Origin of the sequence: Burkholderia sp. Bp8991, from assembly GCF_003853795.1 — a bacterium.
In the GTDB taxonomy this organism is placed as follows: Bacteria; Pseudomonadota; Gammaproteobacteria; order Burkholderiales; family Burkholderiaceae; genus Burkholderia.
The window spans coordinates 57390-170120 of record NZ_QTQJ01000001.1 but is presented as its reverse complement, the minus strand read 5'-3'; the positions used below and the strand labels follow the sequence as shown (position 1 = coordinate 170120).

At 67.4% G+C, this 112731-nt stretch carries 104 protein-coding genes, 3 tRNA genes and 1 pseudogene (2 of these 108 running past the window's edge); 63 read left to right on the top strand and 45 right to left on the bottom strand.

Annotation, left to right across the window (positions count from 1 at the left end; translation table 11 throughout):
• A protein-coding gene (ispD, locus tag DIE02_RS00810; protein WP_124486221.1) for a 2-C-methyl-D-erythritol 4-phosphate cytidylyltransferase crosses the window boundary here: on the top strand, positions 1 to 66 show its 3' portion. Its footprint begins 645 nt before the window's first position; 66 of the gene's 711 nt are visible here — the last part of the coding sequence; its start codon lies off the left edge, out of view; the stop codon is at positions 64 to 66.
• Positions 67 to 95: 29 nt separating this feature from the next.
• Entirely contained in the window at positions 96 to 581 is a 486-nt protein-coding gene (gene ispF, locus DIE02_RS00805; RefSeq protein WP_044843723.1) for a 2-C-methyl-D-erythritol 2,4-cyclodiphosphate synthase, read from the top strand.
• 138 nt (positions 582 to 719) lie between these two features.
• Here the strand turns inward: ispF and DIE02_RS00800 are convergent, their stop codons facing one another.
• The 4 genes from DIE02_RS00800 to ompR all read right to left on the bottom strand — a co-directional run bounded on the left by DIE02_RS00800 (position 720) and on the right by ompR (position 4198).
• Positions 720 to 1247, bottom strand: coding sequence for a carboxymuconolactone decarboxylase family protein (locus tag DIE02_RS00800; protein WP_044843722.1), 528 nt, complete (start codon positions 1245 to 1247; stop codon positions 720 to 722).
• A gap of 76 nt (positions 1248 to 1323) precedes the next feature.
• On the bottom strand, positions 1324 to 1872 hold the full coding sequence (locus DIE02_RS00795) for a peroxiredoxin (RefSeq protein WP_006478563.1): 549 nt from the start codon (positions 1870 to 1872) through the stop codon (positions 1324 to 1326).
• 189 nt (positions 1873 to 2061) lie between these two features.
• Entirely contained in the window at positions 2062 to 3423 is a 1362-nt protein-coding gene (locus DIE02_RS00790) for an ATP-binding protein (protein WP_044843721.1), read from the bottom strand.
• Positions 3424 to 3463: 40 nt separating this feature from the next.
• The gene (ompR, locus tag DIE02_RS00785; protein WP_004192636.1) at positions 3464 to 4198 is read right to left on the bottom strand and encodes a two-component system response regulator OmpR; all 735 of its coding nucleotides are present in this window, start codon (positions 4196 to 4198) and stop codon (positions 3464 to 3466) included.
• A gap of 258 nt (positions 4199 to 4456) precedes the next feature.
• On the opposite strand from ompR, the gene DIE02_RS00780 reads away from it, so the two are divergent.
• The 3 genes from DIE02_RS00780 (at position 4457) to DIE02_RS00770 (ending at position 7655) form a co-directional block, all read left to right on the top strand.
• On the top strand, positions 4457 to 4735 hold the full coding sequence (locus tag DIE02_RS00780; protein WP_124486222.1) for a hypothetical protein: 279 nt from the start codon (positions 4457 to 4459) through the stop codon (positions 4733 to 4735).
• A 120-nt stretch (positions 4736 to 4855) separates the two neighbouring features.
• Positions 4856 to 6358, top strand: a complete 1503-nt coding sequence (locus DIE02_RS00775) for a DUF1800 family protein (RefSeq protein ID WP_124486223.1) — start codon at positions 4856 to 4858, stop codon at positions 6356 to 6358.
• Between the two features lie 76 nt (positions 6359 to 6434).
• Entirely contained in the window at positions 6435 to 7655 is a 1221-nt protein-coding gene (locus DIE02_RS00770) for a DUF1501 domain-containing protein (protein WP_124486224.1), read from the top strand.
• A 24-nt stretch (positions 7656 to 7679) separates the two neighbouring features.
• On the opposite strand, the gene hpnD is transcribed toward DIE02_RS00770, so the two are convergent.
• Positions 7680 to 8513, bottom strand: a complete 834-nt coding sequence (gene hpnD, locus DIE02_RS00765; protein ID WP_124486225.1) for a presqualene diphosphate synthase HpnD — start codon at positions 8511 to 8513, stop codon at positions 7680 to 7682.
• A gap of 244 nt (positions 8514 to 8757) precedes the next feature.
• Here hpnD and DIE02_RS00760 point away from each other — a divergent pair.
• Positions 8758 to 8844, top strand: a tRNA-Leu gene (locus tag DIE02_RS00760).
• A gap of 193 nt (positions 8845 to 9037) precedes the next feature.
• A complete protein-coding gene (locus DIE02_RS00755) occupies positions 9038 to 9331 on the top strand; it encodes a hypothetical protein (RefSeq protein ID WP_124486226.1) in 294 nt (97 codons plus the stop codon).
• 92 nt (positions 9332 to 9423) lie between these two features.
• On the opposite strand, the gene DIE02_RS00750 is transcribed toward DIE02_RS00755, so the two are convergent.
• The 4 genes from DIE02_RS00750 to DIE02_RS00735 all read right to left on the bottom strand — a co-directional run bounded on the left by DIE02_RS00750 (position 9424) and on the right by DIE02_RS00735 (position 13167).
• Entirely contained in the window at positions 9424 to 9654 is a 231-nt protein-coding gene (locus DIE02_RS00750; protein WP_044843684.1) for a hypothetical protein, read from the bottom strand.
• A 97-nt stretch (positions 9655 to 9751) separates the two neighbouring features.
• Positions 9752 to 10861, bottom strand: coding sequence for a class II histone deacetylase (locus tag DIE02_RS00745; RefSeq protein ID WP_124486227.1), 1110 nt, complete (start codon positions 10859 to 10861; stop codon positions 9752 to 9754).
• A 16-nt stretch (positions 10862 to 10877) separates the two neighbouring features.
• Positions 10878 to 12098: an MFS transporter gene (locus DIE02_RS00740; protein WP_124486228.1), complete on the bottom strand. Its 1221-nt coding sequence runs from the start codon at positions 12096 to 12098 to the stop codon at positions 10878 to 10880.
• Positions 12099 to 12120: 22 nt separating this feature from the next.
• Positions 12121 to 13167 carry a porin gene (locus tag DIE02_RS00735; RefSeq protein WP_124486229.1) on the bottom strand — a complete coding sequence of 349 codons (1047 nt, stop codon included), beginning with the start codon at positions 13165 to 13167 and terminating at the stop codon, positions 12121 to 12123.
• Positions 13168 to 13469: 302 nt separating this feature from the next.
• On the opposite strand from DIE02_RS00735, the gene DIE02_RS00730 reads away from it, so the two are divergent.
• Positions 13470 to 14615, top strand: coding sequence for a helix-turn-helix transcriptional regulator (locus tag DIE02_RS00730; protein WP_124486230.1), 1146 nt, complete (start codon positions 13470 to 13472; stop codon positions 14613 to 14615).
• Between the two features lie 101 nt (positions 14616 to 14716).
• The gene (locus DIE02_RS00725; protein WP_124486231.1) at positions 14717 to 15715 is read left to right on the top strand and encodes a 2-dehydropantoate 2-reductase; all 999 of its coding nucleotides are present in this window, start codon (positions 14717 to 14719) and stop codon (positions 15713 to 15715) included.
• Between the two features lie 229 nt (positions 15716 to 15944).
• Here DIE02_RS00725 and DIE02_RS00720 read toward each other — a convergent pair whose 3' ends face one another.
• On the bottom strand, positions 15945 to 16394 hold the full coding sequence (locus DIE02_RS00720) for a MarR family winged helix-turn-helix transcriptional regulator (protein WP_124486232.1): 450 nt from the start codon (positions 16392 to 16394) through the stop codon (positions 15945 to 15947).
• 62 nt (positions 16395 to 16456) lie between these two features.
• Positions 16457 to 17602 (bottom strand): glycerate kinase, encoded by a 1146-nt coding sequence (locus DIE02_RS00715; protein ID WP_124486233.1) that lies wholly within the window; start codon positions 17600 to 17602, stop codon positions 16457 to 16459.
• Positions 17603 to 17989: 387 nt separating this feature from the next.
• Between DIE02_RS00715 and tig the strand changes: the two genes are divergently transcribed.
• The 7 genes from tig (at position 17990) to DIE02_RS00675 (ending at position 26823) form a co-directional block, all read left to right on the top strand.
• On the top strand, positions 17990 to 19336 hold the full coding sequence (tig, locus tag DIE02_RS00710) for a trigger factor (protein WP_044843676.1): 1347 nt from the start codon (positions 17990 to 17992) through the stop codon (positions 19334 to 19336).
• 140 nt (positions 19337 to 19476) lie between these two features.
• Positions 19477 to 20130 carry an ATP-dependent Clp endopeptidase proteolytic subunit ClpP gene (gene clpP, locus DIE02_RS00705; RefSeq protein WP_006496351.1) on the top strand — a complete coding sequence of 218 codons (654 nt, stop codon included), beginning with the start codon at positions 19477 to 19479 and terminating at the stop codon, positions 20128 to 20130.
• Between the two features lie 164 nt (positions 20131 to 20294).
• A complete protein-coding gene (gene clpX / locus DIE02_RS00700; RefSeq protein WP_006754177.1) occupies positions 20295 to 21566 on the top strand; it encodes an ATP-dependent Clp protease ATP-binding subunit ClpX in 1272 nt (423 codons plus the stop codon).
• A gap of 197 nt (positions 21567 to 21763) precedes the next feature.
• Positions 21764 to 24187: an endopeptidase La gene (gene lon / locus DIE02_RS00695; RefSeq protein WP_044843675.1), complete on the top strand. Its 2424-nt coding sequence runs from the start codon at positions 21764 to 21766 to the stop codon at positions 24185 to 24187.
• Positions 24188 to 24392: 205 nt separating this feature from the next.
• Positions 24393 to 24468 (top strand) — tRNA-Val (locus DIE02_RS00690).
• A gap of 23 nt (positions 24469 to 24491) precedes the next feature.
• A tRNA-Asp gene (locus tag DIE02_RS00685) sits at positions 24492 to 24568 on the top strand.
• A gap of 320 nt (positions 24569 to 24888) precedes the next feature.
• On the top strand, positions 24889 to 26823 hold the full coding sequence (locus DIE02_RS00675) for a SurA N-terminal domain-containing protein (protein WP_124486234.1): 1935 nt from the start codon (positions 24889 to 24891) through the stop codon (positions 26821 to 26823).
• 112 nt (positions 26824 to 26935) lie between these two features.
• On the opposite strand, the gene DIE02_RS00670 is transcribed toward DIE02_RS00675, so the two are convergent.
• The gene (locus DIE02_RS00670) at positions 26936 to 27610 is read right to left on the bottom strand and encodes an arylesterase (RefSeq protein WP_124486235.1); all 675 of its coding nucleotides are present in this window, start codon (positions 27608 to 27610) and stop codon (positions 26936 to 26938) included.
• Between DIE02_RS00670 and DIE02_RS00665 the strand changes: the two genes are divergently transcribed.
• Positions 27609 to 28310, top strand: a complete 702-nt coding sequence (locus tag DIE02_RS00665; RefSeq protein WP_044843672.1) for an ABC transporter ATP-binding protein — start codon at positions 27609 to 27611, stop codon at positions 28308 to 28310. The two genes, DIE02_RS00670 and DIE02_RS00665, sit on opposite strands and share 2 nt — an antisense overlap.
• 81 nt (positions 28311 to 28391) lie before the next feature.
• Here the strand turns inward: DIE02_RS00665 and pgi are convergent, their stop codons facing one another.
• The 3 genes from pgi to DIE02_RS00650 all read right to left on the bottom strand — a co-directional run bounded on the left by pgi (position 28392) and on the right by DIE02_RS00650 (position 33023).
• The gene (pgi, locus tag DIE02_RS00660; RefSeq protein WP_124486236.1) at positions 28392 to 30014 is read right to left on the bottom strand and encodes a glucose-6-phosphate isomerase; all 1623 of its coding nucleotides are present in this window, start codon (positions 30012 to 30014) and stop codon (positions 28392 to 28394) included.
• Between the two features lie 112 nt (positions 30015 to 30126).
• Positions 30127 to 31671: an NAD(P)H-hydrate dehydratase gene (locus tag DIE02_RS00655; RefSeq protein WP_124486237.1), complete on the bottom strand. Its 1545-nt coding sequence runs from the start codon at positions 31669 to 31671 to the stop codon at positions 30127 to 30129.
• Between the two features lie 50 nt (positions 31672 to 31721).
• On the bottom strand, positions 31722 to 33023 hold the full coding sequence (locus DIE02_RS00650) for an FAD-dependent oxidoreductase (protein ID WP_124486238.1): 1302 nt from the start codon (positions 33021 to 33023) through the stop codon (positions 31722 to 31724).
• Positions 33024 to 33365: 342 nt separating this feature from the next.
• Between DIE02_RS00650 and purL the strand changes: the two genes are divergently transcribed.
• From purL to DIE02_RS00635, 3 genes are all read left to right on the top strand, one after another.
• The gene (gene purL, locus DIE02_RS00645) at positions 33366 to 37430 is read left to right on the top strand and encodes a phosphoribosylformylglycinamidine synthase (RefSeq protein WP_124486239.1); all 4065 of its coding nucleotides are present in this window, start codon (positions 33366 to 33368) and stop codon (positions 37428 to 37430) included.
• Positions 37430 to 37972, top strand: a complete 543-nt coding sequence (locus DIE02_RS00640) for a GNAT family N-acetyltransferase (RefSeq protein ID WP_124486240.1) — start codon at positions 37430 to 37432, stop codon at positions 37970 to 37972. The genes purL and DIE02_RS00640 overlap by 1 nt, the downstream gene beginning before the upstream one ends.
• Positions 37973 to 38199: 227 nt before the next feature.
• On the top strand, positions 38200 to 39369 hold the full coding sequence (locus DIE02_RS00635) for an acyltransferase (protein WP_124486241.1): 1170 nt from the start codon (positions 38200 to 38202) through the stop codon (positions 39367 to 39369).
• Between the two features lie 206 nt (positions 39370 to 39575).
• Here DIE02_RS00635 and DIE02_RS00630 read toward each other — a convergent pair whose 3' ends face one another.
• From DIE02_RS00630 to DIE02_RS00610, 5 genes are all read right to left on the bottom strand, one after another.
• Entirely contained in the window at positions 39576 to 40358 is a 783-nt protein-coding gene (locus DIE02_RS00630) for a peptidylprolyl isomerase (protein ID WP_044843666.1), read from the bottom strand.
• An 18-nt stretch (positions 40359 to 40376) separates the two neighbouring features.
• Positions 40377 to 40685 (bottom strand): BolA family transcriptional regulator, encoded by a 309-nt coding sequence (locus tag DIE02_RS00625; RefSeq protein ID WP_124486242.1) that lies wholly within the window; start codon positions 40683 to 40685, stop codon positions 40377 to 40379.
• A 1-nt stretch (position 40686) separates the two neighbouring features.
• Positions 40687 to 41217 carry a septation protein A gene (locus DIE02_RS00620; RefSeq protein WP_006753406.1) on the bottom strand — a complete coding sequence of 177 codons (531 nt, stop codon included), beginning with the start codon at positions 41215 to 41217 and terminating at the stop codon, positions 40687 to 40689.
• Positions 41218 to 41341: 124 nt separating this feature from the next.
• Positions 41342 to 41773 carry a peptide-methionine (R)-S-oxide reductase MsrB gene (msrB, locus tag DIE02_RS00615; protein WP_059529717.1) on the bottom strand — a complete coding sequence of 144 codons (432 nt, stop codon included), beginning with the start codon at positions 41771 to 41773 and terminating at the stop codon, positions 41342 to 41344.
• A 38-nt stretch (positions 41774 to 41811) separates the two neighbouring features.
• A complete protein-coding gene (locus DIE02_RS00610) occupies positions 41812 to 43380 on the bottom strand; it encodes a YdiU family protein (protein WP_124486243.1) in 1569 nt (522 codons plus the stop codon).
• A 164-nt stretch (positions 43381 to 43544) separates the two neighbouring features.
• Between DIE02_RS00610 and DIE02_RS00605 the strand changes: the two genes are divergently transcribed.
• The 5 genes from DIE02_RS00605 (at position 43545) to DIE02_RS00585 (ending at position 51079) form a co-directional block, all read left to right on the top strand.
• Positions 43545 to 45188, top strand: a complete 1644-nt coding sequence (locus DIE02_RS00605; RefSeq protein WP_124486244.1) for a 3-(methylthio)propionyl-CoA ligase — start codon at positions 43545 to 43547, stop codon at positions 45186 to 45188.
• A gap of 183 nt (positions 45189 to 45371) precedes the next feature.
• The gene (locus DIE02_RS00600; protein WP_124486245.1) at positions 45372 to 47456 is read left to right on the top strand and encodes a 3-hydroxyacyl-CoA dehydrogenase NAD-binding domain-containing protein; all 2085 of its coding nucleotides are present in this window, start codon (positions 45372 to 45374) and stop codon (positions 47454 to 47456) included.
• A 43-nt stretch (positions 47457 to 47499) separates the two neighbouring features.
• Entirely contained in the window at positions 47500 to 48132 is a 633-nt protein-coding gene (gene pncA / locus DIE02_RS00595) for a bifunctional nicotinamidase/pyrazinamidase (protein WP_044843660.1), read from the top strand.
• Positions 48133 to 48181: 49 nt separating this feature from the next.
• Positions 48182 to 49360, top strand: a complete 1179-nt coding sequence (locus tag DIE02_RS00590) for an acetyl-CoA C-acyltransferase (RefSeq protein WP_124486246.1) — start codon at positions 48182 to 48184, stop codon at positions 49358 to 49360.
• Between the two features lie 318 nt (positions 49361 to 49678).
• Complete coding sequence (locus tag DIE02_RS00585; protein ID WP_124486247.1) at positions 49679 to 51079, top strand: sensor domain-containing diguanylate cyclase; 1401 nt, start codon at positions 49679 to 49681, stop codon at positions 51077 to 51079.
• A gap of 133 nt (positions 51080 to 51212) precedes the next feature.
• Here the strand turns inward: DIE02_RS00585 and DIE02_RS00580 are convergent, their stop codons facing one another.
• Positions 51213 to 53372 carry a hypothetical protein gene (locus DIE02_RS00580; RefSeq protein WP_124486315.1) on the bottom strand — a complete coding sequence of 720 codons (2160 nt, stop codon included), beginning with the start codon at positions 53370 to 53372 and terminating at the stop codon, positions 51213 to 51215.
• Between the two features lie 859 nt (positions 53373 to 54231).
• On the opposite strand from DIE02_RS00580, the gene DIE02_RS00575 reads away from it, so the two are divergent.
• The 5 genes from DIE02_RS00575 (at position 54232) to DIE02_RS00555 (ending at position 58105) form a co-directional block, all read left to right on the top strand.
• On the top strand, positions 54232 to 55353 hold the full coding sequence (locus DIE02_RS00575) for a sensor histidine kinase (protein WP_124486248.1): 1122 nt from the start codon (positions 54232 to 54234) through the stop codon (positions 55351 to 55353).
• Between the two features lie 401 nt (positions 55354 to 55754).
• Positions 55755 to 56069: a Dabb family protein gene (locus DIE02_RS00570; protein ID WP_121858954.1), complete on the top strand. Its 315-nt coding sequence runs from the start codon at positions 55755 to 55757 to the stop codon at positions 56067 to 56069.
• Positions 56066 to 56545 (top strand): PaaI family thioesterase, encoded by a 480-nt coding sequence (locus DIE02_RS00565; RefSeq protein ID WP_124486258.1) that lies wholly within the window; start codon positions 56066 to 56068, stop codon positions 56543 to 56545. The genes DIE02_RS00570 and DIE02_RS00565 overlap by 4 nt, the downstream gene beginning before the upstream one ends.
• A 125-nt stretch (positions 56546 to 56670) precedes the next feature.
• A complete protein-coding gene (locus DIE02_RS00560) occupies positions 56671 to 57630 on the top strand; it encodes an alpha/beta hydrolase (protein ID WP_044843656.1) in 960 nt (319 codons plus the stop codon).
• Positions 57631 to 57664: 34 nt separating this feature from the next.
• Positions 57665 to 58105 carry a GNAT family N-acetyltransferase gene (locus tag DIE02_RS00555; RefSeq protein ID WP_044843655.1) on the top strand — a complete coding sequence of 147 codons (441 nt, stop codon included), beginning with the start codon at positions 57665 to 57667 and terminating at the stop codon, positions 58103 to 58105.
• A 28-nt stretch (positions 58106 to 58133) separates the two neighbouring features.
• Here the strand turns inward: DIE02_RS00555 and DIE02_RS00550 are convergent, their stop codons facing one another.
• A complete protein-coding gene (locus DIE02_RS00550; protein WP_124486259.1) occupies positions 58134 to 58979 on the bottom strand; it encodes an NRDE family protein in 846 nt (281 codons plus the stop codon).
• Positions 58980 to 59055: 76 nt separating this feature from the next.
• Positions 59056 to 60090: a folate-binding protein YgfZ gene (locus tag DIE02_RS00545; RefSeq protein WP_124486260.1), complete on the bottom strand. Its 1035-nt coding sequence runs from the start codon at positions 60088 to 60090 to the stop codon at positions 59056 to 59058.
• 77 nt (positions 60091 to 60167) lie between these two features.
• Between DIE02_RS00545 and mltG the strand changes: the two genes are divergently transcribed.
• The 9 genes from mltG (at position 60168) to DIE02_RS00500 (ending at position 68771) form a co-directional block, all read left to right on the top strand.
• Positions 60168 to 61187 carry an endolytic transglycosylase MltG gene (mltG, locus tag DIE02_RS00540; protein WP_124486261.1) on the top strand — a complete coding sequence of 340 codons (1020 nt, stop codon included), beginning with the start codon at positions 60168 to 60170 and terminating at the stop codon, positions 61185 to 61187.
• Complete coding sequence (gene tmk, locus DIE02_RS00535) at positions 61187 to 61807, top strand: dTMP kinase (RefSeq protein WP_044843651.1); 621 nt, start codon at positions 61187 to 61189, stop codon at positions 61805 to 61807. The genes mltG and tmk overlap by 1 nt, the downstream gene beginning before the upstream one ends.
• Positions 61808 to 61825: 18 nt before the next feature.
• Positions 61826 to 62854, top strand: a complete 1029-nt coding sequence (locus tag DIE02_RS00530) for a DNA polymerase III subunit delta' (protein WP_044843650.1) — start codon at positions 61826 to 61828, stop codon at positions 62852 to 62854.
• A gap of 79 nt (positions 62855 to 62933) precedes the next feature.
• Positions 62934 to 63713, top strand: coding sequence for a TatD family hydrolase (locus DIE02_RS00525; protein WP_124486262.1), 780 nt, complete (start codon positions 62934 to 62936; stop codon positions 63711 to 63713).
• A gap of 43 nt (positions 63714 to 63756) precedes the next feature.
• A complete protein-coding gene (locus DIE02_RS00520; protein WP_124486263.1) occupies positions 63757 to 64467 on the top strand; it encodes an ankyrin repeat domain-containing protein in 711 nt (236 codons plus the stop codon).
• A gap of 119 nt (positions 64468 to 64586) precedes the next feature.
• The gene (locus tag DIE02_RS00515; RefSeq protein ID WP_044843647.1) at positions 64587 to 64943 is read left to right on the top strand and encodes a Rap1a/Tai family immunity protein; all 357 of its coding nucleotides are present in this window, start codon (positions 64587 to 64589) and stop codon (positions 64941 to 64943) included.
• Positions 64944 to 65037: 94 nt separating this feature from the next.
• A complete protein-coding gene (locus tag DIE02_RS00510; RefSeq protein ID WP_124486264.1) occupies positions 65038 to 66210 on the top strand; it encodes a mechanosensitive ion channel family protein in 1173 nt (390 codons plus the stop codon).
• Positions 66211 to 66241: 31 nt separating this feature from the next.
• Positions 66242 to 67420, top strand: a complete 1179-nt coding sequence (locus DIE02_RS00505; protein WP_124486265.1) for an AAA family ATPase — start codon at positions 66242 to 66244, stop codon at positions 67418 to 67420.
• 286 nt (positions 67421 to 67706) lie between these two features.
• Positions 67707 to 68771 (top strand): glycosyltransferase family 4 protein, encoded by a 1065-nt coding sequence (locus DIE02_RS00500; RefSeq protein ID WP_044843644.1) that lies wholly within the window; start codon positions 67707 to 67709, stop codon positions 68769 to 68771.
• Between the two features lie 99 nt (positions 68772 to 68870).
• Here the strand turns inward: DIE02_RS00500 and DIE02_RS00495 are convergent, their stop codons facing one another.
• The 3 genes from DIE02_RS00495 to DIE02_RS00485 all read right to left on the bottom strand — a co-directional run bounded on the left by DIE02_RS00495 (position 68871) and on the right by DIE02_RS00485 (position 70759).
• Positions 68871 to 69458 (bottom strand): YSC84-related protein, encoded by a 588-nt coding sequence (locus tag DIE02_RS00495; protein ID WP_044843643.1) that lies wholly within the window; start codon positions 69456 to 69458, stop codon positions 68871 to 68873.
• A 231-nt stretch (positions 69459 to 69689) separates the two neighbouring features.
• Entirely contained in the window at positions 69690 to 70148 is a 459-nt protein-coding gene (locus tag DIE02_RS00490; RefSeq protein ID WP_044843642.1) for a membrane protein, read from the bottom strand.
• Between the two features lie 320 nt (positions 70149 to 70468).
• Positions 70469 to 70759: a PsiF family protein gene (locus DIE02_RS00485; protein WP_044843641.1), complete on the bottom strand. Its 291-nt coding sequence runs from the start codon at positions 70757 to 70759 to the stop codon at positions 70469 to 70471.
• Positions 70760 to 71022: 263 nt separating this feature from the next.
• On the opposite strand from DIE02_RS00485, the gene DIE02_RS00480 reads away from it, so the two are divergent.
• Positions 71023 to 72045 (top strand): asparaginase, encoded by a 1023-nt coding sequence (locus DIE02_RS00480; RefSeq protein ID WP_124486266.1) that lies wholly within the window; start codon positions 71023 to 71025, stop codon positions 72043 to 72045.
• 210 nt (positions 72046 to 72255) lie between these two features.
• Here DIE02_RS00480 and lysM read toward each other — a convergent pair whose 3' ends face one another.
• From lysM to gcl, 4 genes are all read right to left on the bottom strand, one after another.
• On the bottom strand, positions 72256 to 72726 hold the full coding sequence (lysM, locus tag DIE02_RS00475) for a peptidoglycan-binding protein LysM (RefSeq protein ID WP_044843639.1): 471 nt from the start codon (positions 72724 to 72726) through the stop codon (positions 72256 to 72258).
• A 460-nt stretch (positions 72727 to 73186) separates the two neighbouring features.
• Entirely contained in the window at positions 73187 to 74080 is an 894-nt protein-coding gene (locus DIE02_RS00470; protein ID WP_124486267.1) for a 2-hydroxy-3-oxopropionate reductase, read from the bottom strand.
• A gap of 39 nt (positions 74081 to 74119) precedes the next feature.
• Positions 74120 to 74929, bottom strand: a complete 810-nt coding sequence (gene hyi, locus DIE02_RS00465) for a hydroxypyruvate isomerase (protein WP_124486268.1) — start codon at positions 74927 to 74929, stop codon at positions 74120 to 74122.
• Between the two features lie 44 nt (positions 74930 to 74973).
• Positions 74974 to 76749, bottom strand: coding sequence for a glyoxylate carboligase (gcl, locus tag DIE02_RS00460; RefSeq protein ID WP_124486269.1), 1776 nt, complete (start codon positions 76747 to 76749; stop codon positions 74974 to 74976).
• A 171-nt stretch (positions 76750 to 76920) separates the two neighbouring features.
• Here gcl and DIE02_RS00455 point away from each other — a divergent pair, with 171 nt between their 5' ends.
• From DIE02_RS00455 to DIE02_RS00410, 10 genes are all read left to right on the top strand, one after another.
• Complete coding sequence (locus tag DIE02_RS00455) at positions 76921 to 77832, top strand: LysR family transcriptional regulator (RefSeq protein ID WP_044843635.1); 912 nt, start codon at positions 76921 to 76923, stop codon at positions 77830 to 77832.
• Between the two features lie 162 nt (positions 77833 to 77994).
• Positions 77995 to 78636, top strand: coding sequence for an RNA polymerase sigma factor (locus DIE02_RS00450; RefSeq protein WP_044843634.1), 642 nt, complete (start codon positions 77995 to 77997; stop codon positions 78634 to 78636).
• Positions 78626 to 79534: a zf-HC2 domain-containing protein gene (locus DIE02_RS00445; protein WP_124486270.1), complete on the top strand. Its 909-nt coding sequence runs from the start codon at positions 78626 to 78628 to the stop codon at positions 79532 to 79534. The genes DIE02_RS00450 and DIE02_RS00445 overlap by 11 nt, the downstream gene beginning before the upstream one ends.
• Before the next feature lie 241 nt (positions 79535 to 79775).
• Positions 79776 to 80150 (top strand): 30S ribosomal protein S6, encoded by a 375-nt coding sequence (gene rpsF / locus DIE02_RS00440; protein WP_006755436.1) that lies wholly within the window; start codon positions 79776 to 79778, stop codon positions 80148 to 80150.
• 40 nt (positions 80151 to 80190) lie between these two features.
• Positions 80191 to 80490, top strand: a complete 300-nt coding sequence (gene priB / locus DIE02_RS00435) for a primosomal replication protein N (RefSeq protein ID WP_031399239.1) — start codon at positions 80191 to 80193, stop codon at positions 80488 to 80490.
• Positions 80491 to 80494: 4 nt separating this feature from the next.
• Positions 80495 to 80770, top strand: coding sequence for a 30S ribosomal protein S18 (rpsR, locus tag DIE02_RS00430; RefSeq protein ID WP_004193360.1), 276 nt, complete (start codon positions 80495 to 80497; stop codon positions 80768 to 80770).
• A gap of 27 nt (positions 80771 to 80797) precedes the next feature.
• Positions 80798 to 81250 carry a 50S ribosomal protein L9 gene (gene rplI, locus DIE02_RS00425; RefSeq protein WP_059449913.1) on the top strand — a complete coding sequence of 151 codons (453 nt, stop codon included), beginning with the start codon at positions 80798 to 80800 and terminating at the stop codon, positions 81248 to 81250.
• 135 nt (positions 81251 to 81385) lie between these two features.
• Complete coding sequence (locus DIE02_RS00420; protein ID WP_044847233.1) at positions 81386 to 82768, top strand: replicative DNA helicase; 1383 nt, start codon at positions 81386 to 81388, stop codon at positions 82766 to 82768.
• A 146-nt stretch (positions 82769 to 82914) separates the two neighbouring features.
• On the top strand, positions 82915 to 83541 hold the full coding sequence (locus DIE02_RS00415) for a DUF47 domain-containing protein (protein ID WP_044847234.1): 627 nt from the start codon (positions 82915 to 82917) through the stop codon (positions 83539 to 83541).
• A 10-nt stretch (positions 83542 to 83551) separates the two neighbouring features.
• Positions 83552 to 84562 (top strand): inorganic phosphate transporter, encoded by a 1011-nt coding sequence (locus DIE02_RS00410; RefSeq protein ID WP_044847235.1) that lies wholly within the window; start codon positions 83552 to 83554, stop codon positions 84560 to 84562.
• A gap of 120 nt (positions 84563 to 84682) precedes the next feature.
• Here the strand turns inward: DIE02_RS00410 and DIE02_RS00405 are convergent, their stop codons facing one another.
• Positions 84683 to 85756, bottom strand: a complete 1074-nt coding sequence (locus DIE02_RS00405; protein WP_124486271.1) for a C40 family peptidase — start codon at positions 85754 to 85756, stop codon at positions 84683 to 84685.
• Between the two features lie 239 nt (positions 85757 to 85995).
• Positions 85996 to 87816, bottom strand: coding sequence for a PhoH family protein (locus DIE02_RS00400; RefSeq protein WP_124486272.1), 1821 nt, complete (start codon positions 87814 to 87816; stop codon positions 85996 to 85998).
• Between DIE02_RS00400 and DIE02_RS36300 the strand changes: the two are divergent.
• Positions 87766 to 87959 (top strand): annotated as a pseudogene (locus DIE02_RS36300) (hypothetical protein). The gene DIE02_RS00400 and the pseudogene DIE02_RS36300 sit on opposite strands and share 51 nt — an antisense overlap.
• A 193-nt stretch (positions 87960 to 88152) precedes the next feature.
• On the opposite strand, the gene DIE02_RS00390 reads toward DIE02_RS36300, so the two are convergent.
• The 8 genes from DIE02_RS00390 to DIE02_RS00355 all read right to left on the bottom strand — a co-directional run bounded on the left by DIE02_RS00390 (position 88153) and on the right by DIE02_RS00355 (position 96009).
• Positions 88153 to 88614 (bottom strand): peroxiredoxin, encoded by a 462-nt coding sequence (locus DIE02_RS00390; RefSeq protein WP_006756046.1) that lies wholly within the window; start codon positions 88612 to 88614, stop codon positions 88153 to 88155.
• A 108-nt stretch (positions 88615 to 88722) separates the two neighbouring features.
• A complete protein-coding gene (locus DIE02_RS00385; protein ID WP_124486273.1) occupies positions 88723 to 89619 on the bottom strand; it encodes a polysaccharide deacetylase family protein in 897 nt (298 codons plus the stop codon).
• Positions 89620 to 89631: 12 nt separating this feature from the next.
• Complete coding sequence (locus DIE02_RS00380; RefSeq protein WP_124486274.1) at positions 89632 to 90687, bottom strand: bifunctional UDP-4-keto-pentose/UDP-xylose synthase; 1056 nt, start codon at positions 90685 to 90687, stop codon at positions 89632 to 89634.
• Positions 90684 to 91631: a formyltransferase gene (locus DIE02_RS00375; RefSeq protein WP_124486275.1), complete on the bottom strand. Its 948-nt coding sequence runs from the start codon at positions 91629 to 91631 to the stop codon at positions 90684 to 90686. Before DIE02_RS00375 ends, DIE02_RS00380 begins: the two co-directional genes overlap by 4 nt.
• Positions 91628 to 92650, bottom strand: coding sequence for a glycosyltransferase (locus DIE02_RS00370; protein ID WP_044847240.1), 1023 nt, complete (start codon positions 92648 to 92650; stop codon positions 91628 to 91630). Before DIE02_RS00370 ends, DIE02_RS00375 begins: the two co-directional genes overlap by 4 nt.
• Before the next feature lie 6 nt (positions 92651 to 92656).
• Complete coding sequence (locus DIE02_RS00365) at positions 92657 to 93808, bottom strand: DegT/DnrJ/EryC1/StrS aminotransferase family protein (protein ID WP_044847241.1); 1152 nt, start codon at positions 93806 to 93808, stop codon at positions 92657 to 92659.
• 139 nt (positions 93809 to 93947) lie between these two features.
• On the bottom strand, positions 93948 to 94319 hold the full coding sequence (locus tag DIE02_RS00360) for an EamA family transporter (protein WP_044847242.1): 372 nt from the start codon (positions 94317 to 94319) through the stop codon (positions 93948 to 93950).
• A 13-nt stretch (positions 94320 to 94332) separates the two neighbouring features.
• The gene (locus DIE02_RS00355; RefSeq protein WP_124486276.1) at positions 94333 to 96009 is read right to left on the bottom strand and encodes a glycosyltransferase family 39 protein; all 1677 of its coding nucleotides are present in this window, start codon (positions 96007 to 96009) and stop codon (positions 94333 to 94335) included.
• Here DIE02_RS00355 and DIE02_RS35775 point away from each other — a divergent pair.
• Positions 96008 to 96151 carry a hypothetical protein gene (locus tag DIE02_RS35775; RefSeq protein WP_185641306.1) on the top strand — a complete coding sequence of 48 codons (144 nt, stop codon included), beginning with the start codon at positions 96008 to 96010 and terminating at the stop codon, positions 96149 to 96151. The two genes, DIE02_RS00355 and DIE02_RS35775, sit on opposite strands and share 2 nt — an antisense overlap.
• On the opposite strand, the gene DIE02_RS00350 is transcribed toward DIE02_RS35775, so the two are convergent.
• Entirely contained in the window at positions 96148 to 96522 is a 375-nt protein-coding gene (locus DIE02_RS00350) for an Mth938-like domain-containing protein (protein WP_006754746.1), read from the bottom strand. The two genes, DIE02_RS35775 and DIE02_RS00350, sit on opposite strands and share 4 nt — an antisense overlap.
• Before the next feature lie 315 nt (positions 96523 to 96837).
• Here DIE02_RS00350 and DIE02_RS00345 point away from each other — a divergent pair, with 315 nt between their 5' ends.
• The 6 genes from DIE02_RS00345 to DIE02_RS00315 all read left to right on the top strand — a co-directional run bounded on the left by DIE02_RS00345 (position 96838) and on the right by DIE02_RS00315 (position 103378).
• Positions 96838 to 98076, top strand: coding sequence for a pyridoxal phosphate-dependent aminotransferase (locus DIE02_RS00345; protein WP_124486277.1), 1239 nt, complete (start codon positions 96838 to 96840; stop codon positions 98074 to 98076).
• Positions 98077 to 98130: 54 nt separating this feature from the next.
• Entirely contained in the window at positions 98131 to 99459 is a 1329-nt protein-coding gene (locus DIE02_RS00340; protein WP_124486278.1) for a homoserine dehydrogenase, read from the top strand.
• A gap of 14 nt (positions 99460 to 99473) precedes the next feature.
• On the top strand, positions 99474 to 100925 hold the full coding sequence (gene thrC, locus DIE02_RS00335; protein ID WP_044847246.1) for a threonine synthase: 1452 nt from the start codon (positions 99474 to 99476) through the stop codon (positions 100923 to 100925).
• A gap of 294 nt (positions 100926 to 101219) precedes the next feature.
• Positions 101220 to 102467 carry a gephyrin-like molybdotransferase Glp gene (gene glp / locus DIE02_RS00330; protein WP_124486279.1) on the top strand — a complete coding sequence of 416 codons (1248 nt, stop codon included), beginning with the start codon at positions 101220 to 101222 and terminating at the stop codon, positions 102465 to 102467.
• Between the two features lie 19 nt (positions 102468 to 102486).
• Positions 102487 to 102744: a molybdopterin converting factor subunit 1 gene (moaD, locus tag DIE02_RS00325; RefSeq protein WP_006758354.1), complete on the top strand. Its 258-nt coding sequence runs from the start codon at positions 102487 to 102489 to the stop codon at positions 102742 to 102744.
• A 157-nt stretch (positions 102745 to 102901) separates the two neighbouring features.
• Positions 102902 to 103378, top strand: a complete 477-nt coding sequence (locus tag DIE02_RS00315; protein ID WP_124486280.1) for a molybdenum cofactor biosynthesis protein MoaE — start codon at positions 102902 to 102904, stop codon at positions 103376 to 103378.
• 69 nt (positions 103379 to 103447) lie between these two features.
• On the opposite strand, the gene DIE02_RS00310 is transcribed toward DIE02_RS00315, so the two are convergent.
• Positions 103448 to 104008, bottom strand: coding sequence for a group III truncated hemoglobin (locus DIE02_RS00310; RefSeq protein WP_044847249.1), 561 nt, complete (start codon positions 104006 to 104008; stop codon positions 103448 to 103450).
• Between the two features lie 265 nt (positions 104009 to 104273).
• Here DIE02_RS00310 and DIE02_RS00305 point away from each other — a divergent pair, with 265 nt between their 5' ends.
• Together DIE02_RS00305 and clpB are read left to right on the top strand one after the other, a co-directional pair.
• Positions 104274 to 104792 carry an Rrf2 family transcriptional regulator gene (locus DIE02_RS00305; RefSeq protein ID WP_124486281.1) on the top strand — a complete coding sequence of 173 codons (519 nt, stop codon included), beginning with the start codon at positions 104274 to 104276 and terminating at the stop codon, positions 104790 to 104792.
• A gap of 156 nt (positions 104793 to 104948) precedes the next feature.
• On the top strand, positions 104949 to 107546 hold the full coding sequence (gene clpB / locus DIE02_RS00300) for an ATP-dependent chaperone ClpB (protein WP_044847251.1): 2598 nt from the start codon (positions 104949 to 104951) through the stop codon (positions 107544 to 107546).
• Between the two features lie 122 nt (positions 107547 to 107668).
• Here clpB and DIE02_RS00295 read toward each other — a convergent pair whose 3' ends face one another.
• Together DIE02_RS00295 and DIE02_RS00290 are read right to left on the bottom strand one after the other, a co-directional pair.
• The gene (locus tag DIE02_RS00295) at positions 107669 to 108100 is read right to left on the bottom strand and encodes a YidB family protein (RefSeq protein ID WP_124486282.1); all 432 of its coding nucleotides are present in this window, start codon (positions 108098 to 108100) and stop codon (positions 107669 to 107671) included.
• Positions 108101 to 108188: 88 nt separating this feature from the next.
• Positions 108189 to 108800 carry a helix-hairpin-helix domain-containing protein gene (locus DIE02_RS00290; protein ID WP_124486283.1) on the bottom strand — a complete coding sequence of 204 codons (612 nt, stop codon included), beginning with the start codon at positions 108798 to 108800 and terminating at the stop codon, positions 108189 to 108191.
• Between the two features lie 286 nt (positions 108801 to 109086).
• Here DIE02_RS00290 and DIE02_RS00285 point away from each other — a divergent pair, with 286 nt between their 5' ends.
• The gene (locus DIE02_RS00285; protein ID WP_124486284.1) at positions 109087 to 109548 is read left to right on the top strand and encodes a MerR family transcriptional regulator; all 462 of its coding nucleotides are present in this window, start codon (positions 109087 to 109089) and stop codon (positions 109546 to 109548) included.
• On the top strand, positions 109532 to 109966 hold the full coding sequence (locus tag DIE02_RS00280) for a carboxymuconolactone decarboxylase family protein (protein ID WP_124486285.1): 435 nt from the start codon (positions 109532 to 109534) through the stop codon (positions 109964 to 109966). The genes DIE02_RS00285 and DIE02_RS00280 overlap by 17 nt, the downstream gene beginning before the upstream one ends.
• 37 nt (positions 109967 to 110003) lie before the next feature.
• Here the strand turns inward: DIE02_RS00280 and DIE02_RS00275 are convergent, their stop codons facing one another.
• Positions 110004 to 111935: a sigma-54-dependent Fis family transcriptional regulator gene (locus tag DIE02_RS00275; protein WP_124486286.1), complete on the bottom strand. Its 1932-nt coding sequence runs from the start codon at positions 111933 to 111935 to the stop codon at positions 110004 to 110006.
• A gap of 523 nt (positions 111936 to 112458) precedes the next feature.
• Here DIE02_RS00275 and DIE02_RS00270 point away from each other — a divergent pair.
• On the top strand, positions 112459 to 112731 hold the start of the coding sequence (locus DIE02_RS00270; protein ID WP_124486287.1) for an ATP-NAD kinase family protein. The gene runs 786 nt beyond the window's last position; the window shows 273 of its 1059 coding nt (coding positions 1-273); its start codon is at positions 112459 to 112461; its stop codon lies off the right edge, out of view.

Sequence of the window (112731 nt, the reverse complement as noted above, 5' to 3'; positions counted from 1 at the left end):
GTCACGTACCCGGAAGATTTCGCGCTCGCGGAAGCGATCCTCGCGCGCCCCGCGAACGCTTCCTGACTTTCACTTCATCTCAAACCGGATTACGCATGGACTTCAGAATCGGACAAGGCTACGACGTGCACCAGCTCGTCCCGGGGCGCCCCCTCATCATCGGCGGCGTGACGATTCCGTACGAGCGCGGCCTGCTCGGCCATTCGGATGCGGACGTGCTGCTGCACGCGATCACCGACGCGCTGTTCGGCGCGGCGGCGCTCGGCGACATCGGCCGCCATTTCTCCGACACCGACGCGGCGTTCAAGGGCGCGGACAGCCGCGTGCTGCTGCGCGAATGCGTCGCCCGCGTGAAGGCGGCCGGCTTCACGATCCAGAACGTCGACAGCACGGTGATCGCGCAGGCGCCGAAGCTCGCGCCGCACATCGACGGGATGCGCGCGAACCTCGCGGCCGATCTCGGCCTGCCGCTCGAGCGCGTGAACGTGAAGGCGAAGACCAACGAGAAGCTCGGCTACCTCGGCCGCGGCGAGGGCATCGAGGCGCAGGCCGCCGCGTTGCTGGTGAAGCAGGGCGCGTGAGCGCCCGACGCCGGTCCGAAGCGGCGCGCAGGTTGCGCCGCCGGAATGAAAAATGCCACGCGCTTGCGTGGCATTTTCGTTTTGCGGCGCGATCCGGCGCGCTTGACCGCCGTATCGCGCTGCCGTTCGCGTGGCTGCTTATTCGCCTTCGGCGGCGATCACCTGCGCGGCGGCGTTGATCACCGACGCGATGCGGCCGACGTCGCGCAGCTGCGTCGTCGTCATCCCTTGCTCGTTCTTCAGCAGCGCGTAGTGCGACTTCACGCAGAAGTGGCACTTGCCGACGATCGACGCGGCGAGCGCGTACATCTCGAAGCGGCGCTTGTCGACGCCGCCGTGCGACGCATACGCGCCCATCCGCAGCTCGGCGCGCTGCGTCTTCAGGTCGGCATCGTCGGCCATCTCGACATACGGATACCAGGTGTTGTTCATCCCCATCAGCGCGGCCGCCGTCAGCACGGCGTTCGTCTCTTCGGGCGACAGCACGCCGGCTTCGCGGATCGTCTTCACGAGCACGGTGCTCTTCGCCGCGACCGCCGCCGCCAGCGCGACGCCGACTGCATCGGTGCCTTCGAGCGACGAGCGCGAGATCGTGCCGTCGAGGTTCAGGCGAATGTCCTTCGCGTAGTCGGGGATACGTGCCTTAATCGAATCGATGAATTCCATTGATATCTCCTATGGGTTGGCCGTTAAAAAAGCCCGCAGGCAGGACGTGCGCCGCGGGCTTCGTGCATCGATGCGCTTACAGCGTTGCGCCGCCGACTGCACGGTTGCACGGGCACAGTTCGTCCGTTTGCAGGCCGTCCAGAATGCGCAGGACTTCTTCCGGGCTACGGCCGACGTTCAGGTTGTTCACCGAAACGTGCTGGATCGTGTTGTCCGGATCGACGATGAACGTTGCACGCAGGGCCACGCCGGCTTCCTTGTCGCGCACGCCGAGCTGGTCGATCAGCTCGCCCTTGACGTCGCCGAACGAGTAGTGGTTCAGCTTGTCGAGGTCCTTGTGCTCACGGCGCCATGCGAGCTTCACGAATTCGTTGTCCGAGCTGCCGCCGAGCAGGACGGCGTCGCGCTCTTCGAACTGCTTCGTCAGCTTCGCGAACTCGACGATTTCCGTCGGGCACACGAACGTGAAATCCTTCGGATAGAAGTAGATGATCTTCCACTTGCCCGGGAACGACGCTTCGGTGACGGTCTCGAACGCCGACTGGCCGTTTTCCTCGTGATTGTTGAAGCCCGGCTTCGCGGCTACGACGGTGAATGCTTCGAGTTTATCGCCCACGGTTTTCATGCGGATACTCCTGTGTGAGTTGGGAAGAAGACTGAGTCAAGCTACCTCGGTGCTGCAACGTTGATGTGACAGCATGGGCACGACTATAACACTATTAATAAGTCGCTTCAATAGTTTTTGACTAACGATTCCCATAGTTTTTTTCAACCGCGCCGATAGTGTGACGCGCAAGAAGCGTGCGCGAACGCGTCACGCCGTCGCACGCGCCTTGCCGGCGCCGGGGAATTCGAGCGTGACTTCGAGGCCCGCTTCGGGGCTGCGGTTGCGCAGGCGCAGCGCGCCGCGATAGCGGCCGACGAGGCGCAGCACGATCGCCATGCCGAGCCCCGTGCCGTCCGCCTTGGTGCGCGCCGTGTCGACGCGGTAGAACGGCCGCATCACGAGCGGCAGCTGGTCCTCGGGGATGCCCGGGCCCTCGTCGCTCACCGACAGCTCGACGCGCGCGTGCGTCACGCGCGTCTCGAGCGTGATGCGCGACACGCCGTCGTCGCGGCTCTGGCCGTATTTGCGCGCGTTCTCGACGAGGTTGCCGATCACGCGGCGCATGTCGGTCTCGTCGGCTTCGATCACGGCGGTCGGCGCGAGCCGCGTGCGGATCTCGACGCCGTCCTCGCCCGACACGCGCGCGGCGACTTCGTGCGCGATCGACGACAGGTCGACCGGCTCCGGCTTGCGCTGGGTCGGACGCGCGTAGTCGATGAAGGCCGCGATGATGCGGTCCATCTGCTCGATGTCGTCGACCATCGCGTCCTTGGTTGCCTGGTCGGACGGGCTCATCTCGGTCTCGAGCCGCAGCCGCGCGAGCGGCGTGCGCAGGTCGTGCGAGATGCCCGCGAGCATCAGCGCGCGGTCGGCCTCGAGCTGTTCAAGGTCGCGCACCATCTGGTTGAAGCTGCGGTTGGTGTCGGCCGCGACGCCCATCCCGCGCTCGGGCAGCAGCTCGGGCGTCTGGCCCGAGCCGATCTGCCGCGCGGCGAGCGCGAGCCGCGAGAACGGCCGGTTCACGAGGCTCGTGATGAACGCCGAGCCGAACAGCGACAGCGCGAGCGCGAACAGGCCCCAGCCGGCCCACTGCAGGCCCGTGACGCTGTCGAGCTGGTCGCGGTCGAGCGCGACCCAGTAATCGTCGTCGTCGATCTTGAAGCTGATCCACACGCCCGGGATGTCGTTGACCGACTGCGCGATCACGGTATCGTCGCCGAGCCGGCTGCGGATGTCGTGTTCGATCAGGCGGTTCAGCGATTCGTCGGGCTGCAGCTTGAACTTGTCGGTCTTTTCGCGCGGGTACACGCGCACGCCCTCGTTGCTCTCGAGATCCTGCAGCAGCGCGCGCCGCAGATCGGGATCGGAATAGAGCAGGGCGGTGCGCGTGAGCTTCACGATCGCGACGAGCTGGAGCGCGACGCGCTGCGCGCGCGGCTCGCGCTCGATCACGCGAAAGCTCTGGAACCACGCGGCGAGACTGACCGAGATCAGCAGCGCGATCAGCAGGAAGGTGCGCCAGAACAGCCCGCCGAATGCGAGCTGCAGGAGGCGCCGGTCGATACGCATGGGACGGGCCGTGGACGGGCGAAACCGGAAAGAGAAAAGATCAGGCGGCGCCGTCCGGAATGAACACGTAGCCGAGGCCCCAGACGGTCTGGATGAAACGCGGGCTGCCCGGATCCGGTTCGATCAGCTTGCGCAGGCGCGAGATCTGCACGTCGAGGCTGCGGTCGAACACTTCGTATTCACGGCCGCGCGCGAGCTCCATCAGCTTTTCGCGCGACAGCGGCTGGCGCGGATGGCGCGCGAACACCTTCAGCACCGAGAATTCGCCGGTCGTCAGCGGAATTTCCTGGCCCGACTTCGTCAGCGTGCGCGTCGCGAGGTTCAGCGAGAACTCGCCGAACTCGAACACCTCGGTGGTTTCCGACGGTGCGCCAGGCAGTTCGGCCGGCGCCTGGCGGCGCAGCACCGCGTGAATGCGCGCGACGAGTTCGCGCGGGTTGAACGGTTTCGGCAGGTAGTCGTCGGCGCCCATCTCGAGGCCGACGATGCGGTCGACGTCCTCGCCCTTCGCGGTGAGCATGATGATCGGCGTGCGGTCGTTGCTGCCGCGCAGGCGGCGGCAGATCGACAGGCCGTCTTCACCCGGCAGCATCAGGTCGAGCACCAGCAGGTCGAAGCGCTCGCGCACCCAGAGCTTGTTCATCGCGGTCGCGTTCTCCGCGACGTACACGTTGAAACCCTGCTCGCCGAGATAGCGGCGCAGCAGATCGCGCAGGCGCGGGTCGTCGTCGACGACGAGAATCTTGGAGGGGTTTTTCGTTTCCATGAGCGGCATCTTATCGCGAATGGGAAATCACGCACGGTCGCGTATTTTCGCGCGTTACAGTCCGTTACAAAATTTACCCGTAGTGTCGCGCGGAGTAAAGGCAGGCTATAGAGATTCCTTTACTCGAAGCTGAAATTCGGTAGATACTCCCCTGCACTCCATCTTTCATCTTTGTACACCCGAATTCCGCAGGGTTTTTCAAGTACCAGAGGTAACCGGTTGCCGCGTGACGAAGGGAACAAATCGACCAAAGAAGCGAGGACGGTCATGCGATCTGCCCGGATTGCACTGATGCTGACGATCGCACTTGCCGGTCCATATGCGTCGAACTTCGCGTATGCGCAGCGCCCCGAGCAGGGCGCCTCGTCGCGCAAGCTGCCGCGCGGCAAAGCGCCGCAGCCCGACCGCGCCGCCGACACGGCGGTCCGTTCCGCCGTGCCTCCCGATCTCGATCAGCACCGTCGCGACGGGCACATGACGCCCGAGGAGCGCCACCTGCTGCGCCAGCACATCGAGGACGCCGTTCGCGAGCTGTACAAGCGCTGACACGCACGCGCGTTCGCACGGCGCGGAAAGATTCCGTAGCAATTTTTCGGTCAACTTTCGGATGCGTGCCGCCGTTGAACCGGCATCCGCACCGCCGGTGCGCTCCGGGAGTCCACGACGATGAAAGCGAACGCTGCCGCCCCGGCCTCGCCCGCGATGCAGGCGCCTCTCGACGCCGACGATGCGCTGTTCTTCCTGAGCCGTACCGGCTTTTCTCCCGCACCGGCCGAGGTTGCCCGCATCGTCGGGATGACGCGCGCGCAAGTGGTGGCCGATACGCTCGGCAACGTGCGCCGCGAGCCCGTGACGGCCTCGCCCGACTGGATCGCCGAGCTGCCGCCGACGCGCGCGCAGCGTCAGGCGCTGACGCCCGACATGCGCCGCGACGAGCAGCGCGAGCGCAATGTCCGCTACGATGCGCTGCGCGCCGCCTGGGTCAACGAGATGATCGTCACGCCGTCGCCGCTCACCGAGCGCATGACGCTGTTCTGGCACGGGCACTTCACGTCCGGGCAGGACAAGGTCCCGTATCCGCAGACGATGGCCGCGCAGAATGCATTGTTTCGGCGCGAGGCGCTCGGCAACTTCGGCACGCTGCTGCATGCGGTCGCGAAGGATCCGGCGATGCTCCAGTATCTCGACGGCGCGAGCAACCGCAAGGGCCGCCCGAACGAGAATTTCGCGCGCGAGGTGATGGAGCTGTTCACGCTCGGCGAAGGGCATTACTCGCAGCGGGACGTGACCGAAGCCGCGCGCGCGATGACCGGCTGGAGCGTCGATCCCGATACGCTGCGCTTCGAGGTGCGGCCCGACTGGCACGACGCGGGCGACAAGACGATCCTCGGCGAGACCGGCGCGTTCGACGGCGACGGGTTTCTCGACATCCTGTTGAAGCGGCCCGAGACGGCAAGCTTCATCGCCGGCAAGCTGTGGCACGAATTCGTGTCCGATACGCCCGACGCCGGCGCGCTCGATGCCGTGGCCGAGCGGTTTCGCGCCAGCGGCTACGACATACGCGCGGCGCTCGCCGCGCTCTGGTCGACCGACGCGTTCTGGGATCCGCGCAATCGCGGCGTGCTCGTGAAGTCGCCGGCCGAGTTCGTCGTCGGGTCGGTGCGGCTGTTCGACGTCGCGTACGGCGATCCGCAGACGCTCGCGAACACCGTGCGCACGCTCGGGCAGAACCTGTTCTATCCGCCGAACGTGAAGGGCTGGCCGGGCGGCGCGATGTGGATCAACAGCACCACGCTGCTGGCGCGCAAGCAGTTCGTCGAGCAGTTGTTCCGCGCGACCGAGACGGCCGGCATGCGCTCGCCCGCGCATGCGATGGCGCCGCCGTCGCCGAATGCGCGGGCGCAGGCGATACCGGTTGCGGACGCCGCGTCGGTTGCCGGCATGCGCGGCGCGCCGGTCAAACTCGCGCGCGGCGGCCTGCGATTCGACCTCGAACGCTGGCTCGCGCAGTATCGTGCGCGGCCGCAGGCGATTGCGGGATTGTCGACCGAGCTCCAGCTGCAGCATGCGGTGTTGCCGGTGTCGCCGGTCGCGGCGATCGATACGGACTCGACCGGCAGCGCGTATCTCGAGGCGCTGCTGATGGATCCGGCCTATCAACTGAAATGACTGAAACGACCGAAACGACGACGAACAGGCACGCTGCCGCGGTGGCCATGCCGCACGGCGAGCCGAAGGATGCACGATGAACCGACGTGATTTTCTGACGCTGACGGGCGCCGCGGCCGCGGCGGGCGTGTCGTTGTGGCAGCCGCCCGCGCAGGCGGCATCGATGGTCGCGGTCAGGCGCCAGCCGGCGACCGGTTATGCGAACGTGCTGATCCTCGTCGAACTGAAGGGCGGCAACGACGGCCTCAACACGGTGGTGCCCTATGCGGATCCGCTCTACTACCAGTTCCGCCGCAGCATCGGCATCAAGCGCGACCAGGTGCTGCAGCTCGACGCGCAGACGGGGCTGCACCCGTCGCTCGCGCCGTTGATGCCGCTGTGGCGCGACGGACAGGTCGCGATCGTGCAGGGCGTCGGTTATCCGCAGCCGAACCTGTCGCATTTCCGCTCGATCGAGATCTGGGACACCGCGTCGCGCTCGGACCAGTACCTGCACGAAGGCTGGCTCACGCGCACGTTCGCGCAGGCGCCGGTGCCGCCCGGCTTCGCGGCGGACGGCGTCGTGCTCGGCAGTGCGGAGATGGGACCGCTCGCGAACGGCGCGCGCGCGATCGCGCTCGTCAATCCCGCGCAGTTCATCCGCGCGGCGCGGTTGGCCGAACCGTCGTCGCTGCGCGAACGGAACCCGGCGCTCGCGCACATCATCGAGGTCGAGAACGACATCGTGAAGGCGGCCGACCGGCTGCGCCCGCGCGGCGGGATGCGCGAGTTCAGGACGGCCTTTCCGGCCGGTACGTTCGGGACCTCGGTGAAGACCGCGATGCAGGTGCTCGCGGCATGCGAGGCGTCCGGGCCCGGCGCGCAGGACGGCGTCGCGGTGCTGCGGCTCACGCTCAACGGTTTCGATACGCACCAGAACCAGCCGGGGCAGCAGGCGGCGCTGCTCAGGCAGTTCGCGGAAGGGATGAGTGCGATGCGCGGCGCGCTGGTCGAGCTCGGGCGCTGGAACCAGACGCTCGTGATGACGTATGCGGAATTCGGGCGGCGCGTGCGCGAGAACCAGAGCAACGGCACCGATCACGGTACCGCCGCGCCGCATTTCGTGATGGGCGGCCGCGTGGCCGGCGGGCTGTACGGCGCGACGCCGGCACTCGGGCATCTCGACGGCAACGGCAACCTGCCGGTCGCCGTCGATTTCCGCCAGCTCTATGCGACCGTGCTCGGGCCGTGGTGGGGGCTCGATGCGACGCACGTGCTGCAGCAGCGCTTCGAGACGCTGCCGCTGCTGAAGGTGTGAGGCGGTCGTGCGTGACGGGGCGGATCAGCGGCCGCGTGCGGCGCGCCACGCGATCCACAGCTTGCGGATCGGCGTCAGCGCGATACGCTGGTGCAGCACCTGGTAGCCGTCGCGCTCGATTTCGTCGAGCAGCGCGCCGGCCAGTGCGATCTGCGCACGCAGCGTGCGTTGCGCGCGGCGTTCGGACGCGGGGATCGCCGCGTCGGCGGCGGCGAGCGCTTCGCGCGCGCGGGCCGTCTGAAACTGCAGCAGCTCGCTGAAGGCCGGGCTGTAGCGGCGATTCAGCAGGTCGGCGGCGGTCACGTTGTAGCGTTGCAGTTCGTCGATCGGCAGATAGATGCGGCCGTGGCGCGCATCGTTGCCGAGTTCCTGCACGAATTGCGCGAGCATCAGCGCGTGGCCGGCCTGCGCGGCCCACGGTTGCGGTTCGGCCGGATTCGCGGCGCTTGCGCGCGCGACCAGCGACGCGAAGGTGCCGCCGACCTGCGCGATGTAGCGCTGCAGGTTCGCGAAATCCAGGTAACGCGCCTGTTCCAGATCCATCCCGTAACCGTTGACGAGCGTGCGCAGCGCGTCGGTTTCTGCGCCGATCGCCGGGTGGTGCTGCGCGAGCGCCTTCGTGACCGGGTGCGACGGTTCGCCGGCGGCGAGCGCCGCGAGTTCCTTGTGCCACCACGCGAGTTTCGTGTGTCCGACGGTCGGATCGCTGGTTTCCTTGACGGTTTCCTCGAGTTCGCGGCGCAGCGCGAACAGGGCCGTCAGGCGCGGTGCGGCGACGAGCGGCGCCTGGCGCAGCGCGTAATAGACGCTGGAGCCCGCGGGGGCGGCCTTTTGCTGACAGTAGTCGTCGAAGTTCACGGGTGGGGTCGTGGCGGAGGCGGATTCGGGGGGCGCGTGCCGGCGGGTGGCCGGCACGTCGAGCGCGGCATTCTAGCACCGCTGTCCGACGGGCGCCGGCGGGGCGAGACAATGCTGCGCGGATCGGGTAGAATCTCGCGCTCGCCTGATCGGGCGTGCCGGTTTTCGGGTTTTCGGGCCGGCATGACGCCCGGGCGCGTGGAGCACGCTTCTTGCGTGCCGCGCGGTCAGGCGACAGGAATGCGCGTGAGTGGCGAAATTGGTAGACGCACCAGGTTTAGGTCCTGACGCCCGCAAGGGTGTGCCGGTTCGAGTCCGGCCTCACGCACCACGAAGTCGAACGGGCTCCGCCCAGGACCGTTCAAAAAAGCGCTGCCGGTCGGCTGACCGGCAGCGCTTTTTTGTTGATGACGATTTTCGCCGATACACGGCTCCTGTCCAGCGCACGGAAATTCGGGTCGCGTAGCGCGTATCATCTCTTCATTACAGTTCCTGTACGCAGCGCTCCCTGCCAAGGACCGTCCATGAAGAAGAACATCGCACACACATCGATTGCCGTACTCACGCTCGCGCTGGCCGTACCGGCATCTGCCACGACGGCCGCCGACAACGTCGCGTGGAGCGCCAGGTCCGTGCAGACCGGCGCAGCCTCCCCGGAGTGTTCGGCCTATTCGGGCCGGCTGATTTCGAGCGGGGTGTCGCTGTCGGGCGAAACCGTCCTGAAATCGGTCGGCACGGCGCTGCTCGGTTCCGCACTGGGTTTCGCCAGCGGGTATCAGGGCGCGGTTCCCAACCCGTGTCGGCACGCGGGCTTGTGAGCGGCCGGGAGCGGACCGCCAATATTGCTACCGCATTTGATGAAAGGCGCCGCGCGTCGACCGACCGCGGCGCTTTGTCGTTCGGCGCGCGCCTAGTCCCAGAAACTCCGCACCGCGACCGCCACGATCACCGGCACCGAAAACACCAGCGGAATCGCGAAATACTGCGCTTCGCGATCGACGATCCAGCTATAGATCAACCACGCGACGCCGATCGCGAACGTGACGAGGCCGACCAGCACCGCGGCGATATTCAGGGCGAGCTTCGAAGGCTGGCGGCGCGCTTTGTCGTTGGTGTCGGGTTCGCGCGGAGACGATTTCATCTGAAGAGGGGCCCGGGCCTGGCAGGTATAAAAGCACAGGAAACCCCATCCGCACCGATCGCGCAAGGGCCGGCCCCATCTCGTTGGTGAGCGCGCGTTACAACCCGAACGACGCGGCCAGTTCGTCGAGCAGCTCGCGCTGGAACGTGACGAACCGCTCGCCCGGCTGCTGCGCGATCGCGAGGTCGAGCATCGGATCGGCGACCTCGGTGCGGATGCCGGCCAGTTCCTCGACGATCGCGAGTCCGCAGAACGGCACGTAAGCCTCCGAATAGCCGCCTTCGTGCACGATCACGAGCCGTCCGCCGCAGTGGCGCCGTGCCGCCTCCTTCACCGCCCGCGTCATGTACCGGTAACTGTCGGTATGCAACTGCATGCGCGCGAGCGGGTCGACCGCGCTGGCATCGAGACCGCTCGCGACGACGATCAGCTCCGGCCGGAACCGTTCCAGCGCCGGCAGCACGATCCGCTCGAACGCATGGCGATACGCGTCGTCGCCGCTGCCCGCGAGCAGCGGCACGTTCAGGTTCGCGCCGACGCCCGCGCCTTCGCCGCGCTCGTCGCCGCCGCTGTAGCCGGGCGGAAAGCAGCGGTCCTGGTGCAGCGAGATCGTCAGCGTGTCCGGATCGTCGTAGTAGATCGACTGCGTGCCGTTGCCGTGATGCACGTCCCAGTCGATCACCGCGACGCGCTCGATCGCATGCTTCGCGCGCGCGGCCTCGATCGCGATCGGGATGTTCGCGAGCAGGCAGAAGCCCATCGGGCGATCGCGCAGGCAGTGATGGCCGGGCGGGCGCGACAGCGAGAACGCGTTGGCCGCATGCCCGCCGACGACCGTGTCGACTGCCGCGATCGCGAGGCCGGCGGACAGCGCGGCGATCTCGTAGCTCCCTTTGCCGAACGGCGCGAGATCGCCGAGGTCGCCGCCGTTCGCATCGCTGAGCGCGCGGAACGCGTCGAGATAGCTCGCCGGATGAATCCGCAGCAGATCGCCGGTGGTGGCCGGCGCGGCACCGCGCAGGTCGAGGTGAGCGGCAAGGCCCGACGCCTGCACGAGCGACAGGAAGCGCCGCTTCGAATCGGGCGATTCCGCGTAGCCGGCGCTCGATGGCGGCTGGACCCAGCCGCCGACCGGGAAGAACAGCGCGTGCGTGCCGCCGGTGTGCCAGAACGTGCGTTCGTCGGTGAAGAAGGCAGTGCGATTCATGGATGTGCTTGACCCGTCACGGTTGGGAGGAAATGGCAGCCGCGGCAATCCGCGCGCGGCGATCGATATGGCGCAGCGCGGCGAACGACGCGATCGCGACGGCAGTGGCGGCCGCGAACAGCGCGTGCATCGTGCCGCCGGCATCGAGCAACAGCCCGGCGAGCAGCGGGCCGGCCGCGAGGCCCGCACCGATCACGAAATTGAGCGTCGCGACGAGGCGCCCGGACGTATCGATCTGTGCGACGGTCGCGAGAATGAACGGCAGTACGAACGTCCACGCGAACTTGAACGCGAAGATCGCGGCGCTGTAGCCGCGCGCATGCGGCAGCGCGGCGAGTGCGACGAGCGACGCCGCGAGCAGCGCGTAGCCGGCGGCCAGCATCGTGCGCCGCGCAAGCCGGCCGCCCGCGCAGGATGCGAGCGCCGCGCCGGCAATTCCCATCACGCTCGCGATCGCGAGCACGTTGCCGGTCGCTTGCGGATCGAGTCCGGCTTCCGCCGCCGCGCGGCTCGCGAAGGTCCACACGCTGCCGATCGCGAGATAGAACGTCAGCACCGCACCGATCGCGAGCGCGACGAAGCGCTGCGGCGTATTCGTCGCAGCGCCGCGCGCGGCCCGCGCCGACGCGCTCCGCGCACCGAGCGTGGCCGGAAAGCCGCGCGACAGCGGCGCGGCAAGCAGCGCGAGCACGGCCAGCGCGACGTACAGCGCGCGCAGCCCGAACCCGGCGAACACGTATGGCAGCACGAACAAGCCGATCGCGCCGGCGATCAACTGGCCGACGACCCAGAGGCCGTACACGCGATCGCTGTTCTCGCTCGTGGCCGCACTGGTCATGCAGAGCACCATCAGCGAGCCGCCGCCGAGCGCGGTGACGGCTCGCAACGCGAGCAGCGTGACGAAGCCGGGCATCCAAAGCGCGGTCAGGAGATTGCCCGCGCCGAACAGCGCGATCGCGCAGGCGGCAACGCGGCGCGCATCGACACGGCCGAGCCACAGGTACGACGGCACGGTCGCGAGGCTGAACGCACCGAGTTCGACGAAGAAGTAGGTGCCGATCTGCGACGCGGACAGCCCGAGCTGTGTCGCCAACTGACCGGCGACGGCCGGCGCGACGAGCAGCAGCAGCGGCGTGATGGCCGCGAACACGACGAGGGCGACGAGCGTCGAGCGCGCGAACCGCGACGCGCGGCCGTCGGACGGCAGTGCTGCATCGGTGGAGCAAAGGGTTTTCATGGCGGAATCTCGCTGGACGGAATCAGAACAGGTGGTACATGCCGACCATCGCGCCGAACTGCGATGCGCCGGCGAGCGGTGTCGGGTCGTATTCGTAGACGGTCTGCGAACTCTGGCCGCTGTTGCGCGCATAACCGAGGTTCAGGTAGGCGACGGTGCGTTTCGACAGCGCGTAGGTGGTGCTCGCGATGAACAGCGTCGGGCGGCCGATCGTCGGCGTGTGCGAATCGGTGTGGTAGACGCCCGCGTTCAGCCCGATTCCGCCCGACGTCAGGTAGCGCGCGCCGCCCCAGACGATCGTGCGCGCCGCATCGAGGTCGCCGGTCAGGCGTTCGACGCCCGCGTAGACGGTGAGCGGCAGCGTCGCGAACGCATAACGCGCGGCGAGCGTGCCGAGCTCGCGGCGGCGCGCGGACGCGTCGCCCGCCGCCGACGCGTCGCCGTGCGCCTGATGCAGCACCGCGCTGACCGACAGCCCGTTGCTCGTGTACTGGCCGCCGAGTTCGAGCACGCGCCCCGCGCGCGTATTGCCCGCGACGCCGGCCGTCGCGGCGAGGGCCTCGACATCGAAGCCGGCGAACGCCGGCGACTGGTACTTGATCGAGTGGTCGATGAAGTTCGCGTTCATCGGCACGACCACACCCTGGCCGCTGTACGACGCGTACCACAGCGGGTCGTAGAACAGCGTCTTGTCGAACAGCACGCTGAACTGCCGGCCGAGCGTGACGGTGCCGACGGGCCCCGCGATGCCGACGTACGCGCCGCGGAAGAACGCGTAGCCGGGGACGGTCGCGGTGCCGTCGTTGATGTTGAGACCCTGTTCGAGCTTGAACAGCGCGCGCCAGCCGCCGCCGAGATCCTCGGTGCCCTTGAGCCCGACCTGCGACGGCAGGATGCCGTAGTTCTGCAACTGCACGGCCGCGTGCCGTCCGTCGGCATGCGTCAGGTACTGCACGCCGGCGTCGAGCGCGCCGTACAGCGTGAGGGTCGATTGCGCGTGTGCGGCGAAGCTGCACGCAGCGAGCGCAGCGGCGGCCGTCGCCGTGCGGATGAAGCGGGGTGTCATCACGTGGGGTTCTCCATACCGTCCTGCATCGTTTGTCGTTGGTGTTGTCGCGACGCAGTGTCCGCAGCGGGAAAACCGGCGAACAGTCGTGCAGATGAACGGTATGGAAAACCCGCGGTGCACGGCATGGACGCGCCGCGACGCCGCGGCGCGGCGTGCTGCGCGGCAGCAACGGGCGGCGTCCCGTTCAAATGGATGGGGCTGTCGTGTACTCCGGCGGCGGCGCCCGCCAAAAATGCCGGTCGCTATAATCGGCCGGTCTGCGTTGCGCGCATCAGCGGCCCGATCGGGCAGGGGAGCGGAAGGTGAGGATCACGACGGATATCGGGCAGGATCTCGACGCGTTGCGCGACGTGCCGGCCGCGATCGTGCTCGAGGAATCCGCCTGGCCGCCGCTGCCGCCGCGCCGCGCCGATTTCGACGGCGTGACCCGCGGCGACGCGGCGCGGCGCGAACTCGGCCTGATGCTGCTCGATCTGTACGCGCTCGCCGCGCAGTCGGGCATCGGCGAATTCGAGTGCCGCTTCTTTTCGCTGCTGCAGGGGCTCATCCCGTTCGACGCCGCGTGGACCGGCGTCGCGACGCACGTGCCGACCGGCCCCGTGATGCACAACAGTTTCCTCTACCGTCTGCCGCATGCGTTCTTCAGCGACTGGAAACGCGTGCGCGACTGCGATCCGCTCGCGCAGCGCACGCTGCTCGGCGCGCACGGTCGCGCGGTGCGATTGTCGGTCGTCGAGCCCGGGTTCGACGCGCGGTTTCGCGACTGGTGCGTGAAGTACGGGCTGGCGCAACTGATGTGCGTGTGTACGCTCGACCGCCGCTTCGGGCTGACGACGTTCATGTCGATCTACCGCCAGGGCCTGAACCGTCCGTTCAGCGACGACGACGCGAGCCGCTTCGAGGAAGTGATCCCGCATCTGGCGGCCGCGCTGACGATCAATCGCGCGGCGCAGCTCACGCGCGAGCGCGGCGACGCGGTGGCGCCGGCGGCGCGCGCGCTGTGCGACAACTTCGGCGTGCTGCATCACGCCGATCACGGCTTCGACGACGTGCTGCGCACCGAATGGCCGGCGTGGACGGGCCCGCGCGTACCGGAGCCGCTGGTCGCGCACGTGCGGCGCCAGTCGGGCCAGCCGTTCATCGGCGATGCGTTGCGCATCCAGTGCGTGCCCGTCGCGGGACTGTTCCAGATCGAGGCGCGGCCGCGCTCGCTGCTCGACCGGCTGAGTCCGCGCGAGCTGGCGGCGATCCGCTATTACGGTGCCGGCCGTTCGCACAAGGAGGTCGCGCAGCAGATGGCGATTTCGCCGACGACCGTGCGTCACTACCTGCGCTGCGCGTACCGCAAGCTCGGCATGCACGACAAGAGCCAGATCGCCGGCGTGCTCGGCGCGACGGGCGGCCCGACCGACGACGAGCCGGTGGAGGCGGGTGGCGCGGCGCGCTGAATCGCTCGTGCCGGCATCGGCATGCGGGTGCTGGCACGAATGGTTGTATCCGCAACCATTGAGCGTTATGCTCGTCAGCTCCCGGTAGACGGATTTCCATCATGAACGACACGAATTCAGGGTCGGTGCGCGCGGCGGTGGTCGGTGTCGGCGCGATCGGCGGGTTGCTCGCGGCCGCGCTGTCGCGGGCCGGCATGACGGTGAGCGCATTCGCGCGCGGTGCGACGCTCGATGCACTGGACACGCACGGCGTGCGCGTGATCGACGAGGCGGGCGTCATGTCGTCGGTCCCGGTGCGCGCGAGCGACGACGCGGTTGCGCTCGGCGTGCAGGACTACGTGGTGATCGCGCTGAAGGCGCAGGCGCTGCCGGCGCTGGCCGCGCGCATCGCGCCGCTGGTCGGGCCCGGCACGGTGATCGTCGCCGCGATGAACGGGCTGCCGTGGTGGATCACGCACGGGCTCGCGGGCCCGCTCGACGGCGTGCCGCTCGACGCGGTCGACCCGGCGGGTGCAGTCTCGGCGGCGTTGCCGCCCGCACAGGCGATCGGCTGCGTCGTGCACCTGTCGTCGAGCACCGATGCGCCGGGTGTCGTGCGCCGCGGCCGCGGCAACCGCCTGATCGTCGGCTCGCCCGACCATCGGCTCGCCGCGCCGACCGCGCGGTTCGCGGCGGCGCTTGCCGCGGGCGGCTTCGACGTCGAGTCGACGCCGGCGATCCGCACCGAGATCTGGGCGAAGCTGTGGGGCAACATGAACATGAATCCGTTGAGCGCGCTGACGGGGTCGACCGCCGAGCAGCTGCTCGACGATCCGTTCACGCGGGATCTCGCGTTGCGGATGATGGAGGAGGCGGCCGCGATCGGCGCGAAGCTCGGCCTCGATGCGGGGATGAGCGGGCCGGAGCGGATTGCCGTGACGCGCAAGCTCGGCGCGTTCAAGACATCGATGCTGCAGGATTTCGAGGCCGGGCGGCCGCTGGAAATCGGGCCGATCCTCGGCGTGTTTCCTGAACTGGGGCGCAAGCTCGGCGTGCCGACGCCGTATTGCGACGCGGTGCTGGGGTTGCTGCGTCAGCGTGCGGCGAACAGCGGGCTGTAGCGGAGGGAGAGCGCGGCGGCGATGGCCGGCATGCAGGGAAGAATGACGAAACGGCGAGCGGTCGCCCGGGCCGCCGCCCACGCTTGCGCGACTCGGGCGGCCCGCGGGATTCATCCGAATAAATCCGGGTAAAGCGGCAGGCGCCTGAAACATGTGCGCGGCCGCAGCGATTGCAGCCCATGCCGCACCTTCGCGATAGGGGCGGCGCCGACTACGCCCGCCAAGCGGTTCAGTCGTCGCGTTCGATCGCGCTCGCGACCACCTTGTCGAGCAGCCGCTCGAACGTCTGGCGCTCGCTGTCGGACAGGCACGCGAGCAAGCCTTCATTCCACTTGCGCACGATCGGCATGATCTTGCGATGCAGCGCGCGGCCGTCGGTGGTCAGCGCGATCAGCACGATCCGGCCATCCTCCTCGCTCGCGCTTCGCTCGAGCAGCCCCTGGCGCAGCAGCGCTTCCGCCGCGCGGCTCGCCTGGCTCTTGTCGAGATTGGTGTGGCGCGCGAGATCCATGATCGAAAACGGACCGAAGGCGCCGACGGCGGCGATCACGCGCGCCTCGGGCAGCGAGATGTCCAGCTTGTGCCGGTACACGTCGGCGATCCCGCGGTCGGATCGCTTCGCGAGCGCATGGAGGCGATAGGTCAGAAACTGGTCGAGCCCGGCTTGTCGGCCTTTCATGTCGAATCCTGAAGAAAAAGGGCGGGCCCGATTGTTCCTGTATCGCGCGCTCGGGTCAACGGTCAGTGTGCGCCGTACTTCAGCCGTGTCAACTGTTCCGCTTCGTTCGCGAGCAGGTTCGCCGCGTCGCGGATCGCGACGTCGAGCGTGATCGGGCCGGGCGCCGGCGAGAAGCAGCCGGAAAAGTGTTCGGACAGGCGCGGCAGCGCGGCCGGGTCGACCGCGCCCGACAGCAGCGACGCGGGCACGCCCGCGACCCGCGCGTGGCGGCACGCGATGAACGGCGCCTTGCCGTGCAGCGTCTGCACGTCGGAGCGGCCTTCGCCGGTGATCAGCCAGTCGGCGCCGGCCAGTGCCGCATCGAGCCCGACCTGCCGCGCGACGACTTCCGCGCCGGCTTCGAACTGCGCGCCGAGCATGTGCAGCGCGAAGCCGAGGCCGCCCGCGGCGCCGGCACCGGCCAGGTCGCGGCAGCGCCGGTCGAGCGCGGTCTCGAGCAGGTCGGCGAAATGGCCGAGCGCGGCGTCGAGGATTGCGACCTGCCCGGGCGTGACGCCCTTTTGCGGACCGAACACCGCGGTTGCGCCATGCGCGCCCGTCAGCGGGTTGTCGACGTCGGACATGCCGATGAATTCCGCGTCCTGCAGGCGCGGATCGAGCCCCGCCGCGTCGATCCGCGCGATGTCGGCGAGTCGTGCCGGCACGGGTTCGACCGGCTGGCCGGCCGCGTCGAAGCATTGCAGGCCGAGGCCCGCGAGCAACCCTGCGCCCGCGTCGTTGGTGCTGCTGCCGCCGAGCGCGACGAAGAAGCGGCGCACGCCCTCGTCGAGCAGCGTGCGGATCGCTTCGCCCATGCCGCGCGTGCTGCGCGCGTCGACCGGCACGCTCATGCCGACCGCATCGGTAATGCCGACGATCTCGGCAGTCTCGACGATCGCGGTGCGCGCGTCGATCACGCCGACTGCCGCATCGCGTGCGGCGAGCGACGCGCCGGCCACCTGCAGCGTGCGCCGCGTGCCGCCGCCCGCCAGCATCGCGTCGAGCGTGCCTTCGCCGCCGTCGGCCATCGGGCAGCGGCGCACGACCGCATCGGGCCGGGCGCGGCGGATGCCGGTGGCGATCGCGTCCGCGACCTGCTCGGCGGAAAGCGAGCCTTTGAACGAATCGGGCGCGATGACGACGACAGGCGCGGACGGGTGTTGCGGCATGGTGTCTCCGGAAGGCGTGATTGGTGTGAAGAATGGCGGCCGCGGCCGCGGCGCACCTTCAATCGGAGCTTACAGGATGGCGGGCCCGCGGTGGATACGGCGTTCGGCATAGCGGCGATCCGCGCGCATTGCCGCGCGCGGGAGCGGGCGGCACCGCGGGTGCGCACGGTTGTCGTGCCGATCTGGCGGTATGAGGAAGATTGTTTGCTAGAATAGTCGATTCTTCCGGCCAAAGCCGTGCTCCGAGCCGCTTGCGCTAGCCATCCGGCGCGTGCAGGGATGGCGTGGCGCTCCGGCGCGGCGTGTGCGTGAGACGCATCTCACGCCGCAGGCAGGCACGGCAAGGAAAACCCGATTCGCTCGAATAATTTTAGGACGATTGAAGCCATGGCTAACGTTGTTGAGAACCTCGGCAAGCTTGAACGCCGCGTGACGATTTCCCTGCCGAAGGACACCGTGCAGAAGGAAATCGACGCCCGTATCCAGAAACTCGCGAAGAACGTTCGCATGCCGGGTTTCCGCCCGGGCAAGGTGCCGCTGAAGATGGTCGCCCAGCAATACTCGGGTCAGGTCGAGGCGGAAGTGCTGAGCGACAAGATCGGCCAGGAATTCTTCACGATCAGCCGCGCGGAAAACCTGCGCGTCGCCGGCCAGCCGAGCTTCGAGCCGAAGCAGGAACAGGCTGAAGATGCGTACGCGTTCGACGCGACGTTCGAGGTCTACCCGGAAGTGAAGATCGGCGATCTGGCGACGGCTGAAGTCGAGCGCTCGACGACGTCGATCGGCGACGCCGAAATCGACCGCACGCTGGACATCCTGCGCAAGCAGCGCGTGCACTACCACGCTCGTGGCGAAGCCGGCGAGCACGGCGACGGCGGTGAGGACACCGCAGCGAAGAACGGCGACCGCGTGACGGTCGACTTCGTCGGCAAGATCGACGACGTCGCGTTCCAGGGCGGCACGGCCGAAGACTTCCCGTTCGTGCTCGGCGAAGGCCGCATGCTGCCGGAATTCGAAACGGCGGCGCTCGGCCTGAAGGCCGGCGAACAGCGCACGTTCGAGCTGAAGTTCCCGGACGACTACCACGGCAAGGACGTGGCGGGCAAGACGGCGCAATTCACGGTCACGATGAAGAAGATCGAATGGCCGCACCTGCCGGAAATCGACGCCGAATTCGCGAAGTCGCTCGGCATCGAAGACGGCGACCTGACGAAGATGCGCGCCGAAATCAAGGAAAACCTCGAGCGCGAAGCGAAGCGTCGCACGCAAGCCATCGTCAAGAACCAGGTGATGGACGCGCTGCTGAAGATTTCCGAACTCGACGTGCCGAAGGCCCTGATCGAACAAGACCAGCAACGTCTCGTCGAAATGGCTCGCCAGGATCTGGCGCAGCGCGGCGTGCCGAACGCGAAGGACGCACCGATCCCGGCCGAGATGTTCGCCGAGCAGGCGGAGCGTCGCGTGAAGCTGGGCCTCGTGCTGGCCGAGCTCGTGAAGTCGAACGGCCTCGAAGCGAAGCCGGAACAGATCCGCGCGGAAGTCGACGAGTTCGCGAAGAGCTACGAAGACCCGAAGGAAGTGGTCCGCTGGTATTATTCGAACCAGCAGCGCCTCGCCGAGATGGAAGCGTTCGTCGTTGAAAGCAACGTCGTCGACTTCGTGCTGGGCAAGGCAAAGGTGACGGACAAGGAAGTGAGCTTCGAGGCACTCGCGAGCGCATCGGCGCAAGCGTAAGTGTTGCTCTAGCGGCGTGCCGGCTGTCGGAGCGACGGCCCGCACGCCGTTTTTACGTCAAGCGCACGGTTGCCATTAATATGGCGATTGAGCGGGCGGCTTCCCTCCGTTCAATTTTCCATTCGAACAAGGTTCATTGAATGATCACTCGCGCTGAATTGCTGGACATGCTTGCTTCGAACGCGCCGCAGGGTTTCGAGGCGCAAGCGCTGGGGCTGGTGCCGATCGTCGTCGAAACGAGCGGCCGCGGCGAGCGTTCGTACGATATCTATTCGCGTCTCCTGAAGGAGCGCCTGGTGTTCATGGTCGGCGAAGTGAACGACCAGACCGCCAACCTCGTGGTCGCGCAATTGCTGTTCCTCGAGAGCGAGAATCCCGACAAGGACATCAGCCTCTACATCAACAGCCCGGGCGGCTCGGTGTCGGCCGGCATGGCGATCTACGACACGATGCAGTTCATCAAGCCGGACGTGTCGACGCTGTGCATGGGTCTCGCGGCCAGCATGGGCGCATTCCTGCTCGCGTCGGGCGCGAAGGGCAAGCGCTTCGCGCTGCCGAACTCGCGCGTGATGATTCACCAGCCGCTCGGCGGCGCACGCGGCCAGGCGTCCGACATCGAGATCCAGGCACGCGAGATCCTCTACCTGAAGGAACGGCTGAACAACCTGCTCGCGCAGCATACGGGCCAGGACGTGGAGCGCATCGCGCGCGACACCGACCGTGATAACTTCATGTCGAGCGAGGACGCGAAGGCTTACGGGCTGATCGATCAGGTGCTGCTGAAGCGCCCGTGAGCTTAAGTGGGGTGCCGCCCCGATTTGCGCGGCGCCCCTGCAACGTCCCGAGTGCCCTGAGCATCTGCGGCAAGCGCATCCAGCCGACTCCGGTCGCGCCCTAGGCGCGGCGTTCGGAGCATTCGGCGTATCATGTCATCTACCTGTCCGGAGGCTCTACATTCATGGCGGACAAAAAAGGTTCGAACAGCGAGAAGCTGTTGTATTGCTCGTTTTGCGGGAAGAGCCAGCATGAGGTGAAGAAACTCATCGCGGGCCCGTCGGTATTCATCTGCGATGAGTGCATCGACCTCTGCAACGAGATCATTCGCGACGAGGCGGCTGCCGCCGGCGTCGAGGCCAGCCTGTCCCGGTCGGATCTGCCGAGCCCGCAGGAAATTCGCGACATCCTCGATCAGTACGTGATCGGCCAGGAGCGTGCGAAGAAGATCCTCGCGGTGGCCGTGTACAACCACTACAAGCGCCTGAAGCATCTCGACAAGAAGGACGACGTCGAGCTGTCGAAGAGCAACATCCTGCTGATCGGCCCGACGGGCTCCGGCAAGACGCTGCTCGCGCAGACGCTCGCGCGGTTGCTGAACGTGCCGTTCGTGATCGCCGATGCGACGACGCTGACCGAAGCCGGCTACGTCGGCGAGGACGTCGAGAACATCATCCAGAAGCTGTTGCAGAACTGCAACTACGAGGTCGACAAGGCCCAGCGCGGGATCGTCTACATCGACGAAATCGACAAGATCAGCCGCAAGTCGGACAACCCGTCGATCACGCGCGACGTGTCGGGCGAGGGCGTCCAGCAGGCGCTGCTGAAGCTCGTCGAGGGCACGATGGCGTCGGTGCCGCCGCAGGGTGGCCGCAAGCATCCGAACCAGGATTTCATCCAGGTCGACACGACCAACATCCTGTTCATCTGCGGCGGCGCGTTCGACGGCCTCGAGAAGGTGATCACCGATCGCACCGAAAAGACGGGCATCGGCTTCGGCGCGACGGTCAAGAGCAAGCAGGAACGCGACGCGGGCGAAGTGCTGCGCGAAACGGAACCGGAAGACCTGATCAAATTCGGTCTGATCCCCGAATTGATCGGCCGTCTGCCGGTGGTCGCGACGCTCGGCAAGCTCGATGAAGCCGCGCTGATGAAGATCCTGGTCGAGCCGAAGAACGCGCTCGTCAAGCAGTATCACAAGCTGTTCGCGATGGAGCGCGTCGAGCTGGAAATCCGGCCGGGCGCGTTGCAGGCAGTCGCCCGCAAGGCGATCCGCCGCAAGACCGGCGCGCGCGGCTTGCGTTCGATCATCGAACAGGCGCTGCTCGACGTGATGTACGAGCTGCCGGCGATGAAAGGGGTCAGCAAGGTCATCATCGACGAGAACGTGATCGATGGCGACGGCAAACCCCTGCTGATCTATGAGGACACGCCGAAGGTGGCGGGTTCGAACTGACCGGCTTGCCGACGATGTTCTGCGAAAAAGGCCGTTCATGAGATCGTGGGCGGCTTTTTTTCGTTTATCTTGTGGGTAACTCTGACTCGACACGCGGTGGTTACTTTCTTACCGAATATTTCCCGCACTTGAAGGCTTGCAATTCGTTGTGGCGGCCTCAATTACCGAACAATTGATTCCACTCATGGGGAAATGAAATGTCAGGCACCCAACTTCTCCCGCCGGAACGCATCACGCTCCCGCTGCTGCCGCTGCGGGACGTCGTCGTTTTCCCGCACATGGTCATTCCGCTCTTCGTGGGCCGGCCGAAATCGATCAAGGCCCTCGAAGCAGCGATGGAAGGCGGCAAGCACATCATGCTCGTCGCCCAGAAAACCGCGGCCAAGGACGAACCGACCGAAAAGGACATGTACGAGGTCGGCTGTATCGCCAACATCCTGCAGATGCTGAAGCTGCCGGACGGCACCGTGAAGGTGCTCGTCGAGGGCCTGCAGCGCGCGAAGGCGTTGTCGATCGAAGAACAGGAGACGCAGTTCTCCTGCGAAGTGATGCCGCTCGAGCCCGATCACGCCGACAGCGCTGAAACGGAAGCGCTGCGCCGCGCGATCGTGTCGCAGTTCGACCAGTACGTGAAGCTGAACAAGAAGATCCCGCCGGAGATTCTCACGTCGCTGTCCGGCATCGACGAAGCCGGCCGTCTCGCGGACATGATCGCCGAGCGTCTGCCGCTGAAGCTCGACCAGAAGCAGCACATCCTCGAGATGTTCCCGGTCATCGAGCGCCTCGAGCACCTGCTCGCGCAGCTCGAAGCCGAGATCGACATCCTGCAGGTCGAGAAGCGCATCCGCGGGCGCGTGAAGCGCCAGATGGAAAAGAGCCAGCGCGAGTACTACCTGAACGAACAGGTCAAGGCGATCCAGAAGGAACTGGGCGAAGGCGAAGAGGGCGCGGATCTCGAGGAACTCGAGAAGCGCATCAACGCCGCGCGCATGCCGAAGGAAGCGAAGAAGAAGGCCGACGCCGAGCTCAAGAAGCTGAAGCTGATGTCGCCGATGTCGGCGGAAGCGACCGTCGTGCGCAACTACATCGACACGCTGATCGGCCTGCCGTGGCGCAAGAAGAGCAAGGTCAACAACGATCTGTCGAACGCCGAGCAGGTGCTCGACGAGGATCACTTCGGCCTCGAGAAGGTGAAGGAACGCATTCTCGAGTACCTCGCGGTGCAACAGCGCGTGGACAAGGTCAAGGCGCCGATCCTGTGCCTCGTCGGGCCTCCGGGCGTCGGCAAGACCTCGCTCGGCCAGTCGATCGCTCGCGCGACGAACCGCAAGTTCGTCCGGATGGCGCTCGGCGGCGTGCGTGACGAAGCCGAGATCCGCGGTCACCGCCGCACGTACATCGGCTCGATGCCGGGCAAGATCCTGCAGAGCCTCGCGAAGGTCGGCGTGCGCAATCCGCTCTTCCTGCTCGACGAAGTCGACAAGATGGGCATGGATTTCCGCGGCGATCCGTCGTCGGCGCTGCTCGAAGTGCTCGATCCGGAACAGAACCACACGTTCGCCGACCACTACATCGAGGTCGACTTCGACCTGTCGGACGTGATGTTCGTCGCGACGTCGAACTCGCTGAACATCCCGCCGCCGCTGCTCGACCGGATGGAAGTGATTCGTCTGTCGGGCTACACGGAAGACGAGAAGGTCAGCATCGCGCAGCGTTACCTGCTGCCGAAGCAGAAGAAGAACAACGGTCTGAAGGACGGCGAGATCGAGGTCACCGAGCAGGCGATCCGCGACATCATCCGCTACTACACGCGCGAAGCCGGTGTGCGTTCGCTCGAGCGGGAAGTGTCGAAGATCTGCCGCAAGGTCGTGAAGATGCTGCTGCTGAAGAAGGCATCGGGCGCGATCAAGGTCGACGGCGAGAACCTCGATACGTTCCTCGGCGTGCGCAAGTACGACTTCGGCCTCGCGGCGAAGGAAAACCAGGTCGGTCAGGTGACGGGCCTCGCGTGGACGGAAGTCGGCGGCGACCTGCTGACGATCGAAGCCGCGGTGATGCCGGGCAAGGGCAACGTGATTCGCACGGGTTCGCTCGGCGACGTGATGAAGGAGTCGGTCGAGGCCGCACGTTCGGTCGTGCGCTCGCGTTCGCGGCGTCTTGGCATCAAGGACGAAGCGTTCGAGAAGCAGGACATCCACATCCACGTGCCGGAAGGCGCGACGCCGAAGGACGGTCCGTCCGCCGGCGGTGCGATGACGACCGCGCTGGTGTCGGTGCTGACGGGCATTCCCGTGCGTGCCGATGTCGCGATGACGGGCGAGATCACGCTGCGCGGCGAAGTGCTGCCGATCGGCGGGCTGAAGGAAAAGCTGCTGGCTGCGCATCGCGGCGGCATCAAGCTCGTGCTGATCCCGGAAGAGAACGTGAAGGATCTCGCGGACATTCCGGACAACGTGAAGAACGCGATCGAGATCGTGCCGGTCCGCTGGATCGACAAGGTGCTCGAGCTCGCGCTCGAACGTACGCCGACCCCGCTGCCGCCGGAAGAAGAGGCGAAGGCTGCGGCACCGGTCGGCGAGGCGGCCAAGGATGCCGGTTCGACGGAAGTCGTGAAGCACTGAGAACCTGAACGCCGTCGCTGACGGTGGTTCGCGAAACCCGCGGCGAGTCCGCGGGTTTTTTTATGCGCGTCGGGATCGTGTGTAGCGCCGCGCGTTAAAATTTTTTGCGCATGGGCTTGGCAAAATGATCGGGGATGAATTAAACTTGCGGGCTCGCTGGTTGTTGATGCCGAAACGCAGATCGCAGCCAGAACGAATCGGAAACGGGTGCTTAGCTCAGCTGGTAGAGCGGCGCCCTTACAAGGCGTAGGTCGGGGGTTCGAACCCCTCAGCACCCACCAGTTTCACGATTCAGCCAGACCAAGGAGCGGTAGTTCAGTCGGTTAGAATACCGGCCTGTCACGCCGGGGGTCGCGGGTTCGAGTCCCGTCCGCTCCGCCAGAAAATGAAAAAGCCCGCCTCGTGCGGGCTTTTTCATTTGCGTCGTCGATCGCGCCCGCTTGCGGGCGCGTGACTGCGGAGCGGAGGAAGCCGCCTGCGCGGCTTCCGGCGGGACGCGAAGGGCTGCGCGTGCACGCGCAGCCGCGGCCTGCAGGATGTAGGCGAGTCCCGTCCGCTCCGCCAGAAAATGAAGAAGCCCGCCTCGTGCGGGCTTTTTCATTTGCATCGTCGCTCACGCCCGCGCGTTGCGCACCTGCTTTTCTCCCGTGCCACCCCGTATGTTGTAATATCGGACGTTTTGTCCAATTTTCCCGTCACGCATGCTCGATTTCTTCCGTAATCACCAGCGCCTGATGATGGCGCTCCTGCTCCTGATCGTGTTGCCGGGGCTGGGTTTCGTCGGGATCCAAGGTTTCCGCGGCTTCTTCGACGACAGCGCGAACGTCGCGGCGATCAACGGGCACAAGATCACGCGGGTCGAATTCGACGGCGCGTTCCGTCAGCAGGTCGACCAGGCGCGCCAGGCGCTCGGCGGGCAGTTCGACATCAAGGCGTTCGACACGCCCGAACATCGCAAGCAAGTACTCGACGGCCTGATCCAGCAACGCGTGCTGGCCGACGAGACGCAACGCCTGCACCTGACCGCATCCGACAACGCCGTGCGCGATGCGCTGATGAGCGACCCGATGATCGCGTCGCTGAAGAAGCCCGACGGTTCGATCGACGTCGAACGCTACGCGCAGCTGCTGTCGTTCCAGGGGATGACGCCCGAGCAGTATCAGGAGCGCGTGCGCTACAGCCTCGCGCTGCAGCAGATTCCGGCGAGCATCATCGCGAGCGCGTTCACGCCGAAGGGCCCGGCGCAACGCCTGTCGGAGCTGGCCGCGCAGCAGCGCGAAGTGCAGGCGCTGGTGCTGAAGACGAGCGACTACGCGGCGAAGGTACAGCCGACGGACGCACAGCTCGCCGCGTACTACGACGCGCACAAGCAAAGCTTCGCGACGCCGGAAACCGCGACGATCCAGTATCTCGTCTATTCGCCGGCCGCCGCTGCCGCGAGCGCGCAGCCGACCGAGGCGGACATCAAGAAGTTCTATGACGACAACCCGACGCACTTCCGCTCGGAAGCGCAGGTGCGCGTGAGCCACATCTTCATCGCAGCGGCGAGCAGCGCGAGCGCGGCCGACAAGGCAGCCGCGAAGGCGAAGGCCGAGCAATTGCTGGCCGACGTGAAGGCGCATCCGGACCAGTTCGCGCAGATCGCGCAGAAGAGCTCGCAGGATGCACCGTCGGCAGCGAAGGGCGGCGATCTCGGCTTCATCACGCGCGGCTCGACGGCGGGCGGCAAGGCATTCGACGATGCGGCGTTCGCGCTGAAGCAGGGCGACGTGAGCGGTGTCGTGCAATCGGATCTCGGCTTCCACATCCTGAAGGCGACGGAAGTGAAGCCGTCGGTGGTCAAGCCGTTCGCGGACGTGAAGGACCAGATCGCAGTCGATCTGAAGCAGCAGTACGCAGCGAAGGCGTTCTCGGACAACGCGGAAGGCTTCACGTCGACCGTGTATGAAAAGGCGAAGACGCTGCAGCCGGCCGCCGACAAGTACAAGCTGACGATCCAGACGGCCACCGTCACGCCGACGCCGAATCCGCAATTGCCGCCGACGAGCCCGCTGAACAATCCGAAGTTCCTCGCTGCCGTGTTCGCGAACGATTCGGTGAAGAGCCAGAACAACACGCAGGCGATCGACGTGGGCAACAACACGCTGATCTCGGCGCGCGTGACCGACTACAAGCCGGCTGCCGTGCCCGCGCTCGACGCGATCAAGGACGTCGTGCGTCAGAAGGTGGTCGCCGAGCAGGCTGCGGAACTCGCGAAGAAGGACGGTGCGGCGAAGCTGGCCGAGCTGCAGAAGTCGAAGTCGGCCGATGGCTTCGCGGCCGCGCAGAAGGTGTCGCGCACGCAGTCGCAGGGCCTGACGCCGGCCGCGCTGAGCGCCGTCTACAAGGTCGATGCGAAGACGCTGCCGGCGTATGTCGGTGTCGACCTTGGTGCGGACGGCTATGCGATCTATCGCGTGAACACGGTGATCGCGGGTACGGCCGTCGATCCGCAGCAGCTCGCGGCCGCGCAGCAGCAGATGGCGCAGGTCGAAGCGCAAAGCGAAGGCGAAGCATATCTCGCCGCGCTGCGCGACCGCTCGAAGGTGAAGGTGTACGGCACCACGCAGAGCCAGTCGCAGGACGGCGGCAACTGAGCGACTGCCAGGCGACAACCACGCGAAGTACCGTTCACGGTTTCGCACGCAGCAACAGAAAGCCCCGCTTCGAGCGGGGCTTTTTGCTTTCCGGCGGTAGCGAGTGGGGAGGTCAGCCGCGCGGCTTGCCGAGCAGCGGTTTCAACGCCGGCCAGACGTTGTCGAGCAGGATGCCCTGCGCCTGCTGCGCGGGATGCATCTGGTCCGGCTGGAACATCTCGGGCTTGTTCTCGATGCCGGCCAGCAGGAACGGCACGAGCGGTACGCCGAGTTCCTTCGACAGGCGCGTGTAGACCGCATGGAACTTCTGCGTGTAGTCGGGGCCGTAGTTGGGCGGCACGTACATGCCGACCAGCACGACCTTCGCGCGCGCCTGCCGCGCATCGGCGATGATGTCGCGCAGGTTCTGCTCGGTCGTCGCGAGCGGCACGCCGCGCAGCGCATCGTTCGAGCCGAGCTCGACGACCACGATCGACGGCTTGAGCCGTTGCAGCACCGCGGGCAGTCGTGCGCGGCCGCCGCTCGTGGTGTCGCCGCTGACGCTTGCATTCGCGACGCTATAATCGATTCGCTCGGTCGCGAGCCGTTGCCGCAGCAGCGCAACCCAGCCGGTGTCGCGCGGCAGCCCGTATTCGGCCGACAGGCTGTCGCCGAGCACGACGAGCGCGGGCTGGCCCGAGGTCGGGGCCGCCGCCGTCGCGGCGCGTGCGGGCATGGTTGTTGCGGCCAGGGTCCCCAGCAGTGCGGCGAGTACCGCGCGCCTTTTCCAGCGGAATGTCGTGTCCATGTTCAAGATTACCGATCCGATCATCGAAGTCCATGACGTGTGCAAGCGGGTTGCCGATGCAACGGGCGAGCTGACGATTCTCGACGGCATCACGCTCGCCGTGCGGCCCGGCAGCAGCCTCGCGATCGTCGGCGCATCGGGGTCGGGCAAATCGACGCTGCTCGGCCTGCTTGCCGGGTTGGACAGCGCGACGAGCGGCACGGTTCGCCTGCTCGGCCGCGCGCTCGACCAGCTCGACGAAGACGAGCGTGCCGCGCTGCGCAACGGCGCGGTCGGGTTCGTGTTCCAGTCGTTCCAGTTGATGCCGCACCTGACGGCGCTCGAGAACGTGATGCTGCCGCTCGAACTGCAGGGCGGCATCAGTGCGCGCGACGCGGCCGATCGTGCCCGCGCGCTGCTCGTGCAGGTCGGTCTCGGCGAGCGTACCGCGCATTATCCGAAACTGCTGTCGGGCGGCGAGCAGCAGCGCGTCGCGCTCGCGCGCGCATTCGTCACGCATCCGGCGATCCTGTTCGCCGACGAGCCGACCGGCAGCCTCGATGCGGCCACGGGCCACGCGGTCATCGACCTGATGTTCGAGCTGAATCGCACGCACGGTGCGACGCTCGTGCTCGTCACGCACGATCCCGAGCTCGCGCGGCGCTGCGCGACGATGGTCACCATCGACGCCGGACGCATCGTCGCACCGCACGCGGCATAGCGCGGGACTGAATTTTTGCCGGCCGCGCCGGGTACCAGGTGGATCGCCCGGTGCGGCCGGCATGCGTTCGACGTCGTCGCGTCAGCGCTTGAGCGCTGCCCGCGCGCGCGCGATCAGCGCGGTCGTCGACGAATCGTGCTTCGCGGGATCGACCGACTCGGCCGACAGGTCGGCTTCGACGACCTTGCCGAGAATCTTGCCGAGCTCGACCCCCCACTGGTCGAACGGATTGATGTCCCACACCGTCGCCTGCACCAGTACCTTGTGCTCGTAGAGCGCGATCAGCGCGCCGAGCGTGCGTGGCGTCAGCGCGTCCACCAGCAGCGTCGTCGTCGGGCGGTTGCCGGGGAACGTCAGGTGCGGCGCGAGCGCTTCCTTGCCGGGGCCGGCGACCTTGCGCGCTTCGTCGAGTGTGCGGCCGAGCATCAGTGCTTCACTTTGCGCGAAGCAGTTCGCGAGCAGCTTCGGATGATGGCTCGCGAGCGGATGCTCGGGCGTCAGCACCGCGATGAAGTCGATCGGCACGATCGTCGGGCCCTGGTGCAGCATCTGGAAAAACGCGTGCTGGCCGTTGGTGCCAGGCTCTCCCCACGTGACGGCCGACGTCGGGTAATCGACGAATGTGCCGTCGAGGCGCGCGGACTTGCCGTTGCTTTCCATCTCGAGCTGCTGGAGATACGACGGCAGGTAGTGCAGCGCTTCCGAATACGGCGCGACGAGGTAGCTCTGCGAGCCGAAGAAGTTGCGATACCAGATGCCGATCAGGCCGAGCAGCACCGGCAGGTTGCGCTCGAGCGGCGCTTCACGGAAATGGCGATCCATGTCGTTCGCGCCGGCGAGCAGTTCGTCGAACTGCTCGGGCCCGACCGCGATCATGATCGACAGGCCGACCGCCGACCACAGCGAATAGCGGCCACCGACCCAGTCCCACATTTCGAACACGTTGTCCGCGGCGATGCCGAACTTCACGACTTCGGCCGGGTTCGCCGACACGCCGACGAAGTGCTTCGCGAGCGCGTCCTCGGGGCAGCCGCGCGCGACGAACCAGTCGCGCAGCGAGCGTGCGTTCGTCATCGTCTCGAGCGTCGTGAAGGTCTTCGACACGATGATCGCGAGCGTTTCCTCCGGGTCGACCTGTTCGAGCACGCGCGCGAGATCGGCGCCGTCGACGTTCGACACGAAGTGCGTCGAGATGTCGGGCGTCGCGACATGGTGCAGCGCGTGCACGACCATCTTCGGCCCGAGATCCGAGCCGCCGATGCCGATGTTGATCACGTGGCGGATGCGCTTGCCGGTGTAGCCGGTCCACGCGCCGCTGCGCACGGCGCGCGCGAAGGTCGCCATCTTCGCGCGCTCGGCGCTGACCTGCGCATGGAACGGCGCGTGCGGGTCCGTCGCGCGCAGTGCGGTGTGCAATGCGGCGCGGCCTTCGGTCGGGTTGACGATCTCGCCGGCGAACATCGCGTCGCGGCGCGCTTCGACGCCCGCTTCGCGGGCCAGCTGCACGAGCAGGCGCAGCGTGTCGTCGTTGATGCGGTTCTTCGAGAAGTCGGCCGCAAGGCCGCCGCCCGGGACCGTGAAGCGTTCGGCGCGGGTCGGCGCGCGGTCGTTTTCCGGCGCGAACCAGTCGCGCAGCCGCGCATGGCGAATCTGTTCGAAGTGGGATTGAAGGGCAGTCCAGGCGGGGAGCGAATTCAGCGTCATGGCGGTTCGAGTGAAGCGTGAATCGGGAGGAATGCCGCGCCGGCGCCTCGGGATCGGAAGGCCGGCGGACGAGCGGGCCCGCCGTGCGGCGGGGGCACTCAGTATAGCGGCGTTACATGTCGGCGCGTGGCGACGGGTAAAAAAGGCGATTGATCAGCGTGCGCACCATCGGCGCGAGTTCGCCCGCGGTGAGGCCGGCCGGCCCGGTGCCGTGCGCGGTCAGCGTATCGGCCGCGAGGCCGTGCAGGTAGACGCCCGCGAGTGCGGCTTCGTACGGCGCGACGCGTTGCGCGAGCAACGCGCCGATCAGGCCGCCGAGCACGTCGCCGGTGCCGCCGGTGGCGAGCGCCGCATTGCCGGTCGGGTTGATCGTCAGGCGGCCGTCGGGCGCGGCGATCACCGTGCCCGAACCCTTCAGTACGGCGACGCTCGCGTAACGCGTGGCGAGCGCCTGGGCCGCGGCCAGTCGGTCGTGCTGCACCGACGCCGTGTCGCTGCCGAGCAGCCGCGCTGCCTCGAGCGGATGCGGCGTCAGCACGCACGCGTTGCCGCGTGTGCCGCGGGCGGCCACGGCGGCCGCGAGGTCGGCGTGCGTCGCGACGAGGTTCAGCGCGTCGGCGTCGAGCAGCGTCACGGCATCGTGCGCGAGCACGTCGCGCACGAGGGTGGCTGCGGCCTCGCGCGTGCCGAGGCCGCAGCCTGCTGCGATCGCGGACATCGCGTCGAGGTCCAGGCCATCCGCGGGATGCAGCATCAGTTCGGGAAACGGCGGGTCGTACGGCGGTGCGCCGGCGCCGAGAAAACCGACATGCACCTTGCCGGCGCCCGCGAACAGCGCGGCGCGCGCGGCGAGGATCGGCGCGCCGCACATGCCCGTGTCGCCGCCGAGCACCGCGAGGCTGCCGAACGTGCCCTTGTGCGACGCGAACGCGCGGGCGGGCAATGCGGCGGCGAATCGTGCCGGCGCATTCAGCACGATGGCCGGCGCGGCGGGTGGGGCGACGTCGAGCGACGCGATGTCGATCTGGCCGGCGAGGTCGCGGCCGTCGCCGGTGTAAAGGCCCGGCTTCGCGCCGATGAAGGTGAGCGTGTGGGTCGCGGCGACGGCGACGCCCGCGCCGACGATCCGGCCCGTGTCGCTGTCCAGTCCGCTCGGCACGTCGAGCGCGAGCACGCGGCCGCCGCGTCGGGCATGTGCGGCGATGCGCGCGGCCTGGGTGGCGAACGGGCCGTCGAGCGCGCGACCGAGGCCGATGCCGAACAGTCCGTCGACGACCCATGCGTAATCGTCGAGCGAGGCGGGCGGTTCGGTCGACAACTGCACGCCGGCCGCGCGCGCGAGGCCGAGCGCCCATTGCGCATCGTCCGGCTTGACCGGCACGGGCATCCAGGCCTGCGTCGCGACGCCGAGCTGCTGCAGCTGCGCGGCGGCCACCAGTGCGTCGCCGCCGTTGTTGCCGGGGCCGACCGCGAACCAGACCGGGCGATCGTCGCCGGCGACCCGTTCGGACAGCCAGCGCGCGGCGGCGGCGCCCGCGCGGCCCATCAGCGTGTGCGGCGGCAGTTCGGCGGTCGCGGCGGCCTCGGCCGCGCGCAGGTCGGCGACGCGCAGCAGCGCGAGCGGGACGGAATCGGGAAGCGGGCGGGTATTCGTCATCGCGGGGTCATGGCGGCGGGAGGAAGCGCCCCGGGACGGGCCCGCGGCGGTCAGGTCGTGAAGCGCGCGGCGCTGAGCGCGGCGAGCGTGTCGGCGGGCCACTGCTGCGTGTCGCCGGCCAGACAGTCTGTCACCACTTTAGCAGACCCGCACGCGAGGCCCCAACCGGCCGGGCCGTGACCGAAATTGACGAACACGCGCGGATGCGGGGTCGGACCGACGACCGGCAGGCCGTCCGGCGACAGCAGTTGCGTGCCTTGCCACGACAGCGCGGCGGAAATCTTCGCGGCGCCCGGCACCCAGTCGTGGACGGCCTGGCCGAGCAGCGCGAGGGCGGCTTCGGACAGCGGCTCGGGGAGCGGCTTCGCGGTGTCGGCGAGGCTTTGCAGCACGGCGCCGCCGCCGATGCGCAGCCGCTGGTGGGTGCGCGTGATCGAGATCCGCTTGATCGAATCGACGACGCTCAGGTGCGGCGCATGTTCTTCGTACGCGACCGGCGCGGTCAGCGTATGCGCGCGGACCGGGTGCAGCGGCAGCCGCCAGCCGAGCCGCTCCAGCAGCGGCAGGCTGCCGGCGCCGGCAGCGACCACGATCGCGTCGGCCGCCATCACGTCGACCTCGTGCGCCTTCTTCGCGTGCCGGCCGCCGGCCGGTGCGAGCTCGATCGCGGCGCGGCCGGTGTCGACGCGGATCGCCGCGACGTCCGCGCCGAAGCGGAACTGCACGCCGTGCTCGTCGAGCGTCTGCTTGACCAGTTTCGCGAACAGCGGGCAGTTTCCGGTGCGCTCGCTCTCGAGCAGCACGCCGCCGGCGAAGCCGGGCTCGGCCGGCACCGACGGCTCGAGCGCCGCGCATTCGTCGGCGGTGAGCACGCGGTACGGCTGGTCGAGCGCGCGCAGCAATTCGAGCGCCGGCTGCAGCGCTTCCCAGTCGCGCGGGTCGCGCACGACGTGCAGGATCCCGGCTTTCTGCTCGAATTCGAGCTGGAAGCGCGCCTCGATGTCGGCGAGCGACTCGCGCGATGCGTCGATCAGCGGGCGCAGCCGTGCATACTGCGCGGTGAATGCATCGGGTTCGCGCAGCGCGGCGAGCTGCTTGACGAAGCGGCGCACGCCGCCGTTGAAGCCCGGCTTGTAGACGATGCCGGTGTCGCGCGGCTGGCGCTGGCGCATGAAGGTCGGGCCGAACCAGACGTCGAGCGGGCTCGGCAGCAGCGTGCCGCCGTCGCCGTAGGTCGCGCCTTGCGCGACGGTCGCGTGGCGTTCGACCACGCACACGCGATGGCCGGCCGCGCGCAGCTGGTAGGCGGTGGCGACGCCGCTGATTCCGCCGCCGATGACGATGACATCCATGGATTGCTTCGATGACGGGCGGCGCGCACGCCGCCCGGTGAGAATTCGCTGACGGGCCCCCGGCCCGGTGAACCGGGAATGATAGCGCCAAAATCGCGCGAACCGGTGCCACGCAACCCCATCCGATTCCGCCGTCTTGCGGTCACAGGCCACCGCGGCCGCGCACGCCGGCCCGGCGGCCGGCCGGGCGCCGTGGATGCCGGTGCACCGTCGCGGTGCGTGACGGGTGCCGATCAGGGTGCCGATCAGCCGGTCTGGGATGACCGACTTCCGGGTATAATTACGGCCTTCCTTTCGCCCCACGTCGCCACCTCGCGCGACTCATCGACGTCAGTCCAGCCCATGGCTCACTTCTCGTGTTTTCCCGGCGCTTCGGCCCTCTCCGATTTCCGTCAAACCCGTCTGCTCGACACGCTCAGGCAAATCGACGCCAACATCGTCGCGGTACGCGGCCAGTTCCTGCACTTCGTCAATGCGGCCGAGCCGCTGTCGGCCGACGACAGCGCCCGCATCGACGCGCTGATGCACTACGGCGCGCCGTTCGAGCCGGCGGCCGAGAAGGGCACGACCGAGACCTTCGTCGTGCTGCCGCGCTTCGGCACCGTTTCGCCGTGGGCGAGCAAGGCGACCGACATCGCGCAGCACTGCGGCCTCACGCAGGTGCGCCGCATCGAGCGCGGCGTCGAATTCACGGTCACGCTGAAGTCGGGCCTGCTCGGCGGCAAGAAGGCGCTGTCCGACGACGCGCGCGCCGCGGTTGCAGCCGCGCTGCATGACCGGATGACCGAAAGCGTGGTTGCCGCGCGCGACGACGCGAAGCATCTGTTCGACGAGCTGCCGGCCAAGCCGCTCGCGACCGTCGACGTGCTGGGCGTTGGCCGCGCCGCGCTCGAGCGCGCGAACGTCGAGCTGGGCCTCGCGCTCGCCGACGACGAGATCGACTACCTGGTCGACGCGTTCCGCAAGCTCGAACGCAACCCGACCGACGTCGAGCTGATGATGTTCGCGCAGGCGAACAGCGAGCACTGCCGCCACAAGATCTTCAACGCGAACTGGACGATCGACGGCGAAGCGCAGGACATGTCGCTGTTCGCGATGATCCGCAACACCGAGAAGCTGAGCCCGCAAGGCACGATCGTCGCGTATTCGGACAACTCGTCGATCATGGTCGGCGCCGAAGCCGAGCGCTGGTTCCCGCGCAACGCAGGCGCGGCCGGCGAGCCGGGCGAGCGCTACGGGCGCCACACCGAGCTCACGCACACGCTGATGAAGGTCGAGACGCACAACCACCCGACGGCGATCTCGCCGTTCCCGGGCGCGGCGACCGGCGCGGGCGGCGAGATCCGCGACGAAGGCGCGACGGGCCGCGGTGCGCGTCCCAAGGCCGGCCTCACGGGCTTCACGGTGTCGAACCTCGACCTGCCGGACGCACGCCAGTCGTGGGAGAACGCACGCGACGCGGCGCAGCCGGTCGCCGAGCGCAACCCGAACGAGCAGCACGGCCCGTATGGCCGTCCGGACCGCATCGCGTCGCCGCTGCAGATCATGATCGACGGCCCGCTCGGCGGCGCCGCGTTCAACAACGAATTCGGCCGCCCGAACCTCGGCGGCTATTTCCGCGTGTACGAGCAGAACGTCGGCGGGAAGGTGCACGGCTATCACAAGCCGATCATGATCGCGGGCGGCCTCGGCAACATCGCGGATCAGCACACGCACAAGCACGACGTGCCGGCCGGCTCGCTGCTGATCCAGATCGGCGGCCCCGGCATGCGGATCGGCATGGGCGGCGGCGCGGCGAGCTCGATGGCGACCGGCGCGAACACGGCCGAACTCGACTTCGACTCGGTGCAGCGCGGCAACCCGGAAATCGAGCGGCGCGCGCAGGAAGTGATCAACGGCTGCTGGCAGCTCGGCGCGGAAAACCCGATCCTGAGCATCCACGACGTCGGCGCGGGCGGCCTGTCGAACGCGTTCCCCGAGATCGTCGACGGCGCGGGCAAGGGCGCGCGTTTCGAACTGCGCAAGGTCGCGCTCGAGGAATCGGGCCTGTCGCCGCGCGAAATCTGGTCGAACGAGGCGCAGGAGCGCTACGTGCTGGCGATCGCGCCGGCTGACCTGCCGCGCTTCGAGGCGATCTGCGCACGCGAGCGCTGCCCGTTCGCGGTGGTCGGTATCGCGACCGACGAACGCCAGCTGAAGCTCGTCGACGACGAAGCGACGGGCGTCGAGGAATACCCGGTCGACATGCCGATGGAAGTGCTGCTCGGCAAGCCGCCGCGCATGCACCGCGACGTCACGCGTGTCGCGACCGAGCGCGCGCCGGTCGACGTGACGGGCGTCGCCCTGTCGGAAATCGCGGTCGACGTGCTGAAGCACCCGACGGTCGGCAGCAAGTCGTTCCTGATCACGATCGGCGACCGTTCGGTCGGCGGCACGTCGGTGCGCGACCAGATGGTCGGCCCGTGGCAGGTGCCGGTGGCCGACTGCGCGGTGACCGCGCTCGACTACGCGGGCTTCAAGGGCGAGGCGATGACGATGGCCGAGCGCACGCCGCTCGCGGTGATCGACGCGCCGGCCTCGGGCCGCATGGCGGTCGGCGAGGCGATCACGAACATCGCGAGCGCGCCGATCGCGTCGCTCGACAAGCTGAAGCTGTCGGCGAACTGGATGGCCGCGTGCGGCACGGCCGGCGAGGACGCCGCGCTGTTCGACACGGTCAAGGCGATCGGCATGGAGCTGTGCCCGGCGCTCGGGATCGGCATCCCGGTCGGCAAGGACTCGTTGTCGATGAAGACCAAGTGGGACGAGCAGGGCGTCGCGAAGGAAGTCGTGTCGCCGGTGTCGCTGATCATCTCCGCGTTCGCGCCGGTCGAAGACGTGCGCCGTCACCTGACGCCGCAACTGCGCCGCATCGTCGACGCAGGCGACAGCGTGCTGATCGCGATCGATCTCGGCCGCGGCAAGAACCGCATGGGCGGCAGCATCTTCGCGCAGGTCACGCAGCAGGTCGGTGACACGACGCCGGACGTCGACGATCCGGAAGACCTGAAGCGCTTCTTCAACGCGATCCAGTCGCTCAACGCGCAAGGCAAGCTGCTCGCGTACCACGACCGCTCGGACGGGGGCCTGTGGGCGACGGTGTGCGAAATGGCGTTCGCGGGTCACGCGGGCGTGTCGCTGAACGTCGACATGCTGACGCTCGACCCGAATCATGAATCCGACTACGGCGACGCGAAGGACTGGGCGAAGCAGACGAGCGGCCGTCGCGAGGATCGCACGCTGCGCGCGCTGTTCTCGGAAGAACTCGGTGCCGTCGTGCAGGTGCGCGCGGCCGATCGCGACGCGGTGCTCGGCGCGCTGCGCGAGTTCGGCCTGTCGGCGTGCTCGCACGTGATCGGCACGGTCAACGATCGCGACGTGATCGAGGTGTACCGCGACGCGAAGAAGGTGTTCGACGCGCCGCGCGCGGAACTCCATCGCGCATGGGGCGAAGTGAGCTGGCGCATCGCGCGCCTGCGCGACAACCCCGCCTGCGCGGACGCCGAATACGACGCGCTGCTCGATGCGGCCGACCCGGGCATCTCGCCGGTGCTCACGTTCGATCCGGCCGACGACATCGCAGCACCCTTCATCGCGACGGGCGCGCGCCCGCGCGTCGCGATCCTGCGCGAGCAGGGCGTGAACTCGCACCTCGAAACGGCATACGCATTCGACCGTGCGGGCTTCGACGCGCACGACGTGCACATGAGCGACCTGCTGGCCGGCCGCGCGACGCTCGCCGATTTCGCGGGCGCGGTGGCATGCGGCGGCTTCTCGTACGGCGACGTGCTGGGCGCGGGCGAAGGCTGGGCGAAGACGATCCGCTTCAACGCGAATCTCGCCGACATGTTCTCGGCCTTCTTCGCGCGCCCCGACACGTTCGCGCTCGGCATCTGCAACGGCTGCCAGATGCTGTCGAGCCTCGCATCGATGATCCCGGGCGCCGAAGCGTGGCCGAAGTTCACGCGCAACAAGTCCGAGCAGTTCGAGGCGCGCTTCTCGTTCGTCGAAGTGGAGAAGTCGCCGTCGATCTTCTTCGCGGGGATGGAAGGCTCGCGGATTCCGGTGGCGGTCGCGCATGGCGAAGGCTATGCGGACTTCTCGCAGCAAGGCGACATCGATCGCGTCGCGGTCGCGATGCGCTACGTCGACCACCGCGGCGAAGCGACCGAGCGTTATCCGTTCAACCCGAACGGGTCGCCGGCCGGCATCACGTCGGTCACGACGGCCGACGGCCGCTTCTCGGTGCTGATGCCGCACATGGAGCGCGTGCACCGCACGGTCACGATGAGCTGGCATCCGGAAGGCTGGGGCGAGGCGAGCCCGTGGATGCGCGTGTTCCGCAACGCACGCCGCTGGATCGGCTGATGTTCGATCCGCACGCGCCGGTCGAGATCGTCACGCTGCGCGATGAGCGCGCGAGCGACGTCGAGGCGATCGGTCGCGTGATCGTGGCCGCGTTCGCGGACGCGCCGCAGCACGGCGCGTTCGAGCGGCGGATCGTCGACGCGTTGCGCGCGGATGGCGCGCTCGGCGTGTCGCTCGTCGCGGAGAGCGACGAGCGCGTGATCGGCCATATCGCGTTCTCGCCGGTCTCGATCGGCGGCGAGCCGGCAGGCAGCCAGCAGTGGTACGGGCTCGCGCCGCTCGCGGTACTGCCCGAATGCCGGCGCCAGAGCATCGGCGCGGGGCTCGTGCGTGCGGGGCTCGACGCGTTGCGCCGGCTCGGCGCGCGCGGCTGCGTCGTGCTCGGTGATCCCGGGTACTACGCGCGTTTCGGTTTCGTGCCGTCCGGCGATTTCGTGTTCGCGGATGCGCCGCCCGAGCATTTCCTCGCCTTGGCATTCGACGACACCGCGCCACGGCCATCGGGCGACGTCCGCTATCACGACGTGTTCCATCCGGTGTAACGGTTCGGTGCGCCGGCCGTGTGCGATCTCGCCGGACTCGACCGAATGAACTGAAAAGCCGCTTCGACGCGGCTTTTTCTTTGCGTAGCGCCGTTTTCGTCATCCATTCCTCCTGTCCCGCCCGCCGACCGGCGCAATCGCGCCGGCCAATCGCGTTTCAGTGATCCGGCACACGCAGCGGATCGTCCGCTCTTGCTACGGTGTCCGCGTCAACGGGAGTCATCGAAATGAATTCGGACAGCAACAGCGGCCGCGCAGGCGAGGCGCGCGCGCAACTGCACTCGATCCAGATCCTGCGGGCCGTTGCGGCGCTGCTGGTGGCGTTCTGGCATTTCGCCGCCGCGATGCCGCTCTATCACCATGCGCCCGCATGGATCAACACGCGCAATTTCGCGGCGATCGGCAATGCGGGCGTCGACCTGTTCTTCGTGATCAGCGGCTTCATCATCTTGCATACGCATCGCCGCGATGCGGCCGGATGGGCCGCGGCCGGCCGGTTCCTGAAGCGGCGGGTGCTGCGGATCTATCCGCTGTACTGGATGTGGACCACCGTGCTCGTGGCGATGTGGAGCGCGCATCTCGTGCTGAAGAGTCATCACGCGACGCTCCAGTACCTGATCTGCTCGTACCTGTTGTGGCCGGCGGTGAATCCGGACGGCATCTGGCGGCCGTTTCTGGAGCAGGGCTGGACGCTCGGCTACGAGATCTACTTCTATTTCGCATTCGCCGTTGCGATCGCGCTCGGCTTGCGCCGCCTGCTGCTGCCGTTTCTCGCGGCCACCTTCCTGACGGTCGGCGTGGCCTGCCACCTGCTCGGTGCGCCGACGTCGGTCACGATGCTGACCGGCGCGCAACTGATCGGCGAATTCCTGCTCGGCATCGTCGCGGCGATGACGTATGCGGTCGTGCGCGATCGCTGGACGCCCGCCGCGATGCTGGCCGTCGGCCGGATGCTGGTCGTCGCGGGTGTGCTCGGGCTGCTCGGCGCGGCGCTGGCCGGCGCGGACGGTGTGGGCAATCCGCCGATGGAGCTGTTCGTGGGTCATGCGCCGCGTGCGCTCGTCTACGGCGGTCCGGCGTTCCTGCTGGTGCTTGGCGCGGTGCTGATCGACCACGTGCGACCGGTCGCGGACAGCGCGCTGGTGTTGCTGGGCAACGCGTCGTATTCGATCTACCTGACGCACAACTTCGTCGTGGCGGCCGTTGCGACGGCGCTCAAGCACGGCGTGGGGCAGCAGGTCGGTGCGGACTGGATCGTGGCGGGCGGCCTCGCGCTCGTCGTCGTGGTTGGGGCAGGTGCGTATCGGCTGATCGAGCAGCCGGTACTCGGCGTGCTCGCGAGGACGTTCGCAACCGACCGGGCGCGTGCGCAATCGGCGGCGCCGGCGAAGGCGTAGCGCGATGTGCATGTGCTGGCGCTGACGTCGGGATCGGCGCGAGTGCGAGTGCAAGTGCCGGCACAGGCCGGCGATCGCGACATCAGTGACGATCGCGATACGAGTGACGATGGCGACGCGTTGGTTGCGCTTCGGCGCGCACTGCAAGCGCGCATGAAAAAGGCCGCTCCAGGGAGCGGCCTTCGCGTGGGCGATCGTCGCCGACGTTACTGGATTTTCGCCTGCTGGCGCAGGCCTTCCTCGAACGCCTGCAGCTTCTGCTGTACGAGCTGCTGCGCGATCTGCGCCTTCACCTGGTCGAACGGCGGCGGGGCGATGTCGCGGACGTCGTCGACACGGATGATGTGCCAGCCGAACTGCGTCTTCACCGGCGCGTCGGTCATCTGGCCTTTCTGCAGCTTCTGCGCCGCGGCCGCGAACTCCGGCACGTACGCCTTCGGGTCGGACCAGTCGAGGTCGCCGCCGTTCTTGCCCGAGCCCGGATCCTTCGAGTATTGCTTCGCCAGGTCCTCGAACTTTGCGCCGCCCTTGATCTTCGCGATCAGGTCCTTCGCCTGCTGCTCGCTGTCGACGAGGATGTGGTGCAGGTGATACTCGCGGTTGCCGCCGGCACCCTTCACGAGGTCGTCATAACGCGCCTTCACTTCCGCGTCGGTCGGCTGGTTCTTCTTCAGGAAGCTCTCGATCATCGAGCGCAGCACGACCGTCTGCTGCGCGACGGCGACCTGCGCCTTCACGTCCGGGCGGTTCGGGATGCCTTCGCGGATCGCTTCCTGCATCAGGATTTCGCGGTTCACGAGTTCCTGACGCACGGCCTGCTGCAGTTGCGGGCTGTCGGTCTGGCCTTGCTGGACGAGTTGCGCGACCATCGCATCGGCGCGCGACTTCGGAATCGGCGTGCCGTTGACGACGGCGATGTTCTGGGCGAATGCCGGTGCCGCTGCAAAAGCAGCCGCCGCGACCCACAGGCGGGGGGATTTCAGGATCATCGGGAATTCCTGTTGAGACTAGATTGAAGATTCGTTGAATTCTTCGGGCGTGTAAGCCACGATCGCGAGCGCGTGAATGCCGCGCTGCATCGCATCAGCGAGCGCATCATACACCAGCCGGTGCCGCGCGACGCGCGGCTTGCCCGCGAACGCGGCCGACACGATCGTGACCGTGAAGTGGCCGCCGGCAGCGGCGCCGGCGTGACCCGCGTGCTGCGCGCTGTCGTCGCGCACCGCGAGCGACAGCGGCGCGAGCGCGGCGGTCAGGCGCGCTTCGATCAGCGCGATGCGTTCGTCGGGCGAGGCGTCGAGGAAAGCGTCGGTCATGTCATTCGTCCTTCAGGTACTTCGTGAGCCACAGGCTCTGCAGGATGATGAACACGACCATCGCGCCCGTCGTGCCGAACAGCTTGAAGTTCACCCACTGCGATTCGGTGTAGTTGTGCACCACGTACAGGTTCGCGACGCCGAGCACCGCGAAGAACAGCGCCCACGCGACGTTCAGCTTGTCCCACACGGGGTGCGGCAGCGTGAGCTGCTTGCCCATCATCTTCTCGATCAGGTTGTTGCCGAACGCATAGCGCGCGGCGAGCAGCCCGATCGCAAACAGCCAGTACAGCACAGTCGGTTTCCATTGAATGAATTTCTCGTCATGCAGGACGAGGGTAGCGCCGCCGAACACGACGATCACGCCGAGACTGACCCACAGCATCGTGTCGACCTTCCGGTGCCGGAAGGCGACCCACGCGACCTGGGCCAGCGTCGCGACGATCGCGACGGCGGTGGCGGTGAAGATGCCCCAGACCTTGAAGGCGGCGAAAAACAGGATGATCGGAAACAGATCGAACAGGAATTTCATGGCGCTCGCAGCTGCGTGAAAGGCCGCATCGCGCGGCCTTTCACCGTTGTGGGGACCCGCCGGGCGCCACCGTCCGGGATCGGGGCAGCCGGGCAGGCTGTCCGACCGATCCGTCCGGTGCCGCTCATTCGTTTTCGGGTCGGGACTCGAAGTTTAACGCAGCCGAATTGATGCAGTAGCGCAAACCGGTCTTGTCGCGCGGGCCGTCCTCGAACACGTGGCCGAGATGCGCGCCGCAATGGTTGCAGCGGACCTCGACGCGCACCATTCCGTGCGAGCGGTCGATCTTCTCGTCGATCACCTCGCCGTTGAGCGGCTTGAAGTAGCTGGGCCAGCCGCAGCCCGAATGGAACTTGGCGCCGGATTCGAACAGCGGCGTGCTGCAGACGACGCACTTGTAGATGCCGGCGTCCTCGGTGTCGGTGTATTCGCCGGTGAAGGCGCGCTCGGTCGCCGCATGCTGCGTGACCTCGTACTGCATCGGCGTGAGCCGGCGGCGCAGTTCGGCGTCGTCCTTCTGGTACGGGAAGGTCTTGTCGTCGGAATCGTGTGACATGTGGGAGTTCTCCTGATCGGTCGGTCGGGTCGGTCGGGTCACGACGAGCAGCTCACTTCGAGCGACCCGGCCCAGTCGGGCGGCAATGCCGCATAAGCTTCATGTTCCGGTTGTTCGTCGAACGGGCGGCGCAGCACCTGCGCGAGTCGTTCGACTTCGGAAAAATCCTTTTCCTTCGCGCGCCGGATCGCGACTTCGGCCAGATGGTTGCGCAGCACGTATTTCGGGTTCACGCGATTCATCGCGGCCGCGCGGGCCGCGTCGTCGCGCGTTTCCTCGGACAGCCGCGCGCGGTAGAGGTTCGCCCATGCGTCGAACGCGTCGCGATCGATGAACAGGTCGCGCACCGGCGCGTCGCGGCTCGCGTCGTGCTTCGAGATCTGCGCGAGCCGGCGGAACGTCAGCGTGAAGTCAGCATGGCTCGCGTGCATCGTTTCGAGCAGCTTGTTCGCGAGCTCGGCGTCGTTCTCGCGTTCGAGCTCGAGGCCGAGCTTCGCGCGCATCGCGCGCTCGAGCGCCGGGCCGAAGCGTTCCGGAAACTTCGCGAGCACGGCCTGCGCGTCGTCGACCGCGCGCTCGGCGCGCGCATCGTCGTCGGCGATGCCGTGCTGCAGCCCGATCAGCGGCAGCAGCGCCTGCGCGAGGCAGTAGCAGTTCCAGTGCGCGATGCGCGGCTGCATCCGGTACGCGTAGCGGCCGCTCGTGTCGGAGTGGTTGCAGATGTGGTTCGCGTCGAACGCGTCGACGAAGCCGAACGGGCCGTAGTCGATCGTCACGCCGAGGATCGACATGTTGTCGGTGTTCATCACGCCGTGGCAGAAGCCGACGGCCTGCCACTGCGCGACGAGGTCGGCCGTGCGCAGCGTCGCGGCTTCGAGGAGCGCGAGGTACGGATCGTCGGCGTCGCGGCATGCGGGATAGAAGCGCTCGATCACGTGATCGGCGAGCTGGCGCAGCAGGTCCGGGCGATCGTTCGAGAAGAAGTGCTCGAAGTGGCCGAAGCGCACGAAGCTCTCCGACACGCGCGTGACGACGGCCGACGTCTCGATCTCCTCGCGCACCACCGGCTGGTCGGAGCCGATCACCGTGAGCGCGCGGGTGGTCGGAATGCCGAGGTGATGCATCGCTTCCGAACACAGGAATTCGCGGATCGACGAACGCAGCACCGCGCGGCCGTCACCCATCCGCGAATACGGCGTGCGGCCGCCGCCCTTGATCTGCAGTTCGTAGCGCTGGCCGTTGCTGCCGGCGAGTTCGCCGATCGTCAGCGCGCGGCCGTCGCCGAGCTGGCCGGCCCACACGCCGAACTGGTGGCCGGAATACACCGACGCGTACGGCATCGCGCTCGCGGGCCAGTCGCGCGTCGGGTTGCCGGCGAACAGCTCGGCGAATCCGGGTTGGGCGGCGAGCGACGCCGGCAAGCCGAGCAGGCGCGCGACTTCGTCGGAAAAGCCGACGACGTACGGCGCGGGCAGGGGTGCTGCCGGCAGCCGCGTATGAAACGCGTCGCCGAGTGCGACGAACGCGCCGACGGCCGGCGCGCCGAGCGTGGCGGCGAGGTCGGGGAGAGTGTCAGCCGTAGCGGCTGCGCTTCGGGAAAACGACATGTTGAGCGCCTCTGGGTAAGCCGATATTGTAAGGCGGCGCCGCGCCGCCCGCATGGCGGCCCGCGCGCCTTGCGCCAGGCCGGTCCGGGCCGTGGACGGGTTGCAGGCTGGCGCATCGCTTCGAGGCTGGTCACCGATTCGCGTCCTTCCGGGAGAACAAGACGATGGGTAAGCCGTTGCTGGGCCAGATGATGGACATGCCGTTGCTGGTGTCGTCGCTGATCGCGCATGCCGCGCGTTATGCGGGCGACACGGAGATCGTGTCGCGGCGCGTGGAAGGCGACCTGCATCGCTACACGTACCGCGACTGCGAGCAGCGCGCGAAGCGCCTCGCGCAGGCGCTCGCACGGCTCGGCGTCGAAGCGGGCGAGCGTGTCGGCACGCTGGCCTGGAACGGCTACCGGCATCTGGAGGCGTACTACGGAATCGGCGGGATGGGCGCCGTGTGCCACACGATCAACCCGCGGCTCTTTCCCGAGCAGATCGCCTACATCGTCAATCACGCGGAAGACCGCTACGTCTTCTTCGACATCAATTTCGCGCCGCTCGTCGACGCGATCGCGCCGCAGTGCCCGCCCGTGAAGGGCTGGATCGCGATGACGGATGCCGCGCACCTGCCGTCCGGCGCGACGCCGTACCTGTGCTACGAAACGCTCGTCGACGCCGAGGACGGCCGCTACGACTGGCCGCGCCTCGACGAACTGCAGGCGTCCGGCCTGTGCTACACGTCGGGCACGACCGGCAATCCGAAGGGCGTGCTGTATTCACATCGCTCGACGGTGCTGCATGCCTACGGCGCCGCGCTGCCCGACGCGATGAACCTGTCGGCGCTGGACGCTGTGCTGCCCGTCGTGCCGATGTTCCATGTGAACGCGTGGGGGCTGCCGTACGCGGTGCCGCTCACCGGCGGCAAGCTGGTGCTGCCCGGCAAGGACCTCGACGGCAAGTCGCTGTACGAACTGATGGAGGCCGAACGCGTGACGTTCTCGGCGGGCGTGCCGACCGTGTGGCTCGGGCTGCTGAACTACATGCGCGAGGCCGGCGTGCGCTTCTCGACGCTGAACCGCACGGTGATCGGCGGTTCGGCGTGCCCGCCCGCGATGCTGCGCACGTTCGAGGACGAATACGGCGTGCGCGTGATCCACGCGTGGGGAATGACCGAGCTGTCGCCGCTCGGCACGCTCGCGAAGCTCAACTGGGCGCAGTCGCAGCGGCCGCTCGACGTGCAGCGCCGGTTGCTGGAGAAGCAGGGGCGCGTGATCTGCGGTGTCGACATGCGGATCGTCGGCGACGACGGCCGCGAACTGCCGTGGGACGGCGTCGCGTTCGGCGAGTTGCAGGTGCGCGGGCCCTGGGTGATCGATCACTACTTCAAGGGCGATACGTCGCCGCTGTCGGACGGCTGGTTCCCGACCGGCGACGTCGCGACGATCGACCCAGACGGCTTCCTGCAGATCACCGACCGCAGCAAGGACGTGATCAAGTCCGGCGGCGAGTGGATCAGCTCGATCGACATCGAGAACGTCGCGATCGCGCACCCGGGCGTCGCCGAAGCCGCGTGCATCGCGTGCGCGCACCCGAAATGGACCGAGCGTCCGCTGCTCGTCGTGGTGCCGCGGGAGGGGGCGAACCTGACCCGCGACGCGCTGCTCGCGTTCTACGAAGGCAAGGTCGCGAAGTGGTGGGTGCCCGACGACGTCGTGTTCGTCGAATCGCTGCCGCACACCGCGACCGGCAAGCTGCAGAAGCTGAAGCTGCGCGAGACGTTCCGCGACTACGTGCTGCCGACGGCGCGCTGCGCACCGTAAGCCGCGGCCGCCGACGGCCCGCCGCGCGGTCGCCCGATCCGGCCCCCGGATCGGGAACGAAATCAAATTGAACGACCGTGCTTTTTCGTTGTATGCTGCCTCCGTTCGATCCGGACATGCGGCCGTTCGACCGCGCACAATGAAGCGCAGCCACCCCGGCGCGCGATGCATGGAGGCAGGCAGATGGCAGTGGATTACTCGACTCGCGACGGCGTGGCCGTCATCACGCTCAACAATCCGCCGGTCAACGGGCTCGGCCTGTCGACGCGCCAGGGCGTCATGGACGCGCTCGATCGTGCCGCGCAGGATCCGTCGGTCACGGCGATCGTACTGACCGGCGCGGGCCGCGCGTTCTCGGGCGGCGCCGACATCACCGAATTCAATACCCCGAAGGCCTTGCAGGAGCCGACGCTGCACACCGTGATCCGCGCGGTGGAGGCGAGCGCGAAGCCGGTCGTCGCGGCGCTGCACAGCGTCGTGATGGGCGGCGGCCTGGAGCTCGCGCTCGGCGCGCACTATCGCGTCGCGGCGCCCGGTGCGCAGGTCGCGCTGCCCGAAGTGAAGCTCGGCCTGTTGCCGGGCGCGGGCGGCACACAGCGCCTGCCGCGTGCGGTGGGCCTCGAAACCGCGCTGAACATGATCGTGTCGGGCGCGCCGGTGCCGTCGGAGCAGCTCGCGAACAGCGGGCTGTTCGACGCGATGGCCGACGGCGACCTGCTCGACGCGGCCGTCGCGTTCGCGCGCAAGGTCGGCGCGCAGCAGGGGCCGCATCCGCGCGTGCGCGATCGCAAGATCGTCCACGAGAATGCCGCGGGCTTCATCCAGTTCGCGCGCAATTCCGCGCGGGCCGCCGCGCCGAATTTCCCCGCGCCGCACAAGTGCATCGACGCGATCGAGGCCGGCGTGCTGAACGGCTTCGACAAGGGCAGCGTCGCCGAACGCGACGGTTTCGTCGCGCTGATGATGACGCCGGAAAGCCGTGCGCTGCGGCACGCGTTCTTCGGCGAGCGCGCGGCGAGCAAGATTCCCGACGTGCCGGCCGATACGCCGGTGCGCGAGATCCGCCGCGTCGGCGTGATCGGCGCGGGCACGATGGGCGGCGGGATCGCGATGAACTTCGTCAACGCGGGCCTGCCCGTCACGCTGCTCGAGACGAAGCAGGACGCGCTCGACCGCGGCCTCGCCACGATCCGCAAGAACTACGACGCGCAGGTGAAGAAGGGCAAGCTCACGCAGCAGAAGCTCGACGCGCGCATGGCGCTGATCACGCCGACGCTGTCCTACGACGACCTGAAGGACGCGGACCTGATCGTCGAGGCCGTGTTCGAGGAACTCGGCGTGAAGGAGCAGGTGTTCGGCCGGCTCGACGCGGTGGCGAAGCCCGGTGCGATCCTCGCGTCGAACACGTCGACGCTCGATGTCGACAAGATCGCCGCGTTCACGAAGCGTCCGCAGGACGTGGTCGGCATGCACTTCTTCAGCCCGGCGAACGTGATGAAGCTGCTCGAGGTCGTGCGCGGCGCGCAGACCGCGAAGGACGTGCTCGCGACCGTGATGGCGGTCGCCAAGAAGATCCGCAAGACGGCGGTGGTGTCGGGCGTGTGCGACGGCTTCATCGGCAACCGGATGATCGAGCAGTACATCCGCCAGGCGCTCTTCATGCTCGAGGAAGGCGCGCTGCCCGCGCAGGTCGATCGCGCGATCGAGAAGTTCGGTTTCGCGATGGGCCCGTTCCGGATGAGCGACCTCGCCGGCAACGACATCGGCTGGGCGATCCGCAAGCGCCGCTACGTCGAGAAACCCGATCTGCACTACTCGAAGATCGCCGACCGCCTGTGCGAGCAGGGCCGTTTCGGCCAGAAGACGGGCGGCGGCTGGTACGACTACGTGCCGGGCGAGCGCAAGGCGAAGCCGTCGGCGCTCGTCGACGAGATGGTCGTCGCGTATTCGAAGGAGCGCGGCGTCGAGCGGCGCAAGATCGGCGACGACGAGATCGTCGAGCGGCTCGTGTTCGCGCTCGTCAACGAAGGCGCGAAGATCCTCGAGGAGAAGATCGCGTCGAAGGCATCCGACATCGACATGGTCTACCTGACCGGTTACGGGTTCCCGCTGTGGCGGGGCGGCCCGATGCTGTATGCGGACATGGTCGGCCTCTACAACGTCGAGCGCGCGATCCGCCGCTATGCGGCCGCACCGAACGGCGACGCGTGGCAGCTCGCGCCGTCGATCGTCGAGCTCGCCAGGGCCGGGCGCGGGTTCAACGGCTGACGGCCCGCGTGACCGCGCGGCCAGGCTTGCAAGGAGAAATGCAATGAAACGCACTGACGACGTGTTGCTCGTGATCGACGTGCAGTACGACTTCATGCCGGGCGGCGCACTCGCGGTGCCGGACGGCGACGCGGTCGTGCCGGTGATCAACGCGCTCGCGCAACGCTTCGACCAGGTCGTGCTGACGCAGGACTGGCACCCGCGCGAACACGTGTCGTTCGCGGCGAACCATCCCGGCCGCGAGCCGTTTTCCACGCTCGCGCTGCCGTACGGCGAGCAGGTGCTGTGGCCCGTGCACTGCGTGCAGGACACCGAGGGCGCGGCGCTGCATCGCGACCTCGACATTCCGCACGCGCGGCTCGTGATCCGCAAGGGCGGCGACGCCCAGGTCGACAGCTATTCCGCGTTCGTCGAAGCCGATCGCACGACGCGCACGGGGCTCGCCGGCTATCTGCGCGAGCTCGGCGCGAAGCGCGTGTGGTGCTGCGGGCTCGCGACCGACTATTGCGTCGCGTGGTCCGCGCTCGATGCGCGCGCGGCCGGCTTCGAGGCGGCCGTGATCAACGACGCATGCCGTGCGATCGACCTGAACGGGTCGCTCGCGCACGCATGGCAACAGATGCAGGCGGCGGGCGTCGCACATGTGACGTCCGCGGGCGCGCGCCCGACGGCGTAGCGCATTCCTATCCGACGCAGAACATCAAGCAGGACCGAAGGAGACTCGCATGACCGAAGCCGTAATCGTATCGACCGCACGCACGCCGCTCGCGAAATCGTGGCGCGGAGCATTCAACATGACGCACGGCGCGACGCTCGGCGGCCACGTGGTCGCGGCCGCGCTCGAACGCGCGAAGCTGGACCCCGCGCGCATCGAGGACGTGATCATGGGCTGCGCGAACCCCGAAGGCGCGACCGGCGCGAACATCGCGCGGCAGATCGCGCTGCGCGCCGGGCTGCCGGTGAGCGTGCCGGGGATGACGGTGAACCGTTTCTGCTCGTCCGGGCTGCAGACCATCGCGCTCGCCGCACAGCGGATCATCGCGGGCGAGGGCGACGTGTATGTCGCGGGCGGCGTCGAATCGATCTCGTGCGTGCAGAACGAGATGAACCGGCACATGATCCAGGAGGGCTGGCTCGTCGAGCACAAGCCGGAGATCTACTGGAACATGCTCCAGACGGCCGAGAACGTCGCAAAGCGCTACGGGATCGCGAAGGAGCGGCAGGACGAGTACGGCGTGCGCTCGCAACTGCGCGCCGCGGCCGCGCAGGAAGCCGGGCGCTTCAACGACGAGATCGTGCCGATCACCGTGCGGGCAGGCATCGCCGACAAGGCGACGGGCCGGCTGTTCACGCAGGACGTGACGGTGTCGGCCGACGAGGGCATCCGGCCGGACACGACGCTCGAGGGCGTCGCGAAGATCCGTTCGGCCGTGCCGGGCGGCGTGATCACCGCGGGCAACGCGAGCCAGTTCTCGGACGGCGCGTCGGCGTGCGTGGTGATGAACGCGGATGTCGCACAGCGCGAAGGGCTGCAGCCGCTCGGCGTGTTCCGCGGTTTCGCGGTCGCCGGTTGCGAGCCGGACGAGATGGGCATCGGCCCGGTGTTCGCGGTGCCGAAGCTGCTGAAGCAGGCGGGGCTGAAGGTCGACGACATCGGCCTGTGGGAGCTGAACGAAGCGTTCGCGGTGCAGGTGCTGTACTGCCGCGACACGCTCGGGATTCCTGACGACCGCCTGAACGTGAGCGGCGGCGCGATCGCGGTCGGCCATCCGTACGGCGTGTCGGGTGCGCGCCTGACCGGCCATGCGCTGATCGAAGGCAAGCGGCGCGGCGTGAAATACGTGGTCGTCACGATGTGCATCGGCGGCGGGCAGGGGGCTGCCGGCCTGTTCGAAATCGTCTGATATTTGTGCGCAGGAGGGGCGGCCGCGGCTTTCGGGGGACCGAAACCGCGGCCGCGATGCGAATCGGCGAAATCCGTGGGCGATTCGTAAGAAACAGGAAGCAAACGCCATGCATTCGATGCTGCCGTTTCCCCTTACTTGTCAAACGATTTGCCGCACCTATACTTGCTCTGACATTTGCCTTTCGGCGGGATGGGCCAACGCGTGCGTCGTACCGGCGCACGTGACGCGTTTCCGGTAGCCGGCGAAGACGATGCATCGCGCGTTTCCGGCACCGTGGGCGTTCGAACCACGCAGCAGACCGAAACGGGGACCAAATTGAGCACGACCTATGCAGCCGGGGAACCGCCGCGCGTCGTCAGCGCGGCCGCGAGGCTCTACGCGAAATGCCTGCTGGTCGGTTTTGCATTGCTGCCGGCCTATCTGATTGCCTATCTGTGGTTCTTCAGCGACCCGCACGTCGTGTTCGAGAACCACGCATTCCATGAAATCGCGATCGCGGCCGCGACCCTCGAAGGCGCGTTCGTCACCTACGTGACGTGGGTGTGCTACCGATCGTCCGGCGAGCCGCTGCTGCGCTGGCTGACGCTCGGCTTTCTCGGCTTCGCGATGATCTACGCGCTGCACGGTCTGTTCACCGGGATGGCGCACCACAACATCTGGCTGTTCCTGCTGTACGGGCCCGCCTCGCGGCTCGTGATGTCGATCCTGCTGCTCACGGGCCTGCTGTCGTATTCGCAGCCGCCCGATCGGGTGGAGAAGCGTACGCGCGCGCGCACGTGGCTGCCGTGGGTCGGGTTGTTCGTGACCATCAACGTGGCGGTTGCGTACATCGCCTATTCGCCGGTCGCCGGCGCGCCGGGTACGCGGCTGTCGATGGAAGGCGGCGCGCTGGTGTTTTCGCTGCTGAACGTCGGCGTGCTGCTCGCGCGGCGCATCCGCTCGCCGCTGATGGTGATCTACGGTGTGTCGATCATGGCGTTCGCGCTGTCGTCGCTCGCGTTCATCCTCGGCAAGCCGTGGAATCACATGTGGTGGCTCGCGCATGCGATCTTCGCGGGCGGGTTCTTCCTGCTCAGCTACGGCGTCGTGCAGGCGCTGCAGACGACGCGCTCGTTCTCGGCGATCTACAGCCAGGAAGACCTGATGAGCCGGCTGTCGGAATCGATGGCGCGCACCGAGAGTGCGTTGCAGGAACTGCGCCGCACGAACCAGAAGCTCGAATACATGGCCGCGACCGATCCGATGACGGGCGCGTCCAACCGCCGCCAGTTCATCGCGCAGGTCGAGCGCGAGATCGTGCGCGCGGAACGCGACGGCACGCCGTTTTGCCTGCTCGCGCTCGATCTCGACAACTTCAAGAACATCAACGATGCATACGGGCACCAGATCGGCGACGAGGTGCTGCGCGGCGTCGTGCGCCAGTGTCTCGAGGCGATACGTCCGGCCGGTGCGCTCGCGCGAGTCGGCGGCGAGGAGTTCATGGCGCTGTTGCCCGAGATGCCGCTCGAGGGCGCGCGCATGACGGCCGAGCGCGTGCGTTCGTCGATCGCGAGTTCGCCGTTCGGGCTGGATTTCAAGCGCGTGCAGGTGACGGTCAGCGTCGGCGTCGCGCAGTATGGGGTCGACGGCGGGACGGTCGATGCGTTGTTGCGCGCGGTCGATGAACGCTTGTATCAGGCGAAGCGGGACGGGCGCAATCGCGTGGTCGCGCACTGACGGACGAGCGCCGCGCATCCGGCGGCGTGGTGTGCGCGGATGCAGCGCAATGGCGGCGCGATGCGACGTCCGCGCGGTTTGCGTCCGGCCTGAATGAAGCCCCGTACGCGAATATGCGTGCGGGGCATTCGTTTCATTGGTGCATCGTCTGGCGAGCCGCGATGGCCGCCGTCTGCTGTGGCTGCACATCCTTCATCCGCTCCATCGCCTGCCACCAGTACTTGCCGGTCCGCAGTTGCGGATCACGAATCGCGAGATACGTCGTACTCCACAGCTGCGCCGCATTGGCCTCGGTCGCGTCCGCGCTGCGCGTGCCGAACGCGTCGGTCTGATACCGGCCGTTCACGTACGACCACGTCCACATCTCCGACGTGCGCATGTCGCGCCCGTTCGAGATCACTTGCCAGATCGTCTGCCGTGCCTGCGTCAGCAGCGCGCGCGTCGTGTCCGACAGATCCTGGCGCGCGAGTTGCCGATCGAGCCCGGCGACCCACATCGCCTGCTGCCACGACCAGATCACGGTGCCGTGATACGCGGAACTCGTGAACTTCGGCCACAGTTCCTGGCTCGCATACGCGGGATTCGCGATCACCATCCCGACATCGGTGACGAGCCCGGTCGGGAAGGGCCGCGTGACGTCGGCGACGATGCGCTGGAGTTCGTCGTCCGGCGGCGTGCCGAACAGCAGCGCGAAGCCGCCGTCGGAATTCATCACCGGAACCGGCGTGCCCTGCTGGTCGAGCGACAACGCGTAGAACGTGAGCGGCGCGCCCGGCGCGGTGCCGGCCGGTACGCCGGCCGACGGCGCATACGCCGACACGTCGGTCGTCGCCTGTGCGGCCGGCACGCTCACCTGGAACAGCGGTGGCGCTTGCTGTTCCCACGTGGCCGCTTCTGCCGCCGTGTTCGCGAGTGCCGCGCGTTGCCCGGCGTCCAGGTACGGATCGAGCAGGCCGCGCGTGAGGAACGCGTTCGCCGCGCGCAGCGCGGCCGGCACGAGCACCGCGTTCACGTCGTACGGATAGACGCCGCCGCCGAGCCCGTCGGTGCTGTCGCGCCAGTTGCCGACGATCTCGCCGGGCCGCAGGTGGATCAGGTTCGCAACTGACGGCTGCTGCGCGAACGGCTGCGCGGTCGCCGCGACGTGCAGCAGGTTGACGACGAGCCGGCTGCCATTGGTCTGACCGTCGCCGCCGCGTTGCGCGAGATAGGCGGCCGCGCGCGCCTGGCCGCGCGTGTCGTCGATCAGCCACGCCGCCGCGATCGGCGCGAGCAGGTAGTCGCTGTCGATCATCTTGTAGTCGTAGGTCGGCGTCGCATCGTTCGGCCGGCCGTGCTTCGCGTTGTCGACCAGTGCGAATTCGCCGATGCCTTCCTCGTGCGCGACCTTGCCGTCGTTCGACAGGCGGTTCAGTACCGACGTCAGGCCGGCCTCGATCGCCGCCGGTTCGAGCACCGGCATCAGCATGCGCACCGAAATCAGCGTGTCGCGGCCGAAATAGGTATCGTACTGCCACGAGCCGGCCAGCAGCTTGTCGTGGAAGCTCAGGAATTCGAGCACGTTCTGGCTGACCGGGTCCGGATTCGCGGACGGGGCGAGCAGGTCGGCGCGCGTGATCGGCGACATCGGCGTCTCACCCGACAGCGCGTCGACATGCAGCTTCAGCGTGCGCGTACCGGCCGCCGCGCGCAGCACCAGCTTGCCGTCCGCGGCCGTCGCGATGCTGCCGCCGTCACGCAGCGTGATGCGCAGTGCGTAGCCGGGGGCGCCGTCGAGCCGGTCGCGCTGCCATTGCGCGGCGCTGCCCTGGATCGTCGGGGCGGTGACGATCTCCGGCGGGATCGTTGCGCTGCCGTTGAAGTCGCGCAGGAAGCGCACGTTGCTGAGCACGCCCTGGCGGATCGTCAGCGTGTCGGTGTCGACCGACACGTCGGCGCCGATGCCGTACAGCGGGCGGCCGTGCGGGTCGGGTGCCGACAGTGCGGACGGTGGCGTGTCGAGGCTCCAGTTCACCGGCTGCGCAGTGTCGTCGAACCACAGCCCGGTGCCGCTGTTGCCGGCCGGAAACACGACAAGCAGGCGCGGCTTCGTCGACGAGCGCACCAGCAGATGGGCGGCGACCTTGTCCTGTCGGTAGAAAGCGTTGATCTGCCCGCCGGCGTCCATGCGGAACGACAGTGCAGCGCTGGAAGAGGGCGGCGTGTCGTTCGAATGGACGTCGTCGTCGTTGCAGGCGGCCAGCAGGCCGGCGCAGACGAATCCCAGACACAGCGATTTCGTGAAGCGATGCACGTTCATGACGACCCTCCTGACGACTGCGATTTTTTTATCGAAATGCCCGGATGAGCGGACGGCTCGATCCGCTTCGTTCTGCGTCGCAGGCATTCTGAAAATGCCCGGATTAATCGTGATGTGATGCTTGCGGGGCGAATTGAACCGTTTTTTAATCGGGGGGCGATAAAGGCTGAATATGGAAAACGATAGCCCACACCACCCGTTACGAAACGGGTGAAGTCGATGGAGAGCGCTTTCGGCAGGCGAAGGATGAGGCTCTGCCGGTGCTGGAAAAATCAGATGAAAGATGTTGTAGGGGATTCTAGATTTTCATGAAAGCCAAAGTCAATCAGATTCGATCAATTTCGATGTGTTTTATTTGATTTTCGTAATTATTACCCGGTGAGCCGGTAAAAGATGCAATTCCGTCGAAATGAATAATGAATCTGGATAACGACCGGTCGATTGATCCGAAATGGCGCTTCAAATCGAAGATTAATCGGCAATGCTGGAACGCATGGCGACTGCAGTGTCGTCCGTCATGACCGTTGTGCGAAGGGATCGGTGGCGGGCGCGGCAATGGCCGATTCGAAGAATCGCGAAGCACAGGTCGTGAAAGTTGCTTTGATGGCCAGGCGTAGCCGCGCCTTTGACGGGTAACCACGAAGTTCGCGTTACCACGAGTTGTTGCACATTAGCGGTTGCGGCTTCGCGCGCTGGCCCGTCTTGGGGCCGGGCAAATCACCATACGATAGAGGGCACCTGACGACGGCTTTGCGCGCGGCTTGCCATGTAAGCGTCTTCGATCGTTGGTATTCGCGTGATCTCGTGCGGTATCACAAGAGCATCCACCGTTCATTTCGTTATGTGGGGCGACATGCGACTAGCTGATTTCATCGTGCGGAACATGGAGTCGATCCTGGTGCAGTGGGAAGCGTTTGCCGCCACGCTGTTACCAGCCGCAAGGGGCATGGACTCGTTCGCGCTACGCGACCATTCACGGCAGATCCTCGAGGCCGTGGCCAAGGACATCGCCACCCCGCAAACGCGGGACGAGCAACACGAAAAATCGCTCGGGCGCGCGCCCGAGCCGATGAACGCCACGGAAACCGCCGCGCAGACGCATGCCGTGCTGCGCGCCCGAAGAGGTTTCGACATCAATCAGTTGGCGGCCGAGTATCGGGCGCTGCGTGCCAGTGTGCTGCGCCTGTGGATCGACGAGTGCCAGCCCGGGCTGCCTCACATGGACGACATGATTCGTTTCAATGAGGCGATCGATCAGGCGCTCGCGGAATCAGTCGCTTTCTTTACCGAGCAGGTCGAGCAGGCTCGCAACTTGTTGTTGGGCATGCTGGGTCACGACATGCGCACGCCGCTGCAGACCATTCAGATCACGGCGACTTATCTGGCGGCGCTCAATGCGGGAGAGGAAGTATCGGAGGCCGCGGCCCGGCTGATCAGAAGCGGGGGGCGCATGCAAGGCCTCCTTGACGATCTCTGCGATTTCAATCGAACCCAGCTCGGGCTGGGCATCAACGTTGTTCCGCGCAATGTCGATCTCGCACGTGTGCTCGCCAATGTGGTCGACGAACTGCGGGCGGCTCATCCGGATCGGGAAATCGAGGTCGACGTAAGCGGCGACCTCCGGGGGGACTGGGACGATCAGCGCATGCAGCAATTGCTGAGTAATTTGGTGAGCAACGCGATCAAGTATGGCGCGTCCAAAACGCCGGTACGGGTGACGGCGGTATCGGCTGACAAGGAAGTGCTCATCGAGGTTGGGAATAGAGGGCCGGCGATGGACCGACTCACGCTTGAGCGCATTTTCGACCCCCTTCAGCGCGGAGCCGACCAATCGGCAAGTGCGAGTGACGATGTCGGGTTGGGGCTCGGCTTGTACATCGCCAGCGAAATCGCCAAGGCACATCACGGCCGTATTGACGCGCGGTCCGATCCGACGGAAACAGTATTCGAGGTGCGCCTGCCAAGAGGCGCGTGAACCGTGGTTCGCGATGGCGGCCAGCCATGCGGGGCTTACAACCGGAATGCGGAGGGCGATTCGCCGATCGCGAGTACGATCCCCTTTCCGGCAATCCCGTATCGATACCGCCAGCGCTTCTAGCCAGATGGGTGCATCTCAAGATGCCGTCCATTCGCGCCGGTGAGTTTGGTACGCTTGTTGCCTGCTTTCGCTAGCGGATCGTGACATCCGCAAGTGGCACGGTGAAAAAGCGGGTATCGTGGTTGGCGTCTTGAACTCGTCCCGGCTTGGATACCCGCTTTTTTCCCGGCCGGGCGCGATTTCGACGAACGCGAGCGAACGATGAACGGGCTGTGTAACGCCCGGCTCACAAGGGTTCTGGGCGAACCGCCGAACCAACACGAACAGGAGCAACGGAAGTGATCAGACATATCGTCATGTGGAAGCTGAAGGAATCGGCCGAAGGCGGCACGCGCGCGCAGAACGCGCTGAAGCTGAAGGAAAAGCTCGAAGGCTGCCGCGACCTCGTGCCGGGCATCCTGCAACTCGACGTCGGCATCGCGACGCCGGGCCTCGAAGCGACGTCCGACGTCGTGCTCGTGTCCGATTTCACTGACCAGGCCGCGCTCGATGCGTATCAGGTGCACCCGGTTCACCAGGAAGTGAAGAAGTTCATCGTGGCGGTGGCCGAATCGCGCCAGTGCGTCGACTACCTGTCCGACAGCGCACGATGAGCGACGCGACATCCCCGACGGACGGCCCGTCGATCGAAAGCCCGTTCGTCGACCTGCTCGGCGTGCGGCTCGTGTCCGCGAAGGATGGTGCGAGCGAGATCGTGCTGCCGCTCGACGAGCGGCACATGAACACGTGGAGCATCGCGCACGGCGGCGTGACGATGACGCTGTCGGACATCGCGCTCGCGATGGCCGCGCGCAGCCTGACCGACGACGGCGTCGGCGTCGTCACGGTCGAGATGAAGGTGAACTTCATGCAGCCCGGGCGCGGCGAGTTGCGCGCATACGGACGCGTGATGCATCGTTCGACGACGATGGCGTATTGCGAAGGCGAAGTGCGCGACAGCGACGGCAACTTCGTCGCGAAGGCGCTCGGCACGTTCAAGTACATGCGGCGGCTCGCGGTGGGCCGCGACATCAAGCGGCAACGCACCCGCACCGCGCCGGATGCGCAGCCCGGCCCGAGCGACGCGTAAGCGCCCTCGACGAACGGCCCTGCCTTTTCACCGGCAGGGCCGTTTTGCGTGGCGGCCCGCAACCGCGCGGCGTGGCATCATGTGACGCTTGTCCGCTCACGGCGCCGCCCGCGCCGTCCTCACCGATGCCGCTGAATCCGAAGATTGCCCAGGTGCTCGACATGGTCGAGCGCGCGAAACGTCCGTCCTATCACCACCAGACGGCGCAGCAGGCGCGCGCCGCGTACGAGAAGAGCGCGCCGATCCTCGACGTCGCGCCGGCGCCGATGCATTCGGTCGAGGCCTGCGTCGTGCCGACGCGCGACGGCCGCTCGATCGGCGCGCGGCTGTACCTTCCGGTCGAGCCGAGCCTCGCCGAACCGCTGCCGGCGCTCGTCTATTACCACGGCGGCGGCTTCACGGTCGGCAGCGTCGATACGCACGACGCGCTGTGCCGGATGTTCGCGCGCGACGCGCAATGCGCGGTGCTGTCGGTCGACTACCGGCTTGCGCCCGAACACCGGTTCCCGACCGCGGTGAACGACGCCGACGACGCATTGCGCTGGCTGCATCGCGAGGCCGCCGCATTCGGCATCGATGCGACGCGGCTCGCGGTCGGCGGCGACAGCGCGGGCGGCACGCTCGCGACGGTCTGCGCGGTGCTCGCGCGCGACGCGGGTATCGGGCTTGCGCTGCAACTGCTGATCTATCCGGGCGTGACGGGTCACCAGGACACCGAATCCCACGGACGGCTCGCGAACGGCTACCTGCTGACGCAGGACACGATCCAGTGGTTCTTCACGCAATACTTGCGCGATCGGTCCGACCGCGACGACTGGCGCTTCGCGCCGCTCGACGGCACGCGCGACGCGCCGTCGTTCGCCGGTGTCGCGCCGGCCTGGATCGCGACGGCCGAATACGATCCGCTGAGCGACGAGGGCGCCGCGTACGCGGACAAGCTGCGCGCGGCCGGCAATACGGTTACGCTGGTCTGCTATCCGGGGATGATCCACGAGTTCTTCAAGATGGGCGGCTACGTGCCGGAGGTGCGGGCCGCGCATGCCGACGCGGTGGCGGCGCTCAGGGCCGCATTCGACGACGTTTGACGGCGGCGGCGCCCGGCGCCGCGCGGAGGAAGCGATGACCGACGGCTGGGTGGAAACGGGCGACTGGGCCGTGCTGGGTGGCGATGCCGCACGGATTCGCGATGCGGTGTTCGTGCGCGAGCAGCGGATTCCGCCGGAATGGGAACTGGACGACGAGGATCCGCTGTCGTTGCACGCGGTTGCCTACCGGGTCGATGCGGCGACCGGCGCACGCCGCGCGGTCGCGACGGGACGGTTGCTGCGCACCGGCACGATCGGCCGCGTCGCGGTGCTGGCCGACGCGCGCGGGCAGGGCGCCGGATCGGCCGTGCTGCATGCGTTGCTGGACGCGGCGCGGCATCGCGGCGAGCCGGTCGTGCGGCTTTACGCGCAGGATGCCGCGGTGTCGTTCTACGTGCGGCACGGCTTCGCGGCGATCGGCGAGCCGTTCGTCGAAATCGGCGTGCCGCACGTCGAGATGGCGCGCGCGCCGTAGCGCCGCCCGCGCCGCCCCCGCCGCTGGCTCAGCGCGGCGGCGTCGCGTCGATGTCGAACGTGAACGCGCGCTCGAAACTGCCCGGGCGAACGGTGCGGTGCGAGCCGTCGTCGTCGCAGCGTTCCTTGATGTCGACCGTCAAGCGCACGCCTTCCTTCATCGTCACGCGCAGCGCGGTCGTGCCGCGCGTGCCGTATTCGGGTGTCTCGATGAACGCGGCCGACAGCGCACGCTCGCGCTCGATCGGAATGCCGGTGTGCGGCAGCGCGTCGTCGTCCGCGACATGCGGATCGCGCATCAGCTCGATCAGCTCGTCGAGCGACGGGGCCGGGTTGTCGGTCAGCAGCGTGCCGAGTTCCGCGCGCTTGCGCACGACTTTGGGCCAGGGCGTATCGAGCCGGGCATTCGACAGCGCATGAACGCCGGCGCCGATCGCGACCGGCGCGGCGACGCGGGTTTCGCCTTCGGCCGCGCGGTTGCAGAACCACGCGAGCTCGCGCCGCTTCCAGTCGCCCACCAGCAGGTTGAAGCCGTTGTACACGGCCGCGTGCTCGGCCAGCTCGCCGAGATAGTCGAGCGGCGCGACGGACGGGCCGCGGAGGAAATCGGACACGAGCTTGCCGCGGGTCGGCGCGCCCGCGCGAATGTCGAACGGCGCGCGGTAATTGGTCAGCGCGGCGAAGCGGCCGTCGCGCGATACGCCGAGCCACGTGCCGCCCGCTTCGAGATCGCGGCCGGCCAGCACGCCCGGCACATCCTCCCACCACGAAAGCGGCGCACTCGTACGGCGAAAGAATTCATCGCGGTTGGCGGTCAGGGTAAAGACGGGACCGGCGGCGGCATCGGGCTGCCAGTCGAAGGCAATCAGACACATCGGGGGAATCTCTCGCAGGAAACATCGGGCGCCGGCTGCATCGTGCGAGCCGGCGTGCGACCGGGTTGTCAGTGCGTCACGCTTCCGTCGGCCACGCGTACGGCAGCGCGTCGAACGCGAGTGCCGGACCGTCGGCCGAACCGAGGTGCACGGTGCCGCTGTCGAGCGCGGCCAGCTTGATCTCGACCAGCGCGTCGACGCCGCCCGCGGGCGCGGCCGCCGCGTTGACGATCATCCCGCACGGCTGGCCCGGGTCGTCGCTGTGGAACAGCTCGACGCCGGCATGCACGGTGTCGGTCTCGCCGGCGACGTGCGCGAGCGCGGTACGGCGCTTGATCGTGCCGCGGTACTGGCTGCGCGCGACGATTTCCTGGCCCGGGTAGCACCCCTTCCTGAAGTTAACGGCGCCGATCACGTCGAAGTTGACCATTTGCGGCACGAACTGTTCGACGGCCGGCTGCGTGATGCGCGGCTCGCCCGCGCGCACGTCGAGCCAGTCCCATACGGCCGGCGACACGACCGGCAGCCTGCCGGCGAGCGCGGCGAGACGCGCGTCGACTTCCGCGCGCGGCCCGATCCACAGGTAGCGCTTGCGGCCGGCCGCGTCCGGGACGCGGATCAGCGCCCCGGCCGGGCCGTCGACCTTCACGTGCACGCCGTCCGGCAGCGCGTCGAAGATGCCCGACAGCGCTTCGCGCACGTCGCCCGCGAAGCCGACCACCGCGAGCGTGTCGCTCGCGTCCGTCAGTTTCGCCTTCGCGCGCAGCACGAACATCGACAGCCGTTTCTGCACGGCGGCCTGGACGTCCTTCGAGACCAGCAGGCGCACGCCGTGACCGGCGCGCCAGGCGAGGAACGACGCGAGCAGGCGGCCCTTCGGCGAGCAATAGCCGGACAGGCGCGCGCTCGCGGCATCGAGATGCTCGATGTCGTTGGTGAGCTGGGTGTGCAGGAACGTCGCGGCGTCGTCGCCGGCCACGTCGATCACGCCGAACTGCGCAAGCGGCATGCAGGCGCTCGGCGCGTCGAAATCGGCGGTGGACGGGCGGGGGAAAACGGGGAGCGAGACGGGTGCGGGCTGGGCAGCCGGTGAAGCGAATGGTGTGCTCATGGAATGAGGGAACAGTCAACCCTGACTTTGACGGAGGCGAGCAAGTATTATATGGGTCTTACCTGAGTCTCGTTTCCATGTCCCTACTGAAGAAATGCGCCGCGACGGTCGTGGCGCTGGCCGTCGTTGTGGCCGCTGCCGGCGCGGGCGGCGGGTATTACTGGGCGACCCGGCCGCTGCTGCTGGGCGCCGCAACGCTCGACGTCACGATCAAGCCGCGCAGCAGCGTGAAGAGCGTCGCGCTGCAGCTCAAGCACGGCGGCGTGCCGGTCGAGCCGTTCGGCTTCGTCGCGATGACGCGCCTGCTCGGGCTGTCGAGCCGGCTGAAGTCCGGCAACTACGAATTCAAGACCGGCATCACGCCGTACGACGTGCTGCAGAAGATCGCGCGCGGCGACGTGAACGAGTACGTCGCGACGGTGATCGAGGGCTGGACCTTCAAGCGGATGCGCGCGGAACTCGACGGCAATCCCGATCTCGCGCACGCGACGGCCGGCATGAGCGACGCCGAGCTGCTGCGCGCGATCGGCGCCCCCGACAACGCGATCCAGCGCGGCAGCGGCGAGGGACTGTTCTTCCCCGACACCTACCTGTTCGACAAGGGCACGAGCGACCTGAACATCTACCGGCGTGCCTACCAGCTGATGCAGACGCGCCTCGACGAAGCATGGGCCGCGCGCGCGCCGGGGCTGCCGTACAAGACGCCTTACGAAGCGCTGACCGTCGCGTCGATCGTCGAAAAGGAAACGGGCCATGCGGCCGATCGCGCGTTCGTCGCGGCGGTGTTCGCGAACCGGCTGCGCATCGGGATGCCGCTGCAGACCGATCCATCGGTGATCTACGGGCTCGGCGACGCGTACGACGGCCGCCTGCGCAAGCGCGACCTGCAGGCCGACACTCCTTACAATACCTATACGCGCCGCGGCCTGCCGCCGACACCGATCGCGCTGCCGGGCGTCGCCTCGCTGCAGGCGGCGATCAATCCGGCGCCGACGAGCGCGCTCTATTTCGTCGCGAAGGGCGATGGCACGAGCGTGTTCTCGGACACGCTCGGCGATCACAACAAGGCCGTGGACAAGTACATACGAGGTCAATAATGCCGAGCGGTAAATTCATCACCTTCGAAGGCATCGACGGGGCGGGGAAGACCACCCACCTGCAATGGTTCTGCGAACGCCTCCAGGCGAGGCTGGCCGCGAGCGGCCGGCAGGTCGTCGTCACCCGCGAGCCGGGCGGCACGCAGCTCGGTGAGAAGCTGCGCGAGATCCTGCTGAACCAGCCGATGGATCTCGAGACGGAGGCGCTACTGATGTTCGCCGCGCGTCGCGAGCACCTCGCGCTCGTGATCGAGCCGGCGCTCGCGCGCGGCGACTGGGTCGTGTCCGACCGCTTCACCGACGCGACCTTCGCCTACCAGGGCGGCGGCCGCGGGCTGCCGCGCGACAAGCTCGAGACGCTCGAGCGCTGGGTGCAGGGCGGTTTCCAGCCCGACCTGACGGTGCTGTTCGACGTCGCGCCGCAGGTGGCGAGCGAGCGCCGCGGCGCCGCGCGCATGCCCGACAAGTTCGAAAGCGAATCGGACGCGTTTTTCTCGCGTACCCGCGGCGAATACCTGCGGCGCGCGGAAGAGGCGCCGCACCGCTTCGCGATCGTTGACGCGACGCAGACGATTCCCGAGATCCGCCAGCAGCTCGAACGCGTGCTGGCCGCGCTGTAACACGAAGGAACGCACCACATGATCTATCCGTGGCAGACCGACGACTGGAACCGCTTGCAGCAACTGCGCGCGCAGTGGCCGCATGCGCTGCTGCTGCACGGCCAGGCCGGGATCGGCAAGCTGCAGTTCGCGCAGCATCTCGCGCAGGGCTTCCTGTGCGAGGCGCCGCAGCCGAACGGCGAGCCGTGCGGCACCTGCGCGGCCTGCACGTGGTTCGCGCAGGGCAACCATCCGGACTACCGGATCGTGCTGCCCGAGGCGCTCGCGGGCGAAGCGCCGGGCGCCGCCGACGACGCGAAGCCGGCCGACGCGGACGACGGCGGCAAGAAGACGCGCGCGCCGAGCAAGGAAATCAAGATCGAGCAGGTGCGTGCGCTGCTCGACTTCTGCGGGGTCGGTTCGCACCGCGGCGGCGCGCGCGTCGTCGTGCTGTATCCGGCCGAGGCGCTGAACGTCGCCGCGTCGAACGCGCTGCTGAAGACGCTGGAGGAGCCGCCGTCAGGCGTCGTGTTCCTGCTGGTGTCGGCGCGCATCGACCGGCTGCTGCCGACCATCATCAGCCGCTGCCGGCAGTGGCCGATGACCGTGCCGGCGCCCGACGCGGCCGCGGCGTGGCTCGCGGCGCAGGGCGTCGACGATGCGCGCGCGCTGCTCGCCGAAGCCGGCGGCGCGCCGCTCGCCGCGCTGGCGCTCGCGAGCGACGAGAACCGCCCGCTGCGCGATTTCACGCTCGGCCAGCTCGCCGCCGGCGCCGCGTGCGATCCGTTCGCGTGCGGCGAGACGCTGCAGAAGCTGCCGGTGCCGCTGGTGCTCGGCTGGCTGCAGCGCTGGCTGTACGATCTGCTCGCACAGCGGATGGCGGGCGCGCCGCGCTACTTCCCGATGCAGGCGGCCGCGCTCGCGCGTTGCGCGGAAGCCGTCGACGCGAATGCGTTCGCGCGCTTCATGAAGGCCGTGACGCGCCAGCGGACGGTCGAGAACCATCCGCTCAACGCCCGGCTCGTCTTCGAGGAACTGTTTCTCGGTTATCGGGAAATGTTCGCGTGAGCGCGTATTGTTTCCTTGAAGAGGGGAAACGGCTGCCGGCGAGCGCATGAGCGCCCGCCTTACGTATTCAGGAAACACGATGTTCGTCGATTCTCACTGCCACATCAATTTCAAGGGTCTCGCCGACCGCCTGCCGGCCGTGCTGGAGAACATGCGCGAGCACGACGTCACGCATGCGCTGTGCGTGTCGGTCGACTTCGAGACGCTGCCCGACGTGCTCGCGATCGCGCAGGCGCACGACAACGTGTACGCGTCGGTCGGCGTGCATCCGGATCACGAGGACGCACGCGAGCCGACGCTCGCGGAACTGATCGAGCTGGCCGCGCACCCGAAAGTCGTCGCGATCGGCGAGACGGGCCTCGACTACTACCGCCTCGAAGGCCGCTCGATCGCCGACATGGAATGGCAGCGCGAACGCTTTCGCACGCATATCCGCGCGGCGACCGCGACGATGAAGCCGCTGATCATCCATACGCGCTCGTCGTCGGAAGACACGCTGCGGATCATGGCCGAGGAACGCGCGGACGTGCCGGGCGGCGTGATGCACTGCTTCACCGAGCCTTGGCCCGTCGCCGAGCAGGCGCTCGCGCAGAACTTCCATATCTCGCTGTCGGGGATCGTCACGTTCAAGAACGCGACCGACGTGCAGGACGTCGCGCGGCGGGTGCCGCTCGAGCGGCTGCTGATCGAGACCGACTCGCCGTACCTCGCGCCGGTGCCGTATCGCGGCAAGCCGAATGAACCTGCGTACGTCAGCCATGTCGGACGCTTTATCGCATCCGAGCGCGGCATCCCCGTCGAGGCGCTGGCCGATGCGACGACCCAGAACTTTTTCCGGCTGTTCAAGATCGCCCGCTAACGACGCGCGCCCAGCCGACAACCCAGGGAAGGAGCCCACAACAATGACGAAGCCGACCACATACCTGCCCAAGCGCGCCCTCGTCGCCGCCGCGCTCGTCGCGAGCGGCCTGTTTGCCGCCGCCGGCGCGCATGCCGAGTCGCTCGACGCGGTCGTCAAGGCGGTCAAGTTCGACGACATCGCCGACATCGGCAAGCAGCTCAAGAGCGGCAAGCTCGATCCGAACACGATCGCGCCGAACGGCGACCCGCTGATCGTGATCGCCGCGCGCGAGAAGTCCGACAAGGTCGCCGCAGCGCTCGCCACGACGCCGAACATCGACCTCGAGAAGGAAGACAAGGCCGGCGAGAACGCGCTGATGCTCGCGTCGCTGAACGGCGACGTCGGGCTCGTCAAGCTGCTGATCGACAAGGGTGCGGAAGTCAGCAAGAAGGGCTGGGCGCCGCTGCACTACGCGGCCACCAACGGCCAGGACGAGGTCGTCAAGGTCCTGCTCGACCATGACGCGTATATCGACACCGCGTCGCCGAACGGCACGACGCCGCTGATGATGGCCGCGCGCGGCAACCACGCGTCGACGGTCAACCTGCTGCTCGACCAGGGCGCCGATCCGCAGGTGAAGAACCAGCTCGGCATCACCGCGCTCGAGTTCGCGCAGCACTACAAGGCGCCGGATGCGATCGACATCCTGAGCAAGCGGACGGTGCGCGTCGGTGCATCGGCGCCGGCAGATGCGCAAAAGAGTGCAAAATGACGGTTTCGGCGCGGTGGCGCAGCGCCCGGCCGGCCGGAATCCGGCCGGCAGCGGGCGTCCGGCCGCCGCGCCGGTCAGCGCAGCAAGCGGCCCGAGGCCGCATTGACATAAGGAACACCATGTTGCGGGCTATGTTTTGTGCCGCGGCGTTTGCCGTGCCGTTGTCGGCGGCGGCTTTCACGGGCGCGGATCTCGACCGGCTGTGCGCGAAGACGGACGTCAAGTCGCGGGCGTCGTGCGCGGCCTACATCGAAGGCGCCGCCGATGGCGTCTACAACACGATCGACGCGATCGGCGGCACCACCGGGCCGCGCGTCGGGCAGTATTTCTGCCTGCCGCCCGACATCCGGGCGCAGCAGATGACCGACGCGGTGCGCAAGTACATTGCGGAGAACCCGAAGCTGGCCGACTACAACGCGAGCACCGCGGTGTCGCTCGGTCTCGGCAAGGCATTCCCGTGCAAGGGCGGCAGTTGATCTGACACCGGGTCCGGGCGCGCGCTGCCCGGACGTCGCCGACGCATCCAGGACGAGGCCGCCGCGCCTCATAACCGAAGCATCCCGGGCGCCGATGATTTCAATCGAGGAACTGCAGCGCATCGCCGATGCGCCGTTGCATTCGTGGTCCGGCACGCTGATCGTGTCGGTCATGGTCGTGCTGGTCGTCGTGATCGTGCACCGTCTCGGCGCACGCATCGTCAAGCGCATCGCGCAGCCGTATCCGCTGATGAGCGTGATCCTGCGCTACATCGACAAACCTTCGCTCGTCACGCTCGCGCTGCTTGCGCTCGAATTCCTGTGGATCCAGACGGACGAAGGCATGTCGTTCGTGGGCGGGATGCGCGCCGCGGCCGCGGTCGGCTCCATCGTATCGCTGACCTGGCTGCTGGTGCGGCTCGCGGCCGGCGTCGGCGACGCGATCATCCAGGCCCATCCGATGGATGCGGCCGACAACCTCCACGCGCGGCGCGTCCACACGCAGGCCAAGGTGCTCGTGCGGACCGTCATGGTGCTGATCGTGATCATCGGCACGGGCGCCGCGCTGATGACGTTCCCGAACGTGCGCCAGGTCGGCGCGAGCCTGCTGGCGTCGGCCGGCGTCGCCGGCCTCGTCGCCGGTATCGCCGCGCGGCCGGTGCTCGGCAACCTGATCGCCGGGCTGCAGATCGCGCTCACGCAGCCGATCCGGCTCGACGACGTCGTCGTGATCCAGGGCGAGTGGGGCCGCATCGAGGAAATCACCGGCTCGTTCGTGTCGGTGCGGCTGTGGGACCAGCGCAGGCTGGTCGTCCCGTTGCAGTGGATCATCGAAAACCCGTTCACGAACTGGACGCGCCACAGCTCGGAGATCATCGGCACGGTCTACCTGTCGGTCGACTACCGCACGCCGCTCGCGCCGCTGCGCGAGGAACTCGCGCGGCTCGTCCATGCGGCGCCCGAGTGGGACGGCCGCGTGCAGGTGCTGCAGGTGACCGATGCCACCGAGCGCACGATGCAGTTGCGCGCGCTCGTCAGCGCGGCCGACTCGTCGGCGTGCTGGGATCTGCGTTGCCGCGTGCGCGAGGGCTTGATCGCGTACCTGCAGGCGCGTTTTCCGCAATGCCTGCCGCGCAGCCGGATGGAACTGTATCCGCACGATTCGGCGCCGGGCGAGCCGAGCCCCGAAAGGCCGCACGCGCGGCCGCCCGCCGCCAGCACGGCGGCCAACACCGCGGCCGATCCGAAGGCCGCCGAAGGCCGCTGAACGCGCGCCGGTACCTGCTGCCATCCCCTCCATGACCGCGCTGAAGACGCTTGCCATCGCCAACTACCGCTCGCTGCGCGAGCTGATCGTGCCGCTCGCGGCGCTCACCGTCGTCACCGGGCCGAACGGCAGCGGCAAGTCGAGCGTGTACCGCGCGCTGCGGCTGCTTGCCGACACCGCGCAGGGCCGCGTGATTCCGTCGCTCGCGCGCGAAGGCGGGCTGCCGTCGACGCTGTGGGCCGGCCCCGAGCGCTTTTCGCGCGCGATGCTGAGCGGCGACACGCCGGTGACCGGCACGGTGCGCAACGGACCGGTGAGCCTCAAGCTCGGTTTCGCCGGCGACGATTTCGGTTACGCGATCGATCTCGGCCTGCCGGTCAAGAACGATGCGTCGATGTTTCGTCTCGATCCGGTCGTGAAGCGCGAATGCATCTGGGGCGGCGCGCTGCTGCGGCCGTCGACGCTGCTGGTCGACCGCCAGGGCGCGCAGATTCGCGCGCGCAGCGGGTCGGGCGACTGGCACACGGTGCCGCAGCCGGTCGCGAGCTTCGACAGCATGATGACCGAGTTCGCCGATCCGGTCGGCGCGCCGGAGATGATCGCGGTGCGCGAGCGGATCCGCTCGTGGCGCTTCTACGATCATTTCCGGACCGATGCGCAGGCGCCGGCCCGGCAGTCGCAGATCGGCACCCACACGCCGGTGCTGGCGGACGACGGCGCCGACCTGGCCGCCGCGCTGCAGACGATCCGCGAAATCGGGGATGCCGCCGCGCTCGATGCCGCGATCGACGACGCGTTCCCCGGCGCATCGATCGACATCGACAATCCGGGCGGGCGCGGCCGCTTCGACGTGCTGATGTGCCAGCCGGGGCTGCTGCGGCCGCTGTCGGCGGCCGAGCTGTCGGACGGCACGCTGCGCTACCTGCTGCTCGCGGCCGCGCTGCTGACGCCGCGGCCGCCCGCACTGATGGTGCTGAACGAACCGGAAACGAGCCTCCACCCCGATCTGCTGCCGGCGCTCGGCCGCCTGATCGCGCAGGCTGCGCAGCGTTCGCAGGTGCTGGTCGTGTCGCATGCGGCGCGGCTCATCGCGACGCTCGAACGCGAGGCCGGCTGCGAGTCGCTGGTGCTCGACAAGCAGCTCGGCGCGACCGTGCTCGTCGATGCGGACACGCGCGACCTGCCGCCGTGGAAGTGGCCGTCGCGCTGACGGGCAAAGCGGTGCGCGCGCGGCCGCGTCGGCGGCATGCCACCGGCAGCCCGCCGTCGGGCCCGCGGCGCCGGTCCGGCCGCGCCGATGCAGGACCGGCGGCCGGCGGCGCGAATGTATCCTGTCTGTAACAACACCCATAAAATGAAAGCCCGGTGCTTCCGGGCATCGGGATCGCGAATAATAATGAGATATCCGGCCGGCGCGATGCCGGCCGTGTGCTGCACGGAGGGGATTGTGCGCCAGCCCCCGTGCCGGCCGACCGAGGACACAGGAGACGTGGACCATGAGAATTGCCCAGATCGCCCCGCTGACCGAATCCGTGCCGCCGAAGCTGTACGGCGGCACGGAGCGCGTCGTGTCCTACATCACCGAGGCGCTCGTCGACCTCGGCCATGACGTGACGCTGTTCGCCAGCGGCGATTCGACGACCCGGGCCAGGCTCGAACCGGTATGGCCGCGCGCGCTGCGGCTCGATGCGTCGATCCGCGACCGCGTCGCACCGCACATGCTGCTGATGGAGACGGTCGCGCGCCGCGCGAAGGACTTCGACGTGCTCCATTTCCACATGGACTACTACTCGTTTTCGGTCTTCAACCGGCAGGACACGCCGTTCGTGACGACGCTGCACGGCCGGCTCGACCTGCCCGAGCAGCAGCCGGTGTTCGACACGTTCAACACCGCGCCGGTGATCTCGATCTCGAATTCGCAGCGCCAGCCGCTGCCGCAGGCGAAATGGCAGACGACCGTGTACCACGGGCTGCCCGACACGCTGTACCTGCCGCAACCCGTCGAGCCGCGCTATCTCGCGTTCCTCGGCCGCATCTCGCCGGAGAAGCGGGTCGACACCGCGATCCGCATCGCGCACCAGTGCGGGCTGCCGATCAGGATCGCCGCGAAGATCGACGCGGCGGACCAGGAGTACTTCGAACGGGAGATCAAGCCGCTGTTCGCACTGCCGCACGTCGAATACATCGGCGAGATCGCCGACCACGAGAAGGCAGAATTCCTGTCGGGCGCGCATGCGCTGCTGTTTCCGATCGACTGGCCGGAGCCGTTCGGGCTGGTGATGATCGAGGCGATGTCGTGCGGCACGCCGGTGATCGCGTTCAATCGCGGCGCGGTGCCGGAGGTGGTGGACGAGGGCGTGTCGGGCTTCATCGTCGAGGACGAGATCAGCGCGGTGGCTGCCGTGAACCGGCTGCACCTGCTGCCGCGCGCACGCGTGCGGCGGCGCTTCGAGGAGCGCTTCACGTCGCGGCGGATGGCGCAGCAGTACGTCGACGTGTACCAGTCGCTGATTCGTGCGCAAAAGCGCTCGCGCTTCAAGGTGATCGATTCGACGACCTGACGCGCGGCGGGTGCGGATAAAAGAACGGCGATGTCCGCAAGGACATCGCCGTTTGCACATCGCCCGCGCGCGGTGCGCACGGACGAGGACGCCGCGGCGTCAGATCTTCAGCTTCGTGACCTTCGTGCCGTTGATCGACACGTCGCCCATCAGGCCGGCGTTGGTCAGCACGATGACCTGGACCGGCGCGGTAGCCGTGTTGGAGTCGACCGCGCCGTTCGCCCCCATCTTCACGAGCGCGACCGATGCGCCGGCGCCGGCAGCCCAGCCGTCCGAGCCGCGGAATTCGTCGAGCGCTTCCTGCGTCATGAACAGGAACACGATCGCCTTCGACTGCGCACCGGCCTGCAGGCCGACCGACAGCGACGACGTGTTGTAGTAGCCGACGGTGCTGCCGCCGACGCGCAGCGCGCCGTTGCCCGACTGGCCGCCGACGATGAAGCCGGCCTGCAGCACGTCCGGGAACACGAGCACGCCGCGCGACTTCGCGACGAGTTCACGCGAACCCTTGACCGTGGAATACATGCGCGACAGCGTGGCGTCGACGCTGGAATCGATCGCCTGACGCTTCGACGCGTTGGTCGCGGCGTTGTCGGGCTTGTCGGGGGTAGTGGTGCAACCGGTGAGCGCAAGGCTGCCGACGACGAGCGCAGCGGCGGCTTTCAGCACGAGGTTCCGTTTTTGCATCGTTCTTCTCCATCGGATGACGTTCGGAGTGAGTCTCGCTCACGGAGCGGATCACGTCGGCAGTTATATCACAACGGATTACAACCCCATTTCGTGCGCGCATGAAAAGGCGCCGAATCGGTTTGCGGTGTCGCGGCGCACCAACGGACGGACCGGCGCGCGCACGGCGATATGTCGCTACATCGCGCGACGGCCGGGGCGGGCGGGAACGGCGGGGCCGGCAGGTGCAGGTCAGTGCGTGACGGGCGGCGCCGGCGGGGTCGGCGGCTTGATCGGCGGGCGCCGCAACGCGCGGCGGATCAGCGCGATCACGACCCCGCACGCGAACAGGAACGCGGCCGGCACGACCCAGTAGCCGACGAACGCGTGCCACAGATAGCCGGCGAGCGTGTTGCGGCGCACGACGTATTCGTCGCGGGCCGCCTGCTGGCGTGCCGCGTTGGCGGCCAGCACGTCGGCCGGGCAGCCGGCCGCGCGCGCCGCGTCAGGATCGCCGTGGCACTTCGTGGCGGCGCCGGCCGCCTGCTGCGCATCGGTGAGCTGCCAGGTGGTCAGCGCGAGTTGCAGGTCGGCCTTGTTGTACGCCATTTCCTCGCGGATCTCGCGCACGGCGACGATCGCGACGGGCACGGCCCAGAACACGATCACGATCAGCCAGCGGCGGAACCAGCGGTGTTGTCTCCATGCCATCCATGCCTCCGTTTGACGCGGTGTGCGCGTCCGTCTCGAGGGCGGCCCGATGGCGCTTCTTGTACTTGGGTGGGCCGCGTTGCAGCCATCATAGAAGAAATCGCGGCGAATTGCCGCACCATGTGGCGGCATTTGTACGGCGTGCTGGGGAAGCGGGGCGGGCAGGCGGCGCAGCAGGTCGCGACGACGGCAGCGACGGTGCCGCCGGCCGGCGCGGCGACGCATTCGGCGTCATCGCGTGCGTCGATGCGCGTGCAACGAAAACAAAAATGCCGCGCCCGCCGAAGCGGTGCGCGGCATTCGCGCGGGAGCGCCGGAACTCAGGCGGCCGGCTGGCTGCTCAGGCAGCTCTTCATGAACGCCTTGCGGTCGTCGCCCTTCTTGTCGGCGGCCTGCGTGTTGCACGCCTTCATCTTTTCCTGCTGCGACATCTTCTTCGCGGGCTTGGCCGACAGGCAGTCCTTCATGAACGCCTTGCGTTCATCGCCCGTCTTGCCGGCGGCCTGCGTGTTACAGGCCTTCATCTTGTCCTGCTGGCTGTTCGCCGCGAAAGCGGGGGAAGCCAGCATGCCGCCGAGAAGCACTGCGGCTACGAGCGATTGGATTTTCATTTCGACACTCCCATGGGGTGAATTGCGTTTTATATCGACGCCGTCACGAAGCCCGGCGCAACGGGAACAGGGCCACATCACGCCGCGCGCTCCGATTATGGCAAATCAATGTGAAAACACCAAAACGGCATTCCTATAACGCGGCGGGCGACGTGGCCGTTGACGGCGTGCGTCCCGCGGCGATCGGGACTAACCATGATGCGCGGCGGCCGGCGGCGGCCGTATCTACCGGATGCCGGCCGCGAGCCATTACAATCGCGGCCATGAATACTCCGAACTCCGTATCCCCTTCGTCCGCGCCGGCCCTGCCGCGCATCGCCGTACTTGCCACCGGCGGCACGATCGCCGGCGCCGCGCCCGACGCCGCCAGCACGGCCGGCTATCAGGCCGGCGCGCTCGGCGTCAATTTCCTGCTCGACGCGGTGCCGGCGCTCGCGTCGGTCGCACGCATCGATGCCGAGCAGGTCGCCAGCATCGACAGCAAGGATCTCGCGCTGCCGCTGTGGAATACGCTCGCCGCGCGCATCGACGTGCTGATGGCCGATCCGGCGATCGACGGCATCGTGATCACCCACGGCACCGACACGCTCGAGGAAACCGCCTACGCGCTGCATCTGGTCGTGACCGGCGACAAGCCGGTCGTGCTGACGGCCGCGATGCGGCCGGCCACCGCGCTGTCGTCCGACGGCCCGCTGAACCTGCTGAACGCGGTGACCGTCGCCGCTCACCCGGCCGCGCGCGGCCAGGGCGTGCTCGTCGCATTCAACAACCGGATCCACGGCGCGCGCGACGTCGTGAAGACGAGCACCTACGCGGTCGATGCGTTCCAGTCGCCGGAACTGGGCGCGCTCGGCTGGGTGCAGGACGGCCGCGTCGAATTCGCGCGCCGCGTGACGCGCGTGCGCGATGCGCGACTGGCGATCGCCGCGGCGTGGCCGCCGGTCGAAGTCGTCGCGAGCTATGCGGGCGTGACGCGCACGGCCGTCGATGCGCTCGTCGCGGCCGGCGTGCGCGGCCTCGTCGTCGCGGGCACCGGCAACGGGTCGATCCATGCGACGCTGCAGGCGGCGCTCGCCGATGCGGTGAAGGCGGGCGTCGCCGTGGTGCGTGCGTCGCGCGTTGGCTCGGGGCACGTGATGCGCAACGGCGCCGCGAACGACGACGCGCTCGGTTTCGTGAGCGCCGGGTCGCTGAGCCCGTTCAAGGCACGCGTGCTGCTAATGCTCGCGCTCGCGAACGGGATTCACGAGCGCGACGCGCTGCAACGCGCATTCGACACGCTGTGACCGCTGGCCGCCGATCGGGCGGCGCGCGGCGTGGATGAAAAAACAGCGCCTCGTGAACGGTTTGCGCAGCAGATTCGACTGCTCGCCCGCGGCGAGCCTGCAACCCTGATGCCAAAAAGACGAAACCCCACGCTCCGAAAAACGTGGGGTTCGTCAGCAGTCCGGGCAGGCCATTGGCCTGCCTTTTTTGCGTCAGTGCCGCGCGAATGCTCAGGACTGCGGCGGAATCACGAGCTTCTGGCCCGGATAGATCCGGTCCGGGCTCGACAGCATCGGCTTGTTCGCCTCGAAGATCGCCGGGTACTTGTTCGCGTCGCCGTACACTTCCTTGGCGATCGCCGACAGCGTGTCGCCCGGCTTCACGTCGTGGTACTGAACTTCCTGATCGTCCGGCTGCAGGTCGTCGTCGTTGACGCCCGCGACGCCTTGCACGTTGCCGGCCGCGACCTTGACCTTCGCCTTCGTGTCGAGATCGGCGACGCTGCCCGACAGCGTGACGGTGCGCGACGCGCCGTCGAACGCGACGCTCAGGTTCGACGTGTCGAGACCTTGCGTGCCGATGTAGTTCTTGATCGCGTCGGCCGCGGTCTGGTTCGCGGCATTCGGATCTTCCGCTGCTTGCGCATCGGCGTGACCCAGCAGTTTTTCACCCGCCTCTTTGATAAACGAAAGAAGACCCATCGCTGCACTCCCTAGGTGGTTGAAAAGAAAACGCGCCGTGAAGTGGCGAAAAAAACACCGCGCTGGGCGCGCTCACCGGAGCGAGCGCCAAGCGCGGCGGTTTTCTCGAAAGGCGTGGCGAAAGTGTAGGCGTTCAACGCGACGATTGCATGAAAAATCGCACGCGTGAACGTAAAGAAATGTAATACGCGAAATCCGACAGGCGGACACCCGACGACGACGTCTGACCGACCAAGGCTTCCCCGGCGCCGCCGGGTGCCGCTGCGGACCCCACCACGCCGCTCTCAGCCCAGAGCGGCGTTTTTCGCCCCGTCGCGCACGCGTTTCGGCGATACGCGGCGGGGCGCCCCACCGTGATGCGCGCATCGTCGCGCATCGATGCGACCGGCCGTGACCGGATCGCTTGTATTCGTCGCGCGCGTTCCGCCGTTGCAGCGAAACGCGCGTCGTTGCGTCCGCGTTACGCGGCCGGCGTCTGGCCGATCTCGAAGTTCGACATGATCTCGAGCGCACGCACGAGTGCCGAGTGATCCCATGCCTTGCCGCCGTGCGAGGCGCACACGCTGAACAGCTGCTGCGCGCTCGCCGTGTGCGGCAGCGCGAGGCCGAGCTTGCGCGCGCCGTCGAGCGCGAGGTTCAGGTCCTTCTGGTGCAGCTCGATGCGAAAGCCCGGATCGAACGTGCGCTTGGTCATGCGGGCGCCGTGCACTTCGAGGATGCGCGAGGCGGCGAAGCCGCCCATCAGCGCCTGGCGCACGCGCTCCGGATCGGCGCCCGAGCGTGCGGCGAACAGCAGCGCTTCGCCGACCGCCTCGATGTTCAGCGCGACGATGATCTGGTTCGCGACCTTGCAGGTCTGGCCCGCGCCGTTCTCGCCGACGAGCGTGATGTTCTTGCCCATCTTCTCGAACAGCGGCTTCGCGCGCTCGAACGCCTTCTCCGGGCCGCCGACCATGATCGTCAGCGTCGCTTCGCGCGCGCCGACTTCGCCGCCGGACACCGGCGCGTCGAGGTAGTCGCAGCCGAGCGCGTTGATCTGCTTCGCGAATTCCTGCGTGTCGAGCGGCGAGATCGAGCTCATGTCGATCACGAGCTTGCCGGCGCTCAGGCCCTTCGCGACGCCGTCGTCGGCGAACAGCACGTTACGCACGTCGGGCGTGTCCGGCACCATCGAGATGATGATGTCGGCGTGCTGCGCGACTTCGGTCGAGTTCGCGACGACCTTCGCGCTCGCGCGCAGGTCGTCGGGAATCGGGAATGCACCGTTCACGACGAGCTGATGATCGCCCTTGAGCAGGTTGCGCGCCATGTGCGCGCCCATGATGCCGAGGCCGATGAAACCGATGGTTGCCATGTGAAAGTCTCCTATAGGGGCGAAAGGGAAGAGCGGATCTCAGGCGGCGCGACGCGCCGAGCCCGGTGCGCAGCCGGCGATGCTTTGCAGCCAGCCGAGCCCTTCCGTCGTGGTGGTGCGGGGCTTGTATTCGCAGCCGACGTAGCCGGCATAGCCGAGCCGGTCGAGCAGCGCGAACAGGAACGCGTAGTTGATCTCGCCCGTGCCCGGCTCGTTGCGGCCCGGATTGTCCGCGAGCTGGACGTGGCCGATCGAGGCGAGGTTGCGTTCGATCGTCGCGGCCAGTTCGCCTTCCATGCGCTGCATGTGATAGATGTCGTACTGCAGGAACAGGTTGTCCGAGCCGACCGCGCGGATCACGTCGAGCCCTTCGGACGAGCGGTTCAGCGCGAAGCCCGGGATGTCGAAGCCGTTGCACGGCTCGACCAGCAGGCGGATGCCTTCGCGCTTCAGCGCATCGGCGGCGAAGCGCAGGTTGTCGACGATCGTGACGAAGGTCTTGTCGCGCGCGGTGCTCGCCGACGGGATGCCGACGAGGCAGTTCAGTTGCGGCACCTTGAGCGCCTTCGCGTACTCGATCGCACGGCCGACACCTTCCTGGAACTCGCCGACACGATCGGGCAGGCACGCGATGCCGCGCTCGCCCTGGTCCCAGTTGCCGGCCGGCAGGTTGTGCAGCACGAGGCGCAGGCGGTGCGTCTCGAGCCGCTCGGCGAGTTCCTCTTTCGCGTACGGGTACGGGAACAGGAACTCGACGGCGTCGAAGCCCGCGTCCGCGGCCGCCTTGAAGCGGTCGAGGAACGGCACTTCGTTGAACAGCATGGTCAGGTTTGCAGCAAACTTCGGCATGAGCTAAGCCTCTTCGGTCGGTCAGTCAAAAAATGGCGTGCGGATCAGTCGAGCATCGAGATCGCGGTCGGCGCGTGCTCGGCCTTCTCGGCGAGTTCCTCGAATTCGTTGATCGCGTCGATTTCGGTGCCCATCGAGATGTTCGTCACGCGCTCGAGGATTACTTCGACGACGACCGGCACGCTGAATTCTTCCGCGAGCGTTTGCGCCTGGCGCAGCGCCGGCTCGATCTCTTCCGGCTTGAACACGCGCAGCGCCTTGCAGCCGAGGCCTTCGGCCACCGCCACGTGATCGACGCCATAGCCGTTCAGCTCCGGTGCGTTGACGTTGTCGAACGCGAGCTGCACGCAGTAGTCCATGTCGAACGCGCGCTGGGCCTGGCGGATCAGGCCGAGGTACGAGTTGTTCACGACGACGTGCACGTACGGCAGCTTGAATTGCGCGCCGGCGGCCAGTTCCTCGATCATGAACTGGAAGTCGTAGTCGCCGGACAGCGCGACGATCGGACGGCGCGGGTCGGCCGCACGCACGCCGAGCGCGGCGGGGATCGTCCAGCCGAGCGGGCCGGCCTGGCCGCAGTTGATCCAGTTGCGTGCCTTGAACACGTGCAGGAACTGCGCGGCGGCGATCTGCGACAGGCCGATCGTGCTGACGTAGCAGGTATCGCGGCCGAACACCTTGTTCATCTCTTCGTACACGCGCTGCGGCTTGACCGGCACGTTGTCGAAATGGGTCTTGCGCTGCAGCGTGCGCTTGCGTTCCTGGCACTCGGACACCCACGCGCTGCGGTCCTTCAGCTTGCCGGCGGCCTTCCATTCCTGCGCGACCGCGACGAACAGCTCGAGTGCGGCCTTCGCGTCGGACACGATGCCGAGATCCGGGCCGAACACGCGGCCGATCTGCGTCGGTTCGATGTCGACGTGCACGAACTTGCGGCCCTTCGTGTAGACCTCGACGCTGCCCGTGTGGCGGTTCGCCCAGCGGTTGCCGATGCCGAGCACGAAGTCGGACGCGAGCATCGTCGCGTTGCCGTAGCGATGCGACGTCTGCAGGCCGACCATGCCGGCCATCAGCGGGTGGTCGTCCGGAATCGCGCCCCACGACATCAGCGTCGGGATCACCGGCACGCCGATCGTTTCGGCGAATTGCACGAGCAGGTCTTCGGCCGCTGCGTTGAGCACGCCGCCGCCCGACACGATCAGCGGCTTGTCCGCTTCGTTGAGCATCGCGAGCGCCTTCTCGATCTGCGCGCGGGTCGCCGCGGGCTTGTAGACCGGCAGCGGTTCGTACGTGTCGATGTCGAACTCGATTTCGGCGAGCTGCACGTCGATCGGCAGGTCGACCAGCACCGGGCCCGGACGGCCCGAGCGCATCAGGTGGAACGCCTGCTGGAACACGCGCGGCACGAGCGCCGGCTCGCGCACGGTGACGGCCCACTTGGTGACGGGCTTCGCAATCGACTCGATGTCGACGGCCTGGAAGTCTTCCTTGTACAGGCGCGCACGCGGTGCCTGGCCCGTGATCGCGAGGATCGGAATCGAGTCGGCCGATGCCGAGTAGAGGCCGGTGATCATGTCGGTGCCGGCGGGGCCCGACGTGCCGATGCACACGCCGATGTTGCCCGGTGCGGCACGCGTGAAGCCTTCGGCCATGTGCGACGCGCCTTCGACGTGGCGCGCCAGCACGTGGCTGATGCCGCCCGACTTGCGCATCGCGGAATAGAACGGGTTGATTGCTGCGCCCGGCACGCCGAACGCGGTCTGGATGCCTTCCTTCTCGAGCACGAGTACGGCTGCGTCGACGGCTCTCATCTTGGCCATGAATGTCTCCTTGGATAGTTGGATCTTGCGAATCGGTCTGTTGGGAACACTTTAGGGACGCAAGAAAGGTTTGATAAGATCAGCCGAAGTCGCTTATTTCGAAACTAAAAGTATGGAATGACGGCCGGACGGGGCTTCCCGCCGGTGTCGGAGCCGGGACGGAGACGGGTAATGGATCGTTTCAAGCAGATCGAGACGTTCGTGCGGGTCGCGGACGCGGGCAGCCTCGCAGCGGCCGCGCTCGAGGAGGGCGTGTCGCCGGTGGTGCTCGGGCGGCGCATCGACGCGCTCGAGAAGCGCCTCGGCGTGAAGCTGATGTATCGCTCGACGCGCCGGCTGGTGGTCAGCGAGGAGGGCGCCGCGTTCCTCGAGCGCTGCCGCGGGCTGCTGTCCGAATGGGACCAGGCCGAGAACGAGCTGGCCGCCGGCCGGCGCGCGGTCAGCGGGCACCTGATCGTGTCCGCGCCGGCCGCGTTCGGCCGCAAGCACGTCGCGCCGCACGCACCCGGTTTCCTCGTCGACAAGCCGGAAATGCAGCTGTCGTTCAACCTGACCGACCGCGTCGTGGATCTCGTGCGCGAAGGCTACGACCTGTCGATCCGGATCGGCGGCTCGGTCGATCCGAACTTCGTCGCGGTGAAGCTCGCGTCGAACCGGCGCGTCGTGTGCGGCACGCCCGCGTATTTCCGCAAGCACGGCCGGCCGAAGTCGCTCGACGACCTGCTGAAGCACAACTGTCTCGCGTTCAACCTGCAGGGCGGCCAGAACCGCGGCTGGTATTTCCAGCGCCACGGCAAGATCGTGACGATGCGGGTGGCCGGCAATCTCGACTGCAACGACGGCGAGCTGCTGCATCGCTGGGTCGCGGAAAGCCTGGGGCTCGGCTGGCGCTCGACCTGGGAAATCGCCGCGCAGCTCGAAACGGGCGAACTCGAAACCGTGCTCGACGAATTCGCGCTGCCGGACTACGACATCCTCGCGGTCTATCCGCAGCAGCGCTACGTGCCCGCGCGCGTGCGCTACTTCATCGACTACCTGCGCGAAGCGTATGCGCGCCCCGGCTACTGGAACAGCACGCCGTAACGGGCGCGGCGGTTTCCGGCATTTTTTTGCGCATCATCGGCTTCGTGCGGGAATAAACTCGACGCAGCGGCGGTAAGGTCATCGAGAGCGCCCGCTGCCGGTCTGTCCGGGCACCGGACGCGGAACGGGCGCGGCTTCGGCCGCCGGGACCAGGGAGGTCATGTGGGGCAAGCCGGACAGGCGGTCGACGAACGGGCGGAGGACGACGCGGTCGCGCGCGGCGAACGGTTTCGCGTGCTCGTGCTGCCGCATCTCGACGCCGCGTACAACCTCGCGCGCTGGCTGAGCGGCAATGCGGGCGACGCGGACGATGTCGTCCAGGACGCGTGCATGCGCGCGCTGCGCTTCGTCGACTCGTGCCGCGGCGACAACGCGCGGCCGTGGCTGCTGACGATCGTGCGCCACACCTGGTACACCGAGTGGCGCCGCCGCGCCCACGCGCACGAGGTCGCGCTGCCCGACACGCTCGACGACACGGAGGTGCCGGACGACTGGCAGCCGGCGACGGAGGATCCGCTCACGCACCTGTTACGCGGCGAGAACGTGCGGCTGGTGAACGCGGCGCTCGCGAAGCTGCCGCCCGAATACCGCGAGGTGCTGGTGCTGCGCGAGATGGAGGATCTGAGCTATCGCGAGATCGCGGCGATCGCCGACGTACCGGTCGGCACCGTGATGTCGCGACTCGCGCGCGGCCGGCGTCGGCTCGCCGCGCTGCTGGCCGGCACGCAGGCGCCGGCACCCGAACCCGCGCCGGGACGTGCGTCGGCAAGCGGAACCGCATCGGAGGCGATCGATGGACTGTAACGAAGCGCGCGCATTGCTGGACGCGGACGTCGACCGCGAGCTGTCGGCGCCTGATGCGTTGCGCGTCCAGCGGCATGTCGAAGGGTGCGACGCGTGCCGCCGCGAACGCGAGCGGATCGTCGCGCTCGGGCGCGCCGTGCGGCAGGCCGATTATCACCGCGCGCCGGAGGCGCTGCGCGCGAGCATCCTCGCGGCGCTGCCGGCGGCGGCCGGCGCGAACGCGCGCGGCCGGGCCCGCGTGGAACCGGCGCCGGACGACGCGGCGGCGCGGCCGCGGGCCCAGCCTCGGCCGACCGGTCGCCGCTGGTTCGCGTGGCTGGGCGGGCGCGGCGTGGCGGCTCGCCCGGCGTCGACCGGACCGGGGGCGGGCGTCGCCGCGCTGCCCGGGCTCGGCTGGGGCGTCGCGCTGCTGGTCGCGCTCGCGGCGGCGGCCGGGATGGCGCTGTCCGCCCGCCACGCCGCAACCGACCAGACGGTCGACGAACTGGTCGCGAGCCACGTGCGCGCCGGCCTGTCGGCGCGCGACATCGACGTGATCTCGACCGACCGGCATACGGTCAAGCCGTGGTTCAACGGCCGGCTCGACTATGCGCCGCCGGTCGAGGACCTGTCGGCGAGCGGCTTCCCGCTCGCGGGCGGCCGGCTCGACTACGTCGGGCGGCGCCGCGTCGCGGTGCTCGTGTACCGCTATCGTCAGCACGTGATCGACGTGTACGTGCAGCCGGCAGGCGTCGCGCGGGAGGTCGCGCCGTACGCGACCGTGTCGCAGGGCTACGCGCTCGACCGCTGGGAGGCGGCCGGGATGACGTGGTGGGCCGTGACCGACGCCGAGCCGTCGGCGCTGGCCGCGTTCAGGACGGCGCTCGACGCGCGGCTGGGCGGGGCGCGCGGCGAGTGACGGCGGGCCGCGTCGCCCGCCCCCAAGCGCGCGCTTGAGACTCCGCCCCCATTTCAGAACGGTCGCGCCGACGGCGGCTTCAGCTGCCGGCGCCATTCAAGTCGTTGAAAACATGGCCGAATCCGGTCGGGAATCGTCGATCGGTGTTGCATGCGCCCCGTATCCGGGTTAGAATCTTCGGCTTCTCACTTGCCACACCGGTTCAGACGCCCGGGTGGCTTTAATCCACAAGGAGTGTGTAATGCGTCATTACGAAATCGTATTCATCGTGCACCCCGATCAGAGCGAGCAAGTGCCCGCGATGATCGAGCGTTACAAGACCACGATCACGACGCACGGCGGCCAGATCCACCGTGTCGAAGACTGGGGCCGTCGCCAGCTGGCCTACATGATCGAGAAACTCGCGAAGGCTCACTACGTCTGCATGAACATCGAGTGCGACCAGACGACGCTCGACGAACTCGAACACGCGTTCAAGTTCAACGACGCCGTGCTGCGCCACCTCATCGTCAAGATGAAGAAGGCCGAGACCGGCCCGTCGCCGATGATGAAGGAAGTTCAGCGCGAAGAAGCCAAGAAGGCGGCTGCAGCTCAGCCGACCGAAGCGCAGGCTTAAGTTCGTCACTCATTAAGCCATCAAGGAGCGCGTCACTCACGTGAACAGGTTGCAATTGACGGCGAGCGTCGTCGAACGCGCACCGGTGCGATATACGCCGGCGGGTGTTCCGATCGCAAGCGCCACGTTGCATCACCGCACGGAAGTCGTCGAAGCAGGCATTCCCCGTCAGGTCGAAATGACGATCGAGGCGGTGGCGGCCGGTGAGGCGAGCGGCAAGCTGGAGCGTCGTGAAATGGGCGTCGAAACGCTGTTCACGGGCTTCCTGGCAAAGAAGAGCCGCAACGCGAGAACCTTGGTGTTTCACATCACTGCATTGCAGGACATAGGAAAGGACTGAAATCATGGCCCGCCCGACTGGTAAGAAATTCGACAAGCGTCGTCAGCAACAAAACCCGCTCTTCAAGCGCAAGAAGTTCTGCCGTTTCACGGCTGCCGGCGTCGAGCAGATCGACTACAAGGACACGGAAACGCTGAAGGACTTCATCGGCGAAAACGGCAAGATCACGCCGGCGCGTCTGACGGGTACGAAGGCGCACTATCAGCGTCAGCTCGACACGGCAATCAAGCGTGCGCGTTTCCTCGCGCTGCTGCCGTACACCGATCAGCACAAGGCGTAACTCGGCGACGCCATAAGGAGAATTCGAATGCAAATCATTCTGTTGGAAAAAGTCGCCAATCTGGGCAACCTCGGCGATATCGTCAAGGTCAAGGACGGTTACGCTCGCAACTTCCTGATCCCGAACCGCAAGGCTCGCCGTGCAACGAAGGAAGCGATCGCCGAATTCGAAGTTCGCCGCGCTGAACTCGAAAAGATCGCCGCTGAAAAGCTGGCAGCATCGCAGGCAGTCGGCGAGAAGCTGAACGGCCAGTCGTTCGAAATCACGCAGAAGTCGGGCGTCGACGGCCGTCTGTTCGGCTCGGTCACGAACGGCGACGTCGCGGAACTGCTGAAGAAGGCAGGTTTCGAAGTCGAGAAGCTGCAAGTTCGCATGCCGGAAGGCCCGCTGAAGATGATCGGCGAGCACGTCGTTCAGATCGCGCTGCACACGGACGTCGTCGTCGACGTCACGATCAACGTGATCGGCGACCACGCGTAAGCGTATGCAAGCTTTCCGGGCGGCTTCCGCCGTCCGGACAAGGGCAGGCGCCCGGGCAACCGGGGCCTGCCTTTTTTATTGCCCGATCGCCGGAGCGGTAGCGCTGCTGCGATCTATTCGCGATAATCCCAACCCATGAACGCGCCGCAAGATCCTCAAATCGAATCGCTGAAAGTCCCGCCGCATTCGGTCGAAGCCGAGCAGTCGGTGCTCGGCGGCCTGTTGCTCGACAACGCGGCATGGGACCGGATTGCCGACTTCCTGTCGCAGGGCGACTTCTATCGCTACGACCACCGGATCATCTACGAGCACATCGGCCGGCTGATCGCGTCGACGCGCCCGGCCGACGTCGTGACCGTGTACGAAGCGCTGACCACGTCCGGCAAGGCCGACGACGTCGGCGGCCTCGCGTACCTGAACGCCCTCGCGCAGAACACGCCGAGCGCCGCGAACATTCGCCGCTACGCGGAAATCGTGCGCGACCGCGCGGTGCTGCGCCGGCTCGTGTCGGTCGCGGACGAAATCTCGGCCGACGCGTTCAATCCGCAGGGCAAGGAAGTTCGCCAGCTGCTCGACGAGGCAGAGTCGAAGGTGTTCTCGATCGCCGAAGAGGGCGCGCGCGGCAACCAGGGCTTCCTCGAGATCGGGCCGCTGCTCACGCAGGTCGTCGAGCGCATCGACACGCTGTATCACACCGCGAACCCGAGTGACGTCACGGGCACGCCGACGGGCTTCGTCGACCTCGACCGGATGACGTCCGGGATGCACGGCGGCGAACTGATCATCGTGGCCGGAAGACCGTCAATGGGGAAAACGGCCTTTTCCATGAACATCGGCGAATACGTCGCCGTCGAGTACGGGCTGCCGGTCGCGGTGTTCTCGATGGAAATGCCGGGCACCCAGCTCGTGATGCGTATGCTCGGCTCGATCGGCCGGCTCGACCAGCACCGGATGCGTACCGGCCGGCTGACGGACGAGGACTGGCCGAAGCTGACGCACGCGGTGCAGAAGATGAGCGAGGCGCAGCTCTTCATCGACGAGACGGGCGGCCTGAACCCGATGGAATTGCGCTCGCGCGCGCGGCGTCTCGCACGTCAGTGCGGCAAGCTCGGCCTGATCATCGTCGACTACCTGCAGCTGATGTCGGGTTCGTCGCAGGGCGAGAACCGAGCGACCGAAATTTCCGAAATCTCGCGATCGCTGAAGAGTCTGGCAAAGGAGCTGGACGTGCCGGTGATCGCGCTGTCGCAGCTGAATCGCGGGCTGGAGCAGCGTCCGAACAAGCGTCCGGTGATGTCGGATTTGCGTGAATCGGGCGCAATCGAACAGGATGCGGACGTGATCCTGTTCATCTACCGTGACGAGGTCTACAACCCGGACAGCCCGGACAAGGGCACGGCCGAAATCATCATCGGCAAGCAGCGTAACGGCCCGATCGGACCCGTTCGGCTCACGTTTCTGGGTCAATACACGAAGTTCGACAACTTTGCGGGGGCGCAGAACTTCTACGGCGAGTAACACTTCTACGCCGGTTGTAAACCCTTATTTCGCCAAGCGTTGTATCCAATCCCGGCGCGCGCATATGCGCGCGTCGCGGCGCAACCGAAAACGGTACAATATCGCCCGTTTTCGTGACAGTCGTTTGACAATCTCTCAGGAATCCCATGTTCGGTCGATTCATGCCCACCGAGGGCAAGTTCTTTGAACTCTTCAACGCGCACGCGAAGCACATCGTTTCCGGTGGCCGCGAGCTCGAACTGCTGATCGACAATCTCGCCGACGCCGAGATTCACAAGCAAAACGTGCAGACCGCCGAGAAGGCCGCTGACAAGCTGACGCATGAAGCGATCGATCTGCTGCACAAGACCTTCATCACGCCGCTCGATCGCGACGAGATCCACAAGCTGATCACGACGATGGACGACATCCTCGACCTGATGGAAGACGTCGCGACGGCCGTGTCGCTGTACGACGTGCAGTCCGTCACGTCCGAGGCGAGCCAGCTCGCGCACATCGTCACGCAGTCGGCGCAGCACGTGCAGCAGGCCGTCGGATTGCTGTCCGACATGAAGCAGTCGGCGCAGATCCTCAAGCAGTGCGAGGAGATCGACCGCTGGGAGTCGGAGGCCGATCGCGTGCTGCGCGCGGCGATGTCGAAGCTGTTCCGCGAGGAAGACGACGTGAAGACGCTCATCAAGCTGAAGGCGATCTACGAACTGCTCGAAGAGATCACCGACAAGTGCGAGGACGTCGCGAACATCATCGAAGGCATCGTGCTGGAAAACGCCTGAGCGGACCACGATGCATTCGATACAACTCGCCCTATGGATGGTCGCGACGCTGGTGCTCGTCGCGCTCGTATTCGACTTCATGAACGGCTTCCACGACGCGGCGAACTCGATCGCCACCGTCGTGTCGACCGGGGTGCTGAAGCCCCAGCAGGCCGTGGTATTCGCGGCCGCGTTCAACGTCATCGCGTATTTCATCTTCCACCTGAAAGTCGCCCAGACTGTCGGTAAAGGCACGATCGATCCCGAGATCGTCGACCACTATGTCGTGTTCGGCGCGCTGGTCGGTGCGATCGGCTGGAACGTGATCACGTGGTACTACGGGATTCCGTCGAGCTCGTCGCACGCGCTGATCGGCGGCCTCGTCGGCGCGGCGCTCGCGAAGTCGGGCTGGAGCTCGCTGAACATCGACGGGCTGCTGAAGACGATCGCGTTCATCTTCATTTCGCCGCTGCTCGGCTTCATCCTCGGCTCGCTGTTCATGCTCGGCGTGTCGTGGCTGTATTTCCGCACCGCACCCAGCAAGGTCGACCGGCGCTTCCGGCGGCTCCAGCTGCTGTCGGCCGGCCTGTACAGCCTGGGCCACGGCGGCAACGACGCACAGAAGACGATCGGCATCATCTGGATGCTGCTGATCGCGTCGGGCTATGCGTCGGCGACGTCCGATGCGCCGCCCGCGTGGGTGATCGGCGCGTGCTACCTGTCGATGGGGCTCGGCACGCTGTTCGGCGGCTGGCGCATCGTGCGCACGATGGGCCAGAAGATCACGAAGCTCAAGCCGGTCGGCGGTTTCTGTGCCGAAAGCGGCGGGGCGATCACGCTGTTCATCGCGTCGTTCCTCGGCATTCCGGTGTCGACCACGCACACGATCACCGGTGCGATCGTCGGTGTCGGCGCCACGCAGAAGCTGTCGGCCGTCCGCTGGGGCGTCGCCGGCAACATCGTCTGGGCGTGGGTGCTGACGCTGCCGGCGGCCGCGCTGTTCGCGGCCGGCGGATGGTGGCTCGGGCACCAGATCTTCTGATATCGACGCTGCCGGATCGATACGCGCAATGCGCCGCACACCGAAAGGTTGCGGCGCATTTTCTTTGCGCGGTCGGGAAAGTGCGACGACGGGCGGCGGCGCTGCGGCGGATGACGTGGATCAGTAACTGCCGTTCGCGAAGCGGGCGATCGGATCGTCGGCGGTGGCGGTGCGCGGGCTGATCGGTGCGGATTGCGTCGACGCCCGCAGCACCTGCACGGGCTCGGTGTCGCGCAGCGACGGCGCGGCGGCCGCGGGCGGCGGTTCCGCGTCGAACGCGGCAGCCTGGGCGGCCGTCAGCGCGGTGGTCGGAATCTGCGTGCCGGTCTCGGTGGGGCCTGCCGGCCCCGGATTCGCCGTCGTAGCGATCATGTCGCCATTCACGGACGTTGCCTGCTGCTGCGCGGTCAGCACGCGCGGCGGCGGTTCGTACGGATCGGCGGCGGGGGCGATTGCCGCGGCCGTCGGGGCAACTGCCGCGGTCGACACGACCGGAGCGGCTTGCGTGACCGGCGCGGGCGACGGCGCGACGCCCGCCTGAGACGCGGCATACGCAGAGGCAGGCCGTCGCGACGCGGCTGCCGCGACGACAGGCGCTGCCGCCGGCACATCGCGCCGTGCCTCGTAGGTCGGCGCATCGAACGGCCCGGGCGCACCGCGCGGTGGCGCGACGCGGCGAATGCCGTCGAAGCGCTTGGCCCAGTACGGGTTCGTCAGGTAGTCGAGCCGCACGGTGCCGCCGGTCGACGGCGCGTTGACGAAACGCAGCTTGCCGACATAGATGCCGACGTGCGAATGTGGGCGTCCGGTCGTATTGAAGAAGATCAGGTCGCCCGGCGCGACCTGTTCGGGGTCGATCGACACGCCGCGGCTGCTCATGTCGGCGGTCGTGCGCGGCAGGTCCACGTCGGCCGCGCGGCCGATCACGTAGCGCACCAGGCCGCTGCAGTCGAAGCCGCTCGTCGGCGTGTTGCCGCCCCAGCGGTACGGCACGCCGACGAGGCTCATCGCCTGGATGGAGATCTCTTCCTGGCCGACGCTGTGGTCGACGAATTTCGGGAAATTGGCGGGTGCCGGGAAGGCGCGCGGCGTCGTGATCTTCATGCCGGAGGTGCGCGAGGCCGACTGCGGCGGCACGCTGGAGCAGGCCGCGAGCAGTGAAACGACGGCGACGGGAACCCAGATTCGAAGCATGACAAGGCGGACGAGCGCGGCGCGCTCGCGAATCGTATGACAACAGACAGACCCGATGGTAGACGTTCCGGCGGGGCTTAGGCAACCATTCCTGAGAATTTACTTGAAGTTTCGCGTGTAAGTGAGGTTGTTGCGTAACGAAGCATGACCAACGTTTTCGACCCCAAAAATGAAAACGGCGCTCCGGAAACCGGAGCGCCGCGTGGCGTCGGAGGCCGGCGGGCAGCCGGCGTATCGCGTTACAGGATGTCCGACGCGTAGTCGGCGAGCCGCGAGCGTTCGCCGCGCGCGAGCGTCACGTGGCCGCTGTGGCCCCAGCCCTTGAAGCGGTCGACGACGTAGGTCAGGCCCGAGCTGCCTTCGGTCAGGTAAGGCGTGTCGATCTGCGCGATGTTGCCGAGGCACACGATCTTCGTGCCGGGGCCTGCGCGCGTCACGAGCGTCTTCATCTGCTTCGGCGTCAGGTTCTGCGCTTCGTCGATGATCAGGTACTTGTCGACGAACGTGCGTCCGCGCATGAAGTTCATGCTCTTCACCTTCAGGCGCGAACGGATCAGCTCCTGCGTCGCCGCACGGCCCCATTCGCCGGCTGCGTCGTCGGTCTTCTGCAGCACTTCGAGGTTGTCGTCGAATGCACCCATCCACGGCTGCATCTTCTCTTCCTCGGTGCCGGGCAGGAAACCGATGTCCTCGCCGACGGGCACGGTCGCGCGCGTCACGATGATCTCGTTGTAGCGCTTGTCGTCGAGCACCTGCGCGAGGCCGGCCGCGAGCGCGACGAGCGTCTTGCCGGTGCCGGCCTGGCCGAGCAGCGTGACGAAGTCGATCTCGGGGTTCATCAGCAGGTTCAGCGCGAAGTTCTGCTCGCGGTTGCGCGCGGTGATGCCCCACACGTTGTTCTTGTGGTGGCTGTAGTCGCGCAGCGTCTGCAGCAGCGCCGTCTTGCCGTTCAGCTCGCGCACGATCGCGTGGAACGTCGGCTCGCCGTTCTGCGGCTCGAGATAGACGAACTCGTTGACGAGCATCGACCCGCAGAGCGGGCCCGTCACGCGGTAGTACGTGGTGCCCGTCTTCGTGTCCTGCCAGCTCTCCATCCCCTTCGCGTGTTTCGTCCAGAAGTCCTGCGGCAATTCGCGCACGCCGCTATAGAGGAGATCCTTGTCCTCGAGGACCTGGTCGTTGAAGTAGTCTTCCGCGGGCAGGCCGAGCGCATGCGCCTTGATGCGCATGTTGATGTCTTTCGACACCAGCACGACCTGGCGGTCCGGCCGGTCGCGCTGCAGCGCGCGCACGACGCCGAGGATCTGGTTGTCGGCCTTGCCTGCGGGCAGGCCTTCGACCGGCGCGATGTCCGCGAGCCTGGTCTGGAAGTAGAGGCGGCCGAGCGCCTCGCGGCTGCCGAGACGCGACAGCGGAATGCCGTCGGAGATCGGGCCGCCGTCGGCGACCAGCGCGTCGAGCGTGCGGCTCACCTGGCGCGCGTTGCGCGCGACTTCGGACATCCCCTTCTTGTGGTTGTCGAGTTCCTCGAGCGTCATCATCGGCAGATAGACGTCGTGTTCCTCGAAGCGGAAGAGGCTGCTCGGGTCGTGCATCAGCACGTTCGTGTCGAGCACGAACAGCTTCTGCAATTCGGCTTCGGCCGGCTTGCGGCTGCGCGACTTCGTCGCGGCACCGGCATCGCGTGCGCTCGCGGTGGTCGGCTTGCCGGCCCCGGGCTTGTCGTTGCGTGCGACGACCGGCGCGGCGGGGGCGGCAGGGGCCGCCGGTTCGACCGGTGCCGGCATCGGCTGCAGCAGCGCGGCCGTCTGTCTGGTCTTGCGACCGCGTGCGGGCGTGCCCGCGGCTTCTTGCGTCGACGCCGCGACGGCGCGCAGCGGCGCGGCCGTGTTCGCGGCTTCGGTCATCGGTTGGGCCACGCTGGCCGGGCCATATTCTCCGGCTGTGGAGGCGTCCCCTTCGGCGGATTTCTTCGCGGCTTTCGCGGGCCGCGCTTTCGCCTTGTATTCATCGGGCGGCAGCAGGCTGCCGAGCTTGCTGGGGGCAGTAGGCAAAGGCATGGTGTCCCTCGGGAGGAATCGTGTCGCATGGCGTGCGCCGCTGATCGCATCCTGCGTGACGTGGAAGGTGCATGCAGTTTGCGCGCGGTGGCGCACAGGAAATTCGTCTAGCCGGTTCGCCTAAGTGTCGATCAGCTCCTTGACGGGGTGAGGGGCCGGACCGAGAGCCGGCGCGCAGTCCATAAAAAAAGCCGCTGCCCCGGGGACCGGGACATGCGGCTCGGCTGATACCGTCGTGATGCGCGTCAGGTGCCGGAAAGCATCGCAACGGGCACCGGCGCAGCTACGAGAAATATGGGGCGAACTGGCATTCATTGCGGCCCAATATAACGCGGCTCAAAGCGCTTGTACAGCACTTAGCACGTCGTCCACGTGACCGGGCACCTTGATGCCGCGCCATGCCTGGCGAAGCACGCCGTCGGCGTCGATCAGGAACGTCGAACGCTCGATTCCGCGCACTTCCTTGCCATACATTTTCTTCATCTTGATGACATCGAACAGCGCGCACAGCGCCTCGTCGGCATCGGAAATCAGCGGGAACGGCAGTTCGAGCTTCGCCTTGAAATTGTCATGCGAGCGCAGGCTGTCGCGCGACACGCCGATCACTTCGGCGCCGGCCTTCTTGAACTTCGGATAGAGATCGCGGAACTGCAGGCCTTCGGTGGTGCAGCCCGGCGTGTTGTCCTTCGGATAGAAATACAGGACGAGCTTCTTGCCCTTGAGGTCGGACAGCGAAATGTCGCCGCCCGTCGCCGGTGCGGTGAAATCGGGAACTTGACGGTCAACTTCGACGGACACGTGTTTCTCCTGTTGTTATGGAAAGGCGCCGCTCGGGCGGCGCGGTTCGGCGGGGCGTCGCGGCGGCACGCCGCAAGGGCAGGGCAGGCGGCGCGGGCGCGCGCGAACTCAGTCGGGCTGGACGATCAGCTCGCCGGAGCGGCCGGGAATCTCGCCCCATGTGACAGGGTACGATGGCAGCGAGTCGCGGTCCAGCGTCGCGTGGTAGTCGCCCATCGTCGCAAACGTATGGCCCTGTGCGCGCCAGCCGGCGAGCAGCTGCTCGAATACCGGCGCGAGCTTCTGGCCTTCCAGTTCCGCATGCAGCGTGAACACCTGGTCGTGCGGATTGGTTTCCGTGAACTTCAGGATGTGCGCGGCGACGTTGTGCGTGTCGATGCCGTCGATGCCGAGCACTTCGTCGAGGGTCGGCAGCGTGGTCGGCATCTGCACGTGCGACAGCGTGCGGCCGCCGACCACGGGCAGATACGGCGAATGGCCGCGGCCGTCGGATGCGTAGCGCATCCCCCACGCGTCGATCTGCTCGAACGCCGCGTCGTTCATTTGCCAGCCGGCCGCGCCGTGCGTTGCGGGCGGCGCGCCGAAGACGTCGACGAAGCGCGCATGGCTCTTCTGCATTTCACGCGCGGTCCAGTCGCGATCGCGCACGCGCACGTTGTCCTGCCAGTACACGTGATCCCACGTATGGATCCCGCATTCGAAGCCGGCCTCGTGGATCGCGCGCATGTCGGCGATCGCGCGGCGGCCGATGTCGGGGCCCGGCAGCAGTACCCCGTACATCAGCTGTTTCACGCCGTAGTGCTCGACCACCGACGTGCGCGACACCTTCTTCAGGAAGCCAGGGCGGAACACGCGCCGCAGCGCCCAGCCCGTGTGATCGGGCCCGAGGCTGAAGAGGAAGGTCGCGCGCGCGCTGAAGCGGTCGAAGATGCGCGCGAGGTTCGGCACGCCTTCGCGCGTGCCGCGCAGCGTGTCGACGTCGATCTTGAGGACGATACGAGCCAAGCGAGCGTCCCGTCAGTTCTGCTGCTCGACCAGCGCGCGCGCATCGGCGACATGGCCGCGATACGCTTCGAAGATCTTGCGCAGTGCGTCGTCGAACGTCGATTGCGGCGCCCAGGCGAGCTCCTGCATCGTGTTGTCGATCTTCGGCACGCGGTTCTGCACGTCCTGGTAGCCATTGCCGTAGTAGGCGCCCGACGTCGTTTCGACGAGTTGCACCTGCTTCGCGGAGCCGGCGTATTCCGGGTATTCGGCGGCCAGTTCGAGCATCTTGTGCGCGAGTTCGCGAACCGAGAAATTATTCTTCGGATTCCCGATGTTGTAGATCTTGCCCGATGCGACGCCGTTCTTGTTGTCGATGATCTTCATCAGCGCGCTGATGCCGTCGTCGATGTCGGTGAACGCGCGCTTCTGCGAGCCGCCGTCGACGAGGCTGATGTTCTCGCCGCGCACGATGTGGCCGAGGAACTGCGTGACGACGCGCGAGCTGCCTTCCTTCGGCGTGTAGATCGAGTCGAGGCCCGGGCCGATCCAGTTGAACGGACGGAACAGCGTGAAGTTCAGGCCTTCCATCCCGTAGCCCCAGATCACGCGGTCCATCAGCTGCTTCGAGCAGGCGTAGATCCAGCGCGGCTTGTTGATCGGGCCGTACGTGAGCGCCGATGCATCCGGGTCGAACTGCTCGTCCGAGCACATGCCGTAGACCTCGGAGGTCGACGGGAACACGAGGTGCTTGCCGTACTTGACGGCCGAACGCACGATCGGCAGGTTCGCCTCGAAGTCGAGCTCGAACACGCGCAGCGGCTGCTGGACGTAGGTCGCGGGCGTCGCGATCGCGACGAGCGGCAGGATCACGTCGCACTTCTTCACGTGATACTCGACCCACTCCTTGTTGATCGTGATGTCGCCTTCGAAGAAGTGCATCCGCTCGTGGTTGACGAGGTCGCCCAGCCGATCGGTCTGCATGTCCATGCCGAACACTTCCCAATCGGTGGTTTCAAGAATGCGCTTCGACAGGTGATGGCCGATGAAGCCGTTCACACCCAGGATCAGGACTTTTTTTGCTTTCATGAATGACGGGAAGAATGAATGAACTGCGCGAATTCCGCGGGCGTCACGACGGTTTCGCTGCCGTCGCGCTGCTGCCACAGCTCGAGAATGGATAGGGCGCGGCTGTCGCCGCAGACGCCGAATAGCGCATTATCGCTTACGTGCAGGCCGGGCGGCAAATCCGCTGCGGCCGCGGCGGCGGCGCTGCCGGGCGCCGCGAGGCGCGCGCGGGCGATCACGAAACGCGTGCCGGCGACGTCGGTGAACGCGCCCGGATACGGGGGCGCGACCGCGCGTACCAGGTTGTAGACCTGCGCGGCCGGCTTCGACCAGTCGACGCGGCCGTCCTCCGGCTTGCGCCCGCCGTAGTAGCTGCCGTTCGCGAGATCGTTCGGCAGGTGCGGCGCCTCGCCCGCGAGCAGCGCGGGCAGCACGCGCCAGAGCGTTTGCTCGGCGGCGACCGTCACCTTGTCGAACACCTGCGCGGCCGTGTCGTCCGGCAGGATCGGCACGGCGGTCTGGCCGATGATCGCGCCCGCATCGGGCTTCGCGGCCATCTCGTGCAGCGTCGCGCCGGTTTCCGTTTCGCCGTTCAGCACGGCCCAGTTGGTCGGTACCCGACCCCGGTATTTCGGCAGCAGCGAACCGTGCATGTTGTACGCGCCGCGCGGAGCGATCGCGAGCAGGTCCACCGGCAGCATGTGGCGGTAGTAGAACGAGAAGATGAACTCGGGCCGCGCGTCGGATACCGCGCGGCGCAGTGCCGGCTCGGCGGGGTCGGCCGGCGTGACGACCGGGATCCCGTGCTCGGCGGCCACCGATGCGACGCTGCCGAACCAGATGTTCTCGTTCGGGTTGTCCTCGTGGGTGACGACGAGCGCGACGTCGACGCCGCGTGCCAGCAGCACCTGCAGGCAGCGCACGCCGACGTTGTGATACGCGAAGACGACGGCGCGCGGCTTCATTGCGACGTCCCCGTGCGGCTCGCGGGGGCCGGCACCGCCGGCATGCCGTCGTGCTGTTCGAGCACGGCCTGGATCAGGTAGCGCGGCCGTGCACGCACCTGCTGGTAGATGCGGCCGACGTATTCGCCGAGCAGGCCGAGCGCGAAGATGATCACGCCGAGCAGGAAGAACGTGATCGCGAACAGCGTGAACACGCCTTGCACTTCCGCGCCGACGATGAAGCGGCGCACGAGCAGCAGCACGAACAGCGCGGCGGAGCCGAGCGACAGGATCACGCCGATGAACGACAGCCACTGCAGCGGCACGACCGAGAAGCCCGTCACGAGGTCGAAGTTCAGCCGGATCAGGCTGTACAGCGAGTACTTCGACTCGCCCGCGAAGCGTTCCTCGTGCGCGACCTCGATTTCGGTCGGTTTCTGCGCGAACGTGTAGGCCAGCGCGGGGATGAACGTGTTGACTTCGCCGCACACGTTGATCGTGTCGATGATGCGGCGGCTGTACGCGCGCAGCATGCAGCCCTGGTCGGTCATCTTGATCCGGGTGATGCGCTCGCGCAGCCGGTTCATCATCTGCGACGCCTTGCGACGCCACAGGCTGTCCTGACGCTGCTTGCGGATCGAGCCGACGTAGTCGTAGCCCTCGCGCATCTTCGCGATCAGCTTGCCGATTTCCTCGGGCGGGTTCTGCAGGTCGGCGTCGAGCGTGATGACGATCTCGCCGCGCGACTGCGCGAAGCCGGCGAGGATCGCCATGTGCTGGCCGTAGTTGCCGTTGAGCAGCACGACACGCGTCGTGTCGGGGCGCACGTGGAACTGGTCCGCCAGCATCGCGGCCGAGCGGTCGCGGCTGCCGTCGTTGATCAGGATCACTTCGTACGACGTGCCGAGTGCGTCGAGTGCCGGGTAGAGCCGCGCGAACAGCGCGGCCAGGCCGTCTTCCTCGTTGTACACGGGGATGATGACCGATACCTCCGGGTTCGCGGCGCCCGGATGCCCGGCGCGTGCTTCAAGGTGATTCATGTACGCTTATTTTCCGTATTGTTCGCAAATCTGGTTGATGGCGTCGGCCACGCGACGCACGTCGTCTTCCGTCATCTGCGTGAAGAGCGGCAGCGTGACGGTCGATGCGCCGTATCGTTCGGCGTGGGGGAACATGCCCTCCTTGAAGCCGCGCGCACGATACAGCGTGAAAAGATGGATGGCCGGGTAGTGGACGCCCGTGCCGATGCCGCGCTCCTTCATCTGCGCCATGAAATCGGCGCGCGAGATCGACAGCCGGTCGAGCGGCAGCGTGACCTGGAACATGTGCCAGTTGCTGTTCTCGAAATCGGCGACGGGCAGGCCGAGCCCGAGCTGCACGGCCGCACCGCCGTCGAGCGCGGCGAAATACGCGCGCGCGAGTGCGCGGCGCTGCGCGGTGAAGCGCTCGAGGTGCGGCAGCTGGCCGAGGCCGACGCGCGCGGCGACATCGGTCAGGTTGTACTTGCCGCCGAGCACGTCGCAGTCCATCCCGTCGAAGCCGGTGCGCGTGATGCCCTGCAGTCGGTACTTCTGCGCGAGCGTCGCCTCGTCCTCGTTGTTCAGCACGAGCGCGCCGCCTTCGATCGTCGTCAGGTTCTTGTTCGCGTGGAAGCTGAACGACACGATGTCGCCGATCGCGCCGATGCGCTTGCCTTGCCACGTCGAGCCGAGCGCCTGCGCGGCGTCCTCGATCACGCGCAGGTTGTGTGCGCGCGCAATCGCGTACAGGCGGTCCATGTCGACCGGCAGGCCGGCCAGGTAGACCGGGATGAGCGCCTTCGTGCGCGGCGTGATCGCCTGCTCGAGCTTGTCGAGGTCGATGTTGCGCGTGACGGGGTCGATGTCGGCGAACACGGGCGTCGCGCCCGTCTCGAGGATCACGTTGCTGGTCGACACCCACGACGCCGGCGTCGTGATCACCTCGTCGCCGGGGCCGACGCCCGCGATGCGCAGGCCGATCTCGAGCGTGCAGGTGCCCGAATTGAACGCGCGGACCGGACGGCCGCCGCAGTACTCGGACAGCGCGGCTTCGAACTTCTGGCTCTGCGGGCCGGTGGTGATCCAGCCCGAGCGCAGCACGTCGACGACGCCCTGGATGGTTTCCTCGTCGATCTCGGGGCGGGTGAACGGCAGGAACGGAGCGGTAGTCTGGCTCATGAACACTTTGCCTGTAATGGCGTGTAATAAAGGGGTCGGGCGATCCGGCCCGAAACCGGCATTAAACACCGGTTGCCGGATTCGTACCGTGATTTTTTGTAGGCGGACGCTTAATGCCCGCCGGGCCGGCGGGGCGCGCTCAACTGCGCGCGAGCACGAGCACGCCGATCAGGATGATGCCGATACCGACCAGCCGCTGGACCGACAGCACCTCGCCGAACAGGTACCAGGCGGCGAACGCGTTGACCACGTAGCCGAGCGACAGCATCGGGTAGGCGATCGACACGTCGACCCGCGACAGCCCGACAATCCAGACGACGACGCTCAGCACGTAGCAGCCGAGGCCGCCGATGATCGGCAGCTGGGTCGCGATCTTCAGGCCGACCGGCAGGATGTTCGCACGGCTGAATTCGAAGTGTCCAACGGCGTTGACGCCGGCTTTCAGCAGAAGTTGCGCACAGGCGTTGAGCATCACGCCGGTGATGATGCAGACGAACGAAACGGGATTCATGCGGCGGGCGTCCTTACGATTGCGGTTTCTCGACGATCACGCGGCGGTTGTCGCGCGCGATCACGCGCATCGGCACGCCTTGCCTGACCAGCGTGTCGTACTGGCCGGGCGGCATGATCGCGAGCGCATGGGTGTCCTGCTTCCAGCGTTCGATCCATTGGTCGACGGTCGGGATCCACTTGTCCGGCTCGACCGAGATGCCGAATGCGAGCTCGTCCTGGCGCTGGACCATGATCGTCGTGTGGCCCATATAGAACGGGAACGTGTGATCGAGCATCTCGATCGAGTAGAACGGCGTGTCGGGCGGCAGCTTCGCCAGTTCGGCGCGCACGGCGGGCGCGAGCAGCGCGCCCGAGCTGTAGCGGCCGAATTCGTCGTGACCGGTGCCGCCGATCGTGCCGAACGCGAGCCACGCGGCGCCGAACGCGATGATCGCGGCCGCGACGCCCACGCGGCGGTTCAGCCAGGCGGCCGCGAGCGTCAGCGCGCCCGCGACCGCGAGGCCCGCGTACAGCCACACCTGGAACGCACGATACAGCGCGTTCGGCGTGCGGGCGTCGCCCTGATACGCGAGGAAGATGATCCCGAACGCCGCGACGACGAAGAACACGAGGTAGCCGAGCAGGTGGCGGCGGAACCGGTCGGCGTTCATCAGCGGCAGGTACGCGCCGATGATCAGCGCGAGCGCCGGCGCGACCGGCAGCACGTACGAGATCAGTTTCGAGTGCGACGTGCTGAAGAACAGGAAGATGAACGCGCTCCAGATCAGCAGCACGAGCATCGGCGAGAAGCCGTTCGGCTGGCGCGGCATGCGCAGCGCGTGGCGGATGCTCTGCCACGCGACCGACAGCCACGGCAGGAAGCCGACCAGCAGTACCGGCACGAAATAGTAGAACGGGCCCGGGCGGTTCTGCTCCGGGGTCAGGTAACGGCGGAACTGCTGGACGATGAAGAAGAAATTGAAGAACTCGGGGTTGCGCTGCTGGACGAGCACGAACCACGGCGTGACGATCGCGAAGAAGATCACGAGGCCGCTGACCAGGTAGAGTCGCTTCCACAGTGCCCAGTCGCGGGCGATCAGCGTATAGAGCACCAGTACGGCGCCGGGCAGGATCAGGCCGACGAGGCCCTTGGACAGCACGGCGAACGCCATCGCGGCCCAGCACGCCCACATCCAGCCGCGCACCGCGCCCGCCGGCAGCCCGGGCCGCTGCGCGAGCAGCAGCGAGCAGAGCGACAGCGCCATCCAGAACGCGAGCCCCATGTCGAGGGCGTTGAAGTGGCCCATCAGGTTCCAGTACGGCGAGCACGCGAGCACGACGGCCGCGAGCAAGCCGGACAACGGGTTGAACAGGCGCGCGCCCGTGAAGCCGACCAGCAGCACGCCGGCGAAGCTGGCGAGGCCCGTGTACAGGCGCGCCTGCCATTCGCCGATGCCGAACCAGGCGAACGTCAGCGCGTTCAGCCAGGTCTGCAGCGGCGGCTTCTCGAAATACTTGTAGCCGTTGTAGCGCGGCGTGATCCAGTCGCCGGTGACGAACATTTCCCGCGCCATTTCCGCGTAGCGGCCTTCGTCGCTCGGGATCAGGTGGCGCAGCCCGAGCGGCGCGAACCAGACGATCGCGAGCGCGACGAGCAGGAGGACGAGCGTGATGCGATTGAGCGGTAGCCTCGACGGCGTATCGTTCATGAATTTTCAGCCTGTTGGTTGTTGTAAGCGCCGCCGGCGGGTCGCGCCGGCGGCGGCCGGCTTGCTGCCGGTTGCCGATCCGCGTGATGATCCGGGGATCGACCCGGTGTGCCGGCCCGAGTTTTACCGCATCGGGGATTAACGTTCAATTAAGAGCGCGGCGGCCACTTTGCGGCCCTCGGCCATCAGGATGTTGTAGGTCCGGCAGGCGGCCTGGAAATCCATCGTCTCGACGCCGATCCGCTTGGCCGTCAGCGCGGCCACGAGGCGCGGGTGCGGGAAGCGCAGCCGCGCGCCGCTGCCGAAGATCACGAGTTCGGGGGCCGGGTCGAGCAGCATCGCGAAATGCTCGGGCGCAAGCGCGTCGAACGACGACACGGGCCAGTCCCGCACCGGCGCGCCGGGCAGCACGATGACGCTCCCTTCGTGGCGTTGGAGGTTGACGTCGACATAATCGGGGCCGTAGCCGGTGACGGTGTTGAGCGCGCCGCTCGTGTCCTGGTGCAGTTTCAAATCGGTATTCCGCGGTTCCGTGGAGGGAAGGTCTGGCAAGGGCCGCACGGGCCCGGGCGGCCGTTTCGCGACCGGCGCACGCGGGACGCCTGACGGCGCGGGCCCGGAGCGGCCATGGTGCATTGCGAAAGTTGGCCAAAATCCGCTAAATTATAACTTTTTGGTCGCCCCCGGGCGCCACTTGCATCGTGCGTTGCCACAAGCCGCGTCCGACTGCCCGCATTTTCCCCAGTCTAGACAGCGCGCATAGACCAGCCGCTCTCCAGTTTTGATCCCGTCCCCCGGCCGCAAGGCCAACCCAGGAACCGTGTCGTCGTGAAACCGATTCAGAAGTCGAACAAGCTGCTCAACGTCTGCTACGACATCCGTGGCCCGGTGCTCGAGCACGCGAAGCGCCTCGAGGAAGAAGGCCACCGCATCATCAAGCTGAACATCGGCAACCTCGCGCCGTTCGGTTTCGACGCGCCGGACGAAATCATCCAGGACATGATCCGCAACCTGCCGGCGTCGTCCGGCTATTCGGATTCGAAGGGCGTGTTCTCGGCCCGCAAGGCCGTGATGCACTACACGCAGCAAAAGGGCGTCGTCGGTGTCGGCCTCGACGACATCTACATCGGCAACGGCGCGTCCGAGCTGATCGTGATGGCGACCCAGGCGCTGCTGAACGACGGCGACGAAGTGCTGCTGCCGGCGCCCGACTACCCGCTGTGGACGGCCGCCGTGAGCCTGTCGGGCGGCACGCCCGTGCACTACGTGTGCGACGAGCAGAACGCGTGGATGCCCGACCTCGACGACATCCGCCGCAAGATCACGCCGAACACCAAGGCGATCGTCGTGATCAACCCGAACAACCCGACCGGCGCGCTTTATTCCGACGAATTGCTGCTCGAATTGCTCGAGATCGCGCGTCAGCACGGGCTGATCGTGTTCGCCGACGAGGTCTACGACAAGATCGTCTACGACGGGCTCGAGCACACGGCGCTGGGCTCGCTGTCGGAAGACGTGATCACCGTCACGTTCAACAGCCTGTCGAAAAGCTATCGCTCGTGCGGCTACCGCGCGGGCTGGATGGCCGTGTCGGGCCTCGGCGGCGACAACCGCCGGCGCGCGAAGGATTACCTGGAAGGCCTCGGGATCCTGTCGTCGATGCGCCTGTGCGCGAACGTGCCCGGGCAGTTCGCGATCCAGACCGCGCTCGGCGGCTACCAGAGCATCAACGAGCTGATCGTGCCGAGCGGGCGCCTCTTCAAGCAGCGCGAGCTCGCGTACGACATGCTCACGTCGATTCCCGGCGTGACCTGCGTGAAGCCACAGGCCGCGCTGTACATGTTCCCGCGCCTCGATCCGAAGCTTTATCCGATCCAGAACGACCAGCAGTTCATCCTCGACCTGTTGCTCGAGGAACGCGTGCTGCTCGTGCAGGGGACGGGCTTCAACTGGGCGGCGCCGGATCACTTCCGCGTGGTCTTCCTGCCGAACCTCGACGACCTGACCGATTCGATCAACCGGATCGCGCGCTTCCTCGACGGCTACCGCAAGCGTCATTCGGTCTGAGCGGACAGCGTCCCCCGGCATTCATTCAATTCTTACTCATCGATCACACGCAGCATGGAACCGATCAAAGTTGGCCTGTTGGGCTTCGGCACCGTCGGCAGCGGCACCTTCACGGTGCTGCACCGCAACCAGGAAGAAATCAAGCGACGCGCGGGGCGCGGCATCGAGATCGCGCGCATTGCCGTGCGCAATCCGGCCAAGGCGCAGGCCGCGCTCGGCGGTAACGCCGGCGCCGCGCAGATCACCGACGATTTCAACGCGGTCGTCGACGATCCGTCGATCTCGATCATCGCCGAGATGATCGGCGGCACGGGCATCGCACGCGAGCTCGTGCTGCGCGCGATCGCGAACGGCAAGCACGTCGTGACGGCGAACAAGGCGCTGCTCGCGGTACACGGCACCGAGATCTTCGAGGCCGCGCGCGAGAAGGGCGTGATGGTCGCGTTCGAGGCGGCCGTCGCCGGCGGCATCCCGATCATCAAGGCGCTGCGCGAAGGCCTGACCGCGAACCGCATCCAGTACATCGCCGGCATCATCAACGGCACGACGAACTACATCCTGTCGGAAATGCGCGACCGCGGCCTCGACTTCGCGACCGCGCTGAAGGCCGCGCAGGAGCTCGGCTATGCGGAAGCCGATCCGACCTTCGACATCGAAGGCGTCGACGCCGCGCACAAGGCGACCATCATGAGCGCGATCGCGTTCGGCGTGCCGGTCCAGTTCGACCGTGCCTACGTCGAAGGCATCAGCAAGCTCGACGCGACCGACATCCGCTACGCGGAAGAGCTCGGCTACCGGATCAAGCTGCTCGGCATCGCGCGCCGCGCCGAAAACGGCATCGAGCTGCGCGTGCACCCGACGCTGATTCCGGAGAAGCGCCTGCTCGCGAACGTCGAGGGCGCGATGAACGCGGTCGTCGTGCACGGCGACGCGGTCGGCACGACGCTGTACTACGGCAAGGGCGCGGGCGCGGAACCGACCGCGTCGGCGGTCGTCGCGGATCTCGTCGACGTCACGCGCCTGCACACGGCCGACCCCGAGCATCGCGTGCCGCATCTCGCGTTCCAGCCGGACAGCCTGTCGAACACGCCGATCCTGCCGATCGAGGAAGTGACGAGCGGCTACTACCTGCGCCTGCGCGTGGCCGACCAGACCGGCGTGCTCGCGGACATCACGCGCATCCTCGCCGCCACGGGCATCTCGATCGACGCGCTGCTGCAGAAGGAATCGGAGCAGGTCGACGACGCGAACGGCGAAACCGACATCATCCTGATCACGCACGAGACGCTCGAGAAGCACGTGAACGCGGCGATCGCGCAGATCGAGAGCCTCGCGACGGTGGTCTCGAAGGTGACGAAGCTGCGTATGGAAGCGCTGAACTGAGGACCAGGAACGACATGAACTACATCTCCACGCGCGGCGCCGGCATCGGCGAGCGCCACACGTTCTCCGACATCCTGCTCGGCGGCCTTGCGAAGGACGGCGGGCTGTACCTGCCGGCCGAATACCCGCAAGTGTCGGCCGACGAACTCGCGCGCTGGCGCACGCTGCCGTACGCGGATCTCGCGTTCGAGATCCTGTCGAAGTTCTGCGACGACGTGCCGGCCGACGACCTGCGCGCGATCACGCGCCGCACTTATACGGCCGCCGTATACAGCAACACGCGCCACGGCGAGAATGCGTCCGACATCACGCCGCTGAAGACGCTCGGCACCGAGAACGGCGCGGCGCTGTCGCTGCTCGAACTGTCGAACGGCCCGACGCTCGCGTTCAAGGACATGGCGATGCAGCTGCTCGGCAACCTGTTCGAGTACACGCTCGCGAAGCACGGCGAAGCGCTGAACATCCTCGGCGCGACGTCGGGCGACACCGGCAGCGCGGCCGAGTACGCGATGCGCGGCAAGGCAGGCGTGCGCGTGTTCATGCTGTCGCCGCACAAGAAGATGAGCGCGTTCCAGACCGCCCAGATGTTCAGCCTGCAGGATCCGAACATCTTCAACCTCGCGGTCGAAGGCGTGTTCGACGACTGCCAGGACATCGTGAAGGCCGTCTCGAACGATCACGCGTTCAAGGCGCAGCAGAAGATCGGCACGGTCAACTCGATCAACTGGGCGCGCGTCGTCGCGCAGGTCGTGTACTACTTCAAGGGCTATTTCGCGGCGACGACGTCGAACGACGAGCGCGTGTCGTTTACGGTGCCGTCGGGTAACTTCGGCAACGTCTGCGCGGGTCACATCGCGCGGATGATGGGCCTGCCCATCGCGAAGCTCGTGGTCGCGACCAACGAGAACGACGTGCTCGACGAGTTCTTCCGCACCGGCGCATACCGCGTGCGCAGCGCGGAAAACACCTATCACACGAGCAGCCCGAGCATGGACATCTCGAAGGCATCGAACTTCGAGCGCTTCGTGTTCGACCTGCTCGGCCGCGATCCGGCCCGCGTGATGCAGCTGTTCCGCGACGTCGAGGAGAAGGGTGGTTTCGATCTCGCGGCGAGCGGCGATTTCGCGCGCGTCGCCGAGTTCGGCTTCGTGTCGGGCCGCAGCAGCCACACGGACCGTATCGCGACGATCCGCGACGTGTTCTCGCGCTACGACACGATGATCGATACGCACACGGCCGACGGCGTGAAGGTCGCGCGCGAGCATCTCGACGCGGGCGTGCCGATGGTCGTGCTCGAGACGGCCCAGCCGATCAAGTTCGGCGAGACGATCCGCGAAGCGCTCGATCGCGAGGCCGAGCGGCCGGCTGCATTCGACGGGCTCGAGGCGCTGCCGCAGCGTTTCGAGGTCGTGAAGGCCGACGCGCAGCAGGTGAAGGACTTCATCGTCGCGCATACGGGCGCATGACGTAGCACCGGGGGGTAGCACCGTGCCGCGGGGGCGCAAGCCCGGCGGCGCAGCACGGCCGGAATGCCGATTCGTCGCACGGATCGGGGTTCCGGCCGTTTTGTTTGGGTTGGGCCGCGGCCGCGCACGGGCGCGCCGTCCGACGGCGCGCGAATCGAAACAAGTAAATCGAAACGAGTGCCAGTGCCGCGTGTTCGCGCCGATCACAGTTGCCGCATGTCCGGCATATCGCGCGTGGGCGCGACGGCGTCGCTACAATGACGTATTGACTCCAACGTTTCCCCGATTCCATCGATGTCGAATCCGAATCCCGCGGCGCCGCGCGCGCCGATGCTGTCGACCGCCGAAGCGCTCGCCGCGCTGCTCGAAGCCGCGAAGCCGTTGCCCGGCGCCGAAACCGTCGCCACGCTCGATGCGCTCGGCCGTGTGCTGGCGGCCGACGTGAGTTCGCCGCTCGACGTGCCGCCGATGCATACGAGCGCGATGGACGGCTACGCGGTGCGCGTCGCCGACCTGCTGCACGGCGAGCGGCGCCTGCCGGTGTCGCAGCGGATTCCTGCCGGCCATCCGGCTGCGCCGCTCGCGGCGGGCACGGCCGCGCGGATCTTCACCGGCGCGACGGTGCCGCCCGGCGCCGACGCCGTCGTGATGCAGGAACAGACGTCGGCCGACGGCGATGCGGTCGAGATCCTGCACACGCCGAAGGCCGGTGAATGGATCACCGCGCAGGGCGCGGACATCCGCCAGGGTTCGGTGATCCTGCCGTCCGGCACGCGGCTCACGCCGCAGGCGCTCGGGCTGGCCGCGTCGGTCGGCTGCGCGCAGCTGTCGGTCGCGCGGCGGATTCGCGTCGCGGTGTTCTTCACCGGCGACGAACTGACGATGCCGGGCGAGCCGCTGAAGCCCGGCGCGATCTACAACTCGAACCGCTTCACGCTGCGCGGGCTGCTCGAGCGGCTCGGTTGCCACGTGACCGATTACGGGATCGTGCCCGACTCGCTCGCGGCGACCCGCGACACGCTGCGCGAGGCCGCGCGCGATCACGACGTGATCCTGACAAGCGGCGGCGTATCGGTCGGCGACGAGGATCACGTGAAGCCGGCCGTCGAGGCCGAAGGGCGGCTCGCGCTGTGGCAGATCGCGATGAAGCCGGGCAAGCCGCTCGCGTTCGGCGCGGTGCGCCGCGGCGACGCGCGTCCCGACGCCCATTTCATCGGGCTGCCGGGCAACCCCGTGTCGAGCTTCGTCACGTTTCTGCTGTTCGTGCGGCCGTTCCTGCTGCGCCTGTCCGGCGTGCGCGACGTCGCGCCGCGCGCGCTGTCGCTGCGCGCGGACTTCTCGCAAGGCAAGGGCGACCGGCGCAACGAATTCCTGCGCGCGCGCGTCAACGCGGCCGGCGGCCTCGACCTGTTCCCGAACCAGAGCTCGGCGGTGCTGACGTCGACGGTCTGGGGCGACGGACTGATCGACAATCCGCCGCAGCACGCGATCAGCGCGGGCGAGACCGTGCGTTTCATTCCGTTTTCCGAATTGCTGTCGTAATACGACGGCTTCCCGACTTATGAAGATTCAGCTGAAATTCTTTGCAAGCGTGCGCGAGGCGCTGGGCGTGTCCGACGAGCAGGCCGACGTGCCGGACGGCGTGACGACCGTCGGCGACGTGCGCGCGTGGCTGCGCCTGCGTGGCGGCGCGTGGGCCGAAACGCTCGCCGAAGGGCGCGCGTTGCGCATGGCATGCAATCACGAGATGACCGATCCCGATACGCGGCTCACCGACGGTTGCGAGGTCGCGTTCTTTCCGCCGGTGACGGGCGGTTGAGCTTTGGATGGGACCAGAGTAGGCGCTAAAGCGCCAACTCTGGTCGACCGCGAAGCATGGGACCCGAGTAAGCGCTAAAGCGCTAACTCTGGTCGACCGCAAAGCATGGGACCAGAGTAAGCGCTAAAGCGCCAACTCTGGTCGACAGAGGCAGATGATGGCAACGATACGAATCCAGACCGACGACTTCGACCTGAACACCGAAGTCGCGGCACTGCGCGCGCGCAACCCGAAGATCGGCGCGGTCGCATGCTTCGTCGGCACCGTGCGCGACCTGAACGAAGGCGATTCGGTCGCCGCGATGGAACTCGAGCACTATCCGGGGATGACCGAGAAGGCGCTCGAGAAGATCGCCGCCGAGGCCGGCCGGCGCTGGCCCGGGATCGACGTCGCGATCGTGCACCGCGTCGGCCGGCTGCTGCCGCTCGACCAGATCGTGATGGTCGCGACGGTCGCGTCGCATCGCGGCGACGCGTTCGCGTCTTGCGAATTCGTGATGGACTACCTGAAGACCGAGGCGCCGTTCTGGAAGAAGGAAACGACGCCGGACGGCGAGCGCTGGGTCGATGCCCGCAGTACCGACGATGCGGCGCTCGCGCGCTGGGGCGTCGAATCGGGCAACACGCCGCGTTGAGCGCGGCGTTCGCATTGTGCGGCGATGTGCCGCAGGCGCTCGAGGGTTCGAGCGCAGCGAATCGTCGTGTCAGGCGTCCGGATCCGTGCCGCGTCCGATGATCCTCGTCGGAAACGGCTCGCCGCGGGCGCGTGACGGCAGCGCATGCGGATCGTCGCCCGTGTCGCGGCGGCGCGGCGCGATCGCGTCGAGCAGCGCCTGCTGCTCGGGCGGAATCGGGTAATCCCAGCCGAAGCGGCTCAACTGCAGGCTCTGCGCGATCCGCAGCGCGGGCTCCATGAAGCGGATGGCCGCGGGCGGCGTGTAGCGCCCCTCGACGGTCTTCAGGAACAGCGACAGCCAACGGCTGAAATGCGCGGGCTCGATCCCGTCGAGCGGCTGGTGCGCCTGCTGCACGTTGCCGCGATAGCTCTTGGTGCCGAGCACGAGGCTCGACCAGAAGCTCACCATCTTCGGCAGATGGTCGTCCCAGCGGCCGTCCAGCTTCGCGTCGAACACGGGGCCCAGCAGCGGATCGGCGCGCACGCGGTCGTAGAACGCGTACACGAGGTCGCGGATGTTGTCTTCGGTCGGTTCGGCGTCGCGCAGGCGGGCCGGAGCGGTATCGGGCGTGGCGGGCAGGGCGGTCATGGCAAAAAAGGGCCGGGAAATTCAGGGTATCGGTGACGTGTCGGCGGAACGATGGCGCGGGCAACGCGCAGGACGCCGACGGGATTTTGACGCAAAATAGCGTCCACCCCTGCCTGAAAAATGCGCAGATTCCATGCATCTTATTGCGCGCAGGCCGTCCCGGCAACCCGGCGTCGTCGGTGGCCTCGACAGCCGCCTCGGCGCGCGTTCCGATCGACCCGCTTCGCCCGAGCGGGGCACGATCGACGATTTTCCGTATCTGCTCATGAGACTCACCGACTACACCGACTACTCGCTGCGCGTCATGTTGTATCTCGCCGTGCGCGGCGAGGGGCTCGCGACGATCCAGGAGATCTCGGACGCCTACGGCATCTCGAAGAACCATCTGATGAAAGTCGTGCAGCAGCTCGGCGAGCTCGGCTGGGTCGACACCGTGCGCGGCCGCAACGGCGGGCTGCGGCTGTTCCCCGAATCGCTGAAGCTGACGGTCGGCCAGGTGGTGCGTGCGACCGAAAACGATTTCGCGCTGGTCGGCTGCTTCGTGGCCGACGGCGACGAGGCGCGCGGCTGCGTGATCGAGCCGCAGTGCCGCCTGAAAGGTGTGCTGGCGGCCGCGCGCGACGCATTCTTCGCCGAGCTCGACCGCCACACGCTCGGCGAGCTGAGCGTGCCCGCGTCGCCGCTCGCCGCGCTGCTGGGCATTCGTCCGATCGCGCGCGTGCGCGCCGAACCGTCCGGGGATGACGCGCCGGCGGCCGCCGAATCGTCGTCGAGGGGCGACTGACACGCCGGCGCCATCCCCGCCGTCCGCGCTGCGGCCCGCCCACAGGCCGGCGGGTCGCCGCCCGGCGATTTTTGCGTTGAATCAACCCGAATTCCGCTTGAAACCCGTATAACCATCCTCATCTTGGTGTTAATCGAAAATTGGAGGTCTCACCAAATGAGAATCGACAAGCTCACCACCAAGTTCCAGGAAGCACTCTCTGACGCGCAAAGCCTCGCGGCAGGGCGCGACAATCAATACATCGAACCCGTTCACGTGCTGGCGGCGCTGGTCGCGCAGCAGGACGGCTCCGCCCGCTCGCTGATGTCGCGCGCGGGCGTTCACGTGCAGGCGCTGCAAGGCGCGCTGAACGAAGCCATTTCGCGCCTGCCGCAAGTGACGGGCACGGGCGGCGACATCCAGATCGGCCGGGAGCTGGCCGGGCTGCTGAACCAGGCCGACAAGGAAGCGCAGAAGCTCAACGACACGTTCATCGCGAGCGAGATGTTCCTGCTCGCCGTGTCCGACGACAAGGGCGAAGCCGGCAAGCTGGCCCGCCAGCACGGCCTCACGCGCAAGGCGCTCGAAGCCGCGATCGCCGCGGTGCGCGGCGGCTCGCAGGTGCACAGCCAGGACGCGGAAAGCCAGCGCGAGGCGCTGAAGAAATACACGGTCGACCTGACCGAGCGCGCCCGCGCGGGCAAGCTCGATCCGGTGATCGGCCGCGACGACGAAATCCGCCGTTCGATCCAGATCCTGCAGCGCCGCACCAAGAACAACCCGGTGCTGATCGGCGAGCCGGGCGTCGGCAAGACCGCGATCGTCGAAGGGCTCGCGCAGCGGATCGTCAACGGCGAAGTGCCGGAGACGCTGAAGGGCAAGCGCGTGCTGTCGCTCGACATGGCCGCGCTGCTCGCCGGCGCGAAGTACCGCGGCGAGTTCGAGGAGCGCCTGAAGGCCGTGCTCAACGACATCGCGAAGGACGAAGGCCAGACGATCGTGTTCATCGACGAGATTCACACGATGGTCGGTGCCGGCAAGGCCGAAGGCGCGATGGACGCGGGCAACATGCTGAAGCCGGCGCTGTCGCGCGGCGAGCTGCACTGCATCGGCGCGACCACGCTCGACGAATACCGCAAGTACATCGAGAAGGATGCCGCGCTCGAGCGCCGCTTCCAGAAGGTGCTCGTCGACGAGCCGAGCGTCGAGGCGACGATCGCGATCCTGCGCGGGCTGCAGGAGAAGTACGAACTGCACCACGGCGTCGACATCACCGACCCGGCGATCGTCGCCGCGGCCGAGCTGTCGCATCGCTACATCACCGATCGTTTCCTGCCGGACAAGGCAATCGACCTGATCGACGAGGCTGCGTCGAAGATCAAGATGGAAATCGATTCGAAGCCCGAAGAGATGGACAAGCTCGATCGCCGGCTGATCCAGCTGAAGATCGAGCGCGAGGCCGTGAAGAAGGAGCAGGACGAAGCGTCGCAGAAGCGCCTGCAGCTGATCGAGGAAGAGATCGAGCGGCTCGGCCGCGAATATGCTGACCTGGAAGAGATCTGGACCGCCGAGAAGGCCGCGGTGCAGGGCAGCGCGCAGCTCAAGGAAGAGATCGAGAAGGTGCGCGCCGACATCGCGCGTCTGCAGCGGGAGGGCAAGCTGGAGAAGGTCGCCGAGCTGCAGTACGGCAAGCTGCCGCAACTCGAGTCGCGACTGAAGCAGGTCACGCAGGCCGAAGAGCAGGAGCAGCACAACCCGACGCGTCCGCGGCTGCTCCGCACGCAGGTCGGCGCCGAAGAAATCGCGGAAGTCGTGTCGCGCGCAACCGGGATTCCGGTGTCGCGGATGATGCAGGGCGAACGCGAGAAGCTGCTGCACATCGAGGAGAAGCTGCACGAGCGCGTGGTCGGCCAGGACGAGGCGATCAGCGCGGTCGCGGATGCGATCCGTCGTTCGCGCGCGGGTCTCGCCGATCCGAACCGTCCGTACGGCTCGTTCCTGTTCCTCGGCCCGACGGGGGTCGGCAAGACCGAGCTGTGCAAGGCGCTGGCGTCGTTCCTGTTCGATTCCGAAGAGCACCTGATCCGCATCGACATGAGCGAGTTCATGGAGAAGCACAGCGTCGCGCGGCTGATCGGCGCGCCGCCGGGCTACGTCGGCTACGAGGAAGGCGGCTACCTGACGGAAGCCGTGCGCCGCAAGCCGTACAGCGTGATCCTGCTCGACGAGATCGAGAAGGCGCATCCGGACGTGTTCAACGTGCTGCTGCAGGTGCTCGACGACGGCCGCATGACCGACGGGCAGGGGCGTACGGTCGACTTCAAGAACACGGTGATCGTGATGACATCGAACCTCGGCTCGCAGGTGATCCAGGCGATGACGGGTTCGCCGCAGGAAGAGATCAAGGACGCCGTGTGGCTCGAAGTGAAGCAGCACTTCCGTCCGGAGTTCCTGAACCGGATCGACGACGTCGTCGTGTTCCACGCGCTCGATCGCAGCAACATCGAGTCGATCGCGAAGATCCAGCTCGCGCGCCTGCACGACCGGCTCGCGAAGCTCGACATGGCGCTCGACGTGTCGCCGGCGGCGCTCGAGCAGATCGCGAAGGTCGGCTACGATCCGGTGTTCGGCGCGCGGCCGCTGAAGCGCGCGATCCAGCAGGAGATCGAGAACCCGGTCGCGAAGCTGATCCTCGCGGGCCGCTTCGGTCCGAAGGACGTGATCCCGGTCGACGTCAACGACGGCCAGTTCGTGTTCGACCGCGTCGTGCACTGATCGCCGGCAATCGGCCGCGTGTCCGGTTCGCGCCGGGCACGCAAAAACAAACACCCCGCTCAGGCGGGGTGTTTGCATATGGGGCGGCCGAAACCGCCGGCGAGGCCGTCAGCCGGCGCGGCTCAGGCCTGCTTGTTGCCGCCGAACATGCCGGCGAGCTGCGTGAGCGTGCCCAGCACGTTCGACGTGTCGATCTGGCCGCCGGCCGGCACTTCGCCGTTCGGCGTCGCGCTGTTGACGACGTGCGGCAGCACCTGCGCGAGGATCGACGAGGCCTGGCCCGGATCGATGCCGATCTTGCTGGCGAGCGAACCGACGACGTCCGAGCCGAGCACGTTCTGCAGCGTGTCGGGCGAGATCGGCTGGTTTTCGCCGGTGCCGACCCACGAGCCGATCACGTCGCCGGCGCCGCCTTTCTGGAACTTCTCGATCAGGCCGTTCAGCCCGCCCGGCTGGTTGTTGATGAATTCGAGCGCGGTCGCGATCAGCGCGCTTTGCGAGTTGCCGCCGGCCTGGCCGCCGAGAAGACCGCCAACGATATCGAGGAGACCCATGGTTCTTCACCTTTACTGAAAAGGGCGCCGTGACGACGGCGCCCGTTGATCGAATGCCGCGCGCACGCCATCGCGCACGCGGCGCACATCAGGCGCCCGACGCCGCGGCGGCGGAGGCTGCCTTGTCCTTCTTGCTCTTCTTCTTCGAACCCTTCGTCGCCTTCGTGGACGACGCTGCGGCCGGCGCGCTCGCGCCCGCGTCGGCGGAGGCCGCCGCGGCTGCGGCCGCCTTCTCCTTCTTCGAGGCGCGCTTGCCCTTGGCCGGCTTGGTCGCCGCTTCCGGAGCGCTCGCGGCCGGTGCAGGTGCCGCAGCCGTCGTGCCGGCCGTCGCGGTCGTCGACGTCGGAGCGGTGCCTGCCGGCGTCGTGGCCGACGTGGTCGACGAGGTCGTCGCGGCCGGCTTCGACAGCTTCACGCCCTTCGGCGGCGTCGACGAGCCGCCGATCGTCAGGCCGTTTTCCTCCAGATGCCCGACCGACTTCGTGCCGAGACCCTTCACGCGGTTCGCGAGATCGTCCGCGTCCTTGAACGGGCCGTTCTTGGTGCGTTCGTCGATGATCGCCTTCGACTTCACGGGGCCGAGGCCCTTCACCGATTCGAGCGCGGCCTGGTCGGCCGTGTTGACTTCGACGGCCGCGGCGAGGCCGGCGGCAAGCGACAGCGATAGCGCGACGAACAGCATCAGCAGCTTTTTCAGCATGGCAAAGGCTCCCTGGTTCTGACGGATGAATGGCTGTTGCAACGGACGGCGGGGCGAGACCTGGCCGGGCGTCGCCGTTAAGCATAGGACAAATGCGTGCCCTTTTTGAGACAGGCTGACCGAATCTTGCTGAAGGCTTGCGTCGCTGTAAAGACGGAAAGCCGCGTCGGGTGGCCGTTTTGACCATTCTTTACGGTGTCCGCGGCGGTGATTCCAAATTGTTGTACTTGGCCGTGCGACAACGCTTGACTTAGAGTGAACTCTAACTCCTAACCTTGTTCCCGCCATGTCGAAAACCGTATCCAGATCCTCCACCGCCGGTCCGCTCACGATCGGGCAAGTCGCCGAACTGACCGGCGTGTCGACGCATACGCTGCGGTATTACGAGCAGGCCGGCCTGCTGCGCGCGATTTCGCGCACGGCGGCCGGGCACCGGCTCTACGCGCCGGCCGATCTTGACTGGCTGGACTTCGTGATGCGCCTGAAGGCGACCGGCATGCCGATCGCGCAGATGCAGCAGTTCGCGGCGCTGCGTGCGCAAGGCGAGTCGACGTTCGGTGCACGGCGGGACTTGCTGGTCGCGCATCGCGACGCGGTGCGCGCGCATATCGCGGAGTTGCAGGCAAGCCTCGACGCGATCGGCGACAAGATCACGTACTACGAGACGCAGGAACGCGAGACGGAACGACGGGCGAACCCTACTCACTCATTCTCGGAACAGGACGGACACCATGGAACGACTCGTTGAAGATCGCTATGCGCGCGGCTGGAACAAGCTGAAGGAAATCGACGGCGAAGTAGGCGAACGCGTGATCGCGTCGCTTGCGCCGATCGCGCCGGACTTCGGGCGGCTGATCGTCGAATTCGGTTTCGGCGACATCTACAGCCGGCCGCAGCTCGACCTGAAAGCGCGCGAGATCGCGACGATCGCCGCGCTGGCCGCGCTCGGCAACGCGCAGCCGCAACTGAAGGTGCATGTCGAGGCGGCGCTGAACGTCGGCTGCACGCGCGACGAGATCGTCGAGGTGTTCATGCAGATGGCCGTCTACGCGGGTTTTCCGGCCGCCCTCAACGCGTTGTTCGCCGCGCACGAGGTGTTCACGCGGCGCGATGAAGCGGCCGGTCGGGACGCCGGCACGACCGAAGCGGGCGCGCGCGCCGCGTGACGCGACGCGTGCCGACGCATCGCGCGAGCCCAATGCTTCAGAGGCGGTGCGGCGCGACGATCCGGTGTTTCGCGATCCGCCGGTACAACGTCGCGCGCGAGATGCCGAGCGCCTGCGCGGCAGCGTCCGGCCGCCAGCGATGCGCGGTGAGCGCCGCGACGATGCGGCCGCGTTCGTCGTCCGGCAGCGCGCCGGCCGGGCCCGCACCGAGCTGCGCGGCGAGATCGGCGGGCAGGTCGCGCCGCGTCACGCGTGCGGCGTCGCACACCGCGCACGCATAGCGCAGCACGTTGCGCAGCTGCCGCACGTTGCCGGGCCACGGATACGCGGCGAGCTGCTCGGCGAGCGTCGCGTCGAGCGTGAGCACATGGCCGGTCGCCTGCGCTTCCTCGGCGAACACCGCGGCGATCACGTCGCGCACGTCCGCGCGCTCGCGCAGCGGCGGCAGTTCGAACGTCGCGCCGCTCAGCCGGTAATACAGATCCTCGCGGAACGTGCCGTCGGCCACCATCCGCGCGAGATCGCGGTGCGTCGCGCAGATCACGTCGAGATCGACGCGCACCGGCGTATCGCTGCCGAGCGGGACGACCTCGCCGTCGGCGAGCACGCGCAGCAGGCGCGTCTGCAGCGTGAGCGGCATGTCGCCGATTTCGTCGAGGAACAGCGTGCCGCCGTCGGCGAGCGCGATCCTGCCGCGCGCGCCGTGCTTGCGCGCACCGGTGAACGCACCGGCCGCATAGCCGAACAGCTCGCTTTCGATCAGCGCCTCGGGCAGCGCGCCGCAGTTGACCGCGACGAACGGCCGTGTGCGTCGCGCACCGGCGTCGTGGATCGCGCGGGCGAACACTTCCTTGCCCGCGCCGGTTTCGCCAAGCACGAGAATCGGCAGCCGCTTGCTCACGACACGCAGCGCGAGTTCGGCCTGCTGCGCGACCCGCGCGTCGCTGCTGTGCAGGAACGGCGTCAGCGCGCCGACGTGGCGCTGCGCGGTGCCGGGGCGGCGCGATGCCGGGGCGGCTCGTGCCGTGCCGGTTTCGCGGCCGGCGCGCCGTAGCGGCGCGCGCAGCCGTGCGTAGAGCGGGGCGCCCGTCGCGCGCAGCCGCAGCGCGACGATCGCATCGAGCCGCGCGGCGTCGCGCAGCGGCATCTCGGTCGCATCGAAGATCTCGTCGATATGGCGCGGTTCGCGCAGCGCCGGCAGCGCGTCGCGCGCCGTCCGGTTCGCGGCGACGATATTGCCGCATTCGTCGAACGCGATCAGCCATTCGGGTTGCGCCTCGACGTAGTGACGATTCGGATGCCCGAACAATATCCAGTGCTGCGCGGTGCTGTGCACGAAGTAGCCATCCTCGATCAGCGCCGCGCTCTGCCGCACGAGCTGGTACACGAGACGCTGGCTGTCGCGGCCGTCCGGCGACTGGACGGCCGACGCATCGAGCACGCCGATCAGTTCGCCGCCCGGCGCGAAGATCGGGGCCGCGCTGCAGGTGAGCGTGGTGAACGCCGCGCGGAAGTGGTCGGTCTTGTGCACGGTGATCGGCGCGAGATCGGTCAGCACGCTCGCGACGCCGCAGGTGCCTTCCTCGCTTTCCGACCAGCACGAGCCGATGTGCAGCCCCGCATGACGGAAGTCGTTGCGGCGTTCGCGGTCGATCCGGTAATCGATCGTCACGCCGTGCGCGTCGGTCAGCATCACGCAGTAGTCGGCGACGCGAATCATGTCGTGCAGGCGTGTCAGGCACTGGCCCGATGCGCGCAGGAAGGCCTCCTCCTTGTCGCGCACCTCGCGCAGCTCGGCCGCGGTCAGCACGCGCGGGCCGATCGACGACGCCGGGTCGAGCGCGTAGCGCTCGAGCGAGCGCTGCCACGACGACACGAGACGCGCGGAATCGGCCGGCGCGGGCAGGCGTCCGGCGAGCGCGCCGAGCACACGGTCGGCGTGCTGGGCCTGGGGGACTGCGTAGGGCATGATCGGCTCCGGTTCCGTACGGCGGGGAATTCGATGTTCTTGTAGCACATCCGCTTGCGCGGATCACATTGCATCGCAGCACGCGCGCGGCGTGAGACGGTCGTCTCAGCGGTATCTCAGCCGGTCTCGCGCGGCTGAGACGCGCGGGCAGGCCGCGCGCAACGGTGGGCCGGCGCACGGCGGTGCGCGCCGCGCCGCGAGCCGCGTGGCCTGCCGGCGAAATTGCGGTCCGGATGAAGGCGCCGAAACCGGCGCGCCAGGAGATCGACCGCGTGAGACACACGGGCGGTTTCGCAGGGCGTCGGGCGCTCGCGGCAGCAGATGCCGATGCCTGGCGTACCGGCCGAGCCAGTCCGCACGCGGGTTTCGCGGTCATTGCACACACGGTGGCACGCCGCTTGCAGATGTCACGGGCAAGCCGGCGCAATCGCGTCGGCGACGACGATCCGCTGCCCTCGATGACGGCGGACGACACATGCAAGGCCGGCGCGCGAGCGCCGGCCCACTGGATGGAGACAAGCCCGTGACGACGCCCGTGACCGTCGGCGTGATCGCGAACCCCGCATCGGGGCGCGACATTCGCCGCCTGACGACGCATGCATCCGTATTCCCGACGGCGGAAAAGGCCAACATGGTCGTGCGCCTGCTCGCCGGCCTCGGTGCGATGGGCGTCGAGCGCGTGCTGACCTTGCGCGACAAGACGGGCATCGCGACGCTGCTGATGCGTGCGCTCGATACGCATCGCGCGGTCGCGCCGCACGAGCGCTGGCCCGACGTCGAATTCGTCGACCTGCCG

Excerpts from the sequence above, each read along its gene's own strand:
- rpsR (WP_004193360.1), top strand. The coding sequence starts at position 80,495 with ATGGCCCGCCCGACTGGTAAGAAATTCGACAAGCGTCGTCAGCAACAA.
- DIE02_RS00620 (WP_006753406.1), bottom strand. The coding sequence starts at position 41,217 with ATGAAATTCCTGTTCGATCTGTTTCCGATCATCCTGTTTTTCGCCGCC.
- DIE02_RS00775 (WP_124486223.1), top strand. The coding sequence starts at position 4,856 with ATGAAAGCGAACGCTGCCGCCCCGGCCTCGCCCGCGATGCAGGCGCCT.
- clpP (WP_006496351.1), top strand. The coding sequence starts at position 19,477 with ATGATCACTCGCGCTGAATTGCTGGACATGCTTGCTTCGAACGCGCCG.
- DIE02_RS00340 (WP_124486278.1), top strand. The coding sequence starts at position 98,131 with ATGGAACCGATCAAAGTTGGCCTGTTGGGCTTCGGCACCGTCGGCAGC.
- DIE02_RS00755 (WP_124486226.1), top strand. The coding sequence starts at position 9,038 with ATGAAGAAGAACATCGCACACACATCGATTGCCGTACTCACGCTCGCG.
- DIE02_RS00485 (WP_044843641.1), bottom strand. The coding sequence starts at position 70,759 with ATGAAAATCCAATCGCTCGTAGCCGCAGTGCTTCTCGGCGGCATGCTG.
- DIE02_RS00500 (WP_044843644.1), top strand. The coding sequence starts at position 67,707 with ATGAGAATTGCCCAGATCGCCCCGCTGACCGAATCCGTGCCGCCGAAG.
- DIE02_RS35775 (WP_185641306.1), top strand. The coding sequence starts at position 96,008 with ATGAATTTTCAGCCTGTTGGTTGTTGTAAGCGCCGCCGGCGGGTCGCG.
- rplI (WP_059449913.1), top strand. The coding sequence starts at position 80,798 with ATGCAAATCATTCTGTTGGAAAAAGTCGCCAATCTGGGCAACCTCGGC.
- DIE02_RS00590 (WP_124486246.1), top strand. The coding sequence starts at position 48,182 with ATGACCGAAGCCGTAATCGTATCGACCGCACGCACGCCGCTCGCGAAA.
- DIE02_RS00770 (WP_124486224.1), top strand. The coding sequence starts at position 6,435 with ATGAACCGACGTGATTTTCTGACGCTGACGGGCGCCGCGGCCGCGGCG.
- lysM (WP_044843639.1), bottom strand. The coding sequence starts at position 72,726 with ATGGGTCTTCTTTCGTTTATCAAAGAGGCGGGTGAAAAACTGCTGGGT.
- DIE02_RS00490 (WP_044843642.1), bottom strand. The coding sequence starts at position 70,148 with ATGGCATGGAGACAACACCGCTGGTTCCGCCGCTGGCTGATCGTGATC.
- DIE02_RS00355 (WP_124486276.1), bottom strand. The coding sequence starts at position 96,009 with ATGAACGATACGCCGTCGAGGCTACCGCTCAATCGCATCACGCTCGTC.
- pgi (WP_124486236.1), bottom strand. The coding sequence starts at position 30,014 with ATGACGCTGAATTCGCTCCCCGCCTGGACTGCCCTTCAATCCCACTTC.
- purL (WP_124486239.1), top strand. The coding sequence starts at position 33,366 with ATGGCTCACTTCTCGTGTTTTCCCGGCGCTTCGGCCCTCTCCGATTTC.
- DIE02_RS00470 (WP_124486267.1), bottom strand. The coding sequence starts at position 74,080 with ATGGCAACCATCGGTTTCATCGGCCTCGGCATCATGGGCGCGCACATG.
- DIE02_RS00800 (WP_044843722.1), bottom strand. The coding sequence starts at position 1,247 with ATGGAATTCATCGATTCGATTAAGGCACGTATCCCCGACTACGCGAAG.
- hyi (WP_124486268.1), bottom strand. The coding sequence starts at position 74,929 with ATGCCGAAGTTTGCTGCAAACCTGACCATGCTGTTCAACGAAGTGCCG.
- rpsF (WP_006755436.1), top strand. The coding sequence starts at position 79,776 with ATGCGTCATTACGAAATCGTATTCATCGTGCACCCCGATCAGAGCGAG.
- DIE02_RS00605 (WP_124486244.1), top strand. The coding sequence starts at position 43,545 with ATGGGTAAGCCGTTGCTGGGCCAGATGATGGACATGCCGTTGCTGGTG.
- DIE02_RS00640 (WP_124486240.1), top strand. The coding sequence starts at position 37,430 with ATGTTCGATCCGCACGCGCCGGTCGAGATCGTCACGCTGCGCGATGAG.
- DIE02_RS00655 (WP_124486237.1), bottom strand. The coding sequence starts at position 31,671 with ATGACGAATACCCGCCCGCTTCCCGATTCCGTCCCGCTCGCGCTGCTG.
- tig (WP_044843676.1), top strand. The coding sequence starts at position 17,990 with ATGGCTAACGTTGTTGAGAACCTCGGCAAGCTTGAACGCCGCGTGACG.
- DIE02_RS00560 (WP_044843656.1), top strand. The coding sequence starts at position 56,671 with ATGCCGCTGAATCCGAAGATTGCCCAGGTGCTCGACATGGTCGAGCGC.
- DIE02_RS00675 (WP_124486234.1), top strand. The coding sequence starts at position 24,889 with ATGCTCGATTTCTTCCGTAATCACCAGCGCCTGATGATGGCGCTCCTG.
- DIE02_RS00600 (WP_124486245.1), top strand. The coding sequence starts at position 45,372 with ATGGCAGTGGATTACTCGACTCGCGACGGCGTGGCCGTCATCACGCTC.
- DIE02_RS00630 (WP_044843666.1), bottom strand. The coding sequence starts at position 40,358 with ATGATCCTGAAATCCCCCCGCCTGTGGGTCGCGGCGGCTGCTTTTGCA.
- gcl (WP_124486269.1), bottom strand. The coding sequence starts at position 76,749 with ATGGCCAAGATGAGAGCCGTCGACGCAGCCGTACTCGTGCTCGAGAAG.
- DIE02_RS00275 (WP_124486286.1), bottom strand. The coding sequence starts at position 111,935 with ATGCCCTACGCAGTCCCCCAGGCCCAGCACGCCGACCGTGTGCTCGGC.
- DIE02_RS00495 (WP_044843643.1), bottom strand. The coding sequence starts at position 69,458 with ATGCAAAAACGGAACCTCGTGCTGAAAGCCGCCGCTGCGCTCGTCGTC.
- DIE02_RS00515 (WP_044843647.1), top strand. The coding sequence starts at position 64,587 with ATGTTGCGGGCTATGTTTTGTGCCGCGGCGTTTGCCGTGCCGTTGTCG.
- DIE02_RS00720 (WP_124486232.1), bottom strand. The coding sequence starts at position 16,394 with ATGAAAGGCCGACAAGCCGGGCTCGACCAGTTTCTGACCTATCGCCTC.
- DIE02_RS00375 (WP_124486275.1), bottom strand. The coding sequence starts at position 91,631 with ATGAAGCCGCGCGCCGTCGTCTTCGCGTATCACAACGTCGGCGTGCGC.
- DIE02_RS00400 (WP_124486272.1), bottom strand. The coding sequence starts at position 87,816 with ATGCCTTTGCCTACTGCCCCCAGCAAGCTCGGCAGCCTGCTGCCGCCC.
- lon (WP_044843675.1), top strand. The coding sequence starts at position 21,764 with ATGTCAGGCACCCAACTTCTCCCGCCGGAACGCATCACGCTCCCGCTG.
- msrB (WP_059529717.1), bottom strand. The coding sequence starts at position 41,773 with ATGTCACACGATTCCGACGACAAGACCTTCCCGTACCAGAAGGACGAC.
- DIE02_RS00625 (WP_124486242.1), bottom strand. The coding sequence starts at position 40,685 with ATGACCGACGCTTTCCTCGACGCCTCGCCCGACGAACGCATCGCGCTG.
- DIE02_RS00370 (WP_044847240.1), bottom strand. The coding sequence starts at position 92,650 with ATGAATCACCTTGAAGCACGCGCCGGGCATCCGGGCGCCGCGAACCCG.
- DIE02_RS00360 (WP_044847242.1), bottom strand. The coding sequence starts at position 94,319 with ATGAATCCCGTTTCGTTCGTCTGCATCATCACCGGCGTGATGCTCAAC.
- DIE02_RS00520 (WP_124486263.1), top strand. The coding sequence starts at position 63,757 with ATGACGAAGCCGACCACATACCTGCCCAAGCGCGCCCTCGTCGCCGCC.
- clpX (WP_006754177.1), top strand. The coding sequence starts at position 20,295 with ATGGCGGACAAAAAAGGTTCGAACAGCGAGAAGCTGTTGTATTGCTCG.
- DIE02_RS00670 (WP_124486235.1), bottom strand. The coding sequence starts at position 27,610 with ATGGACACGACATTCCGCTGGAAAAGGCGCGCGGTACTCGCCGCACTG.
- DIE02_RS00405 (WP_124486271.1), bottom strand. The coding sequence starts at position 85,756 with ATGCTTCGAATCTGGGTTCCCGTCGCCGTCGTTTCACTGCTCGCGGCC.
- DIE02_RS00575 (WP_124486248.1), top strand. The coding sequence starts at position 54,232 with ATGCGACTAGCTGATTTCATCGTGCGGAACATGGAGTCGATCCTGGTG.
- DIE02_RS00665 (WP_044843672.1), top strand. The coding sequence starts at position 27,609 with ATGTTCAAGATTACCGATCCGATCATCGAAGTCCATGACGTGTGCAAG.
- DIE02_RS00530 (WP_044843650.1), top strand. The coding sequence starts at position 61,826 with ATGATCTATCCGTGGCAGACCGACGACTGGAACCGCTTGCAGCAACTG.
- DIE02_RS00740 (WP_124486228.1), bottom strand. The coding sequence starts at position 12,098 with ATGAAAACCCTTTGCTCCACCGATGCAGCACTGCCGTCCGACGGCCGC.
- DIE02_RS00480 (WP_124486266.1), top strand. The coding sequence starts at position 71,023 with ATGAATACTCCGAACTCCGTATCCCCTTCGTCCGCGCCGGCCCTGCCG.
- DIE02_RS00305 (WP_124486281.1), top strand. The coding sequence starts at position 104,274 with ATGAGACTCACCGACTACACCGACTACTCGCTGCGCGTCATGTTGTAT.
- ispF (WP_044843723.1), top strand. The coding sequence starts at position 96 with ATGGACTTCAGAATCGGACAAGGCTACGACGTGCACCAGCTCGTCCCG.
- DIE02_RS00505 (WP_124486265.1), top strand. The coding sequence starts at position 66,242 with ATGACCGCGCTGAAGACGCTTGCCATCGCCAACTACCGCTCGCTGCGC.
- pncA (WP_044843660.1), top strand. The coding sequence starts at position 47,500 with ATGAAACGCACTGACGACGTGTTGCTCGTGATCGACGTGCAGTACGAC.
- DIE02_RS00285 (WP_124486284.1), top strand. The coding sequence starts at position 109,087 with ATGTCGAAAACCGTATCCAGATCCTCCACCGCCGGTCCGCTCACGATC.
- DIE02_RS00565 (WP_124486258.1), top strand. The coding sequence starts at position 56,066 with ATGAGCGACGCGACATCCCCGACGGACGGCCCGTCGATCGAAAGCCCG.
- DIE02_RS00455 (WP_044843635.1), top strand. The coding sequence starts at position 76,921 with ATGGATCGTTTCAAGCAGATCGAGACGTTCGTGCGGGTCGCGGACGCG.
- glp (WP_124486279.1), top strand. The coding sequence starts at position 101,220 with ATGTCGAATCCGAATCCCGCGGCGCCGCGCGCGCCGATGCTGTCGACC.
- DIE02_RS00790 (WP_044843721.1), bottom strand. The coding sequence starts at position 3,423 with ATGCGTATCGACCGGCGCCTCCTGCAGCTCGCATTCGGCGGGCTGTTC.
- DIE02_RS00635 (WP_124486241.1), top strand. The coding sequence starts at position 38,200 with ATGAATTCGGACAGCAACAGCGGCCGCGCAGGCGAGGCGCGCGCGCAA.
- tmk (WP_044843651.1), top strand. The coding sequence starts at position 61,187 with ATGCCGAGCGGTAAATTCATCACCTTCGAAGGCATCGACGGGGCGGGG.
- DIE02_RS00380 (WP_124486274.1), bottom strand. The coding sequence starts at position 90,687 with ATGAAAGCAAAAAAAGTCCTGATCCTGGGTGTGAACGGCTTCATCGGC.
- moaD (WP_006758354.1), top strand. The coding sequence starts at position 102,487 with ATGAAGATTCAGCTGAAATTCTTTGCAAGCGTGCGCGAGGCGCTGGGC.
- DIE02_RS00290 (WP_124486283.1), bottom strand. The coding sequence starts at position 108,800 with ATGCTGAAAAAGCTGCTGATGCTGTTCGTCGCGCTATCGCTGTCGCTT.
- clpB (WP_044847251.1), top strand. The coding sequence starts at position 104,949 with ATGAGAATCGACAAGCTCACCACCAAGTTCCAGGAAGCACTCTCTGAC.
- DIE02_RS00510 (WP_124486264.1), top strand. The coding sequence starts at position 65,038 with ATGATTTCAATCGAGGAACTGCAGCGCATCGCCGATGCGCCGTTGCAT.
- DIE02_RS00525 (WP_124486262.1), top strand. The coding sequence starts at position 62,934 with ATGTTCGTCGATTCTCACTGCCACATCAATTTCAAGGGTCTCGCCGAC.
- DIE02_RS00650 (WP_124486238.1), bottom strand. The coding sequence starts at position 33,023 with ATGGATGTCATCGTCATCGGCGGCGGAATCAGCGGCGTCGCCACCGCC.
- DIE02_RS00745 (WP_124486227.1), bottom strand. The coding sequence starts at position 10,861 with ATGAATCGCACTGCCTTCTTCACCGACGAACGCACGTTCTGGCACACC.
- DIE02_RS00545 (WP_124486260.1), bottom strand. The coding sequence starts at position 60,090 with ATGAGCACACCATTCGCTTCACCGGCTGCCCAGCCCGCACCCGTCTCG.
- DIE02_RS00550 (WP_124486259.1), bottom strand. The coding sequence starts at position 58,979 with ATGTGTCTGATTGCCTTCGACTGGCAGCCCGATGCCGCCGCCGGTCCC.
- DIE02_RS00725 (WP_124486231.1), top strand. The coding sequence starts at position 14,717 with ATGAACGACACGAATTCAGGGTCGGTGCGCGCGGCGGTGGTCGGTGTC.
- DIE02_RS00420 (WP_044847233.1), top strand. The coding sequence starts at position 81,386 with ATGAACGCGCCGCAAGATCCTCAAATCGAATCGCTGAAAGTCCCGCCG.
- DIE02_RS00750 (WP_044843684.1), bottom strand. The coding sequence starts at position 9,654 with ATGAAATCGTCTCCGCGCGAACCCGACACCAACGACAAAGCGCGCCGC.
- DIE02_RS00310 (WP_044847249.1), bottom strand. The coding sequence starts at position 104,008 with ATGACCGCCCTGCCCGCCACGCCCGATACCGCTCCGGCCCGCCTGCGC.
- DIE02_RS00555 (WP_044843655.1), top strand. The coding sequence starts at position 57,665 with ATGACCGACGGCTGGGTGGAAACGGGCGACTGGGCCGTGCTGGGTGGC.
- DIE02_RS00365 (WP_044847241.1), bottom strand. The coding sequence starts at position 93,808 with ATGAGCCAGACTACCGCTCCGTTCCTGCCGTTCACCCGCCCCGAGATC.
- DIE02_RS00315 (WP_124486280.1), top strand. The coding sequence starts at position 102,902 with ATGGCAACGATACGAATCCAGACCGACGACTTCGACCTGAACACCGAA.
- DIE02_RS00780 (WP_124486222.1), top strand. The coding sequence starts at position 4,457 with ATGCGATCTGCCCGGATTGCACTGATGCTGACGATCGCACTTGCCGGT.
- DIE02_RS00445 (WP_124486270.1), top strand. The coding sequence starts at position 78,626 with ATGGACTGTAACGAAGCGCGCGCATTGCTGGACGCGGACGTCGACCGC.
- DIE02_RS00610 (WP_124486243.1), bottom strand. The coding sequence starts at position 43,380 with ATGTCGTTTTCCCGAAGCGCAGCCGCTACGGCTGACACTCTCCCCGAC.
- mltG (WP_124486261.1), top strand. The coding sequence starts at position 60,168 with ATGTCCCTACTGAAGAAATGCGCCGCGACGGTCGTGGCGCTGGCCGTC.
- ompR (WP_004192636.1), bottom strand. The coding sequence starts at position 4,198 with ATGCCGCTCATGGAAACGAAAAACCCCTCCAAGATTCTCGTCGTCGAC.
- DIE02_RS00795 (WP_006478563.1), bottom strand. The coding sequence starts at position 1,872 with ATGAAAACCGTGGGCGATAAACTCGAAGCATTCACCGTCGTAGCCGCG.
- thrC (WP_044847246.1), top strand. The coding sequence starts at position 99,474 with ATGAACTACATCTCCACGCGCGGCGCCGGCATCGGCGAGCGCCACACG.
- DIE02_RS00415 (WP_044847234.1), top strand. The coding sequence starts at position 82,915 with ATGTTCGGTCGATTCATGCCCACCGAGGGCAAGTTCTTTGAACTCTTC.
- DIE02_RS00715 (WP_124486233.1), bottom strand. The coding sequence starts at position 17,602 with ATGCCGCAACACCCGTCCGCGCCTGTCGTCGTCATCGCGCCCGATTCG.
- DIE02_RS00410 (WP_044847235.1), top strand. The coding sequence starts at position 83,552 with ATGCATTCGATACAACTCGCCCTATGGATGGTCGCGACGCTGGTGCTC.
- DIE02_RS00280 (WP_124486285.1), top strand. The coding sequence starts at position 109,532 with ATGGAACGACTCGTTGAAGATCGCTATGCGCGCGGCTGGAACAAGCTG.
- DIE02_RS00295 (WP_124486282.1), bottom strand. The coding sequence starts at position 108,100 with ATGGGTCTCCTCGATATCGTTGGCGGTCTTCTCGGCGGCCAGGCCGGC.